Consider the following 115,343-nt stretch of genomic DNA (forward strand, 5'->3'; position numbering starts at 1 on the left):
TATCATCAAAAGCTCAAAAAGCTGCGCGGCCTGCCCAGTGCACTTAAAACCGTACTGGAACAGATTCCTGCCAATGCGCATCCCATGGATGTGATGCGCACGGGTTGCTCCATGCTGGGGACACTGGAACCGGAAGCTGTTGACCGCAATACAGCGGGTGCGCAAGCACTGGGTGACCGCCTGATTGCGTGTTTCGGATCTATCCTCATTTACTGGTACCACTTCAGCCATCGAGGTGCCCGCATTGACGTAGAAACTGACGATGACTCGATTGCAGCACACTTCCTGCATATATTGCATGGCAAGAAACCATCCGAGCTGCATATCAAGGCCATGAACACTTCACTGGTGCTCTACGCCGAGCACGAGTTCAACGCGTCTACTTTCACCTCACGCGTCATTGCCGGGACCTTGTCTGACCTGTATTCCTGCATCACCGGCGCCATTGGTGCCCTGCGTGGCCCCAAACACGGTGGCGCCAACGAGGCGGCAATGGAAATTATCGAGCGCTACCAGGATCCGGATGAGGCTGAAGCCGACATCCGGGCCCGTATGGCACGCAAGGAAATCATTATCGGCTTTGGCCATCCGGTCTACACCATTGCCGACCCGCGTAATGAGTCGATTAAAGCTGTCAGCAAATCATTGTGTGAAGATGCCGGCAATATGCAACTGTTTGATATCTCGGCCCGGATTGAAGAAATCATGTGGCATGAGAAAAAAATGTTCCCTAATCTCGACTGGTACAGTGCTTCCAGCTATCACATGATGGGCATCCCGACCGGCATGTTCACGCCTATCTTCGTGATCTCACGCACTACCGGCTGGGTGGCGCATGCGATTGAGCAACGCGTAGACAACAAGATTATCCGTCCAAACGCTGAATATAATGGCCCGGATAACAGGCCATTCATTTCACTGGATAACCGATAAAAAGCCATTTAACCGCCGATGAACACAGATAAACGCAGATAAAACCATCTCAAAACCACTGCAAAATCAAAGTGCCAATGTTGACTCCACGCAAAACAAAAGCCACTGCTTAAAAAGCAGGATAGATTTATCGGCGTTTATCTGTGTTCATCGGCGGACAAAAATATTTCTCACTATTCACAAGGACTGCAACTACATCATGTCATCACATATTTCCAACGTACGCCCCGATCCAGATCAGGTCATCGTCGATATTGCCAACTATGTAGCAGATTTTGAAATTAACTCCACCGAGGCCTACGATACGGCCCGCAACTGTCTGATAGATACGCTGGGCTGTGGTTTTGAAGCGCTGGATTACCAGGCCTGTACCAAATTACTGGGGCCGGTGATTGCTGGTACGGTAGTACCAAATGGCGCCAAAGTGCCAGGTACCTCTTACCAGCTGGATCCTATCCTGGCAGCCTTCAACATTGGCGCCATGATCCGCTGGCTGGACTTCAACGACACCTGGCTGGCAGCTGAATGGGGCCACCCTTCTGACAACCTGGGCGGTATCCTGGCCTCTGCCGATTATATATCGCGTAAAAACGTGGCCGAAGGCAAAGCGCCGCTGACCATGAAAGAGGTGCTCACCGCCATGATCAAGGCACATGAAATCCAGGGGGTGCTGGCACTGGAAAACAGCTTTAACCGTGTGGGCCTGGACCATGTCATCCTGGTCAAGATCGCATCTACGGCTGTGGTGACCAAATTATTAGGTGGTCACAGGCAAGATATTATCAACGCCGTTTCTAACGCGTTTGTTGATGGCCAAAGCCTGCGCACCTACCGCCACAGTCCCAATACGGGTTCACGTAAATCGTGGGCTGCAGGTGACGCCACCTCTCGCGCCGTCCGCCTGGCCTGGATGACACTGCAAGGTGAAATGGGTTATCCAAGCGCGCTGACGGCGAAGACCTGGGGCTTTTATGATGTGCTGTTCAAAGGCAATGCCTTCAAGTTCCAGCGCCCTTACGGCAGTTACGTGATGGAGCAGGTATTGTTCAAAATCTCCTTCCCGGCAGAATTCCATGCACAAACGGCCGTGGAATGTGCGTTCCAGCTCAACAAGGAAGTGGGTAATCGCCTGCAATCGCTGGATGATATCGCCAATATCGAGAAAATCGTCATCACCACCCATGAATCGGCGATTCGCATTATCGATAAAACCGGCCCGATGAATAACCCGGCTGACCGCGACCACTGTATTCAATACATGGCTGCCGTCGGCCTGCTCAAAGGCAGCCTGACTGCACTGGACTACGAAGACGAAGCCGCCGCAGATCCACGCATTGATGCGTTACGCGAGAAAATGGCCTGCGTAGAGAAAGCCGAATATACACGTGACTACCTGGATCCGGAAAAACGCTCGATTGCCAACGCAATCCAGATTTTCTTTAAAGATGGTTCACAATCCAGCAATATCGCCGTGGAATACCCGATCGGCCATCGCCGTCGCCGTGGCGAAGGCATTCCGGAACTGGTAAAGAAATTCAAAACCAATCTGGCACGCCGCTTCGATGCGACCAGGCAAGCCGAGATTCTGGCCTTGTGCCAGGATCAGCACACACTGGAATCAACGCCGGTGCATGTATTTGTTGATATGCTCGCCGTCTAGCCTGGCGACTGGTGACCCTTAGGCACCGTCAGGTGCCTTGCTGATTACCCAGTTCACATATTGTCCCGCGCAGGTAACAGTATAAAAAAAGCGCCTGACGGCGCTTTTTTGTTGACCCTCGGGATATTGGGTTATTTCAGCGTGACGCCAAAGCAATATACATCCACACCGTTCGGTGACTGGATCAGGGTTGCCGGAATCGCAACGCCGTTACGCCAGTGATCGACAGCCTCCTGTTTACCCGCCCCTGTCACCAGGAACATCACTTCATGCGTATTATTCAAACGCTGCTGGCTGATGGTAATGCGGTCTGCCGGTGGCTTGGGAGAGTTGTAGACTGGCACCGCATCCGCGCTGTTGTCCACCACTTGCCCCGGGAACAGGCTGGCCGTATGCCCATCTTCACCCAGTCCCAGAATCACCAGGTCAAAGGTGCGCACACCTTTCAGGGTTTCAGCGTATGCTTTGGCACCTGCCACATTGCCCAATTCTGCAGGGATATCATGAATCTGGCTCGGTGGAATCGCCACATGATCCAGCCAGGCCTCACGCGCCATTTTACTGTTCCGCTCGACATGATCGACGGGCAGGCAGCGGTCATCATTATGGTAAACATGCCATTTGGACCAGTCTGCATCGGCCTTGGCCAGCAATTGGTATACGGCTTTGGGCGTGCTGCCGCCAGCCAGTACGATCAGGAAGTCACCATATTTTGCAATCGCTTCATCCGCTGCTTTTAAAATGCGCTGTAACGCTGCCTGATTGATTTCATCCTGGGATGAGAAAGTGTGCCAACGTGCTTGAGGGTTCAAAGACATAGAAAACCTGTAAAAAACAATACAAAACAACAAATGCAGCCTTTCAGTCGCTGGCTGCATTTGCTATAATTATACCCGACTCGACACGATAATTCTGCAAAATTATCAAATTACCCCGTTCGGGTTCATGCCATCCAAAAGATGGGTGTTTCAATAACTGTCCTTACACCATAGGAAAATCCGCATGAAATTAGCAATGATCGGCTTGGGCAAAATGGGCGGCAACATGGCTGCACGTTTACTCCGTCACAAAATCAACGTAGTTGGTTTTGACTTTAATACCGAATTCGTCAACAAACTGGTACAAAACGAAGGTTTGGAAGCAGCAACCTCAGTTGCTGATGCAGTGAGCAAACTCGAAGGCCAGAAAATTGTCTGGCTGATGTTGCCAGCCGGTGAAATCACCGAAAATCAAATCAAAGACCTCATCCCGCTGCTGAACAAAGGCGACATCATCGTCGACGGCGGCAACTCCAACTACAAACACAGCCAGCGCCGTGGCGCAATGCTGGCCGAACACGGTATCGGCTTTATCGACTGCGGTACTTCCGGTGGTGTGTGGGGCCTGGAAAACGGCTACTGCCTGATGTACGGCGGTGAAAAACAATATGCAGACGTATTGGCACCTTATGCACAGGCATTGACCCATGCAGACCGTGGCTGGGCACACGTTGGTCCAGTTGGCTCCGGTCACTTCACCAAAATGATCCATAACGGTATCGAATACGGCATGATGCAGGCATTTGCTGAAGGCCTGGACCTGATCAAGGGTAAAGAAGACTTCAACCTGGATCTGGCGCAAATCACTGAATTGTGGCGCCATGGTTCCGTGGTCCGTAGCTGGTTGCTGGACCTGACAGCCGAAGCGCTGAAAGGTGACCAGAAACTGGAAGCGATCGCGCCTTACGTGGCCGACTCCGGTGAAGGCCGCTGGACCGTGGTTGAAGCGGTTGAGCAAGGTGTTGCTGCTCCGGTACTGACTGTCGCACTGCAGGCCCGTTTCAGAAGCCAGGATGCAAAAGGCTACAGCTACAAGCTGCTATCCCTGATGCGTAATGCCTTCGGCGGCCACGCAGTGAAATCATCCAAGTAATAACACAACCTCTCTTAACGAGAGGTTTTTTGCTTATTGCCACTGATTTTAAAGACCAATAGTTTTAAACATATGGGAAAGGCCTGCCCTTTCCCGTTTACATTTTTATCTTAAGGCTAGAAATGACAAATAAAATTGATCCATGCACCCTGGTATTGTTTGGCGCGAGTGGCAACCTGGCCCGCGTTAAACTGTATCCTGGTTTGTTCAGGCTAGACCTGCTGGGCCGCCTGCCTGATGACATGAAAATTATCGGCGTTGGCCGCCAAGTGGTTGATCTGGACGCCTGGCGTGCAGATATCAAATCCATGCTGGATACCAAATTCAAAAAAGGCTATGACCAGAAAGTCTTCGAGCGCTTTATCGCCCGTAACTTCTACCATGCCAATCCGCCAACCGATCCTGACGCTTTCAATAAACTGAAAGCAACCCTGAGCGACGAAAAAACATTCCCGCAGAACCTGGCTTACTTCCTGTCTGTGCGTCCTGTTGATTTCGCCCCAGTGGTTGAATCCCTGGCCAATGTTGGCCTGACCCAGGAAGACAAATACTGGCGCCGTGTGGTGATCGAGAAGCCATTTGGTACCGATCTGCCCTCTGCCAAAGAATTGCAGGCCGCGATCACCAAACACCTGAAAGAAAGCCAGATCTACCGTATCGACCACTACCTGGGCAAATCCGCGCTGCAAAACATCTTGCTGCAACGCTTTACCAACACAGTGTTAGAGCCAATCTGGAACAACCAGTACATCGACCACGTACAAATCACCAACACCGAAATGCTGGGTGTAGGCGACCGTACGCAGTTCTATGACAGCACTGGCGCATTGCGTGACATGCTGCAAAGCCACATTTTGCAGACACTGGCACTGACTGCCATGGAGCAGCCAAAAGACTTGTCTCCAGAAGGTGTACGCGACGCGAAGATCAAGCTGCTGGAGCAGATCCGTCCGATCCCGGTCAACGAACTGGAAAAACACGCATTCCGCGCGCAGTATGCTGCCGGCGAAATCAATGGCGAAAAAGTGCCTGGCTATCTGGAAGAGCTGGGCAACAAGGACAGCGTGGTCGAAACCTATGCCGCATTGAAATTGTTTATCGACAATCCTCGCTGGAAAGGTGTGCCTTTCTATATCCGCACCGCCAAACGCTTGCATGAAGCCGATACACGGATTTCCATCCGCTTCAAGAAAGCGCCATTGCAGATCAATAACCAGGACCAGAACTGGCTCATCATTGGTATCCAGCCACGCGAATGCATCAAGCTGGAAATCCAGTCCAAGATTCCTGGCCTGGACGTGCAAACCCGCACTATCCAGCTGGATGCCGCCAACCGCTGGGATAGCGATGACTCCGTAGATGCCTACGAAGCCTTGTTGCTGAACCTGATGCAAGGTGATAACTCCAACTACCTGCACATTTCTGAAGCTGAAGCGCAATGGCGCCTGGTGGACCCGGTCGTCAAAGCCTGGGCGGAAGACAGGAAGCCGGTTTACCAGTACCCTGCTGGCAGCCGTGACCCTGAAGCTTCCAAAGTCATTTTTGAAGCCGAAGACCAGTTCTGGCGTTACAGCATCGAACTGGGCGGCGACAAATAAATTTTGGTGAACCCTCGCGGTCATTTGCATAAATAATCGCCAAAAATTCACAAAATTTTTGCAAAACTGGCAGCATTTGTTGTTATTATTTGCACCTACTAAAAGCGGAGTTTAAACTCCGCTTTTTTCTCTTTATTGCTAGTGAATCAACACGCTAAGACTGGATAACGGAATGAGCATTAAGTCGGATAAATGGATACGCAGGATGGCTGAACAACACGGCATGATTGAGCCGTTTTCACCTGAACTGGTGCGTGAATCGAATGGCGAGAAAATCGTGTCCTATGGCACCTCTTCCTACGGTTACGATATCCGCTGTGCCGATGAATTCCGCGTGTTCACCAATATTAATAGCACCATTGTGGACCCCAAACAGTTTGATCCGCAATCGTTTGTCGAAGTCTCAGGCAAAGGCTACTGCGTGATCCCGCCCAACTCGTTTGCGCTGGCGCGCACGGTTGAATATTTCCGTATCCCGCGCTCGGTATTGACAGTCTGCCTGGGTAAATCAACGTATGCCCGCTGTGGCATTATTGTGAACGTCACCCCCTTTGAACCAGAATGGGAAGGCTATGTCACACTGGAATTCAGCAACACCACTCCACTACCCGCCAAAATCTATGCTGGCGAAGGCTGCGCCCAGGTGTTGTTTTTTGAATCTGATGAAGTCTGCGAAACCAGCTACAAAGACCGTGGCGGCAAATACCAAGGGCAGGTTGGTGTCACTCTGCCAAAAATATAAGCCTCCATTGAAAAGCAAGCCCACATTTAACACAAAGGCACGGAGTAAAAGCATGGCTTTCTCAGTGCCTTTGCATTTTCAGTGACAAGTAAGGATTCATTGAATGAAATTTAGATTCCCAGTCGTCATCATTGACGAAGACTTCCGCTCCGAAAACTCATCCGGCCTTGGCATCCGTGTGCTAGCCAAAGCGATAGAAGAAGAAGGTGCCGAAGTATTAGGTGTGACCAGCTACGGCGACCTGACCTCATTTGCACAGCAGCAGAGCCGTGCGTCAGCATTTATCCTTTCAATCGATGATGAGGAAATCGTCGAGGAAAAGCCGGAAGCGATTGAACAACTGCGTAATTTTGTGCAGGAAATTCGTTACCGCAATGAAGAAATCCCGATCTTCCTGCATGGCGAAACACGCACCAGCCGCCATATCCCGAACGATGTATTGCGCGAGCTGCACGGTTTTATCCACATGAACGAAGATACGCCGGAATTTGTGGCGCGCCTGATTATCCGTGAAGCCAAAGCCTACCTGGATAGCCTGCCCCCGCCCTTCTTCAAGGCCCTGACACATTACGCGGCAGATGGCTCCTACTCCTGGCACTGCCCTGGCCACTCCGGTGGCGTAGCGTTCCTGAAATCACCTGTGGGCCAGATGTTCCACCAGTTTTTCGGTGAAAATATGCTGCGCGCTGACGTGTGCAACGCCGTAGACGAGTTAGGGCAATTGCTTGACCATACCGGTCCGGTTGCTGCTTCAGAGCGTAATGCGGCGCGTATCTATAACTGCGACCATTTGTACTTTGTGACCAACGGTACCTCAACGTCCAACAAGATCGTCTGGAACTCGACCGTTGCGCCGGGCGACATCGTGGTGGTCGACCGCAATTGCCATAAATCCGTGCTGCACTCCATTATCATGACCGGCGCCATTCCGGTATTCCTGATGCCAACGCGTAATCACTTCGGTATTATCGGGCCGATTCCAAAAAGCGAATTTGCCTGGGAAAACATCCAGAAGAAAATCGAACGCAACCCGTTTGCGACTGACAAGAATGCCAAGCCGCGTGTTTTGACGATTACGCAATCGACTTATGACGGTGTGTTGTACAACGTCGAAGAGATCAAGGAAATGCTGGACGGCAAGATCGACACCCTGCATTTCGACGAAGCCTGGTTACCGCACGCGACTTTCCATGATTTCTATGGTGATTACCATGCAATCGGTGCAGATCGCCCGCGTTGTAAAGAATCCATGGTGTTTTCTACCCAGTCCACTCATAAATTGCTGGCTGGCCTGAGCCAGGCCTCGCAAATCCTGGTGCAGGATGCCCAGGACAACCATCTGGACAGGGATTTATTCAATGAGGCCTACCTGATGCACACTTCCACCAGCCCGCAATACTCGATTATTGCCAGCTGCGACGTGGCTGCGGCCATGATGGAGGCACCTGGCGGGACTGCGCTGGTTGAAGAGTCGCTGAAAGAAGCACTGGATTTCCGCCGTGCCATGCGCAAGGTCGACGAAGAATGGGGCACTGACTGGTGGTTCAAGGTATGGGGCCCGAACGATCTGTCTGAAGATGGCCTGGAAGAGCGCGATGCCTGGATGCTGAAAGCCAATGAGCGCTGGCACGGTTTCGGCAACCTGGCCGAAGGCTTCAACATGCTGGACCCGATCAAAGCCACCATCATCACTCCGGGGCTGGATGTCGATGGCGAGTTTTCCAGCGAGTTTGGCATTCCTGCTGCCATCGTCACCAAATACCTGGCAGAACATGGCGTCATTGTTGAGAAAACCGGCCTCTACTCATTCTTTATCATGTTCACCATCGGCATTACCAAAGGCCGCTGGAACACCATGGTAGCGGCTTTACAGCAATTTAAAGACGACTACGACAAAAACCATCCATTATGGAAAGTACTGCCAGAGTTTGTACAGAAACATCCGCGTTATGAGCGTATCGGCCTGAAAGATTTGTGTACGCAAATCCATGAAGTCTACAAAGCCAATGACGTGGCACGCCTGACCACCGAAATGTACCTGTCAGACATGGTGCCTGCCATGAAACCGACCGATGCCTTCTCGAAAATGGCCCACCGCAAGATAGAGCGCGTCGCAATCGACGACCTGGAAGATCGCGTCACTGCGGTATTGCTGACGCCCTACCCGCCAGGTATTCCCTTGCTGATCCCGGGGGAGCGCTTTAACAAAGTGATTGTGAATTACCTCAAGTTTGCACGTGAATTCAACGAAAAATTCCCGGGCTTTGAGACCGATAACCATGGGTTGGTGAAACAGGTGGTGGATGGTAAAGCTGAATATTTTGTTGATTGCGTCAAGCAGGAAGATTAACTGACTTTACAACTGGCACGATGAATCTCGGCATCAGATAGTTTTTAAGATCACCTTTCGTCCTTAGGCGACCTTCTTTTTATGCTTATCTACAAGAAAGAACGGTCGCCTAAAGGCGAAATAAATGCTTCATCAATCCAGATCGTAATGAATAGCAACTGCAATCTGGATAAGCAAAGTAACTCGCCAAGAGGCGAAAAGAAACGCCACATAGACACACAAACCCTGTCAATGCAAAAGCCTTAAAGAATTACCTTCACATCAACGCTCTGCAGGCTTGATGAAACGAGCATTGACCCGCGAACAACAATCTTAACTACGTCCGCTGATACACCAGATCACTATAATGCAAGCCATTGGCTGAGGTATGCGCCTCCTCACTCACCAGTTGCCAGTCATGCATTTCCATTTGCGGAAAGAACGCATCCCCACCGACATGCGCATAGACCCGCGTAATATACAGCCGCGTCACATAAGCCAATCCTTGCGCATACATCTCGGCCCCCCCGATCAGAAACGGTTCTTCATCCCCTGCGCATGCAGCCAGTGCCTCCGGTAACGAGTGTACGATTTTGGCGCCTTCCACTTTGTATTCAGGATCACGCGTCACAATCACTGTCGTCCGTCCAGGCAGCAAGCGGCCGAGCGACTCATAGGTTTTACGGCCCATAATAATATGATGACCCATGGTGAGCTGCTTGAAACGCTTGAGGTCTTCCGGCAAATGCCAGGGTAACTGGTTGTTGTGGCCGATCACACGGTTATCCGCGTGGGCGACGATCAGGGAAAGTGATTGCATAGGCCAATTCCTAAAAGGCTGACAGGCGTTTCAAGTCGTCAATGATGGCCTGGCTATGCCCGTCAGGATTCACATTGCTGTATGTCTGCGCAACCATGCCTTGCGGATCAATAATAAATGTCATGCGTTTGGCGGCCTGGAAGACAATCAGGTCAAACAGGGCACCATAAGCCTGCGCAACCTGGCCGCGGGTATCCGCCAGCAACGGGAATGGCAAGCGATGCTTGCTGGTAAAGCTGGCATGGCTGGCGACAGTGTCAACACTGATGCCTACCACTTCAGCCCCCAAAGCATGAATTTGCTGAATATCGTCACGGAAGTGGCAGGCCTCGCGGGTACAGCCTGGTGTATCGTCTTTGGGGTAGAAATAAATCACCAGCCAATGCCCTTGCCAGTCCGACAGCTGGCGCGTGTTTCCCTGTGCATCTGGCAAGCTGAAAGCCGGTGCCTTCATGCCCACATTCAACCGGGTAGATGGCTGCTGGTACTGGCGATATCCCCATACGGCCAGCCACAATAACAGTCCATACATGATCAGTTTCACGAGCATTGCTTTTCCTCTCTTACCACGGTTGAGTCGTTGACGCATCAAGCTGCTTATTGTACCTTAATCCGCCATCTCCCTTTTTAAGGCTCGCACAAACGCCCGAAGTATTGCAGCAACCTATGAATAATGAAGCCATTGAAAAACTGCTGAAACTGATTGCCCAGGACCCGCAAAGATGGGATGCGTATCAGCGACTGGCCGGGTTGATGCTGCAGAACAACGAATTTCATGCTGCCGAACAATATCTGCTGCAAGCGATCCACTTGCGCCCGGATAACCTGCAATTGCGTTTGCAACTGGCGAATTTGCATATGCGCACCCAGCAATTTGCGGCGGCACACGAGCACTACAAGCAGGCCATTAAACTGGATTCCAGGCAGGCGCAGCTCTATTACCTGGATGCCCGTGCACTGAAAAACCTGGGACGCACGCAGGAAGCCATCTTGCGCCTGCGCACGGTCACCAAACTGGATCCGCAGCATATCCAGGCATTTAACGAATGTGTGGATCTGATGCTGCAGTCACAGCAACTTGAAAAAGCCGCCGAAGTATTGAAACAGGCGGTCACCGCGCATCCTGAATATGCCCACTTCCACTACCGCCTTGGCGTTTTGCATCAGCAATTACAAGCGCCGACTGAGGCGCTGGCCTGCATGAATGCAGCCATCAGGATTCAAGCGGATTTTGCCGAAGCGCATCACCAGCGTGCATTGATCCTGCAGTTGCAGGGGCAACGCGAAGAAGCACTACGCGCTTTTCACCATGCGATCGCCCATCAACCGAATTTGCCCGTACCTTATAACAATCGCGGTGTCGTCTTATGCCAGTTGGGAAAATATCCGGAAGCGATTGCAGATTTCCGCCAGGCATTAAAACTAAATGCCAGCTATGCCTCTGCCTATTGCAACCTGGGATTAGCTTTATATGAAAACGGTGACACTGCAGAAGCTTACCAGTGCCTGGAAACCGCAATCACACATGCGCCCACCCATGCGCAGGCACGCTATTACCTGAGCATGCTCAAACTGGCGCGCGGCGAATACGAAGCCGGTTGGCCCATGTATGAATCACGCTGGCAGGTACTGCCTGCCGCTCCCTTGCCGGACCGGCAACTGTTATGGCCCGGAAATACCTCCTTGCTTGGTAAAACCATCCTGCTCCTGGCAGAACAGACGCTGAGTGATACTTTACAGTTTTGCCGCTATATTGCCCTGGTCAAGACATTCAAGCCTAACCAGCTCATCGTGGCTGTGCCTGACGCACTGTTTAATCTGTTTAATGAAATGTGGGCACATGATGGGGCCATCCAGGTCATTCGACAGGATGGCCGTCCGCTGCCGCATTTTGATACATACTGCCCCATGCTCAGCCTGCCAGCGGCATTCAGCACATTGGCAGACACCATTCCTGCCACGCTGCCATATCTGCAGGTTGCCGAGCGGCATCAACAGCCATGGCAACAATTGCTTGGCCCGGCCAGGCGGTTACGGATTGGCCTGAACTGGTGTGGCGACGAGCACAACAAATATGATCATTTGCGCAGCATTCCGCTGTACCTGATGGCACCGTTATTGCAGATGGAAGTTGAATGGCATAGCCTGCAGAAAGCGTTCCGGCGGGAAGACCACATCATGCTCAAGCGTTTCCCCATGCTGGAATGCCATCATCCGTCATTGTCCGACCTGACAGATACCGCCGGCCTGATCATGCAAATGGATTTAGTGATTTCGGTGGATACTGCCGTCGCACATTTAGCGGCAGCATTAGGCAAGCGGGTGTGGTTATTATTGCCGCAACAAGCCCATTTCCGCTGGCTGCAACAAGCCGAAACCTGCCCATGGTATCCAAATATGCGCCTGTTCAGGCAGTCCCCCGGTACGGCCTGGGAAAGCGTGATTGACCACGTCCACCAGGCCATCACCGATGAACTGGCCGGCAGGTAAAAGCACTCACTCCATGGATAAGGATGGCGCGCCCACAATGTGCATGGCGCGCGTTACGTCCACATGCAGCAATTGCGCAATGTCTTTGTAGTCATCAGGCAATGCGGCATTTTGCCAGCCGTCGGCAGAATGCCTGGCCAGATTCACCGCCAGTTGCACATTACGTGCACGTGGCAGGTACGCCCGTTGTTCATTCATCAGATCTGTCAGCAACGAAGGCAAATTAAAGACACGGACCAGCTCGGCTTGCAAATCGATAATCCGGAACCCCAGCACCTCCTGCTGCACCACGCGGCTACGCAAGGTTTTATCCGCTGCCTGGCGCCGGCTGATTTCATTCATGGCCTGCGGGTTAAAACACCACATCAGCATTTCAGCAAAGTCGTACAGTGAGGCTGCCACACGCACCTCTTCAGCGCGCAGATCCATCAGGTGGGCGGCAAACTCGGCCGCGAAATAACCGGCACGATGCGCGCGCACCATCAATTTCAGTAAATCCACTAGGGAGGAGGCATGTTGGCTCAAGACATCCTCCACATGCGGCACAGTAGGAATCTGCTCGAAAAACGTGCTGGTACCCATCATGATAATCGCCTGCTCCACCTGAGCCAGGTCATGCAGTTGATGACGACTACGGTGATTGTTGGCATAGGCCAGTACTTTAAATGTCATCAGGGGGTCATTGATGACTACCCGCGTGATATCGCGCACACCGGTCTCTTCTTCCCGCGCATGCAGCTGTGCCAGCTCCCTGGCCGTCTGCCGCAAGACGGGAATATCGGCATTTTCAAAGAACCTGACCCAGTCGGCAATATTCCGGTTTGCGCTTGCTTCAGTGAGTGTCACCATCCGAATCGCTCCTGCTTGTTTCATCCGCCCGAGTATAAAATATGGCGCCCCTGCCCCATAGGTTAATGAACTACATAATTCCTTGCCTGTTTCCATCATGGCGCAACTGTTTTAACGGCGTAAAAGCCCTGTTTCTTTAGCTATCAGGCACAAATGGCTATGTTAAAATACAGCTTTTAGTTATTCTTGTTGAAATCAGGCGACCAGTGCCCGTATTTCACGGCCCCAAGCTTATGGCAATTATTTTGCATACCCCTGAAGAAATAGAGAAAATGCGCGTGGCAGGCCGGTTGGCTGCCGAGGTGCTGGATTACATCACACCACATGTTGTCGCGGGCGTCACTACCAACCAGCTGGACAAGTTATGCCATGACTACATTGTCGATGTGCAGCATGCGATTCCTGCGCCATTGAACTATGCGCCTGACGGGCATACGCCTTACCCCAAATCGATTTGCACCTCGATCAACCAGCAGATCTGCCATGGTGTCCCCAGTGAAAAAGAACTCAAGAACGGCGATATCGTCAATCTCGACATTACGGTCATTAAAGACGGTTACCACGGCGATACATCACGCATGTTTATGGTCGGCAATGTGTCGCCACAGGCCAAACGCCTGTGTGAAATCACCTACCAGGCCATGTGGCGTGGCATTGAAAAAGTCAAACCTGGCAATACGCTGGGTGATATCGGTTATGCCATTCAGTCTTTTGCCGAGAGAAACGGCTACAGCATTGTGCGTGAATTCTGTGGTCATGGCATAGGCAAGAAATTCCACTGCGATCCGCAGGTGCTGCACTATGGCAAACCCGGTGCTGGCGTCACCCTCAAGCCCGGCATGATGTTTACCATTGAACCGATGATCAATGCCGGCCGCCGCGACATCAAATTCATGCCGGATGGCTGGACCGTGGTAACCAAGGACCGCAGCTTGTCTGCCCAATGGGAACACACCGTGCTGGTCACAGAAGATGGTTTTGAGATCATGACCGTATCTACCGGCACACCTCCGCGTCCGGCCGCATAAATGCTGCACCCATGACCGTGATTGCCAAAGAACAACTCAGGCACTGGCGTGAGTCGTTACAACTGGCACGCCGGCACATCGCCCAAACCTACCTGGCCAAACCACAGGCAAAACGCCTGCTACAGCAACACACCCGCCTGCTTGACCAGTTGTTACGCAACATTTGGCAAACCTATGCATTACCAGCCACGGTCAGCCTGATTGCGGTTGGTGGTTATGGCCGGGGCGAGATGTTTCCCCACTCAGATATCGACCTGCTGATCCTGATGCCAGACAACAGCGATCAGCTGTTGCAAACAGAAATCGAGTCCCTGATCGGCACCTTATGGGATATTGGCCTGAACATCGGCCATAGTGTACGTACGCTTGAAGAATGCCTGGATGAGGCTTTGCGGGATGTCACTATCATGACCAACCTGCTGGAAGCACGCTGCTTGACCGGCCATAAAGCTGTCTTTAAAACATTGATGCAATCGCTGCATGCGCAACTGGATCCGTCGCGATTCTTTACTGAAAAGTTACGTGAGCAACAAATCCGTCACGCAAAATTTCACGATACCGCTTATAACCTGGAGCCGAATATCAAGGAAAGCCCGGGTGGTCTGCGTGACTTGCATATGATTTTGTGGGTGGCCAGCAGCCAGCAATTGGGCAGCGACTGGCAACACCTGATGCAGGCTGGCTTGCTGAATGGCGCCCAAGCGCGCCAAATCAGGCAACACGAACGCCTGTTGCAGAATCTGCGTATCCGCCTGCACTTGCTGGCCGAGCGACGCGAAGACCGGCTGGTCTTTGATTTCCAGAATACCCTGGCTGACCAGATGGGTTACCAGACCAATGCGCAGAAGCGGGCCAGCGAACAATTGATGCAAGGGTTTTACCGTAGCGCCAAAGCCATCATCATTGAAAACGAGGTGCTGCTGAAACTGATGCATGCACGCATCAGCCCGCCTGAAACAGCAGCGACGCCAGTTGACGAAGATTTTACGTTATCCCAGGGATTGCTCAGTGCCCGCGCGCCAGACCTGTTCCAACGTAAGCCAGAAGCCATCCTGCGCTGCTTCCAACTGTTGCAGCAACATGTGTCGATAGCAGGATTCAGTGCTCCGCTGGTCAGGGCATTGCAGGCGGCACAATCACTGATTAACCGTGATTTCCGTCAACGCCCCTTGCATAAAGCCTTGTTTCTGCAAATACTGCAAAGCCGCGAAGGCGTGCACCGCAGTTTACGGCGCATGACACGCTACGGTATCCTGGGACGCTATATCCCGGCCTTTGGGCGGGTCAGCGCACAAATGCAGCATGACCTGTTTCATGTCTATACCGTCGATGAGCACACGTTGAATGTGCTGCGCAACCTGCGCCGGTTTGCCAAACCCGACCTGCAACATGAATTCCCGCTATGCAGCCAGTTGTTTGCAGCCTTCAATCAGCCGTATTTATTGTACCTGGCGGCAATTTTTCATGATATCGCCAAAGGCCGTGGCGGCGATCACTCGCTGCTGGGCACCCTGGATGCCAGGCGCTTTTGCCAGAAACATGGCCTGCCCAAGGCAGATACCGAACTGGTCGCCTGGCTGGTGGCATCGCACCTGAAACTTTCCAGTACGGCGCAGAAATCTGATTTGTCTGACCCCGAGGTCATTGAACGTTTTGCACAACTGGTGGGTTCTGAATCCCGCCTGACAGCCTTATACCTGCTGACGGTCGCGGATATCCGCGCCACCAGTCCCAATGTCTGGAATGCCTGGAAAGCCAAATTACTGGAAAGCCTGTTTTTACAGACGCGCCGCGTATTGCAGCAATCGCTGGATACTGAAGCCCAGCTCAGCCTGCGTAAACAGGAAGTGCTGCAAAAACTAAGCAGCTTTAATTTGAAAGAACATTCGGTCCAGCCTTTGTGGCAAGCCTTCGGGGCCAACTATTTCCAGCGCTTTGATAGTGATGAGATCGCCTGGCAGAGCCGTTTGCTCATCCCGCACCAGTTGACGCAGGCAGCGATTGTACGTGCACGCCTCAGCCCTAGCGGCGACGGTATTCAGGTGATGATTTACAGCCCTGACCAGAAAGAGGTTTTTGCACGGATCTGCCATTTCTTTGGCAGCATGCAATACAACATTGTGCAGGCTAAAATTTATACGACAGCCCATAGCTATGCGCTGGATAACTTCATCGTCCTGGAACCTAAAACACACCAGGTCAGTTATAACGGCTTACTGAAACATATCGAACAGGGCTTGACTGATCAACTCTGCCACACAGTCCCCATGCCATCACCGATTCATGGCCGTGTCAGCCGGCAAGTCAAACATATGCCTATCCCGACGCAAGTCAGCATACGCCCTGTCAGTGCCCACCATGACTACCTGCAGCTACAGCAACTGGACGTGGTCGCCAATGACAGGCCCGGCCTGCTGGCCAATATGGCGCTCATCCTGCTCCACCATGACGTGGCCTTGCATCATGCAAAGGTCAATACATTAGGCAATCGCGTTGAAGACAGCTTCCTGATTTCGGCCAGCGACGGCCAGCCGCTGAGCGAGACGCAGATGATTGCCTTGCAGGCAGCATTCAGCAAGCTCTGATCGCCAGTGAGTCATTTGCTGTGGGCGCTACTCAAATTGGTAGTGTTTGCGTAACGGTTTTTTCACTTCCCACACACATGCCAGGCCGCTGGCAAACGTCACCAGGTCGCCCGCCTGGAAACTCACAGGCTGGCCGCCATTGTCAGGCGTGACCGTCACTTCCCCTTCCAGGATATAGGCAACTTCCGTGCTGCTGTATTGCCATGTAAACGTGGATACCTCTTTACTCCAGGTTGGCCACTGCTTGACACCCAGCGCAGCCAATTGCTCTGCAGAAGGTTTTTCAACCGTAATCTGGCACATCTTTTTACTCCTGTCTGACTGTCGCATTTATACCAATTTCAGCACTTTTAGACTGGGCAATATCATCAAGATTCAACTGATCGCACTTTTGGCTGTTATATTTCAACTGGACTTTTCTTTTTTAACCTTACTTACGTCCCATGCTAGCAATAATGAAAAAAAATACTTTTGTTACGCTCATGTTTACTGCCTCAATGTCATTTAACACACACGCAGATACTTTAGGCCTTGCTCTCGGTAGCTACGATATAGACGGTTCTCATTCCGCCGCAGATTTCCGTTTGGATTATGAGTATGGCCATCCGGTCTGGCTGGAAAACCTGAAGCCGTGGCTGGGCGCAGAAGCCACTATGGATGGGAGCCTGTGGCTTGGGGGCGGCTTGTTATACGACTGGCAGTTTGCAGATAGCTGGCACCTGAAGCCAGGCATAGGAGCAGGCTATTATAGCCGTGGCAGCAGCGATCTCGATTTGGGTCATCCGATCGAATTCCGCTCCCAGCTGGAAATTGCCAAGGATATCAACTCGAACAACAGCCTGGGGCTGGCTATCAGCCATTTATCCAATGCCAATCTGGATAAGGAAAACCCGGGTGTTGAAGTGCTGAACGTGTATTGGCACTATCACTTCTGAATCGACCGGCCAAAATAAAAAACCCTGCAATGCAGGGTTTTTTATTGAATATTGACTACACCCTCTGATTAGAAGTGTTTGTAGTGTTTTTTCAATTGCTTGACCACTTCCCACTGGGATTTCAAGCCTTTTGGAAACTCAACATAGTCACCCGCCTTGATGGTGACAGTGTCACCACCTTGTGGCGTCACTTTGAACTCGCCTTCCAGTACGTAGGCTTTTTCAGTCATGGTGAAATCCAGGGGGAATTTGGAAGGTGGGCAATCCCAGGTGTTCCAGCTTGTTACGCCCAGTTCTTTCAGTTTTTCCTGGGATGGGTTATGGTCGATGATGATTTGTGTCATGACGTTTCCTTAAAATGTAATGAATAAAACCCGCAAATGAAAATGCCGCAATCCTGCGGCATTCATGTATGGCGGAAGAGGTGAGATTCGAACTCACGGAGGGCGTGAACCCTCGACAGTTTTCAAGACTGTTGCATTAAACCGCTCTGCCACTCTTCCCGAAAGGGCGCATTATAGCAAACAATCAGTCATCTGGAAGCGTCATGCCAGGAAAAAGTACATCATTAAAGCCAAATTTAGTCATATCCCGGACACGCATGGGGTAGAGAATACCGAAAAGATGGTCGCACTCATGCTGTACCACCCGGGCATGAAAGCCGCTCACGGTGCGATCGATCAGGTTCCCCTGCGGGTCAAATCCACGGTAACGCAACTGGCTGAACCGTGGTACCAGGCCGCGCATGCCGGGCACGGAGAGGCAACCTTCCCAGCCCTCCTCTTCCTCATCGCCAACAGGTGTGAGTTCAGGATTGATCAGGATGGTGAACGGCACTTCTTCGGCATCCGGATAACGCGGGTTTTTGCCAACGCCGAACATGACGACCTGCAAGCTGACACCGATCTGCGGCGCAGCAATGCCAGCGCCGCTCATATGCGTCATAGTGTCATGCATATCCTGGATCAATGCATGCAGTTCGGGCGTATCAAACCTGCTGACTTTATCCGCTGCCTGGTACAGCAGCGGATCGCCCATTCTCAAGACGGTTTTAATCGCCATTGACAACCTCCATCACACTTAAAACGCCGGACTGCTACGCGCTGAGGCACTCGTGTTCGGACAGATAATGCGCAATGATGTGACACACTTTATCCATGGTCTGTTGCAGCAAAGGCATCACTTGGTCAAAGTGGATCGCTTGCTCACTATCACCCCGCCCGGCCGCGAAATTGGCCACCGGGCAAATCGCGGCATAGGCCACGCCCAGCTCCCGCGCCAGTGCGGCTTCCGGCATGCCGGTCATGCCAACGATGGCGGCACCATCCCGCTCATAGCGGTCAATTTCCGCCGCCGTTTCCAGCCGCGGCCCCTGCACGCAGGCATAAACACCACCATCCACTACCGGGCAACCGGCAGCAACCGCAGCTTGCAGGCAGCGCTCACGCATGGCCTGCGAATAAGGCTGGGTGAAATCGATGTGCCTGACCGGCAACTCCACGCCATCATGATAGGTATTATCCCGGCCATAGGTGTAATCCAGTATCTGACCAGGCAATACGATATCTCCCGGCACTAGGTTGCGTGTAATGCCGCCCACGGTCGCCACCGCAAGCAGGTTTCTCACACCCACCGAATGCAATGCCCATACATTTGCCCGGTAATTCACCGCATGCGGCGGAATGGTATGCCCGCCCCCATGCCGCGCCAGGAATACCACTTCCTTGCCATTGACTTCACCAAACACCAATGGCTGCGAAGGATTGCCATAAGGCGTACGCACAATCAGGCGTTTTGAAATCTTCAGATTGGTCAGCTCCGTCAGCCCGGTCCCCCCGATAATGCCTAACATTCCATCATCTCCAACATTCAGTATTCTTTATCACTTGTTAATCTGCAAGACGTAAGCGTATCACGGATTTATGGCATACTTAAGCCATGCAAGCCTTTTCCAAGCCAGAGATCGCACCGGTCAGCCTGACTCTGGCAGATACCCATTATGAGAATTTCCCGGTGGCCTCCCTGCTGTTACCACCGCATCTGCGTCATGCAGTCAGCGTGATCTACCAGTTTGCGCGTGAGGCAGACGATATTGCCGATGAAGGTGATGCCAGTGAATCTGAACGATTAAAGGATTTACAAGGTTACGAAGATGAGCTGTTACTGATCCAGGCTTATATCCAGCCGGAACGCCCGCTGTTTAAAACACTGCAGCAAGTAGTCAGGGCCCACACACTGGACATTCAGTCACTGCTGGATTTAATCAACGCCTTTAAACAGGATGTAGTCAAAACCCGCTATGCCGATTTTGCGGAGTTGCTGGATTACTGTCGCCGCTCGGCCAACCCCGTCGGGCGATTGATGCTGCAACTGTATGCCAGCGATACCGCACAAAACCGTCATTGGTCTGACCAGATATGCACGGCGCTACAACTGATCAATTTTTACCAGGATATCGCCATAGACCTGCAGAAGCATGACCAGAGTGGGCGTATTTATTTATGCCTGGATGAAATGCAGGCAGCGGGCATCACTGAACAGGATTTGCGCAATCAGCGCCAGGATGCTGCCTGGCAGGCATTCTTTTTGTACAATGTAGCCCGCGCTGAACATATGCTGCTGGCTGGCAAGCCATTGGGCCGCCACCTGCCGGGCCGCATCGGCCTGGAACTGCGCATGATAGTCGCCGGTGGCGAGCGTATTATTCACAAACTGAAACGCTGCCATGGCGATATTTACCATCACCGTCCTACCCTCAATGCTTTTGACTGGCCGGTTATTTTTCTAAAAGCCCTGTTTAAACAATGACCCCGCAACAATACTGCCAGCAGAAAACCAGACAAAGCGGCTCCAGCTTTACCCTGAGTTTCCTGTTCCTGCCCAAGCATAAACGTGCAGCCATGACGGCACTTTATGCCTTCTGCCGTGAAGTCGATGATGTGGTGGATGAATGTACCGACTACCAGATTGCGCAAACCAAGCTGCAATGGTGGAAGCAGGAGGTACACCGTTTATTCCATGAAGTACCGCAGCATCCGGTAACCCAGGCACTCAAACCCGTCGTAGAGCAATTCTCCCTGCAAGAGCAGCACTTCATCGAAATCATTGATGGCATGCAGATGGATACCCAATACAACCGTTATGCCGATTTCGAGCAACTGGCCTTGTATTGCTATCGCGTTGCCAGCGTCGTTGGCCTGCTTTCGGCGCAAATTTTCGGCTATAGCGATAAATCCACCCTGGGTTATGCGCATGATCTGGGGCTGGCCTTCCAGCTCACCAATATCATCCGCGATATCGGTGAAGATGCCAGGCGTGGGCGCCTGTACCTGCCGCTGGACGAGCTGGAAAAAGCCGGTGTAACAGAACAACAGCTATTGCAAAGCCAGGCCTCCCCGCAAACACAAGCCTTGCTGCTCAAACAGATTGAACGTGCAGAACTGTTCTACGACAAGGCGATGAACCAGTTACCTGCCGCCGATATCAGGCCGCAATTGCCCGGCCTGATGATGGCAGCCATTTACCGTGCCCTGCTGCAGGAAATCAAGCAGGACCCCAACCTGGTACTCACGCATAAAATTGTGCTGCCGCCATTCAGGAAGCTCAAACTGGCACTGGGCGCATGGTTTAAATACCGCTAACCAGGACAAGTAATCCCGGGAATGAGCAAACACACGCATTCTTGCCGTCATATCGCCATTGTGGGCGCCGGGCTGGCTGGACTTTCTGCAGCGATCAGGCTACTTCAACAAGGCCACCAGGTAGTGTTATTCGACGCAGCGCCCCAGGCTGGTGGCCGGGCACGTGGCATATTGCATGATCAGGCCGTCATCGATAATGGCCAGCACCTGTGCCTGGGGGCTTACCATGCCACACTGGCCTTGCTACGCGAGGCTGACTTGAACGCAGAACAAGTTTTTACGCGTGTGCCATTGGCCTTGCATATGCACAATGGCCCGCAGCGCATGTCCCTGGTCACACCGGCTTGCTTGCCCGCCCCGCTGCATGTGTTATGGGGACTGATGACTGCACGTGGCCTGGCCCTCACCGATAAATGGCACGCCATACGCTGGATGCTGTCTTTAAAGAAACATGCGTTCAGGCTGACACAAGACATCACCGTTGAGTCGCTGCTCAAGCAAGGCCGGCAAACGGATACAGTGACCAGGATGTTATGGGAACCGTTATGCCTGGCGGCTTTAAATACGCCACTCGCGACGGCCAGCGCCCAGGTATTCCTGAATATATTGCATGACAGTTTTCAACAGCGCCGGTCTGACAGTGACTTCCTGATTATCAAGTCCGACCTGTCCAGCACCTTGATTGAACCATTAATGGAGAAAGTTTCGGCACTAGGTGGCCAGGTTTGCCTGCGCACAGCGGTTGTTTCGGTCAGACATGAAAGCGGGAAATGCATCGTGGAAACGGCACAAGCGCAACAGTCATTTGATGATGTCATTCTGGCGGTCGGGCCACATCAGCTTAAAACCATCGTCAGTGGTTTGCCGCTACCATCATTCGATTACCAACCGATTACCACTGTCTATTTGCAATATCCTTCCGCCACCCGGCTGCCCCATGCAGTGATGGGGCTTTGCCACGGCATCGCGCAATGGGCTTTTGATCGTGGTCCATGCTGCAACCAGCCAGGGCTGCTGGCCATTGTGATCAGCGCACATGGCCCACTGCCCAGCGATAAACTCCTATTGATCCGGCAGTGCATTACCGAATTAAACCAAGCCCTGTCAGCCTACGGCATGCACCTGGACCAGCCTCCGCTCTGGACACAAGTCATTACCGAAAAACGCGCTACCTTCAGTTGTACGCCTGGCCTGCAACGGCCACACACCACGACGGTACAGCCGCATATTTACCTGGCAGGCGATTATATCGCCTGCCCTTATCCGGCCACCATCGAAAGCGCGGTGAGCAGTGGTTTCGCTGCTGCAGGGCAGCTATCAGCTGCTCATTAAACCGCCGCTGTTAAAAGCGCTATCCGCTTTAACAGCGACTTTAATACAGCTTGCCGATTACCCACGTAGCAAATCGATTGCCTGCTCCAGTCGATCAATCGCATCAATATGCAACCCAGATACACCGCCTTTTGGCGCATTGGCTTTGGGGATGATGGCATGGGTGAATCCCAGTTTGGCCGCTTCTTTCAAACGTTCCTGACCGCGCTGCACCGGGCGCACCTCCCCGGCCAGGCCGACTTCACCGAATACAACTAACTTGTGAGGCAATGGTTTATTTTTGAGGGAGGAGACAATCGCCAGCAATACCGCCAGATCGACGGCTGGCTCACTGATTTTGACACCGCCGACCGCATTGATAAACACATCCTGGTCATAACAGGCCACACCGGCATGCCTATGCAGCACGGCCAGCAACATCGCCAGGCGGTTTTGTTCCAGGCCTACACACAGGCGCTTGGGGTTAGGTGCATGTGCGGTATCCACCAATGCCTGAATCTCGACCAGTAAAGGTCGCGTACCTTCTTGCGTGACAGTGATACACGAGCCAGGCACGGGTGCGTCATGATGCGATAAAAACAATGCTGATGGATTGCTGACCTCGCGTAATCCCTTTTCGGTCATGGCGAACACGCCAAGCTCATTCACGGCGCCAAAACGGTTTTTAAAGGCGCGGATCAGGCGAAAACTCGAATTCTGGTCGCCTTCGAAGTAGAGCACGCTATCGACAATATGCTCCAGCACGCGCGGTCCGGCCAGCGAACCTTCCTTGGTGACATGGCCCACCAGTATCATGCTGATACCCAGCTGCTTGGCGATACGCGTCAATTGCGCACTGCATTCACGTACCTGCGCGACCGAGCCTGGCGCAGACTGCAAAGCCTCGGAATACACGGTTTGAATCGAGTCGATCACCACCACATCCGGTTGATGCTGTTGTAGCACATGACTGATTTTTTCCAGATTGATCTCCGCCAGTACATCGACCTGGCTGGCATCCAGCCCCAGGCGTTTGGCACGCATGGCAATCTGCTGGGCCGATTCTTCACCGCTGATGTAAAACGCCTTCAGTTGCTGTGAAACTTTACACACGGTTTGTAGCAACAAGGTTGACTTGCCAATGCCGGGATCCCCACCAATCAGCACCACGCCACCCGCCACCAGGCCGCCACCCAATACGCGGTCAAACTCCAAGATACCCGTGGGCTGGCGCGACACATCCTGTGCTTCGACATCGGCCAGTTTCTGCAATTGCGCAGTGGGTGCCAGGCTGGCAAAACGGCTCTGGCTGGGGGCCTCAGGTACCGTTTCCACCAGGGTATTCCAGGCATGGCAACTCGGGCATTGACCTTGCCATTTTGGTTCAGCCGCACCGCATTCGGTACAGGTATATTGTGTTTTTGCTTTAGCCATGGCAATTAATCAATCACGTGCATGGGAACACGCGCGGTGACCGCGCACAGTAACTCGTAGCCTATGGTGCCACTCGCCTGCGCCACCGCATCCACTGGCACAAGATTGCCCCATAATTCTACCGGGCTGCCAATCCGGGCATCAGGAATATGTGTAATGTCTGCTGCCAGCATATCCATGGATACGCGACCCAGAGTACGGGTCAGCACACCATTAACGGCAATCGGCGTACCGCTAGGGGCATGGCGTGGATAGCCATCGGCGTAACCGCAAGCCACAATACCTACCCGGGTGACCGTGTCTGCCGTGAATAAACTGCCGTAACCTACACTTTCCCCAGCCTGGATTTCCTGTATGCCGATCACGCCAGATTGCAAGGTCATTACGGGTTTCAAGCCCAATGAAGCGGCTGTTTTTTCTGCAATGGGCGTCGCACCATATAGCATGATGCCGGGGCGTACCCAGTTCGCATGTGTCCGTGGCTGCTGGATCACCGCCGCAGAATTGGCCAGTGACCGCTGGTATGGTTGCGCATCCGTCACCCGTGCGACTGTGGCCATCGCTTGAGTCACGCCATCAGGGACATCTGCATTGGCAAAGTGCGTCATCAGCACAATTTCACTGACATTGCCAGAACTGGCCAACTGATTCAGTGCATCCTGGTAGTCCGCAGGCTGAAAACCCAGGCGATGCATGCCGCTATCCAGCTTCAGGTAAGCGCGAACGGGGATATTGACCTGGTAATCAAGTAGCCATTGCAGTTGGCCGTGATGGGAAACCACGATATCCAGCTGGTAGCGATCCACTAGCGCCATCTCTTCAGCCGAAAAAATACCTTCCAGCAACAAGATGGGATGCTGATAGCCAGCCTCGCGCAATGCCACAGCTTCACTGATATTCAGCACTGCAAACGCATCGGTTTCTTTCAAGCCGCGCGCGGCATTGAGCAGGCCATGACCGTAAGCATTGGCCTTGACCACGGCAATCACCCTGGAATGCGGTGCATAACGCCTGACTTGCGCCAGGTTATGCGCCAGTGCGGTTTCCGAAATATGGGCAACAATAGGACGCATGCTAATGCTCGTTAATATTCATCCGGCATATATGCAGCGTTCGCATAGTCTGCGAAACGGGTATGCGCACCCATAAAGGTCAGGCGCACGCGGCCAATCGGGCCGTTACGCTGTTTGGCAATGATAATCTCGGCGGTGCCTTTCTCGGCACTATCCGGGTTGTAATATTCGTCACGGTAGACGAACATAATCAAGTCGGCATCCTGTTCGATAGCACCTGATTCACGCAAGTCACTCATGACCGGACGCTTGTCCGGACGCTGGTCCACACTGCGGTTAAGCTGCGAAATTGCGATCAGCGGGACATTGAGCTCTTTGGCCAGTGCTTTCAATGAGCGTGAAATCTCGGAAATCTCGGTGGCACGGTTCTCGCCCGCCCGACCAGCCGGTGAAGTCATTAACTGCAAATAGTCGATGACAATCAGGCCCAGCTCGCCGGTCTGCCTGTGCAAACGGCGTGCACGCGCACGTACATCGAAGCTGCTCAAGCCCGCACCCTCATCGATATAAATCGGCGCTTCGTTCAGCTTACCTAACGCAGTCGTGAGTTTCTCCCAGTCCTCGTCTTCGAGGTTACCGTTACGCATTTTGTGCTGGTCCAGGCGGCCAATCGAGCCGATCATACGCGTGGTCAGCTGTGTGGCACCCATCTCCATGGAGAAAATGGCTACCGCTTTATTGGTGTCCAGCGCCACGTTCTCGGCAATATTGATCGCAAATGCCGTTTTACCCATGGATGGACGGCCGGCAATAATCACCATATCCCCCCCCTGCAGGCCGGAAGTCATGGAATCGAGGTCGGTAAAGCCGGTTGGGATGCCGGTCACATCAGAATGGTTTTCGCGTGAATACAGGTAGTCAATGCGGTCAGCCACTTGCGGCAGCAAAACCTGCATCCCCAGAAAGCCCTGGCTCTTGCGGTTACCACCTTCGGCAATCTGGAAAATCTTGGCTTCCGCCTCATCCAGCAATTGCTGCGCATCGCGGCCATTGGGCTGATAGGCACTTTCGGCAATATCCGTACCCACTATCACCAGCTGGCGCATGACAAAACGCTCATGCACAATTTCTGCATAGCGACGGATATTGGCCGCTGTGGGAGTATTTTGCGCCAACGCACCCAGGTAGGCCACACCACCGACCGTGGTCAGTTCACTGCTGTTTTCCAGCGATTCGGCCACAGTGACAATATCGGCTGGCTGGTTGCGTTCAATCAGGCGGGCGATATGCTCGTAAATCAGCTTGTGGTCATGCTGGTAAAAATCCTGGGGGGCCAGGATATCGGCAATCTTGTCCAGCGCTTCGTTGTCCAGCAACAAACCACCCAGCACGGACTGCTCGGCTTCGATGGAATGCGGGGGGAGTTTGAGATATTCTAGTTGTTCGTCAGCCATCCGGCGATTATACCGAAAAGCGAATCGTCGTTTTCGTGTTTTAAAATTTACTCTGTCTGAAGGTGGGTAAAACTGAACTGATTTTCAATCAAGGATGTAAGTATTCAGTTTGAGACAGCAAATGGAATATGGAATCTCTACTGATTTCTGATACTTTCTTTTTCGCCTTTAGGCGAGTGACTTTCTGGTGTTTGTCCCACAGAAAGTAACCACAACCAACGCAGTGTTGCGGCGTAGGCTAACCTTTAGGTTAAGCCATGCAATGGCGGCCGTAGCCAAAGAGGAGCACACCCACCATCACGGCCTGACGGCTCCCTTGCGTTGCTCACCAAAATAAGCGGTCGCGAAAGTCCTAGTCCGAGCAACGCAGGGAACAAGCGGAAGTTGGGGTGTCCTGCTCTTTGCCTTCTTTCTTATGGGCAAGCATAAGTAAGAAAGAATGGTCGCCGTAAAGGCGAAATAAATGCCTAATCAACCCAGCAAGGTAATCAATAACAACTGCACTCTGAACAAGAAAAACAAAAAAGGCTACCGAAGTAGCCTTTTAATATGTGTAGAGAATCTTAAATTAAGCTTCAGCAACCACAGTCACAGTGATATCTACGACAACATCATGGTGCAGTGCAACACTCACAGCAGATTCGCCGATGGTTTTCAGTGGGCCATTTGGCAGACGCACTTCAGATTTCTTCACATCATGGCCTTGTGCCTGTAAACCGGCAGCGATGTCCATATTGGTGACGGAACCGAACAGGCGACCGTCCACACCGGCTTTTTGAGCCACTGTCAGTACGAAACCAGCCAGTTTTTCGCCACGTGCCTGTGCCGCAGCCAACAGGTCAGCCTGTTGTTTTTCCAGCTCGGCACGTTGTGCAGCAAAGACAGCCTTGTTGGCTTCTGTGGCACGTTTGGCTTTACCTTGCGGGATCAGGAAGTTACGGCCGTAACCGTCTTTCACTTTCACCACGTCGCCCAGGGAGCCCAGGTTTGCTACTTTTTCCAGTAAAATTACTTGCATGTTATTCTCCTAAGCCGCCGATTAACCTGGGTGTTTGTCTGTGTAAGGCATCAGTGCCAGGAAACGTGCGCGTTTAACCGCAGTTGTCAGTTGGCGCTGGTATTTAGCCTTGGTACCAGTCATACGGGCTGGAATGATTTTGAAGTTTTCGGACACGAAATCCTTCAACAGATCCACGTCTTTGTAATCAACTTCTTTGATGCCTTCTGCACTGAAACGGCAGTAACGGCGGCGTTTGTACATATCTCTTGCCATTTAAAACTCCTTCAATTCTGTATGCTGTATTAGCTGTATCTCTTGTATATGCATGACCACTTGTGTGCTTTTTGCACTACGCTGTGCCAGGAAGCCTTTGGCCTTGATCTTATCTCCGCTTTGCAATGCAAGACCGGCTTTTTCACCAATCAGCACTGCCGGTAACTGGCACTGCACTTTACGATTCAGGCCGGCTTCTTGCTGCTCTGAATCATGTTGCAACTGCAAACGCAACAAGGGTAACCCGGCCGGTGTATAGCGTAACGGTTCAATGGTTTGCACCGTCGCTGCAATCACCAGCGTATTCACAACGATTAGGCGGCTGCCTCAGTCGTGGCTGCAGGTGCATCACCCACGATGGTTTTGGATTTTTCCTCTTTCATCATCGGGCTTGGTGCAGTCACTGCTGTTTTAGTCGAGATAGTCAGGTGACGTAATACAGCATCGTTAAATTTGAAGCCGTGCTCCAACTCTTCCAGCACTTCCTGGCTCACTTCGATGTTCATCAATACGTAGTGGGCTTTGTGTACTTTCTGAATTGGGTAGGCGAGTTGACGACGGCCCCAGTCTTCCAGACGGTGGATGTTGCCGCCATTGCCGGTGATTTGTGCGCGGTAACGCTCAATCATCGCAGGCACTTGTTCACTCTGGTCCGGGTGAACAATAAACACGATTTCATAGTGTCGCATGTGATCTCCTTACGGTTATCAGCCACCCCGAATGCGAGTCAGGTGTGGCAAGGTTGAAAAACAGGGGATTATAAACTGGAAATTGTGCTTTAATCAAGCACTTATGCAAAAGACGATGAGTGCAGCCTAATGATCAGGAGGATTGATCTCCAGACTTTTATCCTCTTTAGGCAGGTAGTAAGGGTCCGCCACATAGCCCGGCCCTTTCATAATGATAATCACCAGCAACCCTATCATCAGGGCGCCGATAAAAAACCAGAATGTAAACAGCAAACCGAGAAACAGTGAAGTGCGTTCAAGATTCTGTGCCAGCAGATCGCCCTGCTGCCACCATGTATACATAATCGGTGCAGCAAATAGCAGGGTTCCCAGCAACCACCATTTAGGCAGTTTCTTTAACAATTGCCACTCTTTGTGGCTGGGATAACGCACACTATTCGGAAGCTTGTTCAGGATACCCATACTTAACTCTACTGCTGACTTGTCACACTTTGACCGCATAAAGCATCATTTATTCATTTTAATCCATATTCCCTATAAAAAAGCTGAATGACGCCCATGAAAATATCGCATATCATCTTTAATAGCCTGTTTCACTGCTGGTTTATGCCCGGGAGCCATCTGCCGGGGAAAGATAAATTAAAGAAGAACCACCATGCTGCCGTAAACGAAGTAAACCATGAATGTCTATGGACAATGCTGTCCTGCGCTGAATAACTTTGAGGTAACTTCATGCTGACACAACAAAAACAGGCGCCCTGGGAGGGAGTCCTGCATGCCATCCAGCACTCGTATGCCATTAAGCGCCATGCCGATTTTTTCAGCTGGCTGAAACAAGACATCCACCCGCTGATGCGGCATGACATCCTGCTCGCAACCTGGGGAAACTTCAATACGGGTGAGCTCGGCTTTGATGTCACTTCATCGCTGCCTGACGTCACCACGCAACGCCTGCTGCAGGATTCCGCCATTGTGAACTACCTCATGTGCAATCTGTATAAACGCTGGCTTGAGAACGACGAAAAATGGTATGTGGTCAACCGTTTTGATGCCAGCGGCATACATAGTCAATCGCCTAACCCGTTTACCCAGCAACTGATCAAAATGCATTCATTACTGGTATATGGCGTGCGTGATACGCGTCGCCAGGCAGATTGCATTTATGTTTTTTTTGACCGCACGCGTGAATTTCATGTGCCTGATCAATTACTGGGCATGATTATGCCGCACCTGGATGCCGCCATCCGCCGCATCGAACACCTGAAACCGATTGTCAAAGATGAAGACCTGCTGGATACCATGGCCCAAGGCAGTCTATCTGACCGCGAGCAGGAAATCCTGCACTGGGTGCGCAGTGGTAAGACCAACCTGGAAATTGGCATGATCCTGAATATCAGCGCCAATACGGTTAAAAACCACCTCAAACGTATTTTCCAGAAACTGGATGTCTCTTGCCGGGCGCAAGCTGTGGCCAAAACAGGCGTGTTCAGCGGCATGCCCAAACCAAGCTAGTTAGAAACACACCCTCAATCGCGCCCGGTAAAACGCTGGATATCACGCATCTGGCGCTTGGTGGGCCTGCCCATACCACGGTCACGCCCGGCATATTGATCCGCACCGCTTTCCTTGAGCTGTTGCCGTATCCGCACACTGTCTTCAGTTTCACGATAGAGGAGCGCCGCTTCCGGTGCTCCACGCCGCACATTACTCAAGGCCAGCACTTCCACTTCAATCTGCATGTCCTTGTTTTTGATACCGACCAGCATCCCTGGTTTCATCTCCCTGGCATTCTTTGCCCGGTCACCATCAATACGCACCTTGCCGCTATCAACCGCATCCGCCGCCAGGCTACGGGTTTTAAAAAAGCGCGCGGCCCACAGCCATTTATCAAGGCGACAACTATTCTCTTCGTCATCATCCGGCTGCGTTTTTTTATCCTGCTTTTTGTTGTGTGACCTGGCCATAAGATTTATAGCGGCTTGCTGCTCTCGGTCTGTTGCTGAATATAAGCCATACGTGCCTGGTTACGTTCCAGGGTTTGCCTGTAGCTGTCCAGCACAGTTTGCGCACGCACCATCAAGGTATCGCCGGTATAAGTGCCGTCGGCTTCCTGTGTTCCGGCTGCATGTCCTGTCAGGTGTGCAATGCCTTCCAGTACATGATCAATGGCAATGATCTTGAACATGCCGTTATTGACTGCGGTGACCACGCTGTCATCCAGGACCAGATGGCGCTGGTTACGCTTGGGGATAATCACGCCCTGCTCTCCATTCAGGCCTAGCGCCTGGCAGACACGGAAATAACCTTCAATCTTTTCGTTGACACCACCAATCGGCATCACTTCCCCAAACTGGTTCAATGCACCGGTCACCGCCATGCCCTGTTTAATCGGCAAACCGGTCAATGCCGACAATAACGCAAACAACTCGGCGCAAGAGGCGGAATCCCCTTCCACGCCGTTGTACTCCTGCTCAAACACCAGGGAAGCATTCAGGCTGAGGGGTGCCAGCGCCCAGAAGCTGGCGCTGAGCCAGTTCTGCAGGATATAAATGCCCTTGTCGTGGCTGGGGCCGCTCATTTCCACTTCACGGTCAATATTAATCACACCGCTACGGCCAGGGTAGCAGCGTGCCGTGATGCGGATAGGCGAGCCAAAACTGGCATCCCCCAGCTCAATATGCGTGAGCCCATTCACTTGCCCGACCACATCACCATGTACCTGGATCAGCAATTCATTATCAATAATCGAATCACGGATCTGTGTTTCGAAAAACTGCTGCCGCAGCAAACGTGCGGATAAAGCCTGTTTGACGTGCGCATCAGTCACCAGGCGTGCATCAGCAGCCACGGCGACACTTTCATGCATGAGTTGGTCCAGATGCGCCAGCCGGATACTGAAGCGGCTCTGGTCCTCCTCCAGCCTGTGCATGAACTGTAACAAGACGTTCACTGCTGCGCCGCTGAAATGCGGCAGCGTCTGCTGCTGGCAGCGCTGTGCGATATACCCTGCCATCCAGGCATAGTTGTCCAGCGTAGCCGGGACACGGTCTTCAAACTCGACTTTAACCGGGAAAAAATCAAAGAAATCCGGCTGCGCTTCCAGGCAGTCGTAATAATCTTCACGGCTGGCAATCATCACCACTTTGACATGCACTGGCAGTGCCCCGTGGCGGTTGCCTCCTGCACCTTGCTGCGCATGATTGGCCCAATCCTCGATCTGCACTTCGCGATTGCGCATCAGGCGGTACAGTTTTTCCAGCAACGCGCCGCCATTGCCTTCATCCTGCATCAGGTCGCGCAAATGTAACAGCAGCATGCCGCCATCTGCCTGATGCACGCTGCCGGCACGTAAACGCAGGAACTCCGGCCATTGCGCCGCTTCACCAACCGCAGTTTCCAGCATGCCAAACAAGGCGGCAAAACCGGGGTCGCGCTCTTCCACTACTGGCTGTTTGACGCCAGCGGTTAAATTGGCGCGCTGGTCTACCAGCAGATTCACGCGGAAACGTGACAAGAAGCTTTCATTGACCACGCCATCGCTACCGCTTTCGGTTTCGCTGCCTATTTGCTGCCATGCCTGCAAATAGGCCAGCACTTCGGGCTTGATCACATTAAACAGCGGCGATAACTTGGCACTGCTCAGTTGCGCCCGCAATCCGTCCACGCGCTCTTCGAGCCAGGTTTCCGCACGCGAGAAATCGACCTGGCCGCTGCTATCCAGCCATTGCGGCATTTCTGCCATCAACGCCTTGATAAACGCATCCATCACCGTACGCAATTGCGCACCCAGGCCGGCTGGTAACTTGATGTAATTGGCACAGGATTGCTGGCTGAAGTCGTACAGCGCCACCAGGTCAGTCAGGGAAGTATCAATACCGGTCATGGCGGCCGCTTTCATCGCGGCCATGGTCAGGGCGGCACGGCCGGAACCCGGTGTGCCCTGCACCAGCACATTGCAGCCGGCCTGCTGTATCGACAAACCCATCATCAGTGTTTTCTGAGCTTCTGGTTGCAACTTCCAGCCATAGTCGGTCAGGCTCATGTCAGCCGCGTCCAGCAGTTCTTCCGTAGACTCAAACGACATCGGTGACAGTTTGTATGAAACCGTCATTTCATCAGGCTTTAGCACTTGTATCATCCAGGCAGTTTCCATTGTTGTTTTGCTTGTTCATCCGAGGTGCGCGCTTCCACCCAGTGTTCACCGAAGTCGCCGATTTCTTTTTTCCAGAGTGGCGCCTCGGCTTTCAAATAATCCATCATAAAGGCACAGGCTTCAAATGCGGCCTGCCGGTGCAGGCTGGCCGCCGCCACCAGCACAATTTGCGCCTGCGCAGCCAGGGTGCCAACCCGGTGAATGATACGTACGCCCAGCAGCGGCCAGCGTTGAAAGGCCTGCCCAGCAATATGATGCAATGCCTTTTCCGTCATGGCGGGATAATGTTCGATAAACATCCGGTTCAATTTGCCATCCACCGACATATCACGCACCAGCCCGACAAAATTGACCAGTGCCCCGGCTTGCGGCGTCGCCGCCTTCAGTTGCTGCAACTCCAGCCCGATATCAAAGTCTTCCGACTGTACAGAGATATTGAGATAGCCTGGGCTGGGGTAGCTTGGTGTGTCCAACTTAGCCTCCGGTCACGGGCGGGAAGAAGGCGACTTCATCCCCCTCTTCCACGGTGGCCATGTCATCCACCAGTTCATGATTAATTGCCGCGCGCACAACGCCGCTGCCATGAAACAGTTTTCGCCAGGTTTCTCCCCTGCCAGATAGCCATGACTTCAAAGCCACGATGGTTTCCACACCGTCAGGCAGCACCACGTCTTCCGAGGAGTAGTTCACGACCTCTTTGATACGGGCAAAATATAAAATTGTGATTTTCATCAGGGATTCTTTCCAGCCTCATCTAATTCATCCAGCAACTCCAGTGTTTCCAGGCCTTCTGCCTGCGCCAGTTCAACCTTCTCGATCTGGGCAAAGCGCCTGGAAATTTTCTGGCTGCTGATATGCACATCCTGCGCGTTTTCATGCGCCTGGCGGATATTATCGGCCAGTTTCTTCATACGGGTATCGAAACGGTCAAAGTCTTTACTGAGTTTGCCTAATTCGTCTTTGATGATATGCACCTGCTTGCGCATCTCGACATCCTTGAGCACCGCACGCGCAGTATTCAGTACTGCCATCAACGTGGTGGGCGATACCATCCATACCCGCTTCTGCATGGCGTAATCAACGACATCTCCGTGATAGGCATGGATCTCGGCGAACACCGCTTCGGCCGGGATAAACATGACGGCCCCGTCCGAAGTTTCGTTGGCAATGATGTATTTGCTGCTGATATCGTCGATATGCTTTTTCACATCGGCCTTGAACTGTTTGGCCGCTTGTGCCTGCACCAGTTCCCCCTGGCTGCTATCGGTCATGCGATGGTAATTTTCAAGCGGGAATTTGCTGTCCACCGCGACGGTGCCGGTCGGCTCCGGCAAAAACAGGGCACAATCCACGCGCGAGCCATTGCTGAACGTATGCTGCATGGCAAAGCTGTTATTGGGCAATACATTGCGTACCAGCCCTTCCAGTTGTACCTCGCCAAAAGCACCCCGGCTGCGTTTATCGCCCAGCAGTTCCTGCAAGCTGACCACATGATGGCTCAGGCCATCAATCTTCTTCTGCGCTTCATCAATGGTCGCCAGGCGTGCCATGACACTGACAAACGTTTCATTGGTTTTCTTGAAACCGGCTTCCAGCCGTTCGGAAACCTTGCCACTCATTTCTTCCAGGCGCGTATCTACAATTTTGGTCAGCGCTTCAATGCTTTGCGTCAGGCTGTGGGTGGTGGTCTGCAAAGCGGTTTTAAGCAGGGTTTGCTGCAACATGCCCTGTTCGGATAAGCCGTTGCGCAGACTCAGGCTCAGTTGTTCGCTGTTCTGGCTCAAGTGGTCACGCTGCGCGACCTGTGACTCCTGCATGGATTGGCGCAATGTCTGCATGGATTCACGCGTAGCCGTCAACTCCTGCGACAATTGCGTACGCATCCTGTCCTGCTGATCGGCATTCAGGCTTTGCAGCCGGTCCGCCAATAAGTTGAGCGACTGGTGCATTTCGCTCATCATCATGCGATGTTTTTCTTCCAGCTGCTGTACCAGCAATTGCGCCAGCGCCTGTTGTGAAGCCTGTTGCTGCCTGCGCCATTGCCATACCAGCATGGCGATAATCAGTAGCAGCAGAAGGAGTTGAATAATTTGAAGCGTCATGGCGGCATTATAGCCGATGACCGTGTATGCCACATCGGCTGCTGCAAATTCGGTGGCGGATGTGCGTGTATTAAAACAAATACAACGCGGGAGATGATAATATGCCTGGGCTAAATATAGCGCTGCCTAGAAACCAAAAGCCTCTTTCATCACTTGATAAAGATAGCTCTGCTCCTGCACCCCATGCACGAGGTAGGCTTTGGGGCCTGTCGCATAAATCGCCACATCTTCACCACCATGTGTTTCCGCACTCAGTGGCACCAGTGCTTCCTGGTGAAAGTCAGGATCCTCGCTATCCACATCTGTCATATCCACCACACGACCGGCAGAAATCGCTGTGTCATATACGGCATCGCCCGGCGTATCAGTGTGGTAACCCGGCCCATTGGCGAAACTCACCGTATTGTAAGGCTTGCCATCTGCACCCAGCGCTGGTGTGGTTTTACCGGGTTCCACCACCTTGCCCAGGATCGGGTTACCCCGTTTCGGATAACCGCTGATGGTCAAGGTGTGGCTATGGTCAGCGGTGACAATAATCAAGGTTTCATCCGGGTTGACTTTGGATAAGGCGGTACGCACGGCATTCGACAATGCCACCGTTTCGCTAAAGGTGCGGTAGGCATTACCGGCATGCGAAGCATGGTCGATGCGACCACCCTCCACCATCAGGAAGAAACCACTGCGGTTTTTCTTCAGGATATCAATGGCCTTGCCTGTCATGTCAGCCAGGGAGGGTTCACCGGCAATATCCTGCGGACGGTCTTGTTCGTATTCCATGTGGGAAGGATTGAACAGGCCCAGCACTTTGGTTGTAGTCGCAGGATTGATCGCATCAAAGCCGGCCTGGTTTTCGACATATACGCCACCAAACTTGCTCACGTATTCCTGTATCAGATGACGGCCATCGGTACGGCGGCCTTTGGCACCCTCAATATCAGTCATGGTGTTGGGCAAGAAATAACTGCGACCACCGCCAAAGACGACTTCTATCCCGTCACCGATTTTACCGGGACCGAAGTTGTCGACCAGCTGGGCGGCAATATCTTTTACCCCACCACTCACCGCGGTCAGCGGTAAATTGACATTGGCTTCCCAATCACGGTTGGAAATATGGGCATACGTCGCCGCCGGCGTTGCATGAGTGATGCGGGCAGTAGACACGATGCCTGTCGCCTTGCCTGCCTGCTCGGCCTGTTCCAGTAAAGTCGTCACCTTGTTCTCCGCCAGCACACGCTGATCCGGCTCATTGCGGGCCACCGACTGGTTTAAAGAGAGCAGGCCATCATTGGTTTTGACACCGGAAATAATCGCCGTCATGGTAGGGGCTGAATCTGCGGTCTGCTGGTTTGCCGAGTAGGTTTTCGATAGCGCAACATACGGAAATTGCTCAAACGACAAGCTGTGCCGCTCGCCATCCACGCCCTGCAACTGGCCTTCAAAAATACGTGCGCCGGTTACCGTGGCAATGCCCATGCCATCCCCCACGAACAGAATGACGTTTTTGGCTTTGTGCGTATTTGGACTCAGTTTTTTGCTGTTATTCAATCGCGCCGTACCATCATCCAGCCAGAATCGGGCATTTTCTTCTGCCAGTACTATGCTGGAAAATACCAGCTGGAAGCCAAGTAATATGGCTATCAATGTGGTGTGTTTCAATGTTGATATATTCATGACTGTGCGTTGATCTATCTGGTGATCCGGTCAATACGGTTCGATTAAATCAGCATAGTGTCTATCATAAAGATGACACCGGCATGAACATGGTGCGGGAATATCTAAGAAGGTAGAAAAAGAAAAACCCCGCCTGGGCGGGGTCATAAAAACTTTAAACCTGAAAAACACGCTGCCATTACATCAAAATCGGCTGTATGCTGAAATAGCCCGTTCGGGTCAGCATGGGCCATTGCACCCCCCCTGTCGTTCTTGCCAGCAGACGCAGGCAAGCGCCGGCTATACCCAATCCCGCGCACAGCATTCGCTTTTGATATAAGCGTAATAGACAGGGGCGGCCACGATACCCGGCAGGCCAAAGGCAGCTTCCATCAGCAACATGGCAACCAGTAACTCCCAGGCATGGGCCCGGATCTGGTGACCCACAATCCGGGCATTGAGGAAGTATTCCAGTTTATGAATCACAATCAGGAACAGCAGTGAGCCAATCGCAATCAGGAAAGAATGACTGATACTCACAATCACAATCACGGTATTGGAGATCAGGTTACCGATCACGGGCAATAACCCCACCAGGAATGTAATGACAATCATAGTTTTGGTGAAAGGCAAATGTACCCCGCACAAAGGTAAGATGATGATCAGGTAAACTGCCGTCAGGCTGGCATTGACCAGCGAAATCTTGACTTGCGCGAACACGATATTTTTAAACGCCTGTGCAAATAAAGTAATCCGTTGCAGCAAGCTCTGTGCGAGTGGCCGCGGATTACTTTTATTCTGCACATCATGCAAAGCCACCATGGCGCCGATAACCATGCCTATCAGCATATGCGCCAGGTGATGGCCGGCCTCTTTGCCCAATAATTGCCAGTCAGCAGAGTGGGTACGCAGCCATTCAATCACGCGATGCTGCAAAGTGATGGCATCATCCGGCAGGCGCTCATTCAGCCAGACCGGCAGCACCTGGCGTGAATCCTCGATAATGCGCGCCAGCTGATCAAACAGCATGGTCAATCCGCCAGAATCGCTGCGGATCAGGGTCACGATCGCCATGCCTATCCCGACCAACATGCCGATCACCAGGGTCGCCAGCAATACCACGGCCAGCCACTTGGCATATTTGCCCGGCATTTTGCGTGCAATCAGCGGCGCAATCACATGAATCAGTTCAAACACCAGCAAGCCTACCAGCAAGGCAGGCAGCAATTGCACTTTCAATATCAACCACATCAGTACAGCCATCAGCACATAGGTGGCGATATCGAATTTTTGCGTTTGGGTCACAACAGACTCCGCTTTCTTCTCATGAACGTTAAAACCTGGCTTGCAATTGTTTCGCCGCATCACTCGGCAGTTTAAGCAGGAAATGGACGGCTTCATCAAACTGCTTGTCCAGCACTTCCCCATGCAGCCGCTGTACTTCGCGGGTTAACTCATCTACCCGTTTATAAGTAGTGGAAATTCTTAGCTGTACCATTTCGACAAACGGGATGCTGCCAGCCTGCTCCATCGCCATTTTGGCCGTGCCGCCATACGCCCGTACCAGGCCACCCGTACCAAGATTGATGCCGCCATAATAACGAATCACGGCCACACAGCAATTGACGTAATTCTGCCCATCCAGCATTTGCATCACCGGTTTACCGGCCGTGCCGGCAGGCTCACCGGCATCCGAAAAGCGCGCAACGATCCCTTCAGCGGTTTTCATGCGGAACGCATAAGCCAGGTGTCCGGCTGTCTGATGCTCGCTGGCAAACTGGCGCAAAAACAGGGCAAGTTCGCGTTCATTTTCACAACGGTTGGCCCGTGCAATAAAACGGGATTTATGAATGGTTTGATCGGCCTGGCCGAGTTGACGGAAGGTCTGCATGACAAAAATTTCAGGAAAGGCCGCTTATTCTACCATTCGCATCCACACTGATCCGGCTGCTGGCGGGCTGTTTCGGCAAGCCCGGCATGGTCATCATGTCACCACACACGGCAACCACGAAGCCGGCCCCACGCGACAGGCGCAACTCACGCACATGCAGGCTATGCCCAACCGGCACATTGCGCAGTTTCGTATCACATGACAATGAATACTGCGTTTTGGCAATGCAGACCGGCAAACCCTGACTGGCCTCAGCCAACGCATGCAGTTGCTGCGCAGCTTGCTCGCCAAAAGTAACATCCTTGGCGCCGTATAGCGATTGGGCAATGGTTCGCAGCTTTTCTGTCAGGGATAAGGCATTGTCGTATAGCAATGTCGGTGTCGCCGGCTGTTGTGCCAGCGTGGCGACCGCGTGTGCCAGCGTTAAAGCACCTGCTCCGCCTGCGGCCCAATGACGGCAGATATGCAGGCTGCTCCCCCAGGATGCCACGGCTGACTGTATCAGGGCGACTTCCGCGTCCGTATCAGCCGTAAAATGATTCAAAGCCACCACCACCGGCAAACCGAAATGCTGGCGCAGGTTATCAATATGTTTTTTCAAGTTGGCCATGCCCACTGACAGCGCTGACAGATTTTCAGTATTCACATCAGCCACTTCCACGCCGCCATGGTATTTCAATGCCCGTACCGTCGCCACCACCACTGCCATATCCGGTCGCAGGCCGGACTGGCGGCATTTGATATCCATAAACTTTTCAGCCCCCAGGTCCGCGCCGAACCCGGCCTCAGTCACCACATAATCAGCCAGCCGCAAGGCGGTTTGTGTGGCGACCAGACTATTACAGCCATGCGCAATATTGGCAAACGGCCCACCATGGACCAGCGCGGGCGAACCTTCCAGGGTTTGCACCAGGTTGGGCTGGAATGCCTCTTTCAGCAACGCGGTCATCGCACCTTCGGCTTGCAGGTCACTGGCATAAATAGGCGTGCCCTGGCTAGAGATGCCTACCTGGATGCGCCCCAGCCGGTGTGTCAAATCGGCCAGGTCAGTCGCGAGGCAAAAAATCGCCATCACTTCACTGGCTACCGTGATATCAAAGCCAGTGTCATAGAAAATTGGCTGGTTGATGGTGATCCGGCGCAAGGCGCGATCATTCACATCCATGCAGCGCCGCCAACTGATGGTGTCAAACTGGAGGGCATTGCCGTGATAAATATGATTATCCACCAGGGCAGCAAGCAGGTTATTGGCCGCAGTGATGGCATGAAAATCACCGGTGAAATGCAGGTTGATGTTTTCCATAGGCACCAGTTGCGCATAACCGCCACCGGTAGCGCCGCCTTTCATGCCAAACACCGGCCCCATGGAAGGCTCGCGCAAACAAGCCAAGGCGTGATATCCCGCTTTATTCAAGGCATCCGTCAGTCCTATCGTGGTGGTGGTTTTGCCTTCACCAGCCGGCGTCGGGCTGATGGCGGTCATCAGTATCAATTTGGCACGGATGGGCTGCTGATGCAGGTGATTAACGGTCGCCTGGGTCAGCTTGGCCATATGATTACCGTAAAGATGCAAATCAGCTGGCGCCAGGCCCAATTGGCGGGCGATATCGTATATGGGTTGCAGGGTGGCCGCCTGTGCTATTTCAATATCACTTAACATACGTATCCCTGTTTCCCCGGAAGCTAACGTTTGGACTTGCTGCCTCCAAGGATGGATCCCATGACGCCCCGGATAATGGCACGCCCCAGTTGCGAACCGATCGCGCGCACTGCCGATTTGGCAGCCGCTTCCAGCACGGTATCCGAACGACTGGATTTGCCGCTCAGGATGCCCCCTAAATCAAAGCCGGAAGAAGAGGACTGGTTCTGTGTTTTTTCCTCAGCGGCTGCCGTTGCCTGCCCGGCGCGTTGCTTGAGTATTTCATAGGCAGACTCACGGTCCACGGCTTTGTCATAGCTACCCGCGACCAATGACCGCGCCATCACCTGCTTGCGTTCAGCCTCGGTAGCCGGGCCGACCCGGCTTTCCGGCGGGCAGATAAATGTGCGTTCAACCGGCGTAGGTGCACCCTTCTCATCCAGAAACGAGACCAGAGCTTCACCAACACCCAGCTCGGTAATTGCCGTTGCCACATTCAGTTTGGGGTTTGCCCTGAATGTCTGCGCAGCCACTTGTACCGCTTTCTGGTCACGTGGCGTAAATGCGCGCAAGGCATGCTGCACACGGTTACCAAGCTGCCCCAACACCACGTCTGGAATATCCAGCGGGTTCTGCGAGACAAAATACACACCGACGCCTTTGGAACGCACCAGGCGGACGACCTGCTCGATTTTCTGCATCAGGATGGCAGGCGCATCACTAAACAACAGGTGTGCCTCATCAAAGAAGAACACCAGTTTCGGCTTTTCCATATCGCCGACTTCCGGCAGTTTTTCAAACAGTTCGGAGAGCAACCACAGCAATAAAGTGGCGTACACGCGCGGGGAGTTCAGTAATTCATCCGCAGCCAGGATATTGATATAGCCGAAGCCTTTGGCATCGGTTTGCATCATGTCTTCCAGGTTGAGCGCCGGCTCACCGAACAGGTGGTCACCACCCTCGGTTTCCAGCTGTAATAAAGCGCGCTGGATCGCCCCCACACTGGCGGTGGAGATATTGCCATACTGGGTCTGGTAAGTAGCCGAATTTTCAGCACAATGCTGTGCCATGGCGCGCAGGTCTTTCATATCCAGCAACAGCATGCCATTGTCGTCCGCGATTTTGAAAATCGCATTGAGTACCCCACCCTGCACTTCATTCAGGTTAAGCATGCGTGCCAGCAACAATGGACCCATTTCACTCAAGGTGGTACGCACCGGATGGCCCTGTTGCCCAAACATGTCCCAGAACATGACCGGATAGGCCTGGTTGGCATAATCAGTCAAGCCAAGTTGCTGTACCCGTGCGTCGATTTTGGCATTACCGCCACCTACCTGGCTGATACCGGATAAATCACCCTTCACATCCGCCATAAACACCGGTACACCAATACGTGAAAACTGTTCGGCTAGGCTTTGCAGGGTCACGGTTTTACCGGTACCGGTTGCACCGGCAATCAGGCCATGGCGGTTGGCCATTTTAGGCAACATCACACTGTCGGTTTCATTATTTTTTGCGATGAGCATGGGCTGTATCATGAAAGGGACTCAAACAATTTAATGGATGCTTGAGTATAGGCGATGCCCTTGAAAAGGGGAAGGCAGTCGGCAGAAAAGTGTGTGATTAAAAAGTGTCGCGCGATGAATATTAGAAATCACCGCGGCTGGCTTTGTCCATCAGGTCAATCAAGGCGTCTTCCAGCTGCTGCGCAGAAGCCTGGGCCCTGGCGGTGGGATGCCGGATATTTTTCAGGTCATGGGTAGGCCGGTCCAGCCCCAGGTACAACTGTCGCTTGCCGGCAGCATCCGGCTTTTCATAAATGGCCACCCGGCATGGCGCAAATACCAGGAACTCAGGATGATCCAGGATAATTTCCGTGCCCATGCTCAGGTTGCAGAATGTCCTGACATCCTTGATGCCTTGCGGATCCTGGCCACGCTTTTGCATATGCTCGCCGAGCGGAAAGCTGGCCGGGCTGACAAAGTTCATGCCTTCGGATAACGATTTCAGGCTCTCCACCAGCGCCTGGTAACTGATACCTGGCTTGACCGGGACTTCATATATCGCATTATCCAGGTCTACATCGGGCATACCGTGCCCGATGACACGCACATGTGACGGGTGGTTGCCCGCGGTGGTACATCCTGACACAAGCAGGCAGGATAATATTGCTGAGATCAAGTGACGCATAACCTAAGGGTCCTTTGTTTTACACTGCCCAGATTAACCTATCACCTGATGATCGCATGTGATGACGGTCACAAGTCCTGGTGCAACGCACGCTGCACGGTACGTTTGTCGTATTGTGGCGACAGCATGGTAATAAAATTCAGCATATAGTCGCGCAGGAAGGCATCGCGCCTCACGCCTAAAAAGGTAGTACTGTCAGGGAATAAATGGCTGCAATCCAGGCTTCTCAGTGGTGCATCCCGTGCTTCGTCATAGGCCATATTCGCGATCAGGCCGATGCCCAATCCCAGGTTGACATAAGTTTTAATCACGTCGGCATCAATGGCAGTGAATACAACGTTCGGCTGCAATCCTGCATCATGAAATACCTTGGACACCAAGGTTCCACCAGTAAAGGCAAAGTCATAGGTAATCAAGGGATAATTCGCGAGGTCTTTCAGTGTCAACTTGCTTTTCTGCAATAGCGGATGCTCCGCCGGCACCACCAAGCAACGATTCCACGCATAACAAGGCAGGCATGACAATCGTTCGTCATTACTGATACTCTCTGTCGCGATGCCGACATCCGCCTCGCCGGAAGCGACCAGTTCCGTGACCTGCGCCGGATTGCCCTGGTGGATTGCCAGCTTGACATTGGGATACTGCGCCATGAACTGCTTGACCGCCGCAGGCAAGCGGTAACGTGCCTGCGTGTGGGTGGTAGCAATCGTTAATTCACCGCTATCTTCCTGGCTGTATTCGTCGCCGACACGTTTGATATTCTGCATGTCCAGGATGACACGGGCCGCCAGGTCCACAATTTTCCGGCCAGGCTCGGTGACACCAATCAAGCGTTTGCCATTGCGCTGAAAGATCTGCAGGCCTAATTCCTCTTCCAGCAACTGGATCTGCTTGCTCACGCCAGGTTGCGAGGTATGCAGCACTTCCGAAGCAGAAGAAATATTTAATTTTTGCCGCACCACTTCATGCACATAGCGTAATTGGTGAAACTTCATCATCCAGCCCAATATAACCAAAAGCTATATCATAGAACAATTGGTTATTAAATCAACGATTAAAAATCTGCTACATTGCGCACTCTAAAAGTTTTTGAAGATACTCCTCATGGAATTCGGATACATACTGGCAGGCTTTGCTGTCGGTTTTCTGGTGGGTTTAACAGGTGTGGGCGGCGGTTCATTAATGACCCCTATTCTGCTGTTGCTGTACAACATCAAGCCGGCTGTTGCCGTCGGCACCGATTTACTGTATGCCTCCATCACCAAGTCCGTGGGAATTTTTGCGCATGGCAAGCTGGGTAATATCGACTGGCGCATTGTGAAACGCCTCGCCACTGGCAGTGTACCGACCTCATTAATCACCCTGTGGGCCCTGCACCATATAGATCTGCAATCCAGCCATGTCATCTCCACTATTAAACTCTGGTTAGGCATTGCCCTGATTGTGACCTCAGCCGCCGTATTGATGCGAAACAAACTGGTAGCACTGGCCTCTAAAGGAGAATGGGTACCCGCCAGTTATGTACCTGCGGCCACGATCACCCTAGGCGCGGTATTGGGCGCCCTGGTGACCCTGACTTCAGTGGGTGCCGGCGCATTGGGCGTGACTGCACTCATTATGCTCTACCCCAAAGACAAGATTACCACGATTGTCGGTAGCGATATTGCACACGCGGTGCCATTAACCCTGGTAGCTGGCCTGGGGCATGCCTCCCTGGGCACCATTGATTACAGCCTGCTGGGCACATTGTTGTTAGGCTCCATTCCCGGTATCTACCTTGGTAGCCATATGAGTTCACGGATTGCCGAGCACTGGGTGCGCATTATATTGGCTATGATATTGATTTATGTAGGCTTTAAACTCATTTTCCATTAAAATACTGCCCTTCGCAATTGCGAAAAAGTGATTTCAAGCATGTACAAATACGATCCTATTGACCAACAAATTGTAAACGAACGTGTCGCACAGTACCGCGACCAAGTCCGCCGTTATATCACAGGCGAACTCTCTGAAGACGAGTTCCGCCCCCTGCGCCTGCAGAACGGCCTGTATATCCAGCGCCATGCGCCTATGTTGCGCATTGCCGTCCCTTATGGTTTGCTGGCCAGCAGGCAACTGCGCAAACTGGCAGAGATTACCAAGAAATATGACCGCGGTTATGGGCATTTCAGTACGCGCCAGAATATGCAGTTGAACTGGCCGAAACTGGAAGATACGCCTGATATCCTGGCAGAGCTTGCCACTGTCCAGATGCACTCCATCCAGACATCCGGCAACTGCATCCGTAACATCACGACCGACCAGTTTGCCGGCATCGCACCGGACGAAATCATTGATCCGCGCGCCATTGCCGAGATCATGCGTCAATGGAGCACTTTCCACCCGGAATTTGCCCTGTTGCCCCGTAAATTCAAGATTGCCGTGTCAGGCACGGAAAAAGACCGTGCCATTGTGCAGGCACACGATATCGGCCTCGAATTTTATAAAGACGATCAAGGCCAGATGGCCATCAAAGTCTGGGTCGGTGGTGGCCTGGGCCGTACGCCTATCCTGGGCAGCGTGATTCGTGAGCACCTGGAATGGCAACATGTCTTGTCGTACTGCGAAGCGATTATCCGTGTCTATAACATTCACGGCCGCCGCGATAATATTTTCAAAGCCCGTATCAAGATCCTGGTGAAAGCCCTGGGCATTGAAGAATTCAAGCGCCAGGTGGAAGAAGAATGGGCGCACACAAAAAATGGCCCATTGACTATCACCCAGACTGAACTGGACCGCGTGGCCCAATACTTCGAGCCCATGCCTTATGAAACGCTGCCGGCACATGATGCCTCATTTGATGCGGCCGTGGCCAGCAATCCGGCGTTTGCCGCCTGGGTTAAACGCTGCGTGCACGGGCACCGCGTGCCAGGTTATCGTGCCGTGACCCTGTCATTGAAGCCGCATGGCAAGGCTCCAGGCGACATTACCAGCGAACAGATGCATGTCGTGGCTGACCTGGCAGATGCCTACAGCTTTGGCGAACTGCGTTCCTCTCACGAACAGAACGTGATCCTGGCAGATGTTAAACTGTCAGACTTATACGCGGTATGGGAAAAAGCGCGCGCCGCAGGCTTGGCAACGCCGAATATTGGCTTGCTGACAGATATTATCTGCTGCCCGGGCGGTGACTTCTGCAGCCTGGCCAACGCAAAATCCATCCCGATTGCAGAAGCGATCCAGATACAATTTGATGACCTGGATTACCTGTACGAAATCGGCGAGATCGAACTCAACATTTCCGGCTGCATGAACGCCTGCGGGCATCACCATGTCGGCCACATCGGTATCCTGGGTGTCGATAAAGATGGCTCCGAATGGTATCAGGTCACCATTGGCGGCAAGCAAGGCAAGGACGCCAGCATTGGCACAGTCATTGGCCCTTCGTTTTCTGCTGAAGAAATGCCTAGCGTGGTACAGAAACTGATTGAAGTGTTTATCCGCGAGCGCTATGCCGATGAGCGTTTTATCGACACGGTTCGCCGCCTGGGGGTCGCCCCATTCAAGGCACACGTGTATGCAGAGCAGAAACAGGGAGCGGTAGCATGAGTAACCTGATTCGCCTGAATGCCGATGGCGTGGCTGAGATTGTAGAAGATCAATGGCTACGCGTCATTCCGCCTGCCGCTGCAGAAGAAACTGTGCGCAAACAGGCCGGTAAGGTCGTGATGTTCAAACTGACGGGTGAAACCGCCTATACGCCAGAGCAAATTGCCAATACCGTGATCCCGGCAACCGGTAACATCCTGGTACCGCTCCCCGTCTGGCAAGTACGTAAAGACGAGCTGCAAGCCAGGCTGGCTGCGGGTGAAGTAGGTATTATCCTGGCGACTCATGAGTCTGTCGAAGCCTTGCAGGCAGAATTTCCGGACCTTAACGCCTTACCGTTAATTGCCGTGTTTGTTGAACGTTTTGCCGATGGCCGTATTTTCACCCTGGGCAACTGGCTACGTACCCGTTTTGGTTACAAAAATGAGTTACGTGCGATTGGTGATGTATTACGCGACCAGTTGTTCTTTCACAAACGCTCCGGTTTTAATAGCTTCCTGGTGCGTGCCGACCGTTCGGCGCAGGAGGCCATTGCCAGCCTGAATGATTTCAGTCAGCCTTACCAGGGGGCAGTGAATGATGTGCCCGTCTGGCGCAGGGTAAACCGTACATGAGTGATGCTGTCAGCATGCTCAAGCCGGCATTTAAAAACCCGGCCACCAGTCCTGAACTGACCGATGCACTGGTCAATAGCGTACACGCTAAGCGTGCACAGGCGCTGGCATTACTGAAAGCTGCGACCGCCGAGTTTTCTGCCATTACGTTTGCCAACAGTTATGGCGCGGAAGACATGGTGCTGACCGACCTGATTGCCAGGGAGAATCTCGCCATCGAGATTTTTTCGCTGGATACAGGACGCCTGCCCGCCGAAACTTATACCTTGATGAGCGATGTAGAAAAGGCATATACCATCAAACCACTCGTGTTTTTCCCCAAACATGAAGCGGTTGAGCAGTATGTGCGCACCCAGGGCATCAACGCGTTCTACGAAAGCATAGACTTGCGTAAGGCCTGCTGTCATATGCGCAAGGTAGAACCCTTGCAGCGCGCTTTAGCAGGTAAGCAAGCCTGGGTCACCGGCATGCGGGCCGAGCAGGCAACGACCCGCGCCAACCTGCCAGTGCGTGAATATGACGCAAGCAACAAACTGGAAAAATTCAATCCGCTTAGTGATTGGACAGAAAAAGAAGTCTGGGCTTATATCCGTTTGTATGATGTCCCGTATAACGCCCTGCACGACCAGTTTTACCCCAGCATTGGTTGCGCGCCCTGCACACGCGCCGTGGCCATGGGCGAAGATATCCGCGCCGGCCGCTGGTGGTGGGAAGACCCAACCAGTAAAGAATGCGGACTGCATGTAAAAAAGTAACATCAGAGGCTGGTGTTAATCACCAACTCTGTGGCTGATTGATAGAAGACTGAAATGACGACCAAACAACCCTTATCTCATCTCGACTGGCTGGAAGCTGAAGCCATTCATATTCTGCGCGAAGTCGCTGGCCAATGCTCGAATCCGGTATTGCTGTTCTCCGGCGGTAAAGATTCCCTGTGTATCTTGCGCCTGGCTGAAAAAGCCTTCCGCCCTGGCCGCTTCCCTTTTCCGCTGCTGCATATCGACACTGGCCACAATTACCAGGAAGTAGTAAATTTCCGTGACCAGCGTGCAGCTGAACTGGGGGAACGGCTGATTGTACGATCAGTGGAAGATTCCATGAAGCGCGGTACAGTCGTGCTGAAATCTGTGGATGAGCCACGCAACAAGCATCAGTCCGTGACTTTGCTGGAAGCGATTGAAGAGTTCGGTTTTGACTGCTGCATCGGTGGTGCCCGACGCGATGAAGAAAAAGCCCGTGCCAAAGAGCGCATCATGAGCTTCCGTGACGAGTTCGGCCAGTGGGATCCGAAAAACCAGCGGCCGGAATTGTGGAACCTGTACAACGCCCGCGTACACAAAGGTGAAAACATCCGTGCTTTCCCGATTTCCAACTGGACTGAAATGGATGTCTGGCAATATATCGAACGTGAAAAACTGGAATTGCCCAGCATTTACTTCGCTCACCAGCGCGATATCGTGATGCGTCACGGCGCGATTTTCCCGGTGAATGTGCCCTTATCTAACGGCGGCGTGATTAACCAGCCTAAAACCAGCGAAGAGGTCATCAATATGCAGGTGCGTTTCCGCACCGTGGGTGATATCACTTGTACCGCACCAGTGATCTCAGATGCAGATAATGTCAGCAAAATCGTGGTGGAAACGGCGACAACGACCATTACCGAGCGCGGCGCCACCCGCCTGGACGACCAGACCTCGGACGCCTCGATGGAACAGCGCAAGAAAGAAGGTTATTTCTAATATGACAACGCAACACAACGATTCTTTGCTGCGCTTTATGACTTGCGGCAGCGTGGATGATGGTAAAAGTACACTGATCGGCCGACTGCTGTACGACACTAAAACCATTCTGGCCGATACGCTGAATAATATCGAGCGTACCTCGCAGAAACGTGGCATGGAAGCCGTCGATTTGTCCCTGCTGACGGATGGCCTGCAAGCCGAACGTGAACAAGGCATTACCATTGATGTCGCCTACCGTTATTTCAGTACCGGTACCCGCAAATACATTATTGCCGATGCACCGGGCCACGAGCAATATACACGCAACATGGTCACCGCAGCTTCCACTGCCAACCTGGCGATTATCCTGATTGATGCACGCAAAGGCGTATTGACGCAAACCCGTCGCCATAGTTACCTGGCACATTTAGTGGGAATTCCGCATATTGTAGTGGCCGTGAACAAAATGGACCTGGTGGACTATGACCAGGCCACTTTTGAGAAGATCAAGGCAGACTACCTGGCTTTTGCCAGCGAGTTGGGCCTGGCACAGGCACGTGATATCAAATTCATCCCCATGTCTGCCCTGAACGGCGACATGCTGGTAGACCGGCTGGATAATATGGATTGGTACCAGGGCGAAACCCTGCTGGAAATCCTGGAAGATGTGCCCGCTGCCCATAGCGAACAGGCTGAACAATTCCGCTTCCCGGTTCAGTTCGTTTGCCGTCCGCACGACTCGGCCAATCCAGAACTGCACGACTTCCGTGGCTTTATGGGCCGTGTGGAATCCGGCGAGATTGCAGTCGGTGATGCGGTGACTGTACTGCCGAACGGCTACCAGTCCAGAGTGAAAGCGATCCAGCTAGGCAATACGCCATTGCAAAGCGCGCACACTGAACAGAGCGTGACCATTTTGCTCGAAGATGAAATCGACACTTCACGTGGCGACATGATTGTAAAAACAGCAGAAGCGCCAGAAGCAGTCAAACAAATCGAAGCCCACGTGTGCTGGCTGTCAGAGACTCCACTTTCCCCTGCCCGTACTTATATCGTGCGTCACACCACACGCGAGTCCAAAGCCAAGATTGGCACGATTCAATACAAGGTGGACGTGAATACGCTGGAACAGCAGGCAACGGCAGACCTGAAAATGAATGACATCGCACGCGTCAGCTTTAAACTGGCACAACCACTGATGGTGGACAGTTATGACAAGAACCGTGCCACCGGTGCCTTTATCGTGATTGACGAAAGCACCAATAATACGGTCGGTGCCGGCATGATTGTTTGATTAAACACAATACCGCACATCGTCAATTGAGTTAATTTGCAATAAAATATCGTTTTGGCTGTCACTGGCCGCAAAGGATTTGAAATATGACATATGTAGTAACCGAAAATTGTATTCAATGCAAATATACCGACTGCGTAGACGTCTGCCCGGTCGATTGTTTCGTTGAAGGCCCGAACTTCCTTGCCATTAACCCGGATGAGTGCATCGACTGCACGCTGTGCGTGGCAGAGTGTCCTGCTGAGGCCATTTTCTCCGAAGATGATGTCCCGGCCGACCAGCAGCACTTTATCGCATTGAACGCCCGCTTATCGCAAGTCTGGCCGTCTATTACGGCAAGAAAAGATGCGCTGCCGGATGCCGATGAAATGAATGGCAAAAAAGGGAAAACAGAATTGCTGGTTGAATAAGCAGGTGTGCCTGGCCAATAAAAAACCGCTCTCATTGAGCGGTTTTTTATTTCTGTTACGTTTTATTTCCAGCCAGTAATTTTTTAACTGGCCCATAACTGCGGCGGTGTTCAGCCGTTATCCCATATTGCGCCAGGCGTTCCAGATGCAAAGCGGTGGGATAGCCTTTATGCCGGGCAAAGCCATATTGCGGATACTGCGCATCCAATGCCAGTAGTGAAGCATCCCTCGCTGTTTTTGCCAGGATAGAGGCCGCAGAAATTTCGGCAACCTTGCTATCGCCTTTCACGATGGCCTCACAGGGTAATGCAAACTTGGGGCGGCGATTGCCATCCACCTGGATCAGGGTAGCATGGATACCGAACTGCTCAACCATCGCCTGATAAGCGCGCTGCATCGCCAGCATACTGGCCTGCAGGATATTGATATCATCAATTTCCTGCGCACTGACACTGGCAATTCCCCATGCCAGTGCATGCGCCTTGATCTCCAGCGTCAGGACATCACGCCTGGTCTCCGACAGTTTTTTTGAGTCCGCCAGCCCGGCAATCGGCCGCTCTGGATTCAGGATAACGGCAGCTGCATACACAGCACCTGCCAGCGGCCCTCTGCCCGCTTCATCTATCCCGCAAAGTATCAATGCACTCATGAGGGTTGCAGGAACTGCTTGACCACAGCGGCAGCTTTTTGCGCACTGTTTTGCTTGAGGCGTGCGTGAATGGCACGATATTTTTCCTGCAAGATGGCCAGGCCGGTCTTGTCTGCCAACAAGTTGTACATGGTTTGTGCAATATTCGCGGGAGTTGCCTCCTGCTGCAGCAACTCCGGTACGATAAATTCGCCAGCCAGGATATTAGGCAGCCCGACATAAGGCTGCAATCGCATGCCCTTCAGCAACTGCCAACTCATATTGGACATTTTATAAGTAATAATCATCGGCTTCTTGAGCAAAGCGGCTTCCAACGTAGCGGTGCCGGAAGCCACCAGCACAGCATCGGCCGCAATCATGGCCTCATGGGCATGCCCGAACATAATTTGCAGGTCAATGGCAAGCTCAGGCTTGTCGGTCAGTAGCTGATGCCAGGCATTCTGAAAAATATCCCGCGTTTCACGCGTTACCAAAGGCACCAGGAATTGCACGGTTTTGCCATTCTCACGCATCAAACGTTCAAAAGAAATGGCGCTTTCCAGCATCAATTCTGCATGGAAAGTCACCTCCGACTGACGACTGCCAGGCAGAATCGCAATCACCACACTATCCTTCTTCAACTTGAGCTTCTCACGCATAGCTGCCACATCCGGTTCCATCGGCAAGGCATCTGCCAGGGGATGGCCAATATAGGTCACAGGCACACCGGCTTGCTGATAGAGTGCGGGTTCGAATGGGAACAATGCCAGCATATGCGATACGGCACGCTTGATGCTGTGAATGCGGTTTTTGCGCCAGGCCCAAATCGACGGGCTGACATAATGGATGGTCGCAATGCCTTTGGCTTTAAGCTTTTTCTCCAGCCAGAAATTGAAGTCCGGTGCATCAATGCCAATAAAGACATCTGGTTTTTCCTGCAGGATTTGCTTGAGCAGCTGTTTGCGCAACTTGAGCAGGCCGCGCAGGTGTTTAAGCACTTCGAGATAGCCGCGTACTGACAATCGCTCAATCGGATACAGGGACCTGGCACCCAGGCTCATCATTTTAGGGCCGGCAATGCCGAAAATATCGATATCAGGATGCGCGGACTTCAACTCGCGAATCAAATGATAGCCCAGCAAATCACCGGAGGCCTCTCCCGCCACCATTGCAATTTTAGTCATATGTTAATAAAAATTATCGTACGATGCCGCGCGTGGTTTGCGCGAGGAAGCGGGTCATCAGCCCGATTTCAGGGCAGGATTTTTCCATGTCGGCCAAAGCGACTTTCGCTTCCTCGAACGACAGGCCCTGGCGATACAAGACTTTATAAGCGCGTTTAATTTGCTGAATCGCTTCGGCACTGAAGCCACGACGTTTGAGGCCTTCAGCATTGATACCATGTGGCTGCGCATCATAGCCTGCTGCTGTCACATACGGAGGGATATCTTTAAAGACAACTGAGCCGACCGCCGTGATGATATGTTCGCCAATCTGGCAAAACTGGTGCACCAGGGTGAATCCGCCCAGGATGGCATAATCGTAAATGGTGACATGTCCGGCCAGGGATGAATTATTGGCCATAATGGTATGGTTACCGACAATACAATCATGTGCGATATGCACATAGGCCATGATCCAGTTATGGCTGCCGATTTTAGTGGTGCCCTTGTCCTGGATTGTGCCACGGTTAAATGTACAAAACTCCCGGATGGTATTGTGGTCGCCGATTTCCAGCAATGTCGGTTCGTCCTTGAATTTCTTGTCCTGGGGTTTTGCACCCAGCGAAGAAAACTGGAAAATCTCGTTGTGTTTACCGATAGTGGTTGGGCCTTCAATGACCACATGTGAGCCCACTTTGGTGCCAGCGTCAATACGCACACCCGCACCAATCGTCGTATAAGGTCCCACTTCTACCGAACTGTCGAGCTCAGCTTTAGGGTCAATAATGGCAGTAGGATGAATCAGGGTTTGCATCTTTAGTATATATTGCGTGCCGCCAACCGACGGCGAAGGTTATTTTTCAATGGCTTTGAGAATACACATCATATTGGCTTCGGCGACCACTTCGTCACCTACTTTAGCCACTGCAACGTATTTCCAGATCCCTTTCAGGATACGGTCAATTTTGACATGCAGAATGATCTGGTCGCCCGGGGATACAGGCTTCTTGAAACGCACGTTATCAATACCGGCAAAGTAATAGACCGAATCATTAGTCGGCTTGGTATTCATGGTCTTAAATGACAGAATGGCTGCCGCCTGTGCCATCGCCTCTACAATCAGCACCCCGGGCATCACAGGGTGGTAGGGGAAATGGCCAGGAAAATAAGGCTCATTCACGGAGACATTTTTCACTGCCACAATTTCCTTGCCCAACTCCATGGACAATACGCGATCCACCAGTACAAACGGGTAACGATGCGGCAAGTGTTCCAAAATCTCATGAATATCCATGCTATTCATTGCATTCTCAGCCATAATTTCTCTCAATCTTCTGTATGTTTTTTAATACTATTTATTGCTTGCTCAAGCAGCTTGAGCTTGAGGCTGTTTTGTTCCAAATGCCGGATATTTGCTGCTGTCCGCAACCAGTCTTCGTGTTTCTGGAAAGGCATCAGTGCAGTATAAGTACCGGGTTGCTGGATAGACCGCATAATCATGGAACCCGGCGATATCGTCACACCATCCACAATATGCAAATGCCCCAGAATCATGGCTGCGCCACCAATTTTACAGTGCTGCCCTATCACGGCACTGCCGGCAATCCCGGCACAGCCCGCAATCACCGTGTGTGCGCCAATGCGGACATTATGGGCGACCTGTATCAAATTGTCCAACTTAACACCGTCCTCAATGATGGTGTCATCCAGTGCCCCACGGTCCACCGTAGTATTGGCACCGATATCGACATGATGACCAATCACCACACGGCCAATCTGCGGTATTTTAACCCATTGCCCCTGCTCTTCCGCATAGCCAAAACCATCATTTCCGATAATACAGCCAGAAAACAGGTGGCAGTGCTCGCCAATCACACTGCCATGCTTGACTACCGCACGAGGCTCAAGGATGGTATGCGCCCCGATGGTCACATCATCTTCAATCACGCAACCAGCGCCGATACGGACGCCGTTACCCAGGGTGACACGATCACCGACGGTGGCCATGGCATCTATCGTTAATTCGGGAGGAAGAGGGGTTTCGTAGCCAATGACAGCCGTGGCATGAACATGATTCGCGTATTGTCGTGGCGGGTTCAGTAGCGCAGACAGTTTAGCAAAATAGGCGTAGGGATTATCTGTCAGAATACAGGGTAATGCCGTCAGGTGCCGGTGTTCAGGACGCAGGATAACCGCAGAAGCCAGGGTAGCCTGCAACGACTGCGTATATTTGGTGTCGTTGAAAAACGCAATTGAACCTGCTTGTGCCTGAGCGAGTGAAGATAGGCGAGAGACCTGGGTAGCCGCATCAGTGTTACCTGCATCCACCTCGCCGCCCAATGACGCAGTAATCTCATGCAATGTAAACAGCTGCGTCATGAAAATATTGACCTTGAAAGTGCTTTCTTGCCTGGGCTACAGGCTATTTTTTGCCTAACAATTTGAGGACTTTATCGGTAATATCGATACGTTTACTGGCATAGGCAACACCGCTGTAAGCAACCAGGTCATAACCTTCACTTTCAGCAACCGTCTGCACTGCTTTATTAATACGTTCCTGCAAGACAGCCAGTTCTTCATTCTTGCGTAAATTAATGTCTTCACGCAATTCACGCTGCTTACTCTGGAATTCCAGGCGCATATTATTCAACTGGCGTTCTTTTGCGCGTCGATCAGATTCGTTGATGTTGGTGCGCTCATGATCCAGCTGTGTTTCCAAGTCACGGATTTGCTTTTGTAGCTTATCCAACTCCAGAGAACGCGGGCTAAACTCTTTCTCCAGTTTTTTGCCTGTTTCAGCAGTCTGTGGCGCCTCTTGCAGCAACTTGTCTACTTGTACATAACCAACCTTGAAGTCCGCTGACCAGCCATAACCGCACCACAGCACAAGACTTAGCCCGAGAACCAGAATCCCTCTCATGCAATCTCTCCCTTGCACGCATGTATTGCCATCATCTTATAAAACCTTGCCATTAGAATTGCTGCCCGAACTGGAATTGCAATGTTTGCGTATCATCCGTTGATTTTTCCTTCAACGGCTTGGCAAGAACCAGCTTCAAAGGACCAAATGGAGATACCCAGGTCACGCCCACCCCAGTTGAGAACCTCAGGTAATCGGAATTGATAGGGTCATCTTTGCCGAACACACCACCACCATCAATAAATGCACTGAGCCTGAACTGGTTGGACTGCGAGACAAACGGTACCGGCATAAACAATTCAATATTACCTACCAGGCGCTTGGTACCGCCAATCGCGAAATCGCTTCCTGTCGACGGGTTAATATCCCGTGGTCCTAACGAGGAGTTCAGGAAGCCACGTACGCTGTTCACACCACCGGCGTAGAAATTTTTGAAGAATGGATAGTTTTTGCCACCATAGCTGTTTGCATAGCCAGCTTCACCATTTAGCATCAGGGTGAAGTCTTTACCCAGGTCCTGGTACACACTATGTTGATAATTGATCTTATAGTATTGCAGGTCCAGGCCAGGCACAGAAACATCCCCGGACAGGCGTTGCAGGACACCACGGCGCGGGAACAGAATATTGTCTCGCGAGTCATAAGTCCAGCCGGCATTCAGCACAATCGAGTTACTGCTACAACCGGAAGTGTTAGCGCAGTATTTGATATATTGAATCGGGCTGTCGGCAGACAAATCGACATTGGTCATATCCAGCGTCACACCGGCGCTGAGGAAGTCCATTTCAGACATCGGCATGCCAAAACGCATCCCCACGCCGTAGGACTGGCTCTCATACGTACCAACATTCAATGTCGAAGAGTTTCGACGGCTGGTATCCACATCACGGCGATAAATATCGAAGCCCCGGCTGATACCATCCGGCGTGAAATAGGGATCGGTATAGGATAAGGAGTAAATGGTGTTATAGCTACTGGTATTCACTTGCAGGGCTACACGGTTACCTGTTCCCAGGAAATTAGGCTGGTTCACGTTAAAGCCTAACACCACGCCGTCACTACTGGACAAACCGGCACCGAACTGCACACTGCCTGTCGCTTTTTCAGCCACAGTGACCGTCATGTCTACCTGGTCATTAATGCCCGGGACAGAGGGTGTTTCCAGTTCAACACTATCAAAGAAGTTCAGGCGCTGGACACGCTCTTTGGAGCGCTTGATTTTATCCCCTGCATACCAGGCAGACTCCAGCTGTCGCATTTCACGTCTGACCACAGAGTCACGCGTCCGGGTATTGCCTTGAACATTGATGCGCCGGACATATACCTTGCGGCCAGGATCAACAAAGAAAGTGAACGCAACCGTATGTTCCTGCTTGTTGATCTCCGGTACGGCATTCACGTTGGCAAAAGCATAGCCCTCTTCACCCAGCTTGTCGTTGATGTTTTTGCTGGCATCGGTCACTTTCTGGCGATTGAAAACGTCACCATCCTTGATATCAATCAGCTTGCGCAGATCCTCTTCCGGCAGCAACATGTCGCCTGCCAGCTTGGTCTGGCTGATATTATATTTTTCACCTTCGGTAATGTTGACGGTGATATACACATCCCGCTTGTCAGGCGAGATCGACACCTGTGTCGAATCAATCGAAAATTCCAGGTAGCCCTGGTTCATGTAAAAAGAACGCAAGGCTTCCAGATCTGCGGTCAACTTCTGCTTGGAATACTGGTCATCCTTATTCCACCAGCTCATCCAGTTAGGCGTTGTCAGCAGGAAATTGGCACGCAGGTCTTCCGTCGTGAATAAATGATTGCCAACAATATTGATATCCCGGATTTTGGCCGCGGGACCTTCTGTAATTTCAAAGCGAATGGCCACCCGGTTGCGCTCCAGCGGGCTGGAAGTCGCCTTCACTTCAGCGCTGTATTTACCTTGAGACAGATACTGGCGCTTGATTTCCTGTTCGGCACGGTCCAGTTGTGCCTTGTCAAAAATCTGGCCATCTGCGATACCTATCTGCTTGAGGCCTTCCTTCATTTTATCTGTCGGGAAGGATTTGTTACCGCTGAAATCAATCTGTGAAATCGAAGGGCGTTCCTGTACCGTTACCACCAGTACATCGCCGTCGTTTTCAATACGTATATCCTTGAAAAATCCGGTGGAGTAAAGTGACTTGATCGCCTGCGCCGCTTTTTCATCACTCATGACATCACCCACCTGCATGGGCAGATAATTGAATACAGTACCGGCTTCGGTACGTTGCAAGCCTTCTACACGGATGTCAGAAATCACAAATGGCTCTGTCGCATAGGCGCTCAGATGCATCATTCCTGCTAACAGACCCAACCACAACCTGGAACTTGACTTTACTCTCATTAATTATGCTCTCACCCTATCAGGTAACGATTGATGTCATTAAAAAAGGCGATAAACATCAACGCACCCAATATCCCCAGCCCCAGACGCTGGCCAATCTCCAGCACCTTATCCGGCAAAGGTTCTCCTCGAATTAATTCCGCCATATGATACAGCAAATGCCCGCCATCCAGTACTGGAATTGGCAGCAGATTCATGACCGCGATGCTGATACTCAGCAATGCAATAAAGCTGATATACGGTTTAATTCCCAATCCCGCAGTCTCGCCGGCAGCATCTGCAATACTAACCGGCCCGCTGATGGCTTTTAACGAAGCCTGCCCGGTCACCATTTTAGCGATCATCTTCAATGTAAATACAATGGTTTCCTGCACTTTCTGCACTGCACGCATTGCAGCCTCAGTGATCGTGTAATGCCGTTCCACGCGGTAGGGTTTGAGATCAACCGCCTCCATGTTCACTGCAGCGCCCAGGCGACCAATTTTCTGACCGGCTTCAATCACCGCGTCTGGGAGTAGTTTGACCTGCAACAGCTGGTTGCCACGCTGGTAATCCACCTTTAATGGTTGCGAAGGGTTAGCTCTTACCCACTGCACAAATTGCTGCCAGCCTTCGACCGGTTTATTATTGACGTTAAGAATGCGGTCCCCGATTTGCAACCCGCTCTTTTCTGCCACAGAGCCAGGCAGAACTTCGCCGATCACGGCAGGAATCACCGGCATTAACATGGAAATGCCTATTTTCTGCAATACATCGCCTTCCGGCTCACCGGGTAATTTCGACATGGCCAAACTATGCGTGTGTGAATCGCCCTGCGCTGTACGCGTCACCACATTGACTGCACGATGTGCGACCCAGCCCTCCAGTAATTGCCACTGCGCATCCTGCCAGGTTTGTACCGGGTGCCCATCCAGGGAGACAACCAGGTCACCCTGACGCAACTTTGCTTCAGCCGCCAATGAGCCAGTTTCGACCGGGCCAATATAAGGTTTGATACCGACTTCCCCTTGCGCAATCAGTCCCCAGTAACAGACAAAAGCCAGCAACAAATTCGCCAGTGGCCCGGCAAAAACGATCCACATCTTGGCTGCAACTTTCTGCCGATCAAACGCACGTGACCAGTCAATCACAGGGTCGGCCAGCGCTGGAGGTTGTTCAGAGGCAGATTCACGGCTGTCCAGCATCTTGACATAGCCACCAAGGGGAATCCAGGACAGCACCCATTGCGTGGACTGCGGAGAGCGTTGGTACTGGAAAATTGGCTTGCCAAAACCAATGGAGAACTTCAGCACGTGCACACCACAACTGCGCGCCGCCAGGTAATGGCCAAATTCGTGTATCGTCACCAGTACACCGATAGCCACCACAAAAGCAATGGCTGACATCATAAGGCAGCCGCCTTATAAACAGGCGTAGCAGGCACTTTGCCAATGGCGTTCAGCACACAGGCGCGCGCAGCGGCGTCGACTTCCAGTAACTGATCTATCGAACTGACCTCGTCCACTGGCAGTTTTTGTAATGCTTCCTCAATCAGGCGCGGGATATCCAGATAGTGAATCTCCTCCCGCAGGAAAGCGGCAACAGCCACTTCGTTGGCTGCATTCAGCATGGCAGGAGCCGTACCTCCCGCGGCCAGAGCGTCAAATGCCAATCGCAGGCAAGGGAAGCGCTGGATATCGGGCGCTTCAAATTCAAGTTTGGCGATTTCCACCAGGCTGAGCGGTTTGACACCGGATGCAATCCGCGCCGGATAACCCAGGCCATAGGCAATCGGCGTGCGCATATCAGGATTTCCCAGTTGCGCCAGGATACTGCCATCCACATACGATACCATGGAGTGAATCACGCTTTGCGGATGCACCACGACTTCAATCTGGTCAGGGCGCGCATTAAACAGCCAGTGCGCCTCAATGACTTCCAGCCCTTTATTCATGAGCGTAGACGAATCAATAGTGATTTTCGCCCCCATCACCCAGTTAGGATGCTTGAGTGCCAATGCAGGCGTCACTTCTGCCAGTTGCGCTTGCGTATAGCGCCGGAACGGGCCACCGGAAGCGGTCAAGATCACCTGGTTTACACCGACATCAGCCAGATCCTCATAGGGCTGCCCGGGCATGGCCTGGAAAATGGCATTATGTTCGCTATCAATCGGCAGCAAGGTAGCATTACCTTGTTTGACGGCATCCATAAATAATTGGCCAGCCATTACCAGCGTTTCCTTGTTGGCGAGCAATATTTTCTTGCCTGCTTTGGCCGCAGCCAGTGCCGGTAACAAGCCGGCAGCCCCGACAATCGCCGCCATGACCGCATCGACCCTGTCATGCGCAGCCACTTCTACCAGCCCTTCCAGCCCGGAAAGCACTTCGGTTTTCAACTCTTCAGACTGCAAACGCTGACGCAGGCGCTGGGCGGCAATGGCATCCTGCATCACGGCATACTGCGGCCGGTACTGTACACATTGCTGCAGCATCGCCTCGATATTGTTGTGGGCGGTCAAGGCAAACACGGCATACCGCTGCGGATGCTGCGAAATCACATCCAGTGTCTGCTGACCAATGGTGCCAGTGCTACCCAATATAGTGACGTATTGCAAAGCGACCTCTTAGAACGAATAAGATTGTTGCCAGTAATGAAACCAGAATACCAAGCACAATCCCACGGGCAATGCCGGAATGACGCCATCGACACGGTCCAGTAAACCACCATGTCCGGGCAGGAATTGCCCGCTATCCTTCAGCTTGGCCCGGCGCTTGAAAAAAGATTCAAATAAATCACCATAAATACCGGTAATCGTAATGATCCACAGACCGGGCAATATCCACCAGGTGGAAACGGCATCTGAAACTTTCAAAATGACAGCATACACTGCAACCGCCAGCAACGCACCCGCGACGCCTTCCCAGGTTTTTCCCGGACTGATGGCTGGTGCCAATTTGTGTTTGCCAAAATTCTTGCCGGCAAAATAAGCTGCACTATCTGCCAGCCAGATAGTAGAAATAATCACCAGCAAGACATAAGGATTCACTTCCTGTGCGGTCACCAGCGCCATCCACAAGGACAGCATTAGAAACCAGCCGAGTAACAGATTGAGGGCTTGCTGCCTGATAAAGGTATTAAAAAACAGGCTGACCGGCACAACGCACAACCAGAACAAGGTGGCGGCGATAAATACCTGCATGGCATGGTAAAAAAACCAGTGGAAGCCCAATTGCTGCAACAACAGCAGAAAACCGGCGCCAGTCACCACAGAAAAAACCAGGTAATAACGGGTATACGATGGGCTTAATTGCAGAAAACCAGCCCACTCATGCAAACACACCAGTGTCAGCAGTAGCATCACACTGGCCCAGGCCATCATGGGCAACCAGAACAATGCCGGGAGGAATAATCCCAACAAGACGGCGGCAGTCATTATTCTAGTCTTCAACATGGCTTCAAGCGTGCCCCTTATCTGTACTCAACTGCTCGCTGGTGCGGCCAAAACGGCGCTCACGCTGGCGATAAGAGGTCAATGCCGCTTCAAATGCTGCATCATCGAAATCCGGCCATAAGGTGGGGGTAAAGTAGAGTTCGGCATACGCCAGTTGCCACAACAGAAAATTGCTGATACGTGTTTCACCGCCGGTGCGGATAAATAAATCCGGCTCAGGCGCATCGGGCATGGACAAATATGGTGCCAGATCTGCTTCACTGATAGTCTCTACAGTGTCCTTCTTGTCCGCCAACAGGCGATTCACGGCATTCAGGATATCCCAGCGACCACCGTAGTTCACTGCAATCGTCAGTGTCAGGCCGGTATTATGTGCTGTCACTTGCTCGGCTTCACGCATTTTTTGCTGCAGCGCTTCATTAAACAGGCTGCGGTCACCAATCAGTTTCAGGACCACATTGGCTTCGTGCAGTTTTTTGACTTCACGATCAAGTGCTTCCATAAACAGGCCCATCAGGAAAGTCACTTCCTCCGGCGGGCGGCGCCAGTTTTCGCTACTGAACGCAAACAGGGTGAGATATTTGATGTCGAGGCGCACGCAGGTTTTGACCAGCTGCCGTACGGCTTCCAGACCACGTTTGTGCCCGGCGACCCTGGGTAAAAAGCGTTTTTTGGCCCAGCGCCCATTGCCATCCATGATGACCGCCACATGCTGTGGCAACGCATGGGTCTGCGGAACCTGCCTGGTAGAACTGGAAAACAAACCCAACACGGATACCTGCGATCAGAGATGTGCAGTTAAACTGCCATCAAATCCGCTTCTTTCTGTTGCAGGATTTTATCGACTTCAGCCACCGCCTTATCGGTCATCTTCTGCACATCCTCTTGCGCGCGGCGCTCATCATCTTCTGAAATCGCTTTGTCCTTGATCAGTTTCTTGAGGGCATCATTGGCATCACGGCGTACATTGCGGATGGCCACTTTGGCACCCTCGCCTTCCGTACGCACAATCTTGGTCAAATCGCGGCGGCGTTCTTCAGTCAGCATCGGCATAGGCACACGTATCAGGTCACCGTTGGTGGCAGGATTCAGGCCCAGATCACTGTCACGGATCGCTTTTTCCACCTTAGCGATCATGTTCTTTTCATATGGCTGAACATTAATCGTACGCGCGTCGCCCAGATTCACGTTAGCGACCTGGTTTACCGCCACCATGGAGCCGTAATACTCCACCATGACATGATCTAGCAAACCGGCGTGGGCACGGCCTGTGCGCACTTTGGCCAGATCAGTTTTCAGGGCCTCCAGCGATTTCTGCATTTTCTGCTCGGCAGACTTTTTAATATCTTCAACCATATCGTCTCTCCAATGTTGCAAGCGTCCGGCTTATGCCCCGACGCGTGTTCCTTCATTCTCACCCAGAATGACGCGTTTCAGCGCACCATCTTTAAAAATGCTGAATACCGCAATCGGCATTTTCTGGTCGCGGCATAAAGTAAATGCCGTCGCATCCATCACCTTCAGGTTTTTATTGATCGCCTCGTCATACGACACCTGGTCATAGCGGGTGGCAGCCGGGTCTTTTTTCGGATCTGCCGTATAAATGCCATCCACCTTGGTCGCTTTCAACACGATCTCGGCATCGATCTCTACGCCGCGCAAGGCTGCCGCAGTATCAGTGGTAAAGAACGGATTGCCTGTACCGGCACCAAAAATCACCACTATCCCTTCTTCGAGATAACGAATCGCCTTACCACGGATATAAGGTTCGGCCACCGCTTCAATATTCAGCGCGCTTTGCACACGCGCCGGCACGCCAGCACTCTTCATCGCATCCTGCAGCGCCATGGCATTCATCACCGTCGCCAGCATGCCCATATAGTCAGCATTAGCCCTGTCCATGCCCTCGGCCGCAGGAGCGACACCGCGGAAAATATTGCCACCACCAATGACGATGCCCACTTGCACCCCCATCTCGACGACTTCCTTGACCTGCGCCACAATCGCACTTACTGTTTCACGATTAATTCCATAAGCATCATCGCCCATCAGCGCTTCGCCTGACAACTTAAGGAGAACGCGCTTGAAAACAGGTTGTGCCATCGTTATTTTCCCAAACTCAAAATGTGCCTATTTAATCACAAAACCGGCTTTCTTGGGCCGTAAACTGACCCTCCAGCCATAAAAAAAGTGGAATCCGAAGATTCCACTTTTCCTGTCCATCGCTTAAAAACGATTAAACTTTAGCCGCAGCAGCGACTTCAGCAGCATAGTCTACCACTGCCTTTTCAATGCCTTCACCTACGGTATACATGGTGAATGAAGCCACGGAAGCACCTTTGGATTTCAGCAATTGCTCGATGCTCACTTTGTCATCCTTAACAAAAGCCTGGCTCAGCAAAGTCACTTCCTTCAGGAATTTCTGTACAGTCCCTTCAGCAATCTTTTCCAGCATTGCGTCTGGCTTGCCAGCTTCTTTTGCTTTTTCGATGGCCACACGGCGCTCAGCATCAATCAAGGCTGCATCCACACCGCTGGCATCCAGTGATTTCGGTTTTGCCGCCGCAATGTGCATGGCGATATCTTTACCCAGTGTTTCGTCACCACCCACCAGGTCTACCAGCACGCCAATTTTGCTGCCGTGTACATAGCTGTACAACTGGCCTTTGGCTTCAGTGCGCACGAAACGGCGTGGCGTGATGTTTTCACCGATTTTACCTACCAGTTGCGCACGTACGGCTTCGACAGTTTCGCCGCGCATAGGCATGTTAGCCACCGCTTCAATATTAGCCGGATTACTTTCGTTCACCACTTGCGCCAATTCACCCACGAACTTCAGGAACTCTTCGTTCTTGGCACAGAAATCAGTTTCAGAGTTTACTTCGATTAATGTACCCAGTTTGCCACCAGCGGCAATGCTGATACCCACAGTACCTTCAGCCGCTACCCGGCCAGCAGCCTTGCTTGCCTTGTTACCAAAACGCACACGCAGAATTTCTTCAGCACGTGTCATGTCACCTTCGGCTTCCGTCAGTGCTTTTTTACAGTCCATCATGGGAGCATCGGTGCGCTCACGTAAGTCCTTCACCATGCTTGCGGTAATTTCAGCCATTTATTACTCCTTTTGTTAGGATTCCTGCATTGAGGATTTATCTAAGAATTCTTTTCTACCATATACCGGCTGTATGTCAGCCATATTGCATGCGATGCAATAGAAAAAGGGGCGCAGCGCCCCTTTGTCAGCAGCGAGTAATTACTCGGCAGCAGCCTCAGCCACTGGTGCTGGTTCTTCCTGGGCCGCTTTCACGATTTCGGAAATCGCGTTCGCACGGCCTTCCAATACCGCATCCGCCATACCACGTGCGTACAGACGGATTGCACGTGAGGAGTCATCGTTACCAGGAATCACATAAGTGATGCCATCCGGGGAGTTGTTGGTATCCACGATACCAATCACCGGGATACCCAGTTTGCGTGCTTCAGTAATCGCGCCGCTTTCGTGGCCAACGTCGATGACGAAAATCGCATCTGGCAAGCCGCCCATCTCTTTAATACCACCGATGGAACGCTCCAGCTTCTCGATCTCGCGCTTGATGCCCAACGCTTCTTTTTTGCCGAACTTCTCGATGCTGCCATCCTGCATCATGGCTTCAAAATCGGTCAGGCGCTTGATAGACTGCTTAACTGTTTTGAAGTTGGTCAGCATACCACCCAGCCAGCGGTGGTTGACATAAGCGCAGCTTGCACGTTGTGCTTCTTCTTTTACGATGTCGCGGGCTTGACGCTTGGTGCCCACGAACAGGATACGGCCTTTGTTTGCTGCCAATGTGCGCACATATTTCTGTGCTTCTTCAAACAATGGCAGGGTTTTTTCAAGGTTAACGATATGGATTTTGTTGCGGTCACCAAAAATGAACTCAGCCATTTTCGGGTTCCAGTAACGGGTTTGGTGGCCAAAGTGAACACCGGCCTCCAGCATTTGACGCATAGTCACGGACATAGTAAGTCTCTCTATTTCAAAGGGTTATTCATTCACATGCATTCAAATACACCCTGACGGGCACCCAATGTGAATACATGCAGATTCATTGACAAAAAAGTCAATCCGCGATTATACATGGCAACCCCTGCTCTTTTCAAGAGGAATGATTACCCGCCATTCACCGCACGAAATTGACCCGCAGTAAGCATGCGTTATACTCGCCCGCTGGTTTACGCGGAATGACATGAATGTCTGACTATAAATCCCTGATTATCAGGATCATGTACTGGTCGGGAGTGCTTCTCATACTCCGGCTGGTCTGGATTAGCTATGTCCTGATTAAAGTGTTCCCGGTGGCATGCCTGCTATTGGCAAGCATGCTTGGCATGGCTATCCTGTACGAATAGAGGCTACAAAACGCGAATCCTATTTCTAACTCCGCCGCCTCTCTACATCCGGCCACAATCCCAAAGGAGCAGAAAGTGTCCCCGTCAGGACTCGAACCTGAAACTAGCCCTTAGGAGGGGCTGGTGATATCCTGTTTCACCACGAGGACCGCGGCGGTATTTTAAACGCTAGCGCTTGAATACGCCAGACACAAATCATCAGACTTGCCGCATGGCAGTGCTTATGGGTAACATAAAGTTTTACCCGGCCACCCCATCATGAATAGCGCAACCATCAATCACGCAGCGGCAGCCATCCGCAGTGCCATCCTGGCACATGAAGCCGATATTGAATGCCTGGACCGCGAAATCGGCGATGGCGATCATTACATTAATATCAAACGCGGTTGTGAAGCCATTGCCAGCATAGAGGCAGAACTGGCGCCATTGTCCGCGACCGACGCCCTGAACAAAATCGGCATGAAGTTGCTGAGCACCATTGGCGGTGCCTCCGGCCCCTTGTTTGCCAGCTTTTTCATGGGTATGAGCAAGAGCCTGAAAGCCAGCGCAACTATGAATACCCTGGTGCTGGCACAGGCATTTGAAGCGGGTGTGCAAGCCATTATGCAACGTGGCAAAGCACAAGCAGGTGAAAAAACCATGCTGGATGTACTGATTCCGGTCGCCAGTACATTCAAGCAGCTAGCCGACCAGGGCGAGCCAACCTCGGTGATTACCACACGATTAAAAATTGTCACCGGTGAAGGGCTGGAATCGACACGCAATATGCTGGCAACCAAAGGGCGTGCGTCAGGTTTGGGCGAACGTGCCATCGGCCACCTGGATGCAGGTGCCAAAAGCTGCCAGGTCATGATAGAGGCCGTATGTGACCTGGTTTCAAGTCATTCACAATAGGTATCAAAAAACAGCAACGCGTACCGCACAATTTTGCAATGACCTCAGCACAAGGATAGAGCAACGATGAAAAAATTTCTGAACGATGTAGAGCATATGCTGACCGAAAGCCTTACCGGCTTTGCCACCGCGCACAGTGATCTGGTTGAAGTGCAATTCGACCCCACCTTTGTCACCCGCAAACAGAAAGCCCAAAACAAGGTCGCCATTATCTCCGGCGGCGGCTCAGGCCATGAACCCTTGCATGCCGGCTATGTGGGCGCAGGCATGCTGGATGCCGCCTGTCCTGGCCAGGTCTTCACCTCACCCACGCCAGACCAGATGCTGGCCGCAGCGGAAGCCGTGCATGCAGGCCAAGGCGTCCTGTTTATCGTCAAAAATTATGCAGGCGATGTCATGAACTTTGAAATGGCCGCGGAAATGTTGCCGTTTGAACATGCCACGGTCTATACCTCAGATGACTGTGCCGTAATCAACAGCACCTATACCACCGGCAGGCGTGGTGTCGCTGGCACAGTAATCGTCGAAAAATGCGTAGGCAGCCTGGCGGAAACCGGCGCAGACCTCGCTGCCTGCAAAACATTGGGGGAGAAAATCAACCAGCGCACCTCCAGCATAGGCGTTGCACTGACCAGTTGCACCGTACCAGCGGCTGGCCGCCCGACCTTCGAGATTACCGATACTGAACTGGAGATGGGCGTGGGCATACACGGCGAGCCCGGGCGTCGCCGCGAAACCATGCGTGAAGCAGATGCCATTGTGGCAGACATGGTGGCCGCGATTGTGCATGACTTCAAAGCCAAGCAATTACCGGCTCAGGGCGAGATTCTATTACTGGTCAATGGCCTGGGCGCTACACCCTTGATGGAGTTGTACCTGATTTACAACACGGCCGCCAGGTTACTGCAAGAAAAGGGATTTTCCGTTGCCCGCAGCCTGGTAGGTAATTACGTCACCGCCATTGATATGGCAGGCGCCTCCATCACGGCCTGTTTGCTGGATAATGACATCAGGCGGCATTGGGATAGCCCGGTGCATACGCCTGCTTTACGCTGGGACATGTAAATAAAAACACCAGTACTTTATTCAAGTAGCAAACACGGCCTGCCACAACTGAGTCACCGGTTGCCGTAACGGTTCAGCCAGTGCCTTATCCACTTTTGCCGGTGCACCCTGCAGCTTGCTGGCATGTATCCATGCGCGGTATTGCCGGTAGGCTTGCTGCACCTGCTCTGCCAGCGCCCTGTCTATCAGGCCGTTCCTGGCCAGCTTGCCCAGCAAGGCAATGTTGCCGGCATTGGCTGTTAACGCTACATCATCTGCCGCATGCAACAACACCAGATACTGCACAATAAATTCCACATCGATAATGCCGCCCGCTTCATGCTTGAGGTCAAATAGCGCAGGGTCTAACCGGTGGGACGCACGCATTTTCTGGCGCATTTCCACAATCTGTGGCCGGAGATCGGCCGACTGGCGCTTTGATTGCATCACTTCCAGGCGGATACGTTCAAACTGCTCGCCTACTAGCGCATCACCTGCCACAAAGCGTGCGCGGGTAATGGCCTGGTGCTCCCATACCCAGGCCTTGTTTCTCTGGTAGTCACCAAATGCATGGATGCTGCTGACCAGCAAACCACTACTTCCATCCGGACGTAACTGCAAATCGGTTTCATACAGCAAGCCGGCATTGGTCAGCGTGTTAAACCAGGTATTCAACCGCTGTGCATATTTTGCATACACTTCTTGTGCCTGATCGGCATCATCGTCATACAAAAAGATAATATCCAGGTCAGATAAATAACCCAGCTCCTTACCGCCCAGTTTGCCATAGCCAATCACGGCAAACTGCGGTGTTTGCCTGTGCCTCGATGGCAGGTTCTGCCAAACCGTGGCCAGGCTTACCTGCAGAATCACGTCTGCCAGCGCACTCAAATCATCCGAGATCGCCTCCAGTGGCAAGGCAGTCATGAGGTCCTGTGCAGCAATTTTCAGGATATTGGCATGCTTGAAATGGCGCATGGCATCCATCTGCGCTTCAACATCGCCAGCCAAATGCGCCATATGCTGGGTCAGTTCGGCTTTTAACTGCACGGCATCCAGCCGCCTGAACAAGGTTTGCTTGTTCAGCAACTCATCCAGCAATACAGGATGGGCGGACACATACTGTGCAATCCACGGGCTGGCGGCACATAACTTGACAATCAGGGCCAGGGCATCGGGGAATTCGGCCAGCAAGGCCAGGTAACTGGCACGGCGGCAGATACTTTCCAGCAGGTCCAGCGTGCGTATCAGCGCGGTATCAGGGGTGGTGCTTTGTTGTTGTGCCGCCTCGCGCAACAGCAAGGGAATCAGCTGATCCAGGCGGCGCCTGCTTTGTTCCGGTAACTGCTGGAATTTCTGGCTGGTGCGGGTATGTTGCAATAGCTGCCACATATCAACAGGCCGGGTATAGCCTTGCTGCTGCAGCCATTGCGCTCCTTCCGCCTCAGGCGTGGTGCCCTGCCAGATAGTCGCTTCCTGCTGCATATCCTGATTTTGCTCGTCTCTGAACGTATCATCAAAGAAGCGCTGCACACGGTCGCGATGCCGGTTAAGCTCCAGGATAAAACTATCCCAGTCCGCATGCTTGAGCATGCCGAGCAGGTAACGACGATAGGTTTCGGAACCAGGCAGATCCTGTGTTTGCTGGTCATCGATATACATCAGCCGATGCTCCAGATTACGCAGGTAAATATAGCTTTCCTGCAGCGCAGCCACATCCGCTGCCGGTAATATATCGCGCTCCGCCAGGCGCGCCAGCACTGCCAGGGTCGGCTTGATTTGCAAATCCGGCAGTTTCCCGCCGCGGATCAGCTGGAACACCTGTGCAATAAACTCGACTTCGCGGATCCCACCACGGCCAAGCTTGATATTGTCTGACATGCGGCGCTGCACCACATCACGCTGAATCTGCGTTTTCAAGTCACGCATGGACGCATACGCATTGAAATCCAGGTACTTGCGGAACACAAATGGCCGGATCAGCCGGTTTAGTGCGTCAGCGGGGCCGTAAACCACGCGGCCTTTAATCCAGGCGTAACGCTCCCACTCGCGGCCATAGTTCTGGTAGTAATCCTCCAGCGCATCCAGGTTGCAAACCAGCGCGCCCTCTGAACCAAACGGGCGCAACCGCATATCCACGCGGAAGACAAACCCATCCGCCGTCACTTCATCCAGCGCTGCAATGATTTTTTTACCTAACCGCGTAAAAAAGTCCTGGTTACTGATGGATTTTTCACCATCGGTCACGCCTTCCTGCTCATAGGCAAAAATCAGGTCAATATCGGAAGACACGTTGAGTTCGCGCCCGCCCAGTTTACCCATGCCTACCACAATCAGTCGCTGTGCTTGCCCGCTGGCATCGCGCGGCATTCCGTAAGTATCCGCCAGGCGTGCATGATAAAAATCGGCCGCGGCCGTAATCGCAGACTCTGCCAGCGCGCTGGTGGTCTCGACCACTTCGGCAAAGTCCGCCAGGCCATTGAGGTCGCGAACGATTATATGCGCTATCAAGCGTTGCCGGATCAGCCGGATTTGTTGCAAAAAAACAGACTCTTCAATATTTTTTTCATATAAAAACAAAGTGTTAACGTCTTCAGTCTTATATGTCTTATATAAGTTGTCTAACAAATCAGTCAGAAAATCTGTATTTTTTGTGACGAATCTGGCAAAAAACGGGCTGCACTCCGCAGCATGGTGCAAATACGCCGCTTCTGTAGACGGGACCTGCTTTTCTGTTAGAATTTGGGCAAGCTGTTGCATGAGTTTTTGCTCTTGTAATGAGTTGTGTGCTCGGAGAGTTTGTCAATCAGAACCAAAACAATAATACCTGAGGTTCGCTCACACTTTCATTTTTTGACATTGATTTTTGGGGGACGCTATGTCTATCGAATCTGTACTTCATGAACGCCGTGTATTTGCACCAGGCAAGGATTTTTCCAGCCAGGCAGCAGTGGGCAGCATGGAGGAATACCAGCGCCTGCATACAGAAGCATTGCAGGATTACGAAGGATTTTGGGCCAGACTGGCGCGCGAGTTATTGATCTGGCACAAGCCATTCACCAAAACGCTGAACCAGGACAATGCGCCGTTCTACAAGTGGTTTGAAGATGGCGAGCTGAACGTCTCCGCCAACTGCCTCGACAAGCACCTGCAAACCATCCCCAACAAAACCGCCATTATTTTTGAAGCCGATAACGGCGACGTCAAGAATGTCACTTACAAAGCGCTCTACCACCAGGTTTGCCAGTTTGCCAATGGCCTGAAATCATTGAACCTGGTCAAAGGTGACCGCGTCATTATTTACCTGCCCATGGGCATTGAAGCCATCGTCGCCATGCAGGCCTGCGCACGCCTGGGCATTATCCATTCCGTCGTCTTCGGCGGCTTTTCGGCCAAGAGCCTGAATGAACGCATTATTGATGCGGGCGCGGTAGCAGTCATCACATCAGACGGCCAGCATCGCGGCGGCAAAACCCTGCCATTGAAGCAGGCGGTGGATGACGGCATTGCCATGGGTGGCTGCGACAGCATCCGTAATATTGTGGTGTTCAAGAAAACCGGCCAGGAGATTACCTGGAACGACAAATGCATCTGGTGGCATGACCTGATTGCCGGCAAGGCTGACGAATGCGCGCCTGTCATGGTGGAGGCCGAGCACCCGTTATTCCTGCTCTATACTTCCGGCTCTACCGGCAAGCCCAAGGGCGTACAGCACAGCTCCGCCGGTTACCTGCTGCATGCCATGAATACCATGCGCTGGACCTTTGACATCAAGCCCGACGATATCTACTGGTGTACGGCAGACGTAGGCTGGATTACAGGCCACAGCTATGTCACCTATGGCCCGCTTGCCATCGGTGCCACCCAAATCGTATTTGAAGGCATCCCGACTTTCCCGAATGCTGGCCGCTTCTGGGAAATGATCCAGCGTCACAAAGTCAGCATTTTCTATACCGCACCGACCGCGATTCGTTCGCTGATCAAAGCCGGGGAAACCGATTTCACTACCCACCCTAACCACTTCGATTTATCCAGCCTGCGCTTGCTGGGAACGGTGGGCGAACCCATCAATCCGGAAGCCTGGATGTGGTACGAGCAGGTTGGTGGCAGCCGCTGCCCGATTGTAGACACCTTCTGGCAAACCGAAACCGGCGGCCATGTGATCACGCCCCTGCCTGGCGCGACCAAACTGGTACCGGGTTCCTGTACGCTGCCCTTCCCCGGCATAGACATTGATGTCGTGGATGAAACCGGTAAAGAAATCCCATGGGGCACTGGTGGCTTGCTGGTGATCAAGAAACCATGGCCCTCCATGATACGTACCATTTACAACGATCCTGAGCGCTTTATCGCCAGTTACTACCCGGCCGAGCTGGGTGGAAACATTTACCTGGCCGGTGATGGCGCCGTCCGTGATGCCACCACTGGTAACTTCACCATCATGGGGCGTATTGACGATGTGCTGAACGTTTCCGGTCACCGCCTGGGCACCATGGAAATCGAGTCGGCACTGGGAGCTAATCACCTGGTGGCCGAATCTGCGGTTGTGGGTAGGCCGCACCCGATCAAGGGGGAATCTGTGGTGGCCTATGTCGTCCTCAAAGGCAAGCGCCCTGAAGGTGAGGAAGCTAAAAAAATTGTCACAGAGTTACGTGAATGGGTAGGCAAGGAAATCGGCCCGATTGCCAAACCGGATGAAATCCGTTTTGGTGACAACCTGCCCAAAACCCGCTCCGGCAAGATTATGCGCCGCTTGTTGCGCAGCCTGGCAAAAGGCGAAGAAATTTCCTCCGACATTTCGACGCTGGATAACCCTGCCATCCTGGACCAGCTGAAACAGGCGGTCAGTTAATCATTGCCCTCAGGTAACCTTACGATGGAAGGCTTGATTATCCTGATTGTTTTCGCCGCAGTGGCCCTCTTCCTGATGCGAAAATAATCCGGCCAGGGCCTGGTGAGGCCCAATGTCAAATCTGGGTTAAAATAGCGCTTTTTCCCAAAGCGCTATTTTTTCATGTCCAGCCTGCAGCAAGAAGTTTCCCGCCGTCGCACCTTTGCCATTATTTCGCACCCGGATGCGGGTAAAACCACCCTGACAGAAAAACTGTTATGGTTCGGTGGCGCGATCCAGGTCGCCGGTGAAGTACGCGGCCGTAAAGCTGCGCGCCATGCCACATCAGACTGGATGGAGCTGGAAAAGCAGCGCGGCATTTCTGTGACTTCCTCCGTGATGCAGTTCCCCTACCGTGAGCACATGATCAACCTGCTCGACACGCCCGGCCACGATGACTTCTCCGAAGATACCTACCGCACACTGACCGCGGTGGATTCGGCTGTGATGGTGATTGACTCGGTCAACGGTGTGGAAGCGCAAACCATCAAGCTGCTTAACGTCTGCCGTATGCGCGACACGCCGATTATCACCTTTATTAACAAGCTGGATCGCGAAAGCCGGGCACCGATTGAATTACTGGACGAAATCGAAACCACATTAGGCATGGAATGCGCACCCATGACCTGGCCAATCGGCATGGGCAAGACTTTTCGTGGTGTCTACAACCTGGTGACTGACAGCATTCTGTTCTTTGATCCACGGGCGGAAAAAGGCACGTCTGAAACCATTCAGGGCCTGGATAATCCACGCCTGGATGAACTGATTGGCTACCAGGCTGAAGAGTTGCGTGTGGATATTGAACTGGTGCGCGGTGCCTCCAATGAGTTCAATCAAGAACGCTATTTAAGTGGCAAGCAGACACCGGTGTTTTTCGGCTCTGCCGTGAATAACTTTGGCGTGCAATCCCTACTCGACGCCGTGGTGGATTTATCACCACCGCCACAAGCGCGCAATACCGCCACACGTTCAGTGGCGGCTAATGAAGAAAAATTCGCCGGCTTTGTGTTCAAGATCCAGGCCAATATGGACCCGAAACACCGCGACCGAATTGCGTTCCTGCGCGTCTGTTCCGGCCGCTTTGAACGCGGTATGAAGATCAAGCAAGTGGCTTCCGGCAAAATGCTCAACGTTAACAACGCTATTACTTTTATGGCGCAGGACCGTACCATTATGGATGAGGCTTATTCCGGTGACATTATCGGCATCCCCAACCACGGTACGATTAAATTAGGTGACACGTTTACTGAAAACGAAGCGCTCAAATTTATCGGTATTCCCTCATTTGCACCGGAGTTTTTCCGCCGTGCTCGCATTAAAAACCCGATGAAAATGAAGCAATTGCAGATCGGCCTCAAGCAATTATCCGAGGAAGGCGCGGCACAACTGTTTCGCCCGCTGCTGTCTAACGACCTGATTCTTGGCGCAGTGGGCATGCTGCAGTTCGACGTGGTGGCGCATCGCCTGGAACACGAATATGGCGTCGATATGGTGTTTGAGCCCTATGATTGCTACACTGCGCGCTGGCTCAAGGGCTCTGACGCTGACCTGAAAGCCATTGCCGATAAATACGGCTTTAACGTCGGGCTGGATAGTGCTGATGATTACGTTTACCTGGCGCCTAACCGCGTCAACCTGCAAATGGCGCAGGAACGTTACCCGGATATCCAGTTTATGGAAACACGGGAAATTGCCTAAACTGAGGCAGTGACGGCCAGACCATGTCAACGCTAGCGCAGCCTGGCCACCTGTCAGGGCTGATCAAAGCCTTATCGTTCAAGCAACCGTTTGCCTGGCTGATTGCGAACGGCTATTTACTGGTAGACGACCGCAGCTGGGGCACGCAATATCGCGGCCCCATGCTTATTCACGCCAGCAAAGGCCTGTATGAGGAGTATTACCAGTACATCAAAGCCCATACTGACGTCCCTATCCCGGACAGGGACAAACTGGCGTATGGCGGTGTAATTGGCATTGCCAAGCTAGTGTTATGCAGCAAGCCCGGCGAATTACCTGCTGGCATCAGCCGCGAACAACGCGCGCATTTTGGTGGGGTGCATCAGGCGTATTACGGTTTTTTATTTGCGCAGGCGACGCCGTTACCGCTGATGCCATGCGCTGGCAAGCTGGGTATTTTTGAGATTGATATCGATCAACTGCTGGCTGCACCGCCTGCAGCACAAGCGGAATTGTTTTAAGCCATGAAAAACGCCTGCCCCTGTTATAGCGGAAAAACCTATGCCGGCTGCTGCCAGCCTTTGCATGATGGGCTTGCCGCACCCGATGCCGAACGCCTGATGCGCTCACGCTATAGTGCTTATGCGCTTAAATTGCCAGCCTACATTTTGCAAACCTGGCATGTCGATACACGCCCGGCTACCCTCACGCAAGAGGACCTCAGTGGTATTAAATGGTTAAAGCTGCAAGTGTTGTCGCACGAACAAGTGGATGCCGAGACGGCTTTCGTGAAGTTTGTAGCAAGCTTCCAGAATGGCCAACAGAAGAAAGCGCAATTAACAGAGCATAGCCGCTTTAAAAAGGTGGATGCGCGCTGGGTGTATGTCGATGATCAGGGCAAGACTTAAGTCCGAAATCCTGTAATCATAGATAAGACTCTTGCTCAGCTTTGTATTGATGTTGCTGCATAAAGCGGGCAAGCATGGCTAAGTCTGGATGAAGGTCAGATTGCTGCGTGATTGACACTAATTGTTGACGATCTAAATCGGTTAATGGCAGTTGCTGTTTGCAATGATTCAAGTCATCCACCTGCATACGCCATGGCTGTGCAGGTAATCCATGTGATCGCCAGAGGTCAATCGCTATCTGCGCAATCCTGATGCCTGCCGGGTCAGGGTCGCACGCGACCAGCAGTGGCGCAGGGCAGTGTTGCAGCAAATGTGAAACGGATTGCTGCCACCAGCCGGGTGGGAAGCCGGGCAACCATAGCACGGCGGTGTCAGGTTGACGCTTCGCAGCGGTACGCTCAAAACTGGTCAGGTTTTCCACACAAATCCATTGCTGCAAAGGTTGTGCGGCCTGCACTTGCGTCAACTGTAATATGCTGGCGGGGGTAAATGCCGCAAACGGCTGCGCCTGAGCCAGCATCAGACTACCGGCAGCACCCGTGAGCGTCAAGTCGGCAGAAATATATAATAGTTGCGTATGCGGCTGTATGCCATAGTTTGCCAGGTCCAGGCTGGATTCCAGCCATTGCCACTCGCTACTGGAAATGGTCTTGGTTGCATCTCTGGCAAAAAGTGAAAAATCACGGTAACTGCCGGTACGCTGGTCTGCTTTCCAGCGTATTAAAGATTGAATCAATTCACCACGTGCGATGGCCCGGCTGACTGGCATGCTATCCAGGTGATCCAATGCTGGCTGCAAGTCCGGATTTGCTTCAGCGGCAATCATCAGGCCCGCAAGCAAGCTTTGCCATTGCCTGGCAAGCGCTTCATCATCTGGCAAACCGAGTTGCTGACGCATGATTTTTTGCTGCTGCAACACCACCCGGCAAGGCCACCATTCACCGTGCCTGCGCTCTTCATATACCACCGCCCAGCCGTGATTCAACAGCCAGTCCAATAAGGTCTCGGCCATCCCTTTCTGCGCCAGGCCGGCTTTTTTGATCAAGGTATCCCAACGGCTGTTACCGCCCAGCTTCAGCCATTGCGCGAGTAAATCACGCCACTCGGCAGGCAGGGTAGCGAGCGGCCCAGGAGCAGCATCCTCATAACGCTTACGCTTTTTAGGTAAACGCGATTTGTCGAGATGCTCAACGATGACAGCCATGGGCTATGACTGCTGGCGCACCAGCACACCTACCCGTGGTGCCCAGTGCGTTTCTGGTTCTTTTTTTCTTGTCACCAGTGTGAGCATGGAAGGGTCATACACATTCACATTGTGCGTGACAGGGGTCGTGAGCAGGTATTGCGCCTTGGTGGCCTGCAAAAAGCTTGCCACACGCTTGATATTGAAAATATCCAGGTGTGCAAATGGCTCATCAATAAAAACAAAACCACCAGGGCGCGAATCTTCCATCATCAGGCCAACCAGTAAAATGAGTGACTTCATCACTTGCTGGCCGCCTGAGGCATCGCCATCATTCATGCCGGCCAGGCCTTTGTCATCAAAACCGAAACGCACCACCAGCCCCGCTTGCGACAGGCTGACATCATCCGCCGAAAACATCACGGCTTCGTGTTCCACCGCGATGCCGGCCATGTCGCCCAGTACCTTGAGGTTTTTGGTATAGCGCCCGACCGTGTGTTTCAGCACATCCACATACTGCTTGCGAGCTGCATCGGTTTGCTTGCTCGCCATCTCATTGGCGTAGCGGCGATTGTCCAGGTCCTGGCTTTGCGCTTCATAATCTGCTTTGATTTTGTTACGTAACACAACCACAGAATCATCTTTCTCCCACGATTCTGTTTCAAAGCGGCGCTCAATTTCTTCTGCTTTAATCTCGATGAGCTTTACGCTCTCCCATTTTTCCGCCAGCTGTTTATTGCTATTGGCATCCTGCCAGGTCAGCGGCAGTTGGCGTTTATCATGCCGCAAACGGATTAAACGCCTGGCCTGCTCAGCACGACCGTCGTGATTTTCCTTCTCAGCGATGTCACGGTCCAGTTCTTTCAGCCTGGTTGTATAGCCCAACTGCTCGGTTCTGGCATCACTCAGCTGTTTTTCTAACGCCTTTCGCGCTTCGGTCGCCTCGTAGGACTGCTCACCGATTTCACGCCGTTGCGCCACCAAGATATCGTATTGTGCACGTGCTTCCGCAAACTCGGCGCTGCGGCTGGCGAGTTGCATGGTGGCATTGACCCCGGCCAGGCGCGCCTTAATCACCTGAATGTCGGCATTGACCGGTTTCAAACGATCCAGCAGATCGCGTGACTGTCTTTCTATCTCGGCCAACTGTGTACGCAAAGCCTCCAGGCGTGCGCGGCCAAAACGTGGCTGCTCCGGCGCAGCAAAACGAGCTCCTCGCCGCTCCCGCAAATAGCCTTGCCGGGTTACCCAGTCCTGATTGCGCGGCAAGCTGGCCCCGGCATTCGCATCCTCCACCCGCGTGATCCCTGCCAGCACGCGCGAAACCCACTCGGGCACATCGCGGGAGAATTTGACGACTTCCAGTAGCGAGCCCTTCGGAGCTAACGGCGGCTGTGCGCGCTCCGGGACAATGTAATGGCGATATTTGAGTTGCTCGCCCAGGCTTAATGCCCGCGCTTCATCTTTTTTATCGGCGAGCAACACGATGTGGGCAGACGATGCCAGTACGGCTTCTACGGCCGCCTGCCAGCGCGTATCGGTAATTTCAACCAGGTCGGTCAGTAAATCATGGCCTATGCCTGCCTTGTCCAACGCAGACCTGAAATTGGCAACATCCATCGGCTCGGCACGCTTACCACTCGCCAGGTTTTCCAACGTATCCTTGAGTTGGGTTTCCTGTGTATTGATAGCCACCAGCTGCTGGCGCAACGCCTCCCGTTTAGCCTCCAGTGCATTCAGCTTTACCGCCTCTTCCGCACTATCCGCACCGGCTTCACCCGCCTGTTTTAACAGCAGGTCTTGTTGCTCAACCACCTTTTTCCAGCCACCAATTTCTTCATTGATGTGGTTAAGCTGCTGATTGACCTTGGTTTCCAGGGTATCAGCAAGCTCTTTACGCGTCACCAGGCTGGCCATTTCCTGCTGTTTTTGCGATTGCTGCTGTATGTGGGCAATACGCTCCTGCCGCTTCAGCAATAGGTCCCGCCTGGAGGCTTTAAGTGTATTTCTGGCGCGCTCAGCCTCTTCACTCAGGGTATAAAACGCCAGGCGTGGCTTAAACTCGCTGATTAACAGCGTCCGCTCCTGATTCAGGTTTTGCCACTCCAGATAGCGGTTCACGCGCGTTTCCATGGCTTGCAGATGATTTTCTTGCGCCCTGAGATTGTTTTCAGTGTCCTGTAACTCACGCACGGTTTGTTCTTGATGATGGCGCGCTTCCTGATAACGGGTCAGCACTTCTTCATCGCCGAACACCTCAAATACCAGCTTCAGCAGTTCCCGCTCTGAAAGCTCGCATAACTTGTCGGTTTGCCCCTGCTCAAGCGACAGCACTTTGGCGATGGCGGGAGACAGTCCTGCCGCATGCAATTGGCGTTGAAAATCCTTGACACCAAACATCTGGCCCTGGGCTTCAATCTGCTCGATCGCGACTTCGCCTTCGGCGATCCAGTATTTACGCTCCCAATCGCCGCCTTTTTTGTCGATACGACAGGCTAGCGTGATCTGGTCGTTGTTATAAAGAATGCCAAACGGGCGTTTGCTGCTGTTGATGGGGCGGCTATTGTCCACCACACCCCGCAACCAGGCAAAGCTCTCGCCGTTACGGCGTACATAACGTTTGTAATCACGCTTTTTGGAGCAATCCAGCGCGAGCAAGGTACGCAAGGCATCCAGCAAAGTGGTTTTGCCCGAGCCATTGGGGCCGACGATGGTGACGATAGACGCATCCAGTGGGACCGTAAAGCGCTGCCAGTAATCCCAATTGACGACTTCCAGATTGGTCAACCTAAACATCGCTTACATCCCCTGTCTCTTGCTCTTCATCCGCTTCGTCTTGTACGGGGGGTGCACCGAGCTGGGTGCGGATTAAATCGCCCATGGCCCCATGAATAATCCGGGGCGCCATTTCGGCGTAATCAAACACCAGGTCCAGCAAAGGACCTTCACATATCACTTTATTTCTGCGCTCAATTAAATCCAGGCGGCTTAATATACCCAAGTTAATACTGATGCGCCCCTTCCCTCCCAGCAACTTGCCGAAATCGGTCATCAATACATTTTCAGCAATGCCGCGCGACACATCTTCGCCGACGGCCTTGATAAAACTACCGAACAGATCACTTTGCTCTTCCTGGCGCTCACGCCCCAGTTGACGTTCGCGCTTGGGCAAAATAATCAAAGCCCATAACACCACAAGCAAAGCCATGGCATCTTTGGACAAGCCCCTTAAATTTAAATTACTGGCTTGCCATTGCTCACCATCATCAAACACACTACCTTCGGTTTCACGTTGCAATGCCACAGCCACATGGGCAGCAAACGGATGATCCAGCAAGCGCAGGCCGCAGGCTGCCAAACTGGTTTCCACCTCTTGCCTGAAGCTTAAATCCACCAGCAGGCGGCGCACCATATCATCTTCACGCGATAAAAAACGGCTGGCAATCAGCCTGGCGGTAAATTGCCGTGAATTAAATTCCATCTTGTGGGCTTTCTAATGGTTGCAAACTACCCGCGGTGATGCTGGCAACTTCGTTCTGGTCAATAGGCTGCAAGTGATCGGTGTCTTCATATTGCATACGGACCGGCTGGCCTGCCAATGCCGCCAGGTCAGCATCGACATTGGTTTCACCCAAAAAGGTCAGCAGGGAGTAACGATACGAGGCCGCACTAAAATCGCTGCCAACGACAAGATCGGCCAATGCCACGTTGGCAGTAATGCGTGACAACATATTATTCAGGCTTTGTAACTGTGGCGGATAGGTGAATGGCACTTCTTGCGCCTGTTCGACCTCCACCGGTGATGGCATGGTGGATACCTTCTTGTCTGCGATGTCACGCTCCAGGAATGCTTCTGCAATATCCAGCATCACATCCGGCAACACAAATAGCGGCTCAGGCACCTGGGCAAGATCAGCACCTAACTCAACCAGCTTGTCCACCGGTTGTACCGCCAGCCATGCAGCCAGTTCCGAGGAACTCAAGCCCCCCTCGGACAGCATCACGCGCTGGCGGGCAATTTTGGCCAGCTCATTCTGGAATACAGAACTCATGCGCATCATGCGTGACTGGCTATCGCCTATTTTCTGCGCAATCCGCCAACTGGCATCATCTGCAAAACCATTCTCTGACAGGCTTTTCAGGACTTCTGTGCCCTTTTCCATCCACTTCTGCGCAGCCACTAAGCGGCTCTGGGCCGCTTTTAGCCTGAATTCGGAACCGGACTGCACTGCCATTGAAAAATATGATTCCAGCTCGGACAGGCGAGCCAGCAAATTGGTGAGTGTTTCTGAATTGAGCTGCCCAACCGCACCGCCGGCCGCCACTTGTGAAAACAAAAAGCCCAGCTCATCATCGTCAGCACTGAAGCTGAGCATGTTAGACAAGGAGGACAATATCATGCGTGCCGTATGGGAAAGCTGGTACCAGCGGTGACTGGCATCCCACAACAGCAAATCATGGTCACGCAACCGCTTTAACACCGTTTCCAGCTTGGTGCCATCAATAAAGCTGAGTTGTGCCTGCAATTGCTGCGGTGTCCACTCTGTGGCATCCGCGCGTGCTGCTATCTCCCGCAGTACCGCCAGCCGGATCATCACCTCTTCACGACCACCACGGAACAGTGCAATGAGTGCTTGTATGACATGCGCAGATTGCAGCAAAGGAAATAATGCATCGATATCGCGCGCATGGATACCCGGCTTTAAGAACTCGTCAAAAGCATTCACCTCATCCGCTTCCGCCATCCTTACAACCCCTGCTTCAGGCTTTCCATAATAAATGGGTCCAGGTCGCCATCCAGCACACCTTGCGTATTGCCGATTTCAACATTGGTGCGCAAGTCCTTGATACGGCCTTGATCCAGCACGTAACTGCGAATCTGGTGTCCCCAGCCGATATCGGTTTTGGCATCTTCCAGCGCTTGTTTCTCTTCGTTGCGCTTGCTGAGTTCCAGGTTATACAACGCACCTTTCAGCATATTCATCGCCTCTTCCTTGTTGCGATGTTGTGAACGGTCATTCTGACACTGCACGACTACGCCAGTCGGCAAGTGGGTAATACGCACCGCAGAGTCAGTTTTGTTAATGTGCTGACCACCGGCACCACTAGCCCGGTAAGTATCAATGCGCAAATCCGCCGGGTTAATTTCAATTTCAATCGAATCATCCACTTCCGGGAAAATCTGCACGCTGGCAAAACTGGTGTGGCGTTTGGAGTTGGCATCAAAGGGAGATTTACGCACCAATCGATGTACGCCACTTTCAGTACGCAAGGTACCAAAAGCATAATCGCCACTGACCTTGATGGATGCGCCTTTAATACCGGCGATATCGCCTTCAGACTCTTCGAGCACTTCGACTTTGAAACCTTTACGCTCTACGTAGCGCAAATACATACGCAGTAACATACCGGCCCAGTCTTGCGCCTCGGTCCCGCCACTACCGGACTGAAATTCGATAAAGCAGTTATTCGCATCCATAGGCTGCGAGAACATGCGCTTGAACTCCATCTCAGCCACGATCTTCTCTATCTTTTGCGTATCGGCCTCAACGCTTAATAGTGTGTCATCATCATTCTCTTCGCGCGCCATTTCAAACAATTCACGGCTATCTGACAATGATTGATACACATCATCCAGCGTCATGACGACGCCTTCCAGCATGCGTTTTTCTTTACCCAGATTTTGGGCCTTTTCTGCATTATCCCAAACTTTAGGATCTTCCAGCAGACCGTTGACTTCTTCTAAACGCTGCTGCTTGTTTTCGTAGTCAAAGATACCCCCGGAGTGCGTGATAACGTTGGGTCAGGTCGCTCAGGGCGTTGGCAATACTATTGAGGTGTTCGGCTTCCATCTTCGTTTCGGCGTAGGTAAAAATGCGCATTATACCGCAGCTGGACGCGGGATTCAGGCCTGCCTTGCGGATTGGTTTTGGTAAAGAATTCATATTTTTGTCACAAAAACTGTCACAAAATAGTAAAATTGCCGTCACAAAACTTTGAACAGGATAGGGAGTTCTCAATGGCGCATGCCACCTTCGGCCGCATTATGGCTGCAATCAGCCCCAAAAATGATAATTACTTTGTGCTGTTCAACCGTTTAGCCGACTGTGCAGTGCGTGGCTCCAAAGTCCTGGCCTTAATGGCAGCCGTCGTCGACCAGGCAGATTTCCAGAAGCATTTTGCCGACATACGCAAAATCGAATCCGAAGCTGACGAATACACCAAAGAAATCCTGCTCTCCCTGCATAAAACCTTTATCACCCCGTTTGATCGCCGCGAAATCCGCGAACTGGCCATGGCGCTGGACGATATCATCGACTACATGGAAGCCATTCCGCAAAGTGCCGAAATCTATGGCCACACCAAATTCACCCCGGAAATGGTCGCGCTGGCGCAGATTCTGTTACGTGCCGCTGAAAAAGTGCGGGATGCGGTGGCCATGCTGTCCGACATGAAGAATGCCGAACGTATTCTGCGTACCTGTGAAGAGATCAGCAAGATTGAGGGGGAAGCGGACCATATCATGCGCTCCGGCATGCACAGGCTGTTTGAAGAAGACCATGATGCACGCACCCTGATCCGCTCCAAGCAACTGTATGACCTGTTTGAAGAAGCGGTCGATAGCTGCGAGGATGTGGCAGATGTCATGCATGGTGTTGTACTGGAACGCATCTAGGACACCATGATGGATCATGTGATTTTGGTCATGGCGGTGCTGGTGTTTGTCGCCCTGATTTTTGACTTTATGAACGGCTTTCATGATGCGGCCAATTCGATTGCGCTCATGGTATCCACCCGTTTACTGACACCACAGGCCGCCGTCATTTGGGCGGCATTTTTTAACTGTGTGGCCTTCCTGTTCTTTGGCCTACATGTGGCCGACACCGTGGGGAAAGGCATTATTGATCCCGCTATCGTCAACAATACGATTGTGTTTGGCGCACTGTTCGGGGCAATCGCCTGGAACGTGATTACCTGGTGGTTTGGTATTCCCTCTTCCTCCTCGCACGCATTGATCGGCGGCCTGATCGGTGCCGGCATGGCGCACTCGGGTACCAAAGGGGTGATTTTCGGCAGCAAGCTGATCAGTACCGGCCTTGCCATTATCCTGTCGCCACTGTTCGGCATGGTACTTGCCCTGCTGATATCGATTGGCATTATGTGGATATTCCGCAAATCCTCACCCTATAAAATCGAAAGCCGCTTCAACAAACTGCAATTCATCTCCTCCTCCCTATTCAGCCTGGGCCACGGCGCCAATGACGCACAAAAAACCATGGGCATCATCACGGTATTACTGTTTGCCAATGGCTATCTGCATGGCGACTTCCATGTGCCATTCTGGGTAGTGATTGCCTGCCAGCTGGCCATGGGGCTGGGTACCTTGTTCGGCGGCTGGCGCATTGTACGTACCATGGGCATGGGCATTACCAAAATCCGCCCGACGGGTGGCTTTGCAGCCCAAACATCCGGCTCAATCGCCTTGTTCCTGGCTACCAGCCTGGGCATCCCGGTATCCACGACACATACTATTACCGGGGGCATTGTCGGCGTCGGCTTATCCCGCCGCATGACGGCTGTACGCTGGGGCCTGGCATCACGCATTGTCTGGGCCTGGGTATTAACCATTCCCTGCTCTGCCATCATGGCAGCCATTGCCTACCACGTAGGCGAGAGTATTTTATAGAACAGAATGACAATAAAAGAGGCGCGTAATGCGCCTTTTTTATTTTTTGTCACATTTCTGTCATATTGAGTTTCTATGATTGCCAGCATCGCAACAAACAACAACCACACACAGGAGTGTATCCAATGAAAACCCAGTTGTTCCGCAATACTTTGATGGCGTCGCTGATTGTGCAGGCATTCAGCTTTTCTCACATGGCAACAGCAGCGGACAAAATCATCAAGATTGACGGCTCAAGCACTGTCTACCCTATTACCGAAGCGGTCGCTGAAGAGTTCCAGCGTGCCAAAGGCGTGAAAGTGACCGTAGGTGAGTCCGGTACTGGTGGTGGTTTCAAAAAATTCTGCCGTGGTGAAACCGATATTTCAGATGCTTCCCGCCCGATTTCACAAAAAGAGATCGACGCCTGTAAAGAAGCTGGCGTGCAATACATTGAATTGCCAATCGCTTATGATGCCTTGACGGTGGTCGTCAATGGCAAGAATGACTGGCTGAAACAAATCACGGTGGCAGACCTGAAAAAAATCTGGGAGCCAGGCTCCAAAGTGAAAAGCTGGAAACAAGTGAACGCCGCTTTCCCTGACAAGCCTATCAACCTGTATGGCCCAGGTACCGCTTCCGGTACATTTGACTACTTCACCGAAGCAGTTAACGGCAAAGCCCAGGCCAGCCGTACAGATTACACGCCATCTGAAGATGACAACGTGCTGGTGCAAGGCGTGGCAGGTAACGTAGGCGGCATGGGCTACTTCGGCCTGGCTTACTACCTGGAAAATACCGATAAACTGAAAGCCGTGCCTATCATGGCCAAAGAGGGCGCAAAACCTGTCCTGCCTTCCGAAGCGACGGTGATGGATGGGACTTACCAGCCACTGTCCCGCCCGATCTTCATTTATGTGAACGCGACTGCCGCTGCGTTCAAACCTGAAGTAAAAGCATTCGTGAACTTCTACCTGGACAATGCACCGGAACTGGTGAAAGAAGTGAAATATGTACCACTGCCAAAAAATGATTACGAAGCGGTAAAAGCCCACTTCAAATCCCTGAAACCAGGCACCGGCTTCAATGGCTCTCCTGAAATTGGCATCAAGATCACTGACTTGCTGTCCCGTATCAAGTAATGATGAAAGGGGCTGGAACCAGCCCCTTTTTTCGTCACAATCCGGTCTGTATCACGAATTATCCGCTAGAATTCTTCCCTGGCAGATCAAAATTATCTTGGTCTTTGAAAGTTTATCAATCCTATGGCGACTCAAGCAATGCAAGCACCCGTGGAACTGTCCATCAGCCCAAGACTGGCAAAAAATATCCGTCGAAACGTTAAAGAGCGCGTGATTGAAGTGATCCTGATGCTGGCGGCACTGGTCGCGGTGGCCACCACATTTGCGATTGTCGGGGTATTGCTGTATGAGTCTTTGAGTTTCTTTAAAACCGTCTCGATCGTGGAGTTCCTCACCGGCACGGAATGGACACCGCTGTTTGAAGATGCGCATTATGGTATCCTGCCACTGGTTTCCGGTACATTAACAACTTCGGCGATTGCACTGGCAGTGGCTGTGCCCATCGGCACTATTTCAGCCATTTTCCTGTCCGAATTTGCTTCACATAAAACACGTGAAATCATCAAACCGATTCTTGAATTGCTGGTGGGTGTGCCTACCGTGGTATTCGGTTATTTTGCCCTGTTTTTTGTGACCCCGTTGCTGCAAGCCCTTTATCCGGACTTATCCACGTTCAATATGCTGGGTGCCGGCATTGTGATGGGCATCATGATTATTCCGTATATCGCTTCCCTGTCTGAAGATGCCATGCGTGCCGTGCCCATGAGCATGCGCGAAGGCTCTTATGCCATGGGCGCCACACGCTTCCAGACCGCAATCAAGGTCGTGACCCCTGCCGCGATTTCCGGCATTGTCGCGGCTTATATCCTGGCCATTTCCCGTGCCGTGGGCGAAACCATGGTGGTGGCCATTGCGGCCGGCCAGCAACCTAACCTGACCTTTAACCCACTGGAAAGCGCCGCGACGATCACCGCCTATATCGTGCAGGTCGCGATGGGTGATTTGCCACACGGCAGCGTGGGCTACCAGAGTATTTTTGCGGCTGGCCTGGTACTGATGCTGCTGACCTTGTCCTTCAACATCATCGGCCACTGGGTACGCAAACGCTATCGTGAGGCTTACTAAGTCGCGGAATACGCCACTGACTAACTGACTGATCATCATAATCACTGCCGGTAGCCGGGCTACCGGGAAATGCAGGAAGAACACCATATGGAACATAGAGCATCTGTCATTGAAAACCTGGGCGAAGTCCGCGCCATGATTAAACGCCACAAGCGTAATGATCTGCTGTTTGCCGGCCTAGGCCTGCTATGCCTGATGCTGGGCCTGGTGACACTGATGCTGCTGTTCTGGCAACTGATTGCTGACGGCTATCCCAAATTCACGCTGGACTTCCTGACAGAATTCCCTTCCCGCCATGCTTCCCGCGCCGGCCTGCTGTCTGCCTGGACAGGCTCGCTGCTGGTGATGACGGTGACTTTTGTGACTGCGGTACCTATCGGCGTCGCTGCCGGCTTGTACCTGGAAGAATACGCGCCAAAAAACTGGTTTACCGACCTGATTGAAATCAACGTGTCCAACCTGGCGGGGGTGCCTTCGATCATTTACGGCCTGCTGGCATTAGGATTGTTTGTCTACATGCTGGGCTTCGGCCAGAGCATACTCACCGCTGGCCTGACCCTGGCACTGCTGATCCTGCCGATTGTGATTGTATCGACACGTGAAGCCATCCGTGCCATCCCGGTTTCTATCCGCGAAGCCGCCTACGGCGTGGGCGCCACTAAATGGCAGGTGGTTTACGACCACGTATTCAAATACTCTTATGGCGGTATTCTGACCGGTGTGATTATCGGCATGTCACGCGCTCTGGGCGAGACTGCACCAATTATCACCATTGGTGCGCTGACCTTCATCGCCTTCCTGCCACCGGCACCGATCACGGCCGAGCCACCATTCCTCAACTTCGAATGGCTGTCTTCAGGTTTCACCGTGATGCCTATCCAGATGTTTAACTGGCTGTCACGGCCAGACCACGCTTTCCACATCAATGCCGCGGCAACCGGCGCACTGATCATCGTGGTCACCCTATTGATGAATGGCGCCGCCATCTGGATGCGCTACAAGATCCGTAAAAATATTAAATGGTAATGCCACACAAGCATAAGTTTAGGAACCTTCATGGCCAACGTAACGACCCCAATTAAAGCTGAAGCACGCGATTTGAACTTCTTTTACAGCAACGGCGCCCGTGCACTCAAAGGTATTTCCATGCCTTTGTATGAGAACAAGATCACTGCGCTGATCGGCCCTTCCGGCTGCGGTAAATCCACCTTCCTGCGCTGTTTCAACCGTATGCATGACCTGTATCCAGGCAACAAATACCAGGGCCAGATTGTGATGCATCCTGACAACACCAATGTGCTGGATGCCGGCGTAGACCCGATTGAAGTGCGCATGCGCATCAGCATGGTGTTCCAGAAACCTAACCCGTTTCCAAAATCCATCTATGAAAACGTGGCTTATGGCCTGCGCGTACGTGGCGAAAACAACAAGCGCATCATGGATGACAAGGTAGAAGAGGCACTCAAAGGCGCAGCCTTGTGGAATGAAGTAAAAGACCGCCTGCACGACCTGGCGTTTAATTTGTCCGGCGGTCAGCAACAACGTTTATGCATTGCCCGCGCACTGGCGACCGATCCGGAAATCATGCTGTTCGACGAGCCGACTTCTGCGCTAGACCCAATTGCAACTGCCAATATTGAAGAGCTGATGGTCGAGTTGCGTAGCAAACTGACCATCCTGGTGGTAACGCACAATATGCAGCAGGCAGCGCGCGTGTCTGATTACACCGCCTATATGTATCTGGGCGAACTGATCGAATACAATGATACTGACAAGATTTTCACTACGCCCAGCCGTAAAGAAACCGAGGACTACATTACCGGTAAATTTGGCTGATGCTGTGAAATATCCCAATAAAAAACGCCACAAATTGTGGCGTTTTTTATTGGGATAACCTGCGATCCTTAGAACAGAACTGCAGTTCCTGTAGTTGTATAACACTGGCATTCTTGGTAGATTGCGATTCGAGATGAATCTTCTGACACCATTAAGCGAACATATCGTTATTTCCGTGTTCAGATGCTATGTTCAGCTTAAAACTCGAACTGATTTTTTAATAAGAATTTGAGGAGTAAAAAATGGCAGCATTTCTAATTGCAGATGTTTTAATCAAAGATGATCAATGGGTTCCTGAATATGCAAAACATGTTCATCTGATTGCTGCAAAACATGGTGGAAAGTATTTAAGCCGTAGTGCCAATATAGACGTGCTTGAAGGTAAACCACTAGAAAATACTTTAATTGCATTGATCCAGTTTCCAAATAAAGAATCTGCACTGGCATTTGCCAATGACCCGGAATATGCACCCTACTCCCAAGCCAGACAAGACGGCACTGAAAGCCGTTTCCAGTTGATAGATGATACTGATGTTGCAGGGACCATTCCTTACCTGTCTAAATAAGGACTCAGTGTTATCTGGGCGCAGATCGAATGGTGCAATGAATTGAAATTGAATACTGGATTTAATTGCACCATTCTGAATTGAACCAACCTGGTCAATGCAGAACTGGCCAGCCACTGTGAAAAACAGAGGCAAGCCCGTCGCAAAGTTTTAGCAATGAGAAGCGCTAGCCGTACAGCACTTGTGTACAGCCGATATGATTACGCAGCCGCAGAAGCGGCCAATGGCAGATACGCCAGCATTAAACGCCCATAGCATCCCAGCAGTTTCTTTGCCTGTGCTTCACTGGACCAAACCTGTTCCACATACCGTTTACCCTGTTTACCCACCCGCTCACGCAACTGGTGGTCAATCAGCAGGGTTTGCACCTGCTCGGCAAAGTGTAATTCATTATCTTCGGCAATCAATGCGCCCTGCTCCTGACGCAAAATAGAGGCCGTCCCCAGTTCGGCAATGGCCACCACCGGCGTCGCTTGCGCCATGGCTTCCAGCAGCACCAACCCCTGTGTTTCGCTCTTGGAGGCAAACACAAAAATATCCGCAGCCTGGTAAGCGGCATTCAGGCCAACATTACGATCCAGGTAACCCAGGAACATGATATTCTGCTGCAAGCCTTTATCGCGCGCCATTTTCTTCAGCATCGCCTCGGCCGGACCTTCACCGGTAATCACCAGTAATGCTTCAGGGTGATCCTGGATCACCAGTGACAGCATTTCCAGCAAAAACTGGATATTCTTTTCAAAAGCCACGCGACCCACAAACAGCAGCAAGGGTCGCTGCGCAGGAATACCGTATTTCTCTCTGAAAGCCATACCATCACCGGCAACAAAGCGGGAAGCATCCAACCCGGTCGGAATCACCGAGATGGCGGTCGTCACGCCATATTGCTGCAATACATCACGCATCTGTGCCGAAGGCGACACCACCGTATCGACCTGCTGGCATTGCTTGTGCGATACCCAGCGTGCAATGTTGACCGCCAGCTTGCGCGGTACCCATGGCAGGTAATGGTGCATATAGTCTTCAAAGAAGGTGTGATACGTTTCCACCACCGGTACTTGCAGCTTTTTGGCGATTTTCAGGCCAGCATAATGCGCCACAAACGGGGTATGGATATGTACCAGGTCGTAATCACCCGGATGCAATGTATCGATATAGGCCATGAGCGAAGACCACTTCATTAAATAATCTTCGGGATCAAAGACAATCCTGCGCGCATCAATGCGCGTAATCCATGCTTCATCAGCGACCTGGTTTTTATCCGGCGATGATGCATATTGCGGTGCAATCAGGTGCACACTATGCCCTTCAGCGCGCAGGCTTTCGGCAAAAGTGCGGATACTGGTTGAAACGCCGTTCACACGCGGGAAATACACATCTGAAATCATCAATATTTTCATGCCATATTCAGCTTCAATCAGCCTCCTGTTAACCAGTCTCACATAGCTTAACAATATTGCATGATGCTTTTATGACGGAACCTCCTTTCATATCAACGTCATACAATCATCATGCAGCTGTCATGTGTGCAGCGCACAGTGCGGGCATGCCAAAACGAATGATCAGGTGGTCGTGCATTCTGTTTTTACTGATGGCCATGCCGGGAGAAGCGCATGCCTGGGGACTGTATTCGCATGTGGTTTATACCCATAGCTGGCTGCAAACCCTGCCTCTACTGCCATTGCCGTGGCTGGGTGCCATGCGCCGCTATCCGGCCCTGGTGCTGGCCGGGGCATGCCTGCCGGATCTCGCCGTTGTTTCGCGCACTTTCAGTCATAGCCACGGCTGGGGCATAGGCCAGCAATTGCTGCAAACCCGCAATGAAAGGCAATTGGCGCTGGGTATAGGTTACAACGTACACCTGCTAAGCGATGTCGTCGCCCACCAGCATTTTGTACCGACATTTGAAGCCAAATGGCAGCATGACAGCCTGCTGACGCATGCCGCCGCGGAATGGGCGATGGATGCCTATCTGCAAACAATGGGCATCCCGACTCCATCGAAGTTGCTGCGCATCCATCGAAAAATCATTGTAGAAAGCCTGGTACCCGTGGTGCAATGTGAGCCGCCCATCGTGGAAAAAGCGATTACAAGGTTAGCAGCAGCGGATCAGGCCCTGCGCCTGTCGCGCATTCCGCAATACCTGCTGCACCGCTATCGCCGGCTGGATAACGAGTTTGAACACAAGCTGGCGTATTACCGCGACCAGGTCACACTGGCCTTGCATGACCTGCCACAATTACTCAATGGCGATTTCCCGTCGCTGCATGCCGAGCACGTCAACCTGGGTATGGAGCAACTGGATGACTGGCGCCAGAAATGCCTGCAGGATACGCGGTTGCGCCCTACCCGTGCCATCCGCGCGTTTGAGAACTACCATCACCAGTGGTTTAACCAGCCGGATAGTTAGCAAATGACTTGAATCTGCAGCTTGTGCCACCATTTACCCACTATCGTGTCCCCATCCCTGAAAAATATTCCATGCCCCGTCTGCGGTTCTTGATGACCGTCACCATACTGGTCGCACTTTTACACTATTACGTCGGCATACGGCTGATCAGTCATCTACCATGGGCAAGCTGGGTACAGTTTGCTGGCTGGACGTTCTTGGGAATATCGGCACTACTGCAACCCATGGCATTACTGGCACGCGGCATTCGTCACGCTGCCGTGCGTGATGCGGGGAGCTGGATCGCCATGACCATGATGGGCGTTTTCTCTTCGCTGCTGGTATTGACGGTATTGCGCGATTTATTGCTACTGGCAACGGCTGGCCTGCATGCCCTGGCATGGGTACGGGTGGATTTTGCGGCACTGGAAAAGAATAGCGCGTTGTTCGCCATTGCTGTTGTGCTGGTTATCAGTGTGGCCGGCTTTTTCAATGCACGTAAGCTGGCGCGCGTCGTGCGTGTGGAAATACCTTTACGCAACCTGCCTGCCAGGCTCCATGGCTTCCGTATCGTACAGATCAGTGACATTCATGTGGGCCCGACCATCAAGCAAGGATATCTTAGCCGCATCGTTAACCAGGTCAACGCGCTGGAAGCCGACCTGGTGGCCATTACCGGTGATTTGGTGGATGGCCGTGTGCATGAACTTTCGCAGCATACGCAACCGCTGGCACAGTTAAATGCGCGTCATGGCAGTTTCTTTGTGACTGGCAATCATGAATATTATTCCGGGGCGCTGGAATGGATACAGGAACTGGAACGGCTGGGCATACGCGTGTTACTCAATGAGCATGTACAACTAACGCATGACAGCGCCACGCTGGTGCTGGGCGGGATTACAGACTACAGCGCGGAGGCATTCTATGGCCATCACCGCAGCGATCCCCAGGCGGCCATTGCCGGCGCACCCGCAGACGCGCCCAAGATCCTGCTGGCTCACCAGCCGCGCAGCGCCCAGGCAGCCGAAGCCGCAGGGTTTGACCTGCAATTGTCCGGCCATACCCATGGCGGCCAATTCTGGCCGTGGAAGTACTTTGTACCGCTGCAACAACCCTATGTCGCCGGCCTGCATCGCCTGGAGGATCTATGGATTTATGTCAGCCGTGGCACCGGCTACTGGGGTCCGCCCAATCGCTTTGGCTCCCCGTCTGAAATTACCTGCCTGACCTTGGTGGCAGCCCAGTAGAAATGGCCAGTGCGCGCCCGCACTGGCTGCCATTATCAGGCCTGCTGGCGACGCCGGTACAGCACATCCGGCAGGTAGCTGGCCAGTAACAGCAATATTGCCAGCATGAGGTAAACCGCCCGCAAAGGGTAAGCGGTCACAAAATTGGCCGTTGCTTTCCTGGCACTGATGGCGCGGTAAAACGTTTCACTGTCCTGGCCTTTGATATAACTGCCTTTAAACTCTGCCGATAACGATTTCAGGTAATCCTCTTCCAGTTGTGACAGCATGCGGTCATATTCTGCATAGGCCACGGGCGGGTCCGGTTCATCACTGCTGGGATCAGCATAGGTTACCCCTACCGCACCGGCATTGTTATTATCACTGACCGGCCAGTAGCCGACTGGCTTATTCGCCGTGTTATAGCGCGGAATCGCGACTTTCTCCGGGCCACCAACGCCCACAAAAGTAAAGAACTCGCCAATCTGCACGCCACTTAAATCCTGCTTGATGGTCACATTCACCCGCGGTGCTTCATCGCCATCGGTAAAAAACAGCATTTGTGCCGGCTGGTTAAGGGCATCATAGACATGTGTCGCAGCATGCACGGCAAAACTGAGGCGGCTGTTACCTTTCCAGGCCATGCGCCATTCCAGGTGGTCAATCCCGTCAGTAATCACATCCAGGTTCTTGCAGACTTCCAGCGGTGTTTGCAGCATGGCTACGTTATCCGAGGCAAAAATACCCAGGCTGAAATAAGTCCCGCACGGTGCCTTGTGCACAATCTGTTTCATTAAATGCTGGGTATACGCCAGGCGGCTGACTGTTTGCTGGTTCAGCCTCTCGTCTTCGGCATTCATGCTTTGTGAAATATCGGCGATCAGCAAATAGTTCCGTACCTGCTGCTCCAACTGTATGCTGGGCTTGACCAATGCCAGTAACAGCAAGACCAGGGCGAGTGCATACAGTACCGGTTCGTAATATTGCTTCAGCCATTCAACAACGTTCATCATGGCAATCCAATCGGCAGGTTGCTGAGTTCCATATGCGACTGCTCCTTATGGCCTGCCTGCATGCCACGCGCCATCACCGAATGCAGCAGGCTCAGGTTAAATTTGGCCGCCTGGTCATCAGGTTGCAGGCGTAATGACTGCTCGTAAGAAATCTTGGCCTGGGTAAATGCATACCGCGCTTCATCCTGGAATGAACCATCCTCATTAACCGTACGCACCAGCCCTGAAATAAACAGGTTGTTGCCGATATTGAAATGAATATGTGACAACTCGGATGCCGGCGGCAACAGCTCCAGCAACTGGCCATAGGTTTGCACTGCATGCTTGTAATCGCCATGCAGGCCTTGGTCATAGGCTGCCGTAAACTTCTGCAAATAGGGATAGGTTTTATCCTTCACCAGCGTGCCAGACTGAATCTGCTGGTTCAATTCACGCAAGGTATGCAACTGCCAGCCTGCATACAGTGCACCCAATATGCCTGCCACGGTGATCGTTCCCCACAGCCAATTGGCTTTTTTCGCATGTGTTGCCATTAATACATCCTTATATGTTTAACCATCACCAGCGCCAATCCCAGCAACATGGCCAGCACAATCAGGTCTTTGGCGTAATCGTGACCGGGAATCATGATGCTGTACTGAATCACATTTTTCTCCTTGGCATCAATCTCGCGCAAGGCAGACTCCAGCGCAGTCGAGTTATCTGCCTCGAATGCCTTGTATTTGATATTCAGCGAATGAAAGAACCTGTCCAGTGCAATCGCTTCTGGCACGCGGCCTTCATCATAGGTATTGTTACTAAAAATACTGATGTCATCCGGTTCGCGTAACACGATCCAGTACAGGTTGAGCTTTTTGCCCACCAATTGTTTACGGATCTGGTATTTCACATGCGGACTCAGTTTACCCGCACCATCTGATAACAGCACAATCGCCCGTGAGCCGGTACTCGGGATGCTCTCAAACAGGGTCACCGCATTGGTAATGCCCGCCCCAATGTTGGTCTGGTTCAGCGCCGGGCCGGTTGCGGCCTGGATTGCAGAATGGATGCCATCACGATTGGTGGTGATTTTCATGCCATACAACGCGGAGTTGGTAAAACCGACCACACCCATCATATCATCCGGCCTGGAGTCAATAAACGCCGTAATCAGGCGCCTAGCGGCGGCAGATTTAATTTCCGCCGCATGGCCACCAGTGCCTTGCCCGGCAAACGGATGATCCATACTGACACTGCGATCAATCACAAATACGGTTTGCGCACCCTTGCCGACTTTTTGCTCCTGATGGCTCTCACCTTGCGGACCAGCCAGCGCCAGCACCAGGCACAGCAGCATGAGTGAAGTCGCTGCTTTTACCAGGCGATTCACGGTATCCGAGAACGGGTCGACCGGCACCATCTGCAGCCAGGAATAGGTTTGCGCGTGCCGGCTTTTAAGCAGGAAAGGCACGGCTGCTACCGGTAACAGCAGCAAAAACCAAGGATGTAACCAATGCATCACATCCCCCGTTCGCGGTCACGCAATTGGCGTGTCAATGCTTTGCACTGTTGCAGGTATGCTGCGGCCTGCGTCGCTTGCCCGGCATACAGCACCGCATTCGCCTGGGCAAAGAATTGATGAATTTCCTGCTCCAGCGGTTTAAAGGCTGGCTGCTGCGCCACAAATTCAGCCACATGGTTGCTGAGCATCTGCTGGCCAAAACGCTGGTTTAATGCGTGCTGCACAATCAATGCTGCCTGTTTCTGGCCTGCTGCATTGGCTGGCAGTTTCTTCAATTTCCGGTAAGCCTGGGCAAAATGCCCTTTCATCATCGGTAATGTCCAGTCCGCATTGCGGTACAACAGTACCAAACTGCCTACAACCGCTAAAACCAAGCTCAAGACCAGCATGCGTTGCGGTGTTTGGGTATCCAGCAAGGGCGGGCGGTATTGCGGAATGACCGATTCTTTGGCTTTTTGCAGGCGATCAGGCAATTGCGCCATCAGCCAGAAACGCCAGGAAGGTAACTCATATGTTGCACCACTGCTGAAAGTGATTTTTTCAACGGGCAGTTGCAGTTGTACCGGCTTGCCACTGCTGGCGAATACCTGGTAATCAAATGCCAGCGTATAAATCTTTTTACTGCCTTGCGACTGGTTTTCGACCTGTATCTGCCTGAGCTCTACGCCGTTACGTTGCAAGCCCTTCAAAGGCAGGTCGTTTTCAACCAGTTGATCATTGGCTGCGACAGCAAGTTTCACTGAGCGCTGTAATACATCGCCAATCTGTACGCCGGCATAAAGCGCAGGATTATGTACACTGACCACCTGCACTGTGGTCGGTTGCGCTTCCGCCAGCGCCAGCCCTGAAGTCAAACAGGCCGTTAGCCACCATAAAAATATATGTTTCATCACAACACTCTAATGAATTAGTTGTTCAAAATAATCCGACAGCAAAGCCGCTTCAAAATGACCGTCCAGGTATAAAGGCCGGATATCAAAGCGGGCAAACAATTGATCCAGCGCCTGTTTGCGTTGCTCAAACATTTCGACAAACTGTGCGCGGATCGCCTGGCGGAAGAAAATGGTTTTTTGCTCGCCGGTTTCCGGATCCTGCAAATTGCCGAAACCGAACCGTGGCAAACGCTGGTATTCCAGCGGATCCCACAGCACGACCGGGATAATCTGGTGATTTGCCATCAGATTCAGGCCATGCTCAATCAGCGATAACGGCAAATGGAAGTCGGAGAGCCAGAACACCAGGCCTTTTTGCTGTCCCAGTAACCCGGCAGCTTCCACAATGCCACTGCCATCCTTGCGTGTGCTGCGAAAATCATCCAGCTGGGTAATCGTTGCAAACGACTGGTGGGCATGGTGGCTGGGTGACAGGCTCAGGTACGGAATCACGGCATGGTCATAACAGACCATGCCGAACAGGTCGCTGTTGTCGTGCGCCGAACAAGCGATTGATGCCGCCACCGTTTTCGCAATATCCAGTTTACGCATCTGCCCCTGAAACTGCATGGAACTGGACAGGTCGCAGACGGCATACAGCGGCGTAGTGGCTTCCTGCTTGAATACACGGACCTGCACCTGCTCGTAAGGATCACGCAACGTTTGCCGCAAATCCAGCCGCCTGGCATCGGGATAATCGACCAGCGAAACATGCTTGCTGAACTCATCCCCCGGGCCGCGCTGCAGGCCCAGGTGCTCACCCGCATGCACGCTACCGGAACGCCAAGGCACCTGGTAGAAAAAAGGCTGGGCGTAATCAGGGATCATGCCGCTTTTGCCCGTGCCGGCACGCTGACCGTGGCCAGAATCTGGTTGGTCAGTTCACGTGACAATTCGGTGCGGCGACTCTCGAACATCGGATTCAGCACCAGGCGGTGAGCGATAATTTCGTGGAACACGGCATGAATATCTTCCGGGTACAGGCTATCGCGATTCATCAGCCAGGCATGTACACGCGCTGCTTTCAGCAGCATCCCCATACCGCGCGGGCTGGCGCCCGTGTGAATCAACCGGGTCACGTCCACACTCTCCAGCTGCACACCAAATGCGGCGGGCTTCTGTGTCGCTTCCCATAAATCCAGTGCATAGTCTTCCAGCACATCGCTGGCGCGGATATGGCTTTGCAGCACATCGGAAAAAGCATTCAGTTTGTCATATGCGAGTACACCACTGCTGACCTCTTGTGTCAGGCGTTCGGCATGCTGGAATTTAACGTCAAACATCAGGGCTTTACGCAATGCACGGTCATCAGGGATTTCAATCGGGATTTCCATCATGAAGCGGTCACGCGCCGCCGATGGGATTTCAAACGTTTCGTTTTTTTCCACCTGGTTGCGGTCAGCAAATACCAGCATGTGCGGCAGGCGGTATTCTTTTTTGAACGCGCTGACATGGCGTTCTGCCATCACGCGCAGCATCAAGGCATGCACTTGCGGCCTGGCACGGTTGATCTCGTTAAAAAAGAAAACTGACAATTGCTCGCCAGCACGTAATAACGGGCCTTCGTCAACTTTTGGACGGCCATCCTCACCAAGGAAGGTATGATAGATCAGGTCGTTAGGCATTAAATCAACAGTGCCCTCGATACGCTCGTACGCCCCACCCAGGCTACGCGCAATGGATTGCAACAAGGTGGTTTTACCCACACCCACACCGCCTTCCAGCAACACATGGCCGCGGGCAAAAATAGCAATATTGATGGCACGAATGGCCTTGTCCTGGCCAACCACCACTTTCTTCACTTCGTTTTCGAGCGTGAGTGCGTGATCGCGCCACTCAGTCAATTGTGTTTCGATTGATACGGATGTCATGGTTATCCCTTGTTTACAAATTCAGCCGGGGCTATGATGCCAAAGTAGCTTTTGAAAAGTGGCTTTAACATGGCTGTTGCAATTTGTGTATCCACACGCTAATATGCAGACAGGTCTGTTCACTTTTTTCTAGTCTACTGTAGCCTTCGAAAAAAAAGCAAGCGGATTTTTAGGGGTCACCAGCGTGAATGGATTAACGATCGTGAATAAGACAGGGCAGCGTTATGGGCGTATGTTAAAAACTTATGTCACATATGGCCTGTGGAAACTGGGACTGAAACAGTGGGGTAAACATGCCCCGTTTTACATGTTGCGTCAGCAATTGATGCGCTGGAATACGCAACGCATGCAGCAACTTGGCACAACGGCAGCGTTGAGCGCACAGGATATCGCCAGTATTCGCCAGATGATGGAACAGGCACAGCAAGGTTCGATAGCCGCCTTGTCGCCTGCCCTGCTCGATCAATGGTTTTTCCTGGCCATCGGTGCAATTCAGGTGCAGTCACAAACGGGTAAAGATAAAGCCTGGCATTTGTTTGACCAGTCAGTACATAGCCAATTCAGCGGCGGTACATTTGCCCGCACCCTATCGTTCGGGGTATTAGTGACATTATGCACTGTATGGATGACGGCAGTTGCACCAGTGCACAAAACCACGCAGACGGCGCTATCGCCCCTGCAAGAGGTAGAAGATATGGGAGGAACGGCTGACCCGGTTACGCTCAGTTTGCTGAACCTGGCTTATCAGAAAATGCAGAATGGCAGTTGCCAGTTACCTCAGGCGGCGATGTTGCCGGAAGCACAGCGGCGGGCATTCATGATGTTTGTAACAGAAGGTAAAGTGGATGTCGACCATGTCGAATACTTACGGCAAGCGCTGGGTTATGTGAGTTGCCTGTATCCGCAGGAATTAATGCGGCCACAAGGGCGCGAGCGTTTAGCCAGGCCATAAGAAAATCAGAACCTCCCATGATTGAGTGGGAAAAGGATAAGTGATGAACATGCGAGAGAAAATATTAACCATTGCCAGCAGCCTGTTTGATACCAGAGGCATACAAGCATCCGGCGTGGATACCATTATCATGGAGGCTGGTGTGGCCAAAGCGACGCTGTACAAGCATTTCCCCAGCAAAAACCAGTTGATCATGGCTTATTTGCGTGAGAAATCTGACAAGTTTTATGCCTGGCTGAATGCACAGCTGGCGTCTAACAAGGCCGAATCCATCGAACTGCTGGTTCAACTGTGCGAGCTGATGGAGCAATGGATTACACGGCCGGAGTTTCATGGCCTGCCATTTCATATTGCGGCAGTGGAATTCCCGGATCCCGGGCATCCGATTAACCAGTACTCTGCCGTGCTTTCAGCAGAGCTGCAAAGTTACCTGTGCAAAATTGCCCGCCATGCAGGTGCCAAGGATCCGGAAGCACTGGGGCAGCAATTAACTATTCTGTTCGAAGGTGCCGCACTGGTGGAGCGCCTGGCACCGCATACAGGCGCCGCGGCCCGTGCGAAGCTGGCAGCAATCACATTAGTACATAACGCTACCTGACAGGTTACACGTTCACCCTTTCGCCGCCATGAACGCGTAGCTTGCTTCCATCATCTGTATTGCCATCCGGGCGACCGTCAACAATTCTGACGCAGACGCCCCGCTTACCGCTTGTACCGTCATGCCCTGATGCACTGTCATGACCAGTTTGGCCAACGCTGCAGCATCTATCTCTGCCGATAAATCCCGTTCTGACTGGGCGCGCTCGAAACGCTGCGTAAGCAACACTTCCGTCGCCTTGCGATAACCACTCAACAAACCTTGCACCGGCCCTGCCTCCGCGCTGCAAGCGAGCGCGCCTTTGGTCACGAGGCAGCCCGCCGGATGCTGGTCGGCGGTCAGCATGCCAGCCGCACCTTCCAGTAACGCACGTATCACCAATACGGCGGCCGGCTGCTGCAACGCTGTCGTAATAAAGCTGGCCGGGCCTTGCGTATAGCGTTCAACCACCTTCCGGAACAAAGCCTCCTTGTCGCCATAAGCCGCATAAATACTGGCCTTGTTCATCTGCATTGCAGCCATCAATGTACTCAGCGAGGCACCTTCATAACCATGTTGCCAGAACACGAGCATGGCCTGTTCCAAGGCCATGTCATAATCAAAGGCGGCTGGCCGCCCGCGCTTTCTTGGAGTCACACTGTCATTCATCACTGTTAACCCTGTTACTATTCTTAATTATTATACCACTCAGTCAAAAATATATTGACATCTTTCTAGCGGAGGCTTTATTATTTATTTACCAAATGGTAATTTAATAAAACATACTCTCAACGCAAAGGAATTAATGATGAATACTACACAGCAACGTATTGCTTTTATTACCGGTGCCAACCGTGGCATTGGATTTGAAACTGTCAGGAAACTGGGGGAACAAGGAATCAAGGTGATCATGGGCGCACGTGATCGCGCCAAGGGAGAGCAAGCCGTGAATACCCTGAAAGCCTCAGGAATAGACGCAGAATACCTGCATTACGATGCTACCATTGCCAATTCTGCACAAGCGGTAGCGATGGCGCTGGAGACGCGCTTTGGAAAACTGGATATTCTGATTAACAACGCAGGCATATTGAAAGAAGCGCTGGTCGGGCAAAACAATAGCGCTGATGTGACACAGGAGATACTCAGAACCACGTTTGAAGCCAATTTCTTTGCCGTGGTTGCCTTAACGCAGGCACTGCTACCTCTATTGCAACGCTCCCCGGCCGGACGCATCGTCAACTTATCCAGTATACTGGGATCGCAGACCCTGCATAGCTCACCCGATTCACCTATTGCAGCAGCAAAAGGTCTTGCTTACAACGCCTCAAAAACTGCGTTGAATATGTTTACCATCCATCTTGCGCATGCACTCAAAGACACAGCCATCAAAGTCAACGCTGCCCATCCAGGCTGGGTCAAAACCGAACTGGGTGGCACACATGCACCGATGGAAGTCAGGGACAGCTGGAAAACGTCGATACGTCTGGCCACACTGGATGAGAATGGCCCGACTGGCGGATATTTCCATGAAGATCAAGCGTTACCATGGTAGACAGCACAAATAAACGCCTGGCACTGAAACGCAGGCTGGTATTTGCTGCGCTTATGTCGATGGTAACGATGAGTATTGTGGGCCTGCCTATCCTGCTCATGCATCATGTACCGGTAGCATGGCTGCTTGGCCAATGGCTAGGCAGTATCTTTATTGCCTGGCCCATCGCTTTTCTCAGTATCCTGATCATTGCCCCATGGTTACTCAGGGTGACAGCATGGCTGGTAAAAGATCACACTGATGCGTATGTACTTGCAAACGCTGCCAAGATATTTGCACAAATCTCAGGCAGGTAGTAAAACGGGCTAGAAAGTCTTGCGTGGTTCCAGGTGGCGGAAAATGATACGGCCTTTGTCCATATCATAGGGAGACATTTCAATGGTAATCTTGTCACCCGCCAGAATGCGGATTTTATGCTTACGCATTTTGCCGCCGGTATACGCGATCAACTCATGACCATTATCCAGCTTCACGCGATAACGTGCATCCGGCAACACTTCCGTCACTGCGCCTTGCATTTCAATTAATTCTTCTTTTGCCATTCACATCCTCTTTTAAAATAAAAAAGCCCGGCATGCCCGGGCTTTTTCCGGCAAGTTGCTTAAGCAACTCTGCGGACATATCCTGAATTATTCAATGATTTGAATATTTGCAGCTTGTTTGCCTTTAGGGCCAGTTGCCACTTCAAAGCTCACGCGTTGGTTTTCTTTCAATGTCTTGAAACCTGCAGACTGGATTGCAGAAAAATGTGCAAACAAATCTTCGCCGCCGTTATCTGGAGTGATGAAACCAAACCCTTTAGAATCGTTAAACCACTTAACAGAACCTGTTACCATAATTAAATCCTTGAATAAAAATTAATAATTTGGGCAAATGCCCGAAAACGAGGATCAAGATGGCGGGAAGTAACGATAGAACCAAAAGATAAAACCAGAGAACAACAACACTACTTGAGCTTCGCGAGCATACACTATGCCCGTAATCGGGAATATTGGCAACAAGAATTTGATAAATTGGAGCGGCGTAACGCATTTATCCGTTTGGAGTGTGTATCATTCAATGAATACAAGCCGTTTCCACCTCATTGTAACTACCTCTCGACCAGCCAATCCATTGCATCATGTATATTCCCAAACACTTCGCTGAGCCGGATAAAACAGCCCTGTACGATATTGTCCGAGCCTACCCCCTCGCAACCCTGGTGACGCAAACAGCAGATGGAGTTGATGCCAATCACGTGCCATTGCATCTCACTGTCCAGAACGGCACAGCCATTACGCTCAGTGGGCATGTGGCAAGAGCAAATCCGCTATGGAAAACATACAATGGCTCCAAGGAAGTACTCGCCATTTTTCATGGTCCCAATGCGTATATCACGCCTTCCTGGTATCCGGAGAAAGCCAGAAGCGGCATGGTGGTGCCAACCTGGAATTATGTGGTAGTCCATGTGCATGGCAATCTTAAGGTCATTGACGATGCCAGCTGGTTACGCAGGCATCTTGCATTACTTACGGCGCAACAGGAAGCCTCTTTCAAAAAGCCATGGCAAGTAGAAGATGCGCCTTCGAATTTCATCGAAAAAATGATCCAGGCGGTCGTGGGCATTGAAATAAACATCACCTCACTCACCGGCAAGTGGAAATCCAGCCAGAATCAACCTGTCGAAAATCAGTTGGGCGCTGTACAAGGATTACAGGAAAGTGATGCCACAGTTAATCATCAAATGGCATCCATCATGACAGCAGTCAACCGCTTGGGTTAAAGAAACTCCCAAGGCAGCAAACAAGCACTTAAACCAAAACCGGATGCCATCGCATCCGGTTTAATTCAGTCACCACTGCAAATTAAAATAGCGGTGAATACATGATAACCAGCATGTAACCGATGGCGGCGCCAGCCAGGACATCGCTGGGATAATGCAGGCCAAGCACCACGCGCGAGATGCCAACCAGCACCACAAACGGGTAAATCACCGGAAACAGTTGCGGATAATGTTGCACGGCCACCATGCCGAACGCGACTGCATGCAAGGTATGGCCTGAGGGAAAACTGAAATAATCCAGCGGCGTGCCGCTTAATAATACGTCCTGACGAACCTGGAACGGCCTTGGGCGGCTGGTTCTGTGCTTGAGCCATTTATAGACTAACGTGCCGGTCAACCCTACCGTCAGCATGTGCAGACAATGATACATCCCAGCCTGCCCTTGCGTGATAGCAATCACAAGCATGATCAGGTACCAGAACATACCATCTCCCAGTCTGGAAATGGCACGGAACGAGTTGCGAATAAGCCGGTATTGCCCGGTATGGCTGACTTGGACACACAACCGGCTATCCACCGATTGCACCCATCCCAGAGTTTGTTGTAGTTTTAGCATCTCAGGTCCTTTCCGGGGCTTGCCCCGACTATGCTTGGGTAAGCGTAGTCTGACTGTGATGTTTTAAACTATCGTGAATAATTCGTGAATCTAATGTGACGCGCTTACTTCCACAGCACGCGATAGACGAAACCAGGAAATGAGAACACCAGGAACAGGCAGGCAGTCACACTATAAAACTCCCAGCCCTGTGGCCACACCTGCCCCATAACAAAACGCTCGGCAAAATAAGCGATGATGATTGTCATGAAATAAGCAGGCAGCAGCACGGCAAAACGCTGCCACAACTGGCTGATGCTGCCTGCAATACCAAACCATTTATCCGAGACCCAGCCCAGATTGGCCATAAACAACATGAGGGATAAAAACAGGAGCTTCATCTTAACTCGATTATTGCAGACTGATGAGCAGGCTATGGCCACAGATGCCCAGCAGAATTTCCGGGAACAGGCCCAACCCCAGCAACGCCAGGGAATGTACGCTCAGGATAAATTGCATATCAACAGGTGCGGTCAATGGCGAATGATCTGCCGGCGCATCAAAATACATTTTGCGCACGATGTTGAGGTAGTAGAAAGCGCCAATCACGGCCATCAATACTGCCAACACCACCTGCCAGGTAAATCCGGCCTGCCACGCAGCCTGCAACACGGTGAATTTGGCATAGAAACCTACCGTTGGCGGAATACCTGCCATGCTAAACATAATGATCAGCATCAGGAAGGCAAACCAGGGGTGACGCTGGTTGAGGCCTTTCAGGTCATCAATTTCTTCCGCCTCAAAGCCCTGGCGGCTCAATAACAGGATAATGCCGAAGCTGGCAATCGACATCAGCACATACGTACTGATATAGAAGAAGCTGGAGGCAAAGCCGTTGGCATTCGCACTCATCATGCCCAGCATGATAAAACCGACATGGGAAATGGTAGAGTACGCCAGCATGCGTTTGAGGTTGGTCTGCACAATGGCACTGAAGTTACCAATCACGATGGACAATACCGCCATCAGCATCAGCATATCCTGCCAGTCCAGCGCAAGCGGATGCAGGCCTTGTACCAGTAAGCGCACGGTCATGGCATAGGCAGCCAGTTTGGGGACGGAACCGATCAGCACGGTCATGGGCGTTGGCGAGCCCTGGTAAACATCTGGCACCCACATCTGGAATGGCACCGCGCCAAACTTGAAAGCAATCCCGGCCACCACGAACACCAGCCCCATAATCAGTACCGGGCTCTTGTTCTGCTGCATGATGCTGTTGGCAATATCGCTCACATCCAGGCTGGCAGTCATGCCGTACAGCATGCTCATACCATATAGCAACATCCCGGAAGCGAGCGCACCCAGCACAAAATACTTCATGGCAGCCTCAGACGCACGCGGATTCTCGCGGTCGAAAGCGACCAGTGCGTACAGGCACAATGAGAGCAGTTCCAGGCCGATATAGATAAGCAGCAGATTGTGGCCGGACACCATGATCATCATGCCCAGCAAACCGAACAGTACCATGGCGTAAAACTCCCCCCGGAACAGGTTGCGATCCTGCAGGTATTTACGTGTATAAACGAAAATCAATGAAGTACCGAGATACATCATCAACTTGATGACATCTGACAGTGTATCGTCGATAAACATGTGTGAGAACGAAAATCCAACTGCCGGCGTATGGGTTTTAAAGGTAAAGAATGCAGCAGCAAATAACGTGAACTGGCTCAGTCCATACAGGATGGACCGATTTTGCGACAGGATAAATAAATCCAGTAACAGAATAAACATGCCCATGCCCAGTATCACCAGTTCCGGCAACAGGGCGAGCAGATCGAATTGCATATTTTCCATTTTTTAAAATCCTGCCTTAATAGCCTGTGACCGGCAATTTGGAAATCGCCATATGTTTCAGGAACTCGATACTGGTTGCCTGCATGACTTCGGTAATCGGTTGCGGATAGACACCAAAGCCAATGACCAGGATCGCCAGAATACCGAGAATCAGGAATTCGCGCTTATTCAGATCGAGCAGTTCCGCCACATGATGGTTAGCCACATCGCCGAAAAATACGCGTTTGGTCATCCACAAGGTATAAGCAGCACCGAAAATCAAGGTAGTAGCGGCAAAGAAAGCCACCCAGAAATTAAACTTCACGGCTGCCAGGATCACCATAAACTCACCGACAAAACCTGAAGTGCCAGGCAAGCCACTGTTCGCCATGGCAAACAGCACGGCAAATGCAGCGAATACCGGCATCTTGTTAACTACGCCACCATAGGCGGAAATTTCACGGCTATGCACGCGGTCATACAGCACCCCTACACACAAAAACATGGCGGAAGAAATAAAACCGTGAGAGATCATCTGCATCACTGCGCCTTCGAGTGCCAGCTGGCTGAACATAAAGAAGCCCAGCGTGACAAAGCCCATGTGCGAAATCGAAGAGTAAGCAATCAGCTTCTTCATGTCTTTTTGCACCAGGGCAACCAGCGCAATATAAACCACGGCAATCAGGGACAAAGCGACCATGGCTGCGCTGAAATAATGCGAAGCATCCGGTGCAATCGGCATGGCAAACCGCAGGAAACTATATCCGCCCAGCTTCAGCGCAATTGCCGCCAGCACCACTGAACCACCGGTTGGCGCTTCCACGTGCGCATCCGGCAGCCAGGTATGTACCGGCCACATCGGGATCTTTACCGCAAACGCCATAAAGAAAGCAATGAAGATATAAATCTGTGCCTGCATGCTGAGTGGCAGCAGGTAATAGTCTGCCAGTTCAAAACTGCCGGTCTGGTGATACAGGTAAATAAACGCCACCAGCATCAGCAGAGAGCCAAGCAAGGTATACAGGAAGAACTTCACCGTCGCATACACGCGATTCGGACCACCCCAGATACCAATCACCAGGAACATGGGGATCAGCATCGCTTCCCAGAACACATAGTAGAGCATGGCATCCAGCGCCGTGAATACGCCTATCATGATGCCGCTCATGATCAGGAAGGCCGCCATGTACTGCGCCACATGCTTAGTAATCACTTCCCAACCCGCCAGCACCACAATCACGGTGGTAAAACTGGTCAGTAATACCAGTGGCAGGGAGAAACCGTCTATGCCCAGGTGGTAATGGATATTGAAAGCCGGAATCCACGGCAACAGCTCTTCAAACTGGAAGAAACCATCCTGTACATCGTACAAGGTATACAACGGCACTGTAACGAGAAAACTGGCCAGGCTGCCAGCCAACGCCAGCCAGCGTGTCAATGTGGCTTTATGGTCACCGCCCAGCAACAATACCAGTATGCCGGACAGCACCGGTAGCCAGATGGCCAGACTTAACCATGAAATACTTGTGAGGTCGGCTTGCATCATTAATTAATTTTGATAAAGAAAGTCATGAGAAGGAATACGCCAATAATCATGGCAAAGGCGTAGTGATAGATTAATCCTGATTGCAAGTTACGCAGTCTGGCAGCGATTTTGCCCATGGTATTGGCGGCACCATTGACCATGGCTCCATCGATCAGCATGATATCGCCAAACTTCCATAACAGGTTACCCAGGCAACGCGAGCCACCGGCAAAGAATTTCTCGTTAAAGCTGTCGAAACCGTATTTGTTATCCAGAATATTGTAGATCACGATAAAACGCGCTTTGATGGCAGCCGGAATATCCGGGCGCTTCATATAGAAGAACCAGGACAGTAATACGCCAGACGCCGCCAGGATAAATGGCAGGCTGGTAAAACCATGAATCGCCATGCCAGCAGGACTGTGCATAAATTCATGGTAATGATGTGCCAGATGCTCCATGGCCGGATGCGCTTCAGGATTGACAAAAATCACACTCCTGAAGAAATCGCCAAACACCATCGGCTCCAAGGCAATATAGCCAATCACCAATGAAGGAATTGCCAGCAGCACCAGCGGCAGGGTCACCACCCAGCCTGGTTCATGTGGGTTGTCGTTGGGCCCCAGGCCATGATGATGCGCATCGTCGTGCGCGTGATCATCGTGATGGCCATCATCACGAGGTGCGTCAACATGTGCAGCATGCGCATGATCATCATGTTTGGCATGACGCCACTTCTCCTCGCCATGGAACACCAGGAAATACAGGCGGAAGGAATAGAAGGCAGTGACAAACACACCAACAATCACGGCAAAATAAGCAAAGCCGCTACCAGGGATATGCGAAAGCTCAACCGCTTCGATAATACTGTCCTTGGAATAGAAACCGGAGAAAAAGGGTGTACCAATCAATGCCAGTGAGCCAATCAGCGAAGTGATCCAGGTAATCGGCAGGTATTTTTTCAGGTTACCCATATTGCGGATATCCTGATCGTGATGCATGCCCATAATGACGGAACCGGCCCCAAGGAACAGCAACGCTTTAAAGAACGCATGTGTCATCAGGTGGAAGATCGCGACAGAATAGGCAGAAGCGCCCAAAGCCACCGTCATATACCCCAGTTGCGACAAGGTGGAATACGCTACCACCCGCTTGATATCGTTCTGGATAATGCCCAGGAAGCCCATAAACAAGGCTGTAATCGCACCGATGACCATCACAGTCGATAATGCAGTCGTTGATAACTCATACAGTGGCGACATACGCGCCACCATAAAGATACCGGCGGTCACCATGGTCGCCGCGTGGATCAGGGCAGAAATGGGGGTTGGGCCTTCCATGGAGTCCGGCAGCCAGACATGCAATGGTACTTGCGCGGATTTACCCATGGCACCGACAAACAGCAAGAGGCAAGTGACTGTCATCAAGGACCAGGAACTGCTGCCCAGCAGATTTACCTGCACCTCCGCCAGCTCTGGCGCACGCTGGAATACCGTGGCGTAATCCAGGTTGCCAAAGTAATACAGCACCATGCCTATGCCCAGCAGGAAGCCGAAATCCCCGACCCGGTTGACCAGAAAGGCCTTCAGGTTGGCATAAATGGCGGTGGGTCGTGTAAACCAGAAACCGATCAGCAGGTAAGACACCAGGCCTACGGCTTCCCAGCCAAAGAACAACTGCATAAAGTTGTTACTCATGACCAGCATCAGCATGGAGAAAGTGAACAGTGAAATATAGCTGAAAAAGCGGCTATAGCCCGGATCTTCTTCCATATAGCCTATGGTGTATATATGCACCATCAGTGATACAAACGTAACCACAACCATCATCATGGCACTCAGGTTATCGATCAGGAAACCGACTTCGAAATGCACATCCCCGGAATTCAGCCAGGTATAGACGGCTTCATTCAGCGTAAAGCCGCTGAGGGTCTGGTTAAAAATATAGACGGACAAGACAAATGCAGCGCCTACACCGGCAATCGTCAGCACATGCGCCGCCCAGCGCGGCAAATAATTGCGGAAAATACCTACCAGCGCTGCTGCGAACAGGGGCAGCAAAGGAATCAATATCAGGATTTGTTTTATTGTCATCACACTTAACCTTTTAATTGATCCAGGTCATCCACATTGATGGTGCGCAGGTTACGGAACAAGACCACCAGAATGGCCAGGCCAATCGCCGACTCGGCTGCAGCCACGGTCAGGATGAAAAATACAAATACCTGACCACCGATATCGTTGAGATAGTGCGAGAAAGCCACAAAATTCAGGTTCACCGCCAGCAACATCAATTCAATCGCCATCAGCAGGATAATCACGTTTTTACGGTTGAGGAAGATACCGATCACACTGATGGCAAACATCAGCGCCCCCAGAACCAGGTAATGAGACAAGCCAACCATGATTATTTTTTCTCCTCTGCAGCCGGTGCTGGTTCTGGTGCCTCGACTTCGGCAGGCATGGATACAATACGCAGGCGGTCATTACGCTTCACTCTCACCTGTTCGGACGGATTCATGGATTTGCTGTCCCTGCGTTCACGTAATGTCAGCACAATGGCAGCGACCATCGCCACCAGCAGCACGACGGCAGCGAGTTCAAACGGCAGCAAATAGTCGGTATATAGCACCCTGCCCAGTGTGGCGGTATTACTGTAGTTGACAGGCGCCTCTGCAGCCTGGCCAGGATGCAGGTTTTTATCCGCCAGCACCATGGTCATTTCAACAATCATGAGCAGGCCAATAAACCCTGCCATTGGCAGGTACTCCCAGAACCCTTCGCGCAGCTTGTCGAGATTGATATCCAGCATCATCACCACAAACAGGAACAGCACCATCACCGCGCCCACATAGACCAGGATCAGCGCGATGGCGAGGAATTCGGCCTGTAGCAATAACCAGATCCCTGCCGCAGTAAAGAAAGCCAGTACCAGGAACAGTGCCGCATGTACCGGGTTGCGTGTCGTGATCACACGGATGCCGGAAAACAGCAGGATCGCTGCCAGCACGTAAAAAACAATATCAGTAAATACCATGATTTTTCCTGTCCGTGCTTATCGATACACTTTGTCCTGCGCACGATCTGCCGCAATTTGCGCTTCGTATTTATCGCCGACTTCCAGTAACATTTGCTTGGTATACACTAGGTCACCCCGTTTCTCGCCGTGGTAATCAAAAATACGGGTTTCCACGATGCTGTCTACCGGGCACGATTCTTCGCAGAAGCCGCAGAAAATGCATTTGGTCAGGTCGATGTCATAGCGCGTAGTACGCCGCGTGCCGTCGTCACGCTGTTCGGATTCAATGGTAATCGCCAGGGCCGGGCATACTGCCTCGCACAATTTGCAGGCAATACAGCGCTCTTCACCGTTGGGGTAGCGACGCAAGGCGTGCAAGCCGCGGAAACGGTTAGATTGCGGCGTACGCTCTTCCGGGTACTGGATAGTGATTTTCCGGGCAAAGAAATAGCGTCCGGTCAGGGCCATGCCTTTCAGCATTTCCCATAACATCAAACTGCCCAATGTATTTTTAATCGTGTTCAACATGGTAAGGTTTCCAAATTCTTTTGCCGTGCACGCCTCTAGTGGAACAAATAAGCCCACTGGGTCTGCATCATGGCCGCCACCACGATAATCCACACCAGCGTGATCGGGATAAATACTTTCCAGCCCAGACGCATGATCTGGTCATAGCGGTAACGCGGGAAAGTGGCACGGAACCACAAAAACAGGAATAACATAAAGGCCACTTTTACCAGCAACCACAAAATGCTGTCCGGCAGGAACGGCACCGGTGATAACCAGCCACCGAGGAACATCAAGACAGCCAGCATGGAAACCAGGATCATGTTGGCATATTCGGCCAGGAAGAACACCGCAAACGCCATGCCGGAATATTCAACGTGGAAACCGGCTACAATCTCAGACTCACCTTCCGCCACATCAAACGGCGCACGGTTGGTTTCGGCCACAGCACTGATGAAATACACCACAAACAGTGGGAATAATGGCAGGAAATACCAGTGCCAGAAACCACCCTCCTGCCCCATCACAATCTTGCCCAGGTTGAGGGAGTTGGCGCACATCAATACTCCGACCAGCGTGAAACCCATGGCAATCTCGTAAGACACGATTTGGGCGGCAGAGCGCAAGGAACCAAGGAAAGCGTATTTGGAATTGGAAGCCCAGCCGGCAATAATCACGCCATACACCGCAACAGATGTCATGGCCAGGATATACAGCAAACCGGCATCAATATTGGCCAGTACCAAGGTAGCGTCAAAAGGCACCACCGCCCAGGCAGCAAAGGCTGGCGCAATCGCCAGGATGGGGCCGATAAAGAACAGGGTCTTGTTGGAAGCTGTCGGCAGGATGATTTCCTTGAACAGCAGTTTCAGGCCATCCGCCAAAGGTTGCAGCAGGCCCCAGTAGCCGACACGATTAGGACCGATACGGACCTGCATAAAGCCGATGACCTTACGTTCAGCCAATGTCAGGTAGGCAACGCAGATCATCAATGGCAACACAATGGCCACAATCTTAATCAATGTCCATACCACCAGTTGTACATCTGCCCAGTAGGAACCAAATAATCCAGAAAAGAATTGCATGTTATGCCATCTCGGTCAGTTGTTTTTCATACACTGCCACATCTTCTGCTGCGGCTTTTTCAATCGTGATATCACCCATCAGGTCACCCAGGCCTGCGGTCAGCGGATGCGCTGCCGCTACCCGCACACATCCTTTAGCCACATGATTGTCCACACGCACCTTCAATATCGCGCTGCCTTTATCCTGGCGGGCTATAACGACATCGCCATCTTGCAGGCCCAGCTCTGAAAGCTGGTCAGCATGCATGCGTGCCATCGGCCGGATGTTGTACTTGGTTTTCTGTAAAGGTGGCGAGCGACGCACAATCGGGTCAAATTCGTATTGGGCCACTTCGCCAATGCGCTGCAAGCCTTCTTTCTTGATATTGACCTGGATCTCAACCAGCTCTTTCAAGTTGTTGTTCAGGCTGCGCCAGACCACCGCTGAAGGTTTCTCGCCGTTGAAAATCACGTTTTTCACTTCTTCTGAGCTGTTGTAATCAAAACCAGGCAACCCTAATGTATTCGCCAGTACGCGCAATACCTTCCAGCCAGGACGGCACTCGCCTAAGGGGCGTGTCACGGCCTGGAAGCTTTGCACACGGCCTTCCATGCTCATGAAAGTACCAGAAGTTTCAGTAAATGGCGCAATCGGCAACAGGATATCCGCATTTTCCAGCGCAGGTGATTTATACGCAGTCAGCGCAATCACACATTCTGCCTTCGCCATTGCCTCACTGGCCAACGCCGCGTGCTGGCAATCCAGTTCTGGTTCGATATTCAGCAATAAATAAGCTTTGCGGGGTACTTCGATCATGGCGCGCGCATGCATACCAGTCGCGGAAGGCATCACCCCCATCAGGTGCATGCCGGTACTGTTGGCAGCCGGTGGCAGGATACCGCCCTTGGCTCCGCAGATACCACCAATGGCTTCAGCCATACTGTACATTTCGGTAAAGCGCGGATCACTGAGCGCCATATTGCCCAGGAAAATACCTACTTTAGGTGCGATCAGAATCACATCTTCACGGATACCGGCCAGGCTCTCGGCGATTTTCTGGGTATTCGGGCGAACCCTGATTTCTTCCAGCAACTTATTCAATGTCGGTGGCAGGCACAGGGACAATTTCTGCAAACCGGACATGGCTTTCAGAATCTGCCCCAGCACATTCACCATATCATTCGGGCGCACAATCACTTTATGTGCAATGTCCATCAACGGGTCGTTATCGAGTGGGCTGACAATGCTCAGTTCCGCGCCATTGGCGACGGCCTTGCGGATGCGTTGTGCCAGTAATGGATGTTCGTTGCGGATATTGGAGCCGATCAGCAGAATACGGTCCAGCTCTTCAACTTCCTGGATATTGCAGCCCATCCATGGCGTACCAGTACGCTTGCCATCCAGGCGGAAATCGGTCTGGCGCAAACGGTAATCCACATTGCCACAACCCAGGCCCTCTGCCAGTTGCTTGATCAGGTAACCTTCTTCCATGGTGCTGTTCGGTGAAGCCAGCACGCCCAGGGCCTCACCGCCATACTGTTTGGTAATATCCTTGAGTTGGCCAGCGGCGAATTCAAGCGCGGTTTTCCAGTCGGTTTCCTGCCATTGGCCGTTGTGCCTGATCATCGGCACTTTCAGGCGGTCAGGGCTATTCAGGCCCTCATAGGAAAAACGGTCACGGTCAGACAGCCAGCACTCGTTAATAGACTCTTTTTCACGCGGCAATACGCGCATGACTTTGTTATCTTTGACATGCACTTCCACATGGGACCCCAACCCATCGTGCGGCGCAATCGAAGGTCTGCGTACCAGCTCCCAGCTGCGTGCAGAGTAACGGAATGGTTTGCTGGTCAATGCACCGACCGGGCACAAATCAATAATATTGCCACTCAGTTCGGAGTTGACGGACTGGTCAACATAAGCGGTAATCTCGGCATGTTCGCCACGGTTGACCAGGCCCAGTTCCTGCATGCCACCCACTTCCTTGAGGAAGCGCACGCAACGGGTACACTGGATACAACGTGTCATATCGGTGCTAACCAATGGCCCGATATTCTTGTTGAATACTACGCGCTTTTCTTCGGTATAACGTGAACCGGAGGCTCCGTAAGCAACCGCAATATCCTGCAAATCGCACTCGCCGCCCTGATCGCAGATCGGGCAATCCAGCGGGTGGTTAATCAGCAGGAACTCCATCACGCTTTGCTGCGCTTCCACAGCGGCCTTGCTGCGGGTATAGATTTTCATGCCGTCTGCAACGGGGGTTGCACAGGCTGGCAATGGTTTGTTGAACTTCTCCACTTGCACCAGGCACATGCGGCAGTTGGCGGCCACAGACAGTTTTTTGTGATAACAAAAACGCGGGATCGCAATCCCTGCCGCATCCGCAGCATCAATAATGGTGCTGCCGTGTTCGACCTCTAGTGGTTTGCCATCAATTTCAATATTTAACATGTCTGCTATCTCTAAAACTTATTCGTTGAGCTGGTCTCAAAAAATAGATTTTTACTTACCATCCACCATAGACTTGCCATGTTGTATGTAGTATTCAAATTCCGGGCGGAAATGCTTGATAAAACTTAGCACTGGTGTCGCTGCCGCATCCCCCAGCGCACAAATCGTACGGCCGGAAATGTTATTGCTTAAATCGGTCAGCAAATCCAGGTCTTCCATCTTGCCTTTGCCATTCACAATACGCTCAATGATGCGGTAGACCCAACCCGTCCCTTCACGGCAAGGCGTACATTGACCGCAGCTTTCTTCATAGAAGAAATAACTCAGGCGCTTGAGGGTTTTCACCATACAGGTAGTGTCATCCATCACAATCATGGAACCTGCGCCCAGGCTGGAACCGGCTTTGCTCAGGCCATCATAATCCATGGTGGCATTTTCAATCGCACTGGCTGGCATGACAGCGGTAGACGGACCACCAGGAATCACCGCTTTCAATTGGCGGCCTTTCCAGATACCGCCGGCCATTGCCAGCAAATCCTTGAAGGGTGTACCCATCCTGATTTCATAGTTGCCAGGTTTTTCAACATGGCCTGACACCGAGAACAGTTTGCTGCCACCAGAGTTGGGCACGCCGAGGTCTGCAAATGCCTGGCCGCCGTGCTCCATAATCCATGGAATCGAGGTATAACTTTCGGTGTTATTGACGTTGGTTGGCTTGCCAAATACGCCATAGCTGGCCGGGAATGGTGGTTTGAATCGTGGCTGGCCTTTTTTACCTTCAATGGATTCAATCAGCGCGGTTTCTTCGCCGCAGATATAGGCGCCGTAACCATGTACAGCGTATAAATCAAAGCTGAAATTGGTACCGAACAGGTTTTCACCCAGGTAGCCTGCCTCGCGTGCTTCCGCCAGGGCAGTTTCAAAAATCTCGTAATCCTGCCAGATTTCACCATGGATATAGTTGTAACCGACACGTGCACCCAGGGTATAGGCCGCAATCGCCATGCCTTCAATCAGTTGGTGCGGGTTATAGCGGATAATATCGCGATCCTTGAATGTACCTGGCTCCCCCTCATCGGTATTGCATACCAGGTACTTAGTGCCATCGTAGTAACGCGGCATAAAGCTCCACTTCAAGCCGGTCGGGAAGCCAGCGCCGCCACGTCCACGCAGGTTGGATACCTTCACCTGGCTGATAATTTCCGGTGCTTTGACTTGTTCGGTGACCAGCCGCTTGAGCTGCGCGTAACCGCCAAGCTTTTCATAGGTCGCAAGGGCTGCAGGATTCTCTTCTGTCAGCGTACGTAAAGTAACCAGCGTCTGCCCGGCCAAGTCAGTTTTGATAACAGTTTTTTTGTTTGCCAAAGTGCTCGAAGTCTTAGCCATTTAGTTGCCCTTGCCCTTCAACTCACTAATCAGGACATCCACTTTTTCAGTGGTGAGAAATTCGTGCATGTCGGTGTTGTTCACATGCAGCAGCGGTGCACCACCACAGCAGCCCATACACTCGCCTTCTTTCAGGCAGAATTTGCCATCGGCCGTGACTTCGTTAAATCCGACGCCCAATGTGTGTTGCAGATGCTCAACAATCTCGTCCGAGCCACGCAGCATGCAGGAAATATTGGTACAGATCGTAATCTTGTAATCACCAACCGGTTCCAGGTCATACATATTGTAGAAAGTGGCCACTTCCAGCGCGGCAATTTCCGGGATGCGCAGATATTTCGCTACTTCGGAAATACTTTCCTTGGACAGCCAGCCACGCTCCATCTGCACAATACGCAAGGCCGACATCACAGCTGCCTGGCGCCTGTCTTCAGGATACTTGGACAGTTCGTAGTCAATTTTCTCAATCGATTCTGTACTCAACATGCTTGTACCTTAACTATCTTTTCGATCCGGTTATCTGTCGACTTTTATCTGTCAATTTCGCCGAACACAATATCTTGTGTACCAATAATCGCTACCAGGTCGGCAATCATATGCCCTCTGGTCATTTCATCCAGTGCGGCCAGGTGTGGAAAACCAGGCGCACGAATTTTCAAGCGGTAAGGCTTGTTGGCCCCATCCGACACCATATAAATCCCGAACTCGCCTTTAGGATGCTCAATGGCGGCATACGCTTCGCCGGCTGGCACATGGAAACCTTCAGTGAATAACTTGAAATGGTGAATCAAGTCTTCCATATTGGTTTTCATGCCTTCACGCGGTGGCGGCGCCACTTTGTTATCATCGGTAATCACCGGACCCGGATTTTTGCGTAACCACTCGATACACTGCTTGATAATGCGGTTGGACTGGCGCATTTCTTCCACGCGCACCAGGTAACGGTCATAACAGTCGCCATTTACACCAAGCGGAATATCAAAGTCCATTTTGTCGTAGACTTCATAAGGCTGTTTCTTGCGCAAATCCCAGGCAATGCCGGAACCACGCAACATGGCGCCACTCAAACCCAGCGCCAGTGCACGCTCGGGAGACACCACACCAATACCAACGGTACGCTGTTTCCAGATACGGTTATCTGTCAGCAAGGTCTCGTATTCATCCACGTAAGTGGGGAAGCGATTGGTAAAGTCTTCAATAAAATCGAGCATGGAACCCTGGCGGTTCTCATTCAGTTTTTTGATTTCATCCGCACTACGGAACTTGGTGGTTTCGTGCTGCGGCATTTTTTCCGGCAGGTCACGGTAGACACCGCCCGGACGGTAATAGGCTGCATGCATACGTGCGCCAGAAACCGCCTCGTAAACATCGAACAAGTCTTCACGCTCACGGAAGGCATACAGGAACACGGTCATCGCACCCACGTCCAGTGCATGCGCGCCCAGCCACAACAAGTGGT

The 115,343-nt window shown here is 52.1% G+C and carries 113 protein-coding genes, 1 tRNA gene and 1 pseudogene (2 of these 115 cut by a window edge); 42 read left to right on the forward strand and 73 right to left on the reverse strand.

Translation table 11 applies throughout. The features are described 5' to 3' along the window. On the forward strand, positions 1-933 hold the 3' portion of the coding sequence (prpC, locus tag BLP53_RS01640) for a bifunctional 2-methylcitrate synthase/citrate synthase (protein ID WP_091468871.1). Its footprint begins 237 nt before the window's first position; only the last 933 of its 1,170 coding nucleotides appear in the window; the start codon falls outside the window, past its left edge; the stop codon is at positions 931-933. Between the two features lie 199 nt (positions 934-1,132). Beyond that, positions 1,133-2,593, forward strand: coding sequence for a bifunctional 2-methylcitrate dehydratase/aconitate hydratase (locus tag BLP53_RS01645; protein ID WP_091468875.1), 1,461 nt, complete (start codon positions 1,133-1,135; stop codon positions 2,591-2,593). 131 nt (positions 2,594-2,724) lie between these two features. Here the strand turns inward: BLP53_RS01645 and pgl are convergent, their stop codons facing one another. Continuing rightward, positions 2,725-3,411, reverse strand: a complete 687-nt coding sequence (pgl, locus tag BLP53_RS01650) for a 6-phosphogluconolactonase (protein WP_091470357.1) — start codon at positions 3,409-3,411, stop codon at positions 2,725-2,727. 184 nt (positions 3,412-3,595) lie between these two features. Here pgl and gnd point away from each other — a divergent pair, with 184 nt between their 5' ends. The 4 genes from gnd (at position 3,596) to BLP53_RS01670 (ending at position 9,194) form a co-directional block, all read left to right on the forward strand. After that, positions 3,596-4,504: a phosphogluconate dehydrogenase (NAD(+)-dependent, decarboxylating) gene (gene gnd, locus BLP53_RS01655; RefSeq protein ID WP_091468879.1), complete on the forward strand. Its 909-nt coding sequence runs from the start codon at positions 3,596-3,598 to the stop codon at positions 4,502-4,504. Positions 4,505-4,626: 122 nt separating this feature from the next. Next, complete coding sequence (zwf, locus tag BLP53_RS01660; protein WP_091468883.1) at positions 4,627-6,102, forward strand: glucose-6-phosphate dehydrogenase; 1,476 nt, start codon at positions 4,627-4,629, stop codon at positions 6,100-6,102. A 172-nt stretch (positions 6,103-6,274) separates the two neighbouring features. Next, positions 6,275-6,844: a dCTP deaminase gene (gene dcd / locus BLP53_RS01665; protein WP_091468887.1), complete on the forward strand. Its 570-nt coding sequence runs from the start codon at positions 6,275-6,277 to the stop codon at positions 6,842-6,844. 103 nt (positions 6,845-6,947) lie between these two features. Beyond that, complete coding sequence (locus tag BLP53_RS01670; RefSeq protein WP_091468890.1) at positions 6,948-9,194, forward strand: arginine/lysine/ornithine decarboxylase; 2,247 nt, start codon at positions 6,948-6,950, stop codon at positions 9,192-9,194. Positions 9,195-9,510: 316 nt separating this feature from the next. Here BLP53_RS01670 and BLP53_RS01675 read toward each other — a convergent pair whose 3' ends face one another. Together BLP53_RS01675 and BLP53_RS01680 are read right to left on the reverse strand one after the other, a co-directional pair. After that, positions 9,511-9,993: a dihydrofolate reductase gene (locus BLP53_RS01675; RefSeq protein WP_091468894.1), complete on the reverse strand. Its 483-nt coding sequence runs from the start codon at positions 9,991-9,993 to the stop codon at positions 9,511-9,513. Positions 9,994-10,003: 10 nt separating this feature from the next. Further along, positions 10,004-10,543, reverse strand: a complete 540-nt coding sequence (locus BLP53_RS01680) for a peroxiredoxin (RefSeq protein WP_091468898.1) — start codon at positions 10,541-10,543, stop codon at positions 10,004-10,006. A gap of 116 nt (positions 10,544-10,659) precedes the next feature. Here BLP53_RS01680 and BLP53_RS01685 point away from each other — a divergent pair, with 116 nt between their 5' ends. Continuing rightward, a complete protein-coding gene (locus tag BLP53_RS01685) occupies positions 10,660-12,483 on the forward strand; it encodes a tetratricopeptide repeat protein (protein WP_091468901.1) in 1,824 nt (607 codons plus the stop codon). 6 nt (positions 12,484-12,489) lie between these two features. Here BLP53_RS01685 and BLP53_RS01690 read toward each other — a convergent pair whose 3' ends face one another. Beyond that, positions 12,490-13,332, reverse strand: coding sequence for an HDOD domain-containing protein (locus BLP53_RS01690; RefSeq protein WP_091468905.1), 843 nt, complete (start codon positions 13,330-13,332; stop codon positions 12,490-12,492). Positions 13,333-13,565: 233 nt separating this feature from the next. Between BLP53_RS01690 and map the strand changes: the two genes are divergently transcribed. Both map and BLP53_RS01700 read left to right on the forward strand, forming a co-directional pair. Further along, complete coding sequence (gene map / locus BLP53_RS01695) at positions 13,566-14,360, forward strand: type I methionyl aminopeptidase (RefSeq protein WP_091468908.1); 795 nt, start codon at positions 13,566-13,568, stop codon at positions 14,358-14,360. 11 nt (positions 14,361-14,371) lie between these two features. Beyond that, positions 14,372-16,945 carry a [protein-PII] uridylyltransferase gene (locus BLP53_RS01700; RefSeq protein ID WP_091468912.1) on the forward strand — a complete coding sequence of 858 codons (2,574 nt, stop codon included), beginning with the start codon at positions 14,372-14,374 and terminating at the stop codon, positions 16,943-16,945. Positions 16,946-16,972: 27 nt separating this feature from the next. Here BLP53_RS01700 and BLP53_RS01705 read toward each other — a convergent pair whose 3' ends face one another. Then, the gene (locus BLP53_RS01705) at positions 16,973-17,248 is read right to left on the reverse strand and encodes a cupin domain-containing protein (RefSeq protein ID WP_091468915.1); all 276 of its coding nucleotides are present in this window, start codon (positions 17,246-17,248) and stop codon (positions 16,973-16,975) included. Between the two features lie 194 nt (positions 17,249-17,442). Here BLP53_RS01705 and BLP53_RS01710 point away from each other — a divergent pair, with 194 nt between their 5' ends. Continuing rightward, positions 17,443-17,880: an acyloxyacyl hydrolase gene (locus BLP53_RS01710; protein ID WP_176755183.1), complete on the forward strand. Its 438-nt coding sequence runs from the start codon at positions 17,443-17,445 to the stop codon at positions 17,878-17,880. A 68-nt stretch (positions 17,881-17,948) separates the two neighbouring features. Here BLP53_RS01710 and BLP53_RS01715 read toward each other — a convergent pair whose 3' ends face one another. From BLP53_RS01715 to BLP53_RS01730, 4 genes are all read right to left on the reverse strand, one after another. Continuing rightward, a complete protein-coding gene (locus BLP53_RS01715) occupies positions 17,949-18,224 on the reverse strand; it encodes a cupin domain-containing protein (protein WP_091468923.1) in 276 nt (91 codons plus the stop codon). Between the two features lie 69 nt (positions 18,225-18,293). Next, positions 18,294-18,383 (reverse strand) — tRNA-Ser (locus BLP53_RS01720). 25 nt (positions 18,384-18,408) lie between these two features. Next, on the reverse strand, positions 18,409-18,942 hold the full coding sequence (gene def, locus BLP53_RS01725) for a peptide deformylase (protein ID WP_091468927.1): 534 nt from the start codon (positions 18,940-18,942) through the stop codon (positions 18,409-18,411). 34 nt (positions 18,943-18,976) lie between these two features. Continuing rightward, positions 18,977-19,732, reverse strand: coding sequence for an S-methyl-5'-thioinosine phosphorylase (locus tag BLP53_RS01730; RefSeq protein WP_091468931.1), 756 nt, complete (start codon positions 19,730-19,732; stop codon positions 18,977-18,979). Between the two features lie 86 nt (positions 19,733-19,818). Between BLP53_RS01730 and hpnC the strand changes: the two genes are divergently transcribed. The 3 genes from hpnC to hpnE are packed head-to-tail and all read left to right on the forward strand — an operon-like array spanning position 19,819 to position 22,853. Further along, positions 19,819-20,688, forward strand: a complete 870-nt coding sequence (gene hpnC / locus BLP53_RS01735) for a squalene synthase HpnC (RefSeq protein ID WP_091468934.1) — start codon at positions 19,819-19,821, stop codon at positions 20,686-20,688. Then, on the forward strand, positions 20,685-21,521 hold the full coding sequence (gene hpnD, locus BLP53_RS01740) for a presqualene diphosphate synthase HpnD (protein ID WP_091468937.1): 837 nt from the start codon (positions 20,685-20,687) through the stop codon (positions 21,519-21,521). The genes hpnC and hpnD overlap by 4 nt, the downstream gene beginning before the upstream one ends. Positions 21,522-21,542: 21 nt before the next feature. Further along, the gene (hpnE, locus tag BLP53_RS01745) at positions 21,543-22,853 is read left to right on the forward strand and encodes a hydroxysqualene dehydroxylase HpnE (RefSeq protein ID WP_091468941.1); all 1,311 of its coding nucleotides are present in this window, start codon (positions 21,543-21,545) and stop codon (positions 22,851-22,853) included. Positions 22,854-22,910: 57 nt separating this feature from the next. On the opposite strand, the gene radA is transcribed toward hpnE, so the two are convergent. The 8 genes from radA to BLP53_RS01785 all read right to left on the reverse strand — a co-directional run bounded on the left by radA (position 22,911) and on the right by BLP53_RS01785 (position 29,196). Further along, a complete protein-coding gene (radA, locus tag BLP53_RS01750) occupies positions 22,911-24,266 on the reverse strand; it encodes a DNA repair protein RadA (protein WP_091468946.1) in 1,356 nt (451 codons plus the stop codon). A gap of 5 nt (positions 24,267-24,271) precedes the next feature. Further along, a complete protein-coding gene (gene alr, locus BLP53_RS01755; RefSeq protein WP_091468949.1) occupies positions 24,272-25,339 on the reverse strand; it encodes an alanine racemase in 1,068 nt (355 codons plus the stop codon). An 11-nt stretch (positions 25,340-25,350) separates the two neighbouring features. After that, positions 25,351-26,733, reverse strand: coding sequence for a replicative DNA helicase (gene dnaB, locus BLP53_RS01760; protein ID WP_091468951.1), 1,383 nt, complete (start codon positions 26,731-26,733; stop codon positions 25,351-25,353). A gap of 568 nt (positions 26,734-27,301) precedes the next feature. Then, positions 27,302-27,751 (reverse strand): 50S ribosomal protein L9, encoded by a 450-nt coding sequence (rplI, locus tag BLP53_RS01765; protein ID WP_091468954.1) that lies wholly within the window; start codon positions 27,749-27,751, stop codon positions 27,302-27,304. A gap of 21 nt (positions 27,752-27,772) precedes the next feature. Next, positions 27,773-28,006, reverse strand: coding sequence for a 30S ribosomal protein S18 (rpsR, locus tag BLP53_RS01770; RefSeq protein WP_024929836.1), 234 nt, complete (start codon positions 28,004-28,006; stop codon positions 27,773-27,775). Then, the gene (priB, locus tag BLP53_RS01775; protein WP_091468957.1) at positions 28,007-28,315 is read right to left on the reverse strand and encodes a primosomal replication protein N; all 309 of its coding nucleotides are present in this window, start codon (positions 28,313-28,315) and stop codon (positions 28,007-28,009) included. It abuts the gene before it with no gap. Positions 28,316-28,320: 5 nt separating this feature from the next. Next, positions 28,321-28,695 (reverse strand): 30S ribosomal protein S6, encoded by a 375-nt coding sequence (gene rpsF, locus BLP53_RS01780; protein ID WP_091468961.1) that lies wholly within the window; start codon positions 28,693-28,695, stop codon positions 28,321-28,323. A gap of 126 nt (positions 28,696-28,821) precedes the next feature. Next, positions 28,822-29,196, reverse strand: a complete 375-nt coding sequence (locus BLP53_RS01785; protein WP_245652578.1) for a hypothetical protein — start codon at positions 29,194-29,196, stop codon at positions 28,822-28,824. Positions 29,197-29,427: 231 nt separating this feature from the next. On the opposite strand from BLP53_RS01785, the gene epsA reads away from it, so the two are divergent. Further along, positions 29,428-30,207 carry an XrtB/PEP-CTERM-associated transcriptional regulator EpsA gene (gene epsA, locus BLP53_RS01790; RefSeq protein WP_091468968.1) on the forward strand — a complete coding sequence of 260 codons (780 nt, stop codon included), beginning with the start codon at positions 29,428-29,430 and terminating at the stop codon, positions 30,205-30,207. 14 nt (positions 30,208-30,221) lie between these two features. On the opposite strand, the gene BLP53_RS01795 is transcribed toward epsA, so the two are convergent. The 12 genes from BLP53_RS01795 to BLP53_RS01850 form a co-directional block, all read right to left on the reverse strand. Then, positions 30,222-30,659, reverse strand: coding sequence for an RNA-binding S4 domain-containing protein (locus BLP53_RS01795; protein ID WP_091468972.1), 438 nt, complete (start codon positions 30,657-30,659; stop codon positions 30,222-30,224). A gap of 5 nt (positions 30,660-30,664) precedes the next feature. After that, on the reverse strand, positions 30,665-32,848 hold the full coding sequence (locus BLP53_RS01800; protein ID WP_245652579.1) for a Lon protease family protein: 2,184 nt from the start codon (positions 32,846-32,848) through the stop codon (positions 30,665-30,667). After that, complete coding sequence (locus tag BLP53_RS01805; RefSeq protein WP_091468976.1) at positions 32,830-33,321, reverse strand: molybdenum cofactor biosynthesis protein MoaE; 492 nt, start codon at positions 33,319-33,321, stop codon at positions 32,830-32,832. The genes BLP53_RS01800 and BLP53_RS01805 overlap by 19 nt, the downstream gene beginning before the upstream one ends. Before the next feature lies 1 nt (position 33,322). Beyond that, positions 33,323-33,580: a molybdopterin converting factor subunit 1 gene (gene moaD, locus BLP53_RS01810; protein ID WP_091468979.1), complete on the reverse strand. Its 258-nt coding sequence runs from the start codon at positions 33,578-33,580 to the stop codon at positions 33,323-33,325. Then, positions 33,580-34,950 (reverse strand): DNA recombination protein RmuC, encoded by a 1,371-nt coding sequence (locus BLP53_RS01815; RefSeq protein WP_091470364.1) that lies wholly within the window; start codon positions 34,948-34,950, stop codon positions 33,580-33,582. Before BLP53_RS01815 ends, moaD begins: the two co-directional genes overlap by 1 nt. A 126-nt stretch (positions 34,951-35,076) precedes the next feature. Beyond that, positions 35,077-36,621, reverse strand: a complete 1,545-nt coding sequence (locus tag BLP53_RS01820) for an alkaline phosphatase (RefSeq protein ID WP_091468983.1) — start codon at positions 36,619-36,621, stop codon at positions 35,077-35,079. A gap of 279 nt (positions 36,622-36,900) precedes the next feature. Next, the gene (locus BLP53_RS01825; protein WP_091468986.1) at positions 36,901-37,905 is read right to left on the reverse strand and encodes an AI-2E family transporter; all 1,005 of its coding nucleotides are present in this window, start codon (positions 37,903-37,905) and stop codon (positions 36,901-36,903) included. 28 nt (positions 37,906-37,933) lie between these two features. After that, entirely contained in the window at positions 37,934-38,491 is a 558-nt protein-coding gene (locus BLP53_RS01830) for an IMPACT family protein (protein WP_091468990.1), read from the reverse strand. 10 nt (positions 38,492-38,501) lie between these two features. After that, positions 38,502-40,151 carry a formate--tetrahydrofolate ligase gene (locus BLP53_RS01835; RefSeq protein WP_091468993.1) on the reverse strand — a complete coding sequence of 550 codons (1,650 nt, stop codon included), beginning with the start codon at positions 40,149-40,151 and terminating at the stop codon, positions 38,502-38,504. 23 nt (positions 40,152-40,174) lie between these two features. After that, positions 40,175-41,668 carry a helicase HerA-like domain-containing protein gene (locus BLP53_RS01840; protein ID WP_091468996.1) on the reverse strand — a complete coding sequence of 498 codons (1,494 nt, stop codon included), beginning with the start codon at positions 41,666-41,668 and terminating at the stop codon, positions 40,175-40,177. Positions 41,669-41,777: 109 nt separating this feature from the next. Further along, on the reverse strand, positions 41,778-42,221 hold the full coding sequence (locus BLP53_RS01845; protein ID WP_425412889.1) for a DUF302 domain-containing protein: 444 nt from the start codon (positions 42,219-42,221) through the stop codon (positions 41,778-41,780). Positions 42,222-42,388: 167 nt separating this feature from the next. Next, positions 42,389-43,315 (reverse strand): CysB family HTH-type transcriptional regulator, encoded by a 927-nt coding sequence (locus BLP53_RS01850; RefSeq protein WP_091469002.1) that lies wholly within the window; start codon positions 43,313-43,315, stop codon positions 42,389-42,391. A 109-nt stretch (positions 43,316-43,424) separates the two neighbouring features. Here BLP53_RS01850 and BLP53_RS01855 point away from each other — a divergent pair, with 109 nt between their 5' ends. The 7 genes from BLP53_RS01855 to fdxA all read left to right on the forward strand — a co-directional run bounded on the left by BLP53_RS01855 (position 43,425) and on the right by fdxA (position 49,947). Then, a complete protein-coding gene (locus BLP53_RS01855; RefSeq protein ID WP_091469005.1) occupies positions 43,425-44,195 on the forward strand; it encodes a sulfite exporter TauE/SafE family protein in 771 nt (256 codons plus the stop codon). Positions 44,196-44,234: 39 nt separating this feature from the next. After that, positions 44,235-45,908 (forward strand): nitrite/sulfite reductase, encoded by a 1,674-nt coding sequence (locus tag BLP53_RS01860; protein ID WP_091469008.1) that lies wholly within the window; start codon positions 44,235-44,237, stop codon positions 45,906-45,908. After that, entirely contained in the window at positions 45,905-46,522 is a 618-nt protein-coding gene (locus tag BLP53_RS01865; RefSeq protein WP_091469011.1) for a DUF934 domain-containing protein, read from the forward strand. The genes BLP53_RS01860 and BLP53_RS01865 overlap by 4 nt, the downstream gene beginning before the upstream one ends. Continuing rightward, a complete protein-coding gene (locus BLP53_RS01870; protein WP_091469015.1) occupies positions 46,519-47,277 on the forward strand; it encodes a phosphoadenylyl-sulfate reductase in 759 nt (252 codons plus the stop codon). The genes BLP53_RS01865 and BLP53_RS01870 overlap by 4 nt, the downstream gene beginning before the upstream one ends. Positions 47,278-47,331: 54 nt before the next feature. Then, positions 47,332-48,261, forward strand: coding sequence for a sulfate adenylyltransferase subunit CysD (cysD, locus tag BLP53_RS01875; protein ID WP_091469018.1), 930 nt, complete (start codon positions 47,332-47,334; stop codon positions 48,259-48,261). A 1-nt stretch (position 48,262) separates the two neighbouring features. Continuing rightward, positions 48,263-49,537 (forward strand): sulfate adenylyltransferase subunit CysN, encoded by a 1,275-nt coding sequence (cysN, locus tag BLP53_RS01880; protein ID WP_091469021.1) that lies wholly within the window; start codon positions 48,263-48,265, stop codon positions 49,535-49,537. 86 nt (positions 49,538-49,623) lie between these two features. After that, positions 49,624-49,947, forward strand: coding sequence for a ferredoxin FdxA (fdxA, locus tag BLP53_RS01885; RefSeq protein WP_091469024.1), 324 nt, complete (start codon positions 49,624-49,626; stop codon positions 49,945-49,947). A 55-nt stretch (positions 49,948-50,002) separates the two neighbouring features. On the opposite strand, the gene rnhB is transcribed toward fdxA, so the two are convergent. From rnhB to rpsB, 15 genes are all read right to left on the reverse strand, one after another. Continuing rightward, positions 50,003-50,596, reverse strand: a complete 594-nt coding sequence (rnhB, locus tag BLP53_RS01890; RefSeq protein WP_091469027.1) for a ribonuclease HII — start codon at positions 50,594-50,596, stop codon at positions 50,003-50,005. Beyond that, positions 50,593-51,759: a lipid-A-disaccharide synthase gene (lpxB, locus tag BLP53_RS01895; protein ID WP_091469029.1), complete on the reverse strand. Its 1,167-nt coding sequence runs from the start codon at positions 51,757-51,759 to the stop codon at positions 50,593-50,595. The genes rnhB and lpxB overlap by 4 nt, the downstream gene beginning before the upstream one ends. Before the next feature lie 13 nt (positions 51,760-51,772). Continuing rightward, on the reverse strand, positions 51,773-52,552 hold the full coding sequence (gene lpxA / locus BLP53_RS01900; protein ID WP_091469032.1) for an acyl-ACP--UDP-N-acetylglucosamine O-acyltransferase: 780 nt from the start codon (positions 52,550-52,552) through the stop codon (positions 51,773-51,775). A gap of 39 nt (positions 52,553-52,591) precedes the next feature. Beyond that, positions 52,592-53,056, reverse strand: coding sequence for a 3-hydroxyacyl-ACP dehydratase FabZ (gene fabZ, locus BLP53_RS01905; RefSeq protein ID WP_091469035.1), 465 nt, complete (start codon positions 53,054-53,056; stop codon positions 52,592-52,594). Positions 53,057-53,064: 8 nt separating this feature from the next. Then, entirely contained in the window at positions 53,065-54,117 is a 1,053-nt protein-coding gene (lpxD, locus tag BLP53_RS01910) for a UDP-3-O-(3-hydroxymyristoyl)glucosamine N-acyltransferase (protein ID WP_091469039.1), read from the reverse strand. A 43-nt stretch (positions 54,118-54,160) separates the two neighbouring features. Next, positions 54,161-54,658 (reverse strand): OmpH/Skp family outer membrane protein, encoded by a 498-nt coding sequence (locus BLP53_RS01915; RefSeq protein WP_091469042.1) that lies wholly within the window; start codon positions 54,656-54,658, stop codon positions 54,161-54,163. 52 nt (positions 54,659-54,710) lie between these two features. Further along, the gene (bamA, locus tag BLP53_RS01920) at positions 54,711-56,984 is read right to left on the reverse strand and encodes an outer membrane protein assembly factor BamA (protein WP_483819044.1); all 2,274 of its coding nucleotides are present in this window, start codon (positions 56,982-56,984) and stop codon (positions 54,711-54,713) included. A gap of 59 nt (positions 56,985-57,043) precedes the next feature. Further along, complete coding sequence (gene rseP, locus BLP53_RS01925; RefSeq protein ID WP_091469050.1) at positions 57,044-58,420, reverse strand: RIP metalloprotease RseP; 1,377 nt, start codon at positions 58,418-58,420, stop codon at positions 57,044-57,046. Further along, on the reverse strand, positions 58,417-59,625 hold the full coding sequence (gene ispC, locus BLP53_RS01930; protein WP_091469053.1) for a 1-deoxy-D-xylulose-5-phosphate reductoisomerase: 1,209 nt from the start codon (positions 59,623-59,625) through the stop codon (positions 58,417-58,419). Before ispC ends, rseP begins: the two co-directional genes overlap by 4 nt. 9 nt (positions 59,626-59,634) lie before the next feature. Continuing rightward, a complete protein-coding gene (locus BLP53_RS01935; protein ID WP_245652580.1) occupies positions 59,635-60,444 on the reverse strand; it encodes a phosphatidate cytidylyltransferase in 810 nt (269 codons plus the stop codon). Positions 60,445-60,466: 22 nt separating this feature from the next. Further along, the gene (locus BLP53_RS01940; protein WP_091470370.1) at positions 60,467-61,231 is read right to left on the reverse strand and encodes an undecaprenyl pyrophosphate synthase; all 765 of its coding nucleotides are present in this window, start codon (positions 61,229-61,231) and stop codon (positions 60,467-60,469) included. 29 nt (positions 61,232-61,260) lie between these two features. After that, a complete protein-coding gene (gene frr, locus BLP53_RS01945) occupies positions 61,261-61,818 on the reverse strand; it encodes a ribosome recycling factor (RefSeq protein WP_091469059.1) in 558 nt (185 codons plus the stop codon). Positions 61,819-61,848: 30 nt separating this feature from the next. After that, positions 61,849-62,565, reverse strand: coding sequence for a UMP kinase (gene pyrH, locus BLP53_RS01950; protein WP_091469063.1), 717 nt, complete (start codon positions 62,563-62,565; stop codon positions 61,849-61,851). Between the two features lie 133 nt (positions 62,566-62,698). Then, on the reverse strand, positions 62,699-63,574 hold the full coding sequence (tsf, locus tag BLP53_RS01955) for a translation elongation factor Ts (protein ID WP_091469066.1): 876 nt from the start codon (positions 63,572-63,574) through the stop codon (positions 62,699-62,701). 141 nt (positions 63,575-63,715) lie between these two features. Beyond that, complete coding sequence (gene rpsB, locus BLP53_RS01960; protein ID WP_091469070.1) at positions 63,716-64,462, reverse strand: 30S ribosomal protein S2; 747 nt, start codon at positions 64,460-64,462, stop codon at positions 63,716-63,718. A gap of 230 nt (positions 64,463-64,692) precedes the next feature. On the opposite strand from rpsB, the gene BLP53_RS13605 reads away from it, so the two are divergent. The 3 genes from BLP53_RS13605 (at position 64,693) to dhaK (ending at position 66,810) form a co-directional block, all read left to right on the forward strand. Then, positions 64,693-64,851, forward strand: coding sequence for a hypothetical protein (locus tag BLP53_RS13605; protein WP_176755184.1), 159 nt, complete (start codon positions 64,693-64,695; stop codon positions 64,849-64,851). Positions 64,852-65,109: 258 nt separating this feature from the next. After that, a complete protein-coding gene (gene dhaL, locus BLP53_RS01970) occupies positions 65,110-65,745 on the forward strand; it encodes a dihydroxyacetone kinase subunit DhaL (protein ID WP_091469074.1) in 636 nt (211 codons plus the stop codon). Positions 65,746-65,811: 66 nt separating this feature from the next. After that, complete coding sequence (dhaK, locus tag BLP53_RS01975; RefSeq protein WP_091469078.1) at positions 65,812-66,810, forward strand: dihydroxyacetone kinase subunit DhaK; 999 nt, start codon at positions 65,812-65,814, stop codon at positions 66,808-66,810. 21 nt (positions 66,811-66,831) lie between these two features. On the opposite strand, the pseudogene glnE reads toward dhaK, so the two are convergent. After that, positions 66,832-69,561 (reverse strand): annotated as a pseudogene (gene glnE, locus BLP53_RS01980) (bifunctional [glutamate--ammonia ligase]-adenylyl-L-tyrosine phosphorylase/[glutamate--ammonia-ligase] adenylyltransferase); the annotation flags it as partial. 106 nt (positions 69,562-69,667) lie between these two features. On the opposite strand from glnE, the gene acs reads away from it, so the two are divergent. The 4 genes from acs to BLP53_RS02000 all read left to right on the forward strand — a co-directional run bounded on the left by acs (position 69,668) and on the right by BLP53_RS02000 (position 74,265). Continuing rightward, positions 69,668-71,641 (forward strand): acetate--CoA ligase, encoded by a 1,974-nt coding sequence (acs, locus tag BLP53_RS01985; RefSeq protein WP_091469085.1) that lies wholly within the window; start codon positions 69,668-69,670, stop codon positions 71,639-71,641. Positions 71,642-71,803: 162 nt separating this feature from the next. Beyond that, complete coding sequence (locus BLP53_RS01990; RefSeq protein ID WP_091469088.1) at positions 71,804-73,378, forward strand: peptide chain release factor 3; 1,575 nt, start codon at positions 71,804-71,806, stop codon at positions 73,376-73,378. 23 nt (positions 73,379-73,401) lie between these two features. After that, the gene (locus BLP53_RS01995; protein ID WP_091469091.1) at positions 73,402-73,878 is read left to right on the forward strand and encodes an ASCH domain-containing protein; all 477 of its coding nucleotides are present in this window, start codon (positions 73,402-73,404) and stop codon (positions 73,876-73,878) included. A gap of 3 nt (positions 73,879-73,881) precedes the next feature. Further along, a complete protein-coding gene (locus BLP53_RS02000; protein WP_091469095.1) occupies positions 73,882-74,265 on the forward strand; it encodes a YchJ family protein in 384 nt (127 codons plus the stop codon). Positions 74,266-74,281: 16 nt separating this feature from the next. Here the strand turns inward: BLP53_RS02000 and BLP53_RS02005 are convergent, their stop codons facing one another. From BLP53_RS02005 to prfB, 5 genes are all read right to left on the reverse strand, one after another. Next, positions 74,282-75,469 (reverse strand): toprim domain-containing protein, encoded by a 1,188-nt coding sequence (locus tag BLP53_RS02005; protein WP_091469099.1) that lies wholly within the window; start codon positions 75,467-75,469, stop codon positions 74,282-74,284. Positions 75,470-75,472: 3 nt separating this feature from the next. Beyond that, positions 75,473-78,244 (reverse strand): ATP-binding protein, encoded by a 2,772-nt coding sequence (locus BLP53_RS02010; protein WP_091469104.1) that lies wholly within the window; start codon positions 78,242-78,244, stop codon positions 75,473-75,475. After that, entirely contained in the window at positions 78,237-78,929 is a 693-nt protein-coding gene (locus BLP53_RS02015; protein ID WP_091469109.1) for a hypothetical protein, read from the reverse strand. Before BLP53_RS02015 ends, BLP53_RS02010 begins: the two co-directional genes overlap by 8 nt. Beyond that, entirely contained in the window at positions 78,919-80,193 is a 1,275-nt protein-coding gene (locus BLP53_RS02020) for a hypothetical protein (RefSeq protein WP_091469112.1), read from the reverse strand. The genes BLP53_RS02015 and BLP53_RS02020 overlap by 11 nt, the downstream gene beginning before the upstream one ends. Positions 80,194-80,195: 2 nt before the next feature. Further along, positions 80,196-81,300 (reverse strand): peptide chain release factor 2 gene (gene prfB, locus BLP53_RS02025; protein ID WP_143001348.1). Its coding sequence is split into 2 segments (ribosomal slippage): positions 80,196-81,218 and positions 81,220-81,300, totalling 1,104 coding nucleotides; the frame shifts between segments, so codons are not numbered across the junction. A gap of 167 nt (positions 81,301-81,467) precedes the next feature. Here prfB and BLP53_RS02030 point away from each other — a divergent pair. The 7 genes from BLP53_RS02030 to BLP53_RS02060 all read left to right on the forward strand — a co-directional run bounded on the left by BLP53_RS02030 (position 81,468) and on the right by BLP53_RS02060 (position 87,723). After that, on the forward strand, positions 81,468-82,124 hold the full coding sequence (locus BLP53_RS02030; RefSeq protein WP_091469119.1) for a DUF47 domain-containing protein: 657 nt from the start codon (positions 81,468-81,470) through the stop codon (positions 82,122-82,124). A 9-nt stretch (positions 82,125-82,133) separates the two neighbouring features. Further along, on the forward strand, positions 82,134-83,135 hold the full coding sequence (locus tag BLP53_RS02035; RefSeq protein WP_091470373.1) for an inorganic phosphate transporter: 1,002 nt from the start codon (positions 82,134-82,136) through the stop codon (positions 83,133-83,135). Between the two features lie 125 nt (positions 83,136-83,260). Continuing rightward, complete coding sequence (locus BLP53_RS02040; RefSeq protein ID WP_091469122.1) at positions 83,261-84,256, forward strand: PstS family phosphate ABC transporter substrate-binding protein; 996 nt, start codon at positions 83,261-83,263, stop codon at positions 84,254-84,256. Positions 84,257-84,394: 138 nt separating this feature from the next. Then, a complete protein-coding gene (gene pstC / locus BLP53_RS02045) occupies positions 84,395-85,321 on the forward strand; it encodes a phosphate ABC transporter permease subunit PstC (protein WP_091469126.1) in 927 nt (308 codons plus the stop codon). 87 nt (positions 85,322-85,408) lie between these two features. Then, positions 85,409-86,347: a phosphate ABC transporter permease PstA gene (gene pstA, locus BLP53_RS02050; protein WP_091469131.1), complete on the forward strand. Its 939-nt coding sequence runs from the start codon at positions 85,409-85,411 to the stop codon at positions 86,345-86,347. Positions 86,348-86,377: 30 nt separating this feature from the next. Beyond that, positions 86,378-87,157 (forward strand): phosphate ABC transporter ATP-binding protein PstB, encoded by a 780-nt coding sequence (gene pstB, locus BLP53_RS02055; protein WP_091469136.1) that lies wholly within the window; start codon positions 86,378-86,380, stop codon positions 87,155-87,157. Between the two features lie 242 nt (positions 87,158-87,399). Further along, positions 87,400-87,723, forward strand: a complete 324-nt coding sequence (locus BLP53_RS02060; protein ID WP_091469141.1) for a DUF1330 domain-containing protein — start codon at positions 87,400-87,402, stop codon at positions 87,721-87,723. 200 nt (positions 87,724-87,923) lie between these two features. On the opposite strand, the gene BLP53_RS02065 is transcribed toward BLP53_RS02060, so the two are convergent. Beyond that, positions 87,924-89,123, reverse strand: coding sequence for a glycosyltransferase (locus tag BLP53_RS02065; RefSeq protein WP_176755185.1), 1,200 nt, complete (start codon positions 89,121-89,123; stop codon positions 87,924-87,926). A gap of 146 nt (positions 89,124-89,269) precedes the next feature. Here BLP53_RS02065 and BLP53_RS02070 point away from each other — a divergent pair, with 146 nt between their 5' ends. Beyond that, positions 89,270-90,133: a zinc dependent phospholipase C family protein gene (locus tag BLP53_RS02070; RefSeq protein ID WP_091470378.1), complete on the forward strand. Its 864-nt coding sequence runs from the start codon at positions 89,270-89,272 to the stop codon at positions 90,131-90,133. A 92-nt stretch (positions 90,134-90,225) separates the two neighbouring features. After that, entirely contained in the window at positions 90,226-91,359 is a 1,134-nt protein-coding gene (locus BLP53_RS02075) for a metallophosphoesterase (RefSeq protein ID WP_245652581.1), read from the forward strand. A gap of 35 nt (positions 91,360-91,394) precedes the next feature. On the opposite strand, the gene BLP53_RS02080 is transcribed toward BLP53_RS02075, so the two are convergent. Genes BLP53_RS02080 through BLP53_RS02105 form a run of 6 tightly spaced genes read right to left on the reverse strand, consistent with a single transcriptional unit; the run spans position 91,395 to position 96,655 of the window. Next, a complete protein-coding gene (locus BLP53_RS02080) occupies positions 91,395-92,348 on the reverse strand; it encodes a vWA domain-containing protein (RefSeq protein WP_425412890.1) in 954 nt (317 codons plus the stop codon). After that, on the reverse strand, positions 92,348-92,884 hold the full coding sequence (locus BLP53_RS02085) for a hypothetical protein (RefSeq protein WP_091469152.1): 537 nt from the start codon (positions 92,882-92,884) through the stop codon (positions 92,348-92,350). The genes BLP53_RS02080 and BLP53_RS02085 overlap by 1 nt, the downstream gene beginning before the upstream one ends. Then, positions 92,884-93,849 (reverse strand): vWA domain-containing protein, encoded by a 966-nt coding sequence (locus BLP53_RS02090; RefSeq protein ID WP_091469156.1) that lies wholly within the window; start codon positions 93,847-93,849, stop codon positions 92,884-92,886. The genes BLP53_RS02085 and BLP53_RS02090 overlap by 1 nt, the downstream gene beginning before the upstream one ends. Continuing rightward, positions 93,849-94,742, reverse strand: a complete 894-nt coding sequence (locus tag BLP53_RS02095) for a hypothetical protein (RefSeq protein ID WP_091469162.1) — start codon at positions 94,740-94,742, stop codon at positions 93,849-93,851. The genes BLP53_RS02090 and BLP53_RS02095 overlap by 1 nt, the downstream gene beginning before the upstream one ends. 9 nt (positions 94,743-94,751) lie before the next feature. Continuing rightward, positions 94,752-95,612, reverse strand: coding sequence for a DUF58 domain-containing protein (locus tag BLP53_RS02100; RefSeq protein WP_091469164.1), 861 nt, complete (start codon positions 95,610-95,612; stop codon positions 94,752-94,754). Next, complete coding sequence (locus BLP53_RS02105) at positions 95,609-96,655, reverse strand: AAA family ATPase (protein ID WP_091469168.1); 1,047 nt, start codon at positions 96,653-96,655, stop codon at positions 95,609-95,611. The genes BLP53_RS02100 and BLP53_RS02105 overlap by 4 nt, the downstream gene beginning before the upstream one ends. 202 nt (positions 96,656-96,857) lie before the next feature. On the opposite strand from BLP53_RS02105, the gene BLP53_RS02110 reads away from it, so the two are divergent. Together BLP53_RS02110 and BLP53_RS02115 are read left to right on the forward strand one after the other, a co-directional pair. Beyond that, on the forward strand, positions 96,858-97,607 hold the full coding sequence (locus BLP53_RS02110; RefSeq protein ID WP_245652582.1) for a hypothetical protein: 750 nt from the start codon (positions 96,858-96,860) through the stop codon (positions 97,605-97,607). 43 nt (positions 97,608-97,650) lie between these two features. Next, positions 97,651-98,205 (forward strand): TetR/AcrR family transcriptional regulator, encoded by a 555-nt coding sequence (locus tag BLP53_RS02115; RefSeq protein WP_091469172.1) that lies wholly within the window; start codon positions 97,651-97,653, stop codon positions 98,203-98,205. Between the two features lie 12 nt (positions 98,206-98,217). Here the strand turns inward: BLP53_RS02115 and BLP53_RS02120 are convergent, their stop codons facing one another. Beyond that, positions 98,218-98,853 (reverse strand): TetR/AcrR family transcriptional regulator, encoded by a 636-nt coding sequence (locus BLP53_RS02120; protein ID WP_091469177.1) that lies wholly within the window; start codon positions 98,851-98,853, stop codon positions 98,218-98,220. Positions 98,854-98,992: 139 nt separating this feature from the next. Between BLP53_RS02120 and BLP53_RS02125 the strand changes: the two genes are divergently transcribed. Together BLP53_RS02125 and BLP53_RS02130 are read left to right on the forward strand one after the other, a co-directional pair. Next, on the forward strand, positions 98,993-99,736 hold the full coding sequence (locus BLP53_RS02125) for an SDR family oxidoreductase (RefSeq protein ID WP_091469179.1): 744 nt from the start codon (positions 98,993-98,995) through the stop codon (positions 99,734-99,736). Continuing rightward, positions 99,730-100,032, forward strand: coding sequence for a DUF2798 domain-containing protein (locus tag BLP53_RS02130; RefSeq protein WP_091469182.1), 303 nt, complete (start codon positions 99,730-99,732; stop codon positions 100,030-100,032). Before BLP53_RS02125 ends, BLP53_RS02130 begins: the two co-directional genes overlap by 7 nt. A 9-nt stretch (positions 100,033-100,041) precedes the next feature. Here BLP53_RS02130 and infA read toward each other — a convergent pair whose 3' ends face one another. Both infA and BLP53_RS02140 read right to left on the reverse strand, forming a co-directional pair. Beyond that, positions 100,042-100,278, reverse strand: a complete 237-nt coding sequence (infA, locus tag BLP53_RS02135; RefSeq protein ID WP_091469186.1) for a translation initiation factor IF-1 — start codon at positions 100,276-100,278, stop codon at positions 100,042-100,044. Between the two features lie 87 nt (positions 100,279-100,365). Next, complete coding sequence (locus tag BLP53_RS02140; RefSeq protein ID WP_018985697.1) at positions 100,366-100,572, reverse strand: cold-shock protein; 207 nt, start codon at positions 100,570-100,572, stop codon at positions 100,366-100,368. A 284-nt stretch (positions 100,573-100,856) separates the two neighbouring features. Between BLP53_RS02140 and BLP53_RS02145 the strand changes: the two genes are divergently transcribed. Continuing rightward, positions 100,857-101,498 (forward strand): FMN-binding negative transcriptional regulator, encoded by a 642-nt coding sequence (locus BLP53_RS02145; protein ID WP_091469190.1) that lies wholly within the window; start codon positions 100,857-100,859, stop codon positions 101,496-101,498. Between the two features lie 82 nt (positions 101,499-101,580). Here BLP53_RS02145 and BLP53_RS02150 read toward each other — a convergent pair whose 3' ends face one another. From BLP53_RS02150 to BLP53_RS02210, 13 genes are all read right to left on the reverse strand, one after another. After that, complete coding sequence (locus BLP53_RS02150) at positions 101,581-102,114, reverse strand: phosphatase PAP2 family protein (RefSeq protein WP_091469194.1); 534 nt, start codon at positions 102,112-102,114, stop codon at positions 101,581-101,583. Positions 102,115-102,218: 104 nt separating this feature from the next. Further along, positions 102,219-102,494, reverse strand: a complete 276-nt coding sequence (locus BLP53_RS02155) for a DUF2818 family protein (protein ID WP_091469198.1) — start codon at positions 102,492-102,494, stop codon at positions 102,219-102,221. Positions 102,495-102,504: 10 nt separating this feature from the next. Next, positions 102,505-103,950, reverse strand: coding sequence for an NADH-quinone oxidoreductase subunit NuoN (nuoN, locus tag BLP53_RS02160; protein WP_091469200.1), 1,446 nt, complete (start codon positions 103,948-103,950; stop codon positions 102,505-102,507). Positions 103,951-103,966: 16 nt separating this feature from the next. After that, the gene (locus BLP53_RS02165; RefSeq protein ID WP_091469203.1) at positions 103,967-105,475 is read right to left on the reverse strand and encodes an NADH-quinone oxidoreductase subunit M; all 1,509 of its coding nucleotides are present in this window, start codon (positions 105,473-105,475) and stop codon (positions 103,967-103,969) included. Then, on the reverse strand, positions 105,475-107,547 hold the full coding sequence (gene nuoL / locus BLP53_RS02170) for an NADH-quinone oxidoreductase subunit L (protein ID WP_091469205.1): 2,073 nt from the start codon (positions 107,545-107,547) through the stop codon (positions 105,475-105,477). The genes BLP53_RS02165 and nuoL overlap by 1 nt, the downstream gene beginning before the upstream one ends. 5 nt (positions 107,548-107,552) lie before the next feature. Then, entirely contained in the window at positions 107,553-107,858 is a 306-nt protein-coding gene (gene nuoK / locus BLP53_RS02175) for an NADH-quinone oxidoreductase subunit NuoK (protein ID WP_091469208.1), read from the reverse strand. 2 nt (positions 107,859-107,860) lie between these two features. Next, complete coding sequence (locus tag BLP53_RS02180; protein ID WP_091469212.1) at positions 107,861-108,490, reverse strand: NADH-quinone oxidoreductase subunit J; 630 nt, start codon at positions 108,488-108,490, stop codon at positions 107,861-107,863. Between the two features lie 18 nt (positions 108,491-108,508). After that, positions 108,509-109,000 carry an NADH-quinone oxidoreductase subunit NuoI gene (nuoI, locus tag BLP53_RS02185; protein ID WP_091469215.1) on the reverse strand — a complete coding sequence of 164 codons (492 nt, stop codon included), beginning with the start codon at positions 108,998-109,000 and terminating at the stop codon, positions 108,509-108,511. 35 nt (positions 109,001-109,035) lie between these two features. After that, positions 109,036-110,064: an NADH-quinone oxidoreductase subunit NuoH gene (gene nuoH / locus BLP53_RS02190; protein WP_091469217.1), complete on the reverse strand. Its 1,029-nt coding sequence runs from the start codon at positions 110,062-110,064 to the stop codon at positions 109,036-109,038. Position 110,065: 1 nt separating this feature from the next. Continuing rightward, positions 110,066-112,498 (reverse strand): NADH-quinone oxidoreductase subunit NuoG, encoded by a 2,433-nt coding sequence (gene nuoG, locus BLP53_RS02195; protein ID WP_091469220.1) that lies wholly within the window; start codon positions 112,496-112,498, stop codon positions 110,066-110,068. 51 nt (positions 112,499-112,549) lie between these two features. Continuing rightward, on the reverse strand, positions 112,550-113,884 hold the full coding sequence (nuoF, locus tag BLP53_RS02200) for an NADH-quinone oxidoreductase subunit NuoF (RefSeq protein ID WP_091469224.1): 1,335 nt from the start codon (positions 113,882-113,884) through the stop codon (positions 112,550-112,552). Further along, positions 113,885-114,370 carry an NADH-quinone oxidoreductase subunit NuoE gene (nuoE, locus tag BLP53_RS02205; protein WP_091469227.1) on the reverse strand — a complete coding sequence of 162 codons (486 nt, stop codon included), beginning with the start codon at positions 114,368-114,370 and terminating at the stop codon, positions 113,885-113,887. Positions 114,371-114,414: 44 nt separating this feature from the next. Beyond that, positions 114,415-115,343, reverse strand: the 3' portion of a protein-coding gene (locus tag BLP53_RS02210; protein ID WP_091469230.1) for an NADH-quinone oxidoreductase subunit D. Its footprint extends 325 nt past the window's final position; the window shows 929 of its 1,254 coding nt (coding positions 326-1,254); its start codon lies beyond the right edge, outside the window — the gene reads right to left on this strand; its stop codon occupies positions 114,415-114,417.

Origin of the sequence: Methylophilus rhizosphaerae (assembly GCF_900100975.1) — a bacterium.
GTDB lineage: Bacteria > Pseudomonadota > Gammaproteobacteria > Burkholderiales > Methylophilaceae > Methylophilus > Methylophilus rhizosphaerae.

Excerpts from the sequence above, each read along its gene's own strand:
- rpsF (WP_091468961.1), bottom strand. The coding sequence starts at position 28,695 with ATGCGACACTATGAAATCGTGTTTATTGTTCACCCGGACCAGAGTGAA.
- BLP53_RS01705 (WP_091468915.1), bottom strand. The coding sequence starts at position 17,248 with ATGTGCCAGATTACGGTTGAAAAACCTTCTGCAGAGCAATTGGCTGCG.
- BLP53_RS01995 (WP_091469091.1), top strand. The coding sequence starts at position 73,402 with ATGTCAACGCTAGCGCAGCCTGGCCACCTGTCAGGGCTGATCAAAGCC.
- BLP53_RS01730 (WP_091468931.1), bottom strand. The coding sequence starts at position 19,732 with ATGTTAGGCATTATCGGGGGGACCGGGCTGACGGAGCTGACCAATCTG.
- BLP53_RS01870 (WP_091469015.1), top strand. The coding sequence starts at position 46,519 with ATGAGTGATGCTGTCAGCATGCTCAAGCCGGCATTTAAAAACCCGGCC.
- nuoG (WP_091469220.1), bottom strand. The coding sequence starts at position 112,498 with ATGTTAAATATTGAAATTGATGGCAAACCACTAGAGGTCGAACACGGC.
- BLP53_RS01670 (WP_091468890.1), top strand. The coding sequence starts at position 6,948 with ATGAAATTTAGATTCCCAGTCGTCATCATTGACGAAGACTTCCGCTCC.
- BLP53_RS01830 (WP_091468990.1), bottom strand. The coding sequence starts at position 38,491 with ATGCAGACCTTCCGTCAACTCGGCCAGGCCGATCAAACCATTCATAAA.
- BLP53_RS02040 (WP_091469122.1), top strand. The coding sequence starts at position 83,261 with ATGAAAACCCAGTTGTTCCGCAATACTTTGATGGCGTCGCTGATTGTG.
- gnd (WP_091468879.1), top strand. The coding sequence starts at position 3,596 with ATGAAATTAGCAATGATCGGCTTGGGCAAAATGGGCGGCAACATGGCT.
- lpxD (WP_091469039.1), bottom strand. The coding sequence starts at position 54,117 with ATGACGCAGCTGTTTACATTGCATGAGATTACTGCGTCATTGGGCGGC.
- fabZ (WP_091469035.1), bottom strand. The coding sequence starts at position 53,056 with ATGGCTGAGAATGCAATGAATAGCATGGATATTCATGAGATTTTGGAA.
- BLP53_RS01710 (WP_176755183.1), top strand. The coding sequence starts at position 17,443 with ATGTCATTTAACACACACGCAGATACTTTAGGCCTTGCTCTCGGTAGC.
- BLP53_RS02065 (WP_176755185.1), bottom strand. The coding sequence starts at position 89,123 with ATGAAAATATTGATGATTTCAGATGTGTATTTCCCGCGTGTGAACGGC.
- nuoF (WP_091469224.1), bottom strand. The coding sequence starts at position 113,884 with ATGGCTAAGACTTCGAGCACTTTGGCAAACAAAAAAACTGTTATCAAA.
- dcd (WP_091468887.1), top strand. The coding sequence starts at position 6,275 with ATGAGCATTAAGTCGGATAAATGGATACGCAGGATGGCTGAACAACAC.
- hpnE (WP_091468941.1), top strand. The coding sequence starts at position 21,543 with ATGAGCAAACACACGCATTCTTGCCGTCATATCGCCATTGTGGGCGCC.
- BLP53_RS01915 (WP_091469042.1), bottom strand. The coding sequence starts at position 54,658 with ATGAGAGGGATTCTGGTTCTCGGGCTAAGTCTTGTGCTGTGGTGCGGT.
- BLP53_RS01835 (WP_091468993.1), bottom strand. The coding sequence starts at position 40,151 with ATGTTAAGTGATATTGAAATAGCACAGGCGGCCACCCTGCAACCCATA.
- BLP53_RS01680 (WP_091468898.1), bottom strand. The coding sequence starts at position 10,543 with ATGCTCGTGAAACTGATCATGTATGGACTGTTATTGTGGCTGGCCGTA.
- BLP53_RS02100 (WP_091469164.1), bottom strand. The coding sequence starts at position 95,612 with ATGATCCCTGATTACGCCCAGCCTTTTTTCTACCAGGTGCCTTGGCGT.
- BLP53_RS02085 (WP_091469152.1), bottom strand. The coding sequence starts at position 92,884 with ATGGCAACACATGCGAAAAAAGCCAATTGGCTGTGGGGAACGATCACC.
- pstB (WP_091469136.1), top strand. The coding sequence starts at position 86,378 with ATGGCCAACGTAACGACCCCAATTAAAGCTGAAGCACGCGATTTGAAC.
- BLP53_RS02125 (WP_091469179.1), top strand. The coding sequence starts at position 98,993 with ATGAATACTACACAGCAACGTATTGCTTTTATTACCGGTGCCAACCGT.
- BLP53_RS02145 (WP_091469190.1), top strand. The coding sequence starts at position 100,857 with ATGTATATTCCCAAACACTTCGCTGAGCCGGATAAAACAGCCCTGTAC.
- BLP53_RS01675 (WP_091468894.1), bottom strand. The coding sequence starts at position 9,993 with ATGCAATCACTTTCCCTGATCGTCGCCCACGCGGATAACCGTGTGATC.
- BLP53_RS02165 (WP_091469203.1), bottom strand. The coding sequence starts at position 105,475 with ATGATGCAAGCCGACCTCACAAGTATTTCATGGTTAAGTCTGGCCATC.
- frr (WP_091469059.1), bottom strand. The coding sequence starts at position 61,818 with ATGGTTGAAGATATTAAAAAGTCTGCCGAGCAGAAAATGCAGAAATCG.
- BLP53_RS02095 (WP_091469162.1), bottom strand. The coding sequence starts at position 94,742 with ATGAAACATATATTTTTATGGTGGCTAACGGCCTGTTTGACTTCAGGG.
- map (WP_091468908.1), top strand. The coding sequence starts at position 13,566 with ATGGCAATTATTTTGCATACCCCTGAAGAAATAGAGAAAATGCGCGTG.
- zwf (WP_091468883.1), top strand. The coding sequence starts at position 4,627 with ATGACAAATAAAATTGATCCATGCACCCTGGTATTGTTTGGCGCGAGT.
- BLP53_RS02015 (WP_091469109.1), bottom strand. The coding sequence starts at position 78,929 with ATGGAATTTAATTCACGGCAATTTACCGCCAGGCTGATTGCCAGCCGT.
- BLP53_RS02080 (WP_425412890.1), bottom strand. The coding sequence starts at position 92,348 with ATGAACGTTGTTGAATGGCTGAAGCAATATTACGAACCGGTACTGTAT.
- pstC (WP_091469126.1), top strand. The coding sequence starts at position 84,395 with ATGCAAGCACCCGTGGAACTGTCCATCAGCCCAAGACTGGCAAAAAAT.
- dhaK (WP_091469078.1), top strand. The coding sequence starts at position 65,812 with ATGAAAAAATTTCTGAACGATGTAGAGCATATGCTGACCGAAAGCCTT.
- BLP53_RS02180 (WP_091469212.1), bottom strand. The coding sequence starts at position 108,490 with ATGGTATTTACTGATATTGTTTTTTACGTGCTGGCAGCGATCCTGCTG.
- bamA (WP_483819044.1), bottom strand. The coding sequence starts at position 56,984 with ATGATGCATCTGAGCGCCTATGCGACAGAGCCATTTGTGATTTCTGAC.
- cysD (WP_091469018.1), top strand. The coding sequence starts at position 47,332 with ATGACGACCAAACAACCCTTATCTCATCTCGACTGGCTGGAAGCTGAA.
- BLP53_RS01795 (WP_091468972.1), bottom strand. The coding sequence starts at position 30,659 with ATGGCCAGGTCACACAACAAAAAGCAGGATAAAAAAACGCAGCCGGAT.
- BLP53_RS02030 (WP_091469119.1), top strand. The coding sequence starts at position 81,468 with ATGGCGCATGCCACCTTCGGCCGCATTATGGCTGCAATCAGCCCCAAA.
- BLP53_RS01815 (WP_091470364.1), bottom strand. The coding sequence starts at position 34,950 with ATGACGCTTCAAATTATTCAACTCCTTCTGCTGCTACTGATTATCGCC.
- BLP53_RS01800 (WP_245652579.1), bottom strand. The coding sequence starts at position 32,848 with ATGGAAACTGCCTGGATGATACAAGTGCTAAAGCCTGATGAAATGACG.
- BLP53_RS01785 (WP_245652578.1), bottom strand. The coding sequence starts at position 29,196 with ATGCGGTCAAAGTGTGACAAGTCAGCAGTAGAGTTAAGTATGGGTATC.
- nuoE (WP_091469227.1), bottom strand. The coding sequence starts at position 114,370 with ATGTTGAGTACAGAATCGATTGAGAAAATTGACTACGAACTGTCCAAG.
- BLP53_RS02075 (WP_245652581.1), top strand. The coding sequence starts at position 90,226 with ATGACCGTCACCATACTGGTCGCACTTTTACACTATTACGTCGGCATA.
- BLP53_RS01935 (WP_245652580.1), bottom strand. The coding sequence starts at position 60,444 with ATGACTGCCGCCGTCTTGTTGGGATTATTCCTCCCGGCATTGTTCTGG.
- fdxA (WP_091469024.1), top strand. The coding sequence starts at position 49,624 with ATGACATATGTAGTAACCGAAAATTGTATTCAATGCAAATATACCGAC.
- moaD (WP_091468979.1), bottom strand. The coding sequence starts at position 33,580 with ATGAAAATCACAATTTTATATTTTGCCCGTATCAAAGAGGTCGTGAAC.
- hpnD (WP_091468937.1), top strand. The coding sequence starts at position 20,685 with ATGACCCCGCAACAATACTGCCAGCAGAAAACCAGACAAAGCGGCTCC.
- BLP53_RS02105 (WP_091469168.1), bottom strand. The coding sequence starts at position 96,655 with ATGACATCCGTATCAATCGAAACACAATTGACTGAGTGGCGCGATCAC.
- nuoI (WP_091469215.1), bottom strand. The coding sequence starts at position 109,000 with ATGTTGAACACGATTAAAAATACATTGGGCAGTTTGATGTTATGGGAA.
- rnhB (WP_091469027.1), bottom strand. The coding sequence starts at position 50,596 with ATGAGTGCATTGATACTTTGCGGGATAGATGAAGCGGGCAGAGGGCCG.
- BLP53_RS13605 (WP_176755184.1), top strand. The coding sequence starts at position 64,693 with ATGTCTGACTATAAATCCCTGATTATCAGGATCATGTACTGGTCGGGA.
- dhaL (WP_091469074.1), top strand. The coding sequence starts at position 65,110 with ATGAATAGCGCAACCATCAATCACGCAGCGGCAGCCATCCGCAGTGCC.
- acs (WP_091469085.1), top strand. The coding sequence starts at position 69,668 with ATGTCTATCGAATCTGTACTTCATGAACGCCGTGTATTTGCACCAGGC.
- BLP53_RS02020 (WP_091469112.1), bottom strand. The coding sequence starts at position 80,193 with ATGGCGGAAGCGGATGAGGTGAATGCTTTTGACGAGTTCTTAAAGCCG.
- BLP53_RS02000 (WP_091469095.1), top strand. The coding sequence starts at position 73,882 with ATGAAAAACGCCTGCCCCTGTTATAGCGGAAAAACCTATGCCGGCTGC.
- dnaB (WP_091468951.1), bottom strand. The coding sequence starts at position 26,733 with ATGGCTGACGAACAACTAGAATATCTCAAACTCCCCCCGCATTCCATC.
- BLP53_RS01860 (WP_091469008.1), top strand. The coding sequence starts at position 44,235 with ATGTACAAATACGATCCTATTGACCAACAAATTGTAAACGAACGTGTC.
- pstA (WP_091469131.1), top strand. The coding sequence starts at position 85,409 with ATGGAACATAGAGCATCTGTCATTGAAAACCTGGGCGAAGTCCGCGCC.
- rpsB (WP_091469070.1), bottom strand. The coding sequence starts at position 64,462 with ATGTCCGTGACTATGCGTCAAATGCTGGAGGCCGGTGTTCACTTTGGC.
- lpxB (WP_091469029.1), bottom strand. The coding sequence starts at position 51,759 with ATGACTAAAATTGCAATGGTGGCGGGAGAGGCCTCCGGTGATTTGCTG.
- BLP53_RS01845 (WP_425412889.1), bottom strand. The coding sequence starts at position 42,221 with ATGCCCGATGTAGACCTGGATAATGCGATATATGAAGTCCCGGTCAAG.
- epsA (WP_091468968.1), top strand. The coding sequence starts at position 29,428 with ATGCTGACACAACAAAAACAGGCGCCCTGGGAGGGAGTCCTGCATGCC.
- def (WP_091468927.1), bottom strand. The coding sequence starts at position 18,942 with ATGGCGATTAAAACCGTCTTGAGAATGGGCGATCCGCTGCTGTACCAG.
- hpnC (WP_091468934.1), top strand. The coding sequence starts at position 19,819 with ATGCAAGCCTTTTCCAAGCCAGAGATCGCACCGGTCAGCCTGACTCTG.
- infA (WP_091469186.1), bottom strand. The coding sequence starts at position 100,278 with ATGGCAAAAGAAGAATTAATTGAAATGCAAGGCGCAGTGACGGAAGTG.
- BLP53_RS01990 (WP_091469088.1), top strand. The coding sequence starts at position 71,804 with ATGTCCAGCCTGCAGCAAGAAGTTTCCCGCCGTCGCACCTTTGCCATT.
- nuoL (WP_091469205.1), bottom strand. The coding sequence starts at position 107,547 with ATGACAATAAAACAAATCCTGATATTGATTCCTTTGCTGCCCCTGTTC.
- BLP53_RS01850 (WP_091469002.1), bottom strand. The coding sequence starts at position 43,315 with ATGAAGTTTCACCAATTACGCTATGTGCATGAAGTGGTGCGGCAAAAA.
- cysN (WP_091469021.1), top strand. The coding sequence starts at position 48,263 with ATGACAACGCAACACAACGATTCTTTGCTGCGCTTTATGACTTGCGGC.
- BLP53_RS01700 (WP_091468912.1), top strand. The coding sequence starts at position 14,372 with ATGACCGTGATTGCCAAAGAACAACTCAGGCACTGGCGTGAGTCGTTA.
- pgl (WP_091470357.1), bottom strand. The coding sequence starts at position 3,411 with ATGTCTTTGAACCCTCAAGCACGTTGGCACACTTTCTCATCCCAGGAT.
- nuoK (WP_091469208.1), bottom strand. The coding sequence starts at position 107,858 with ATGGTTGGCTTGTCTCATTACCTGGTTCTGGGGGCGCTGATGTTTGCC.
- pyrH (WP_091469063.1), bottom strand. The coding sequence starts at position 62,565 with ATGGCACAACCTGTTTTCAAGCGCGTTCTCCTTAAGTTGTCAGGCGAA.
- BLP53_RS01645 (WP_091468875.1), top strand. The coding sequence starts at position 1,133 with ATGTCATCACATATTTCCAACGTACGCCCCGATCCAGATCAGGTCATC.
- BLP53_RS02130 (WP_091469182.1), top strand. The coding sequence starts at position 99,730 with ATGGTAGACAGCACAAATAAACGCCTGGCACTGAAACGCAGGCTGGTA.
- radA (WP_091468946.1), bottom strand. The coding sequence starts at position 24,266 with ATGGCTAAAGCAAAAACACAATATACCTGTACCGAATGCGGTGCGGCT.
- BLP53_RS02140 (WP_018985697.1), bottom strand. The coding sequence starts at position 100,572 with ATGGTAACAGGTTCTGTTAAGTGGTTTAACGATTCTAAAGGGTTTGGT.
- BLP53_RS01865 (WP_091469011.1), top strand. The coding sequence starts at position 45,905 with ATGAGTAACCTGATTCGCCTGAATGCCGATGGCGTGGCTGAGATTGTA.
- BLP53_RS02090 (WP_091469156.1), bottom strand. The coding sequence starts at position 93,849 with ATGCATTGGTTACATCCTTGGTTTTTGCTGCTGTTACCGGTAGCAGCC.
- rseP (WP_091469050.1), bottom strand. The coding sequence starts at position 58,420 with ATGATGTCAGCCATTGCTTTTGTGGTGGCTATCGGTGTACTGGTGACG.
- BLP53_RS01690 (WP_091468905.1), bottom strand. The coding sequence starts at position 13,332 with ATGGTGACACTCACTGAAGCAAGCGCAAACCGGAATATTGCCGACTGG.
- rplI (WP_091468954.1), bottom strand. The coding sequence starts at position 27,751 with ATGCAAGTAATTTTACTGGAAAAAGTAGCAAACCTGGGCTCCCTGGGC.
- BLP53_RS02060 (WP_091469141.1), top strand. The coding sequence starts at position 87,400 with ATGGCAGCATTTCTAATTGCAGATGTTTTAATCAAAGATGATCAATGG.
- rpsR (WP_024929836.1), bottom strand. The coding sequence starts at position 28,006 with ATGGCAAGAGATATGTACAAACGCCGCCGTTACTGCCGTTTCAGTGCA.
- nuoH (WP_091469217.1), bottom strand. The coding sequence starts at position 110,064 with ATGCAATTCTTTTCTGGATTATTTGGTTCCTACTGGGCAGATGTACAA.
- BLP53_RS01715 (WP_091468923.1), bottom strand. The coding sequence starts at position 18,224 with ATGACACAAATCATCATCGACCATAACCCATCCCAGGAAAAACTGAAA.
- alr (WP_091468949.1), bottom strand. The coding sequence starts at position 25,339 with ATGCGTCCTATTGTTGCCCATATTTCGGAAACCGCACTGGCGCATAAC.
- BLP53_RS01840 (WP_091468996.1), bottom strand. The coding sequence starts at position 41,668 with ATGATACAGCCCATGCTCATCGCAAAAAATAATGAAACCGACAGTGTG.
- lpxA (WP_091469032.1), bottom strand. The coding sequence starts at position 52,552 with ATGCAAACCCTGATTCATCCTACTGCCATTATTGACCCTAAAGCTGAG.
- BLP53_RS02070 (WP_091470378.1), top strand. The coding sequence starts at position 89,270 with ATGCCAAAACGAATGATCAGGTGGTCGTGCATTCTGTTTTTACTGATG.
- BLP53_RS02150 (WP_091469194.1), bottom strand. The coding sequence starts at position 102,114 with ATGCTAAAACTACAACAAACTCTGGGATGGGTGCAATCGGTGGATAGC.
- BLP53_RS02155 (WP_091469198.1), bottom strand. The coding sequence starts at position 102,494 with ATGAAGCTCCTGTTTTTATCCCTCATGTTGTTTATGGCCAATCTGGGC.
- BLP53_RS02010 (WP_091469104.1), bottom strand. The coding sequence starts at position 78,244 with ATGTTTAGGTTGACCAATCTGGAAGTCGTCAATTGGGATTACTGGCAG.
- BLP53_RS01685 (WP_091468901.1), top strand. The coding sequence starts at position 10,660 with ATGAATAATGAAGCCATTGAAAAACTGCTGAAACTGATTGCCCAGGAC.
- nuoN (WP_091469200.1), bottom strand. The coding sequence starts at position 103,950 with ATGGAAAATATGCAATTCGATCTGCTCGCCCTGTTGCCGGAACTGGTG.
- BLP53_RS02120 (WP_091469177.1), bottom strand. The coding sequence starts at position 98,853 with ATGAATGACAGTGTGACTCCAAGAAAGCGCGGGCGGCCAGCCGCCTTT.
- BLP53_RS02115 (WP_091469172.1), top strand. The coding sequence starts at position 97,651 with ATGAACATGCGAGAGAAAATATTAACCATTGCCAGCAGCCTGTTTGAT.
- BLP53_RS02005 (WP_091469099.1), bottom strand. The coding sequence starts at position 75,469 with ATGGCTGTCATCGTTGAGCATCTCGACAAATCGCGTTTACCTAAAAAG.
- BLP53_RS01820 (WP_091468983.1), bottom strand. The coding sequence starts at position 36,621 with ATGAATATATCAACATTGAAACACACCACATTGATAGCCATATTACTT.
- tsf (WP_091469066.1), bottom strand. The coding sequence starts at position 63,574 with ATGGCTGAAATTACCGCAAGCATGGTGAAGGACTTACGTGAGCGCACC.
- BLP53_RS01855 (WP_091469005.1), top strand. The coding sequence starts at position 43,425 with ATGGAATTCGGATACATACTGGCAGGCTTTGCTGTCGGTTTTCTGGTG.
- BLP53_RS02035 (WP_091470373.1), top strand. The coding sequence starts at position 82,134 with ATGGATCATGTGATTTTGGTCATGGCGGTGCTGGTGTTTGTCGCCCTG.